Raw genomic sequence first — 113,503 nt, 5'->3', positions numbered from 1 at the left:
TCGAACGGGACAGGCAGCCAGCCTGCGCGACCGTTTGCGTTTTGCCGGGATGGAGACCGCCCACGGCGATGCGCTGCGCCGCCACCGCCAGACCCTCGAGCGCCACGTCGAAACCGCGCTGCGCGATCTCTTCCAGCGTTTCCAGACATTCCCCGATGCCGCCAGGCATTTCCAAAGCGAGCGCCAGATCGATCGCCTCCACGATCTCCAGAGCGCGCATTGGAACGTGCTGACCGACGCCCGCTTTGACGGGCTTTATGCCGAGCGGGTCAAGGTTCTCTCCGACAGCGAAAGCCAGATGGGCCTCGATCCGCGCTGGCGCATCGCCGGCCACGCGGTCGTCATGGAGACGGTCGTCAACGGGCTGATCGAGGAATACTGGCCGAAATCCATCCTGCCCGGCGCCGGCAAGGCCCGTCGCAAGGAACTGGCCGAGCTCGTTTCCGCCTTCCTGCGCACGGCGATGATCGATGCGGAAATCGGTGTGTCGCTCCGCTTCAACGAACTGCGCCACAGCCACCACAAGGCGCTCGCCGAGCAGCGCCGCGAAGACCGCGCCGAACTCGACCGAGTCTTCGGCAATACGATCCGGGGCCTTTCCCAGCTTGATTTTTCGGGCCGCGTCTCAGGCGAGATGCCCGATGCCTGGCGCGACATGGCGGAGACGCTGAACGCAGCGCTTGGTGAAATCCAGGCGCATCTTTCCTCGGCCGCCGCGCGCGCTGCCGAAGGCGATCGTCTTGCCGGCACGCTTGCCGATGGCGCCCATGCGCTTTCCGTCCGCTCGGGTGAGCAGTCGGCCACCCTGCTGGAGACCGCAAACGCGCTTGGCGGCATCGTCGAACGCGTTCGCCAGACGCTTGCCGAAACCCGCAAGGCGCAGTCCGCCGCGCTGGCGACGCAGGATTCGGTCACCCGGAGCGGCAGCATCGTCGGCGAGGCCATGTCGGCCATGGCCGATATCGAGGCTTCCGCCGAGAAGATCGGCCAGATCATCGGCGTGATCGACGAGATCGCCTTCCAGACGAACCTTCTCGCGCTCAATGCCGGCATCGAGGCCGCGCGCGCCGGCGACAGCGGCCGCGGTTTCGCCGTTGTGGCGCAGGAAGTGCGCGCGCTTGCCCAGCGCTCCGCCGATGCCGCGCGTGAGATCAAGCAGCTGGTGACGGGCACGAAGGCGCAGGTCGAAGCGGGCGTCGAGCACGTCCACCGCACCCAGGATGCCATCGGCAGCATCGTCCGGCAGGTCGAAGGCATCAACGAAGCGATCACCGGCATCGTGCGCGAAAGCGCCGTCGATGCCGAGGGCCTGGAAGGCGTGGCCGCCGGCATCGACCGCGCGGGCCGTGCGCTCGAAACCGATGCCGGGGACGCCGGCCGCGTCGGCGCCATGGGCGGCGATCTCCATACGGTCATCCTGGAGCTCGGCCGCACGATCCGCGCATTCCGCGTCGCCGCACCCCGCGAGGAGCGCGCCGAACGTTTTGCACAAGCGGCGCCGCGTGCCGTCGCGCGGGATATCCCGGCTCCGGCCGCTCCGCTCGATTTGCTGACGGCGCGGGCCGTCGGCCATGGAGGTTGAGATGACGAGCAGACGTCCCCGTCACTGGTTCTCCACGGCGCGCAGCCGGTCCTCGGAGGAAAACCAGCCGCCCGCACCGCGCAACACAATCTCGGTTTCGCTCAGACGCAGACAAGGAACACCGTAATGGCGAGCAAGAAAGCCGCTCAGAAAAGTCTAAGCCTTGCCCCGGTTCTCGATCTCAACGAGGCGACGGCGCTGCATGCGCAGCTCATGGGCCTCAAGGGCGGCCCCCTCGTCATCGACGCTTCGGCCGTCGAGCGCGTCGGTGCGCTCTGCGCGCAGGTTCTGATGGCCGGCGCGAAGAGCTGGGAAGAAGACAAGCAGTCGTTCACCTTCGCCAAGGTGTCCGAGCCGTTCATGAAAACCATGCAGCTTATCGGCGTGAACATTGATCACTTGCTGGCACAGGAGGCTAGGCAATGAAGAAGAAAGTACTGACCGTGGATGATTCCCGGACAATCCGGAACATGCTTCTCGTCACGCTCAACAATGCGGGCTTCGAGACCATCCAGGCCGAAGACGGTGTCGAGGGCCTCGAAGTTCTGGAAACCTCCAATCCCGATGTCATCGTGACCGACATCAACATGCCGCGCCTTGACGGCTTCGGCTTCATCGAGGGCGTTCGCCGCAACGAGAAGTTCCGCGCGATCCCGATTCTCGTCCTGACGACGGAAAGCGATGCGGAGAAGAAGAACCGCGCACGCCAGGCCGGCGCCACGGGCTGGATCGTCAAGCCGTTCGACCCGACCAAGCTGATCGACGCAATCGAGCGCGTAACCGCCTAATTCACGAAGTCCGGGATTCCTGCCGATGGATATGAACGAAATCAAAGAGATCTTCTTCCAGGAGTGCGAAGAGCAGCTCGCGGAATTGGAATCCGGGCTTTTGAAGCTGAATGACGGCGACCGCGATCCCGAAACGGTCAACGCCGTTTTCCGCGCGGTCCATTCGATCAAGGGCGGCGCCGGCGCCTTCGGTCTCGACGATCTCGTTTCGTTCGCCCATGTGTTCGAGACGACGCTGGATTGCGTTCGATCCAACAAGCTGGAACCGACCCAGGATGTCCTGAAGGTCATGCTGAAATCCGCCGACGTGCTGGCGGACCTCACCAATGCCGCCCGTGACGGCGGCAGTGTCGATGAAGCGCGCAGCCGCACGCTCATCCGTGAACTGGAGGCGCTCGCGCACGGCGAGACGCATGCCGCGGAACCCGCTGCACCGAAGCCGGTTGCTGCCGCATCGAAGCCGGCCGAACCCGCACCGGTCGTCGCAAAGCCCGACGTCAATGACGAGGGTTTCCAGCCGATCCCGTTCTCCTTCGGCGATTTCGACGAGGAGCCGGCTGCGCAATACGTTCCGACCTGCCAGATCGTCTTCCGGCCCAACCGGGAACTCTATGCCAAGGGCAACGAAGCCGTACTCCTGCTGCGCGATCTTTCCCGCCTCGGCGAGATGAGCGTCTACTGCGACATGGACCGGCTGCCGCCGCTGGACAAGATGAACCCGGAGGAGGCCTATTTCTCCTGGAAGGTGTCCGTCACCACCGACAAGGGCGAGGACGGCGTGCGCTCCGTCTTCGAATTTGCCGAATGGGACTGCGAACTCGATGTCCGCACGGTCGAGGAAGAGATCGTGGGTGAAGCGGCCGACGATGACGAGCCGCCGATGCAGGCCGTTCCTTTCGATCTTTCGCTGCTTGAGGACGGCCCGGCCGCCGGCGGCGAGGAAGAGCCCGTTGCCAACGAAAGCGACACGGCGGCCGCCATTGCCGCCGCCGACACCGCCAGCAAGGTCGCACAGGTCGCAAGCCGCGCCGCCGAAAACGCCAAGGCGGCAGCCGCAGCCGCCACGGCCGCGCAGGCAAACCAGGCATCCGCTGCCGGCCAGACCATCCGTGTCGACCTCGATCGCGTCGACCGCCTGATCAACCTCGTCGGCGAGTTGGTGATCAACCAGGCCATGCTCTCGCAGAGCGTGGTCGAGAACGACAACAACGGCGTCAGCTCCATCAATATGGGCCTCGAGGAGCTGCAGCAGCTCACCCGCGAGATCCAGGATTCGGTGATGGCGATCCGCGCGCAGCCGGTGAAGCCGGTGTTCCAGCGCATGGCCCGTACCGTCCGTGAAATCGCCGACATCACCGGCAAATCGGTTCGCCTCATCACCGAGGGCGAGAACACCGAAGTCGACAAGACCGTCATCGACAAGCTCGCAGAGCCGCTGACGCACATGATCCGCAATGCGGTCGACCACGGCCTGGAAATGCCGGAGAAGCGCGAGGCACTCGGCAAGAACCCCGAAGGCACGGTCCGCCTGACCGCAAAGCACCGCTCGGGCCGCATCGTCATCGAGCTTGCCGATGACGGCGCCGGCATCAACCGCGAGAAGGTGCGCCAGAAGGCGATCGACAACGACCTGATCGCCGCCGATGCGAACCTGTCCGACGAGGAAATCGACAACCTGATCTTCCACGCCGGCTTCTCCACCGCCGACAAGGTGTCGGACCTCTCCGGCCGCGGCGTCGGCATGGATGTGGTCAAGCGCTCCATCCAGGCGCTCGGCGGACGCATCTCCATCTCGTCCAAGCCCGGCCAGGGTTCGGTCTTCACCATGAGCCTGCCGCTGACGCTCGCCGTGCTCGACGGCATGGTGGTGACGGTCGCCGGCCAGACGCTCGTCGTGCCGCTGACGGCCATCGTCGAGACGCTCCAGCCGGAAGCCTCCGCCATCCATTCGTTCGGCGCCTCGCAGCGGCTCATCTCGATCCGCAATTCGTTCTGCCCGCTGGTGGATGTCGGACGGATCCTCAATTTCCGTTCTACGCAGGCCAACCCGATGGACGGCGTTGCGCTCCTCGTGGAATCGGAAGGCGGTGGCCAGCGCGCCCTCATGGTCGATGCGATCCAGGGTCAGCGCCAGGTCGTCATCAAGAGCCTCGAGGCCAACTACACCCACGTTCCCGGCATTGCGGCTGCGACCATCCTGGGCGACGGCCGTGTGGCTCTTATCCTTGACGTCGACGCCGTTGTCGCCGCGTCCCGCGGCCAGCCCCTTCGCCAAGACATCTCGCTTGCTGCCACCGGTTGAGACGCCATGACGTACGCGGTCAAGAATCTCATCGACGGACATGAACTGATCGCCTTCCGGATCGGCGACCAGGAATTCTGCGTGAACATCATGTCCGTGCGGGAAATCCGTGGATGGACCCCGGCGACGCCAATGCCGCACGCACCGCCGCATGTGCTCGGCGTGATCAACCTGCGTGGCGCGGTGCTGCCCATCATCGACATGTCGCAGCGTCTCGGCATGAAGCGCACCGAGCCGACCGTCCGCCATGTCATCATCGTCGCGCAGGTCGGACCGGCGGCGGTGGGGCTGCTCGTGGATGCAGTGTCGGACATCCTGACCATCACGGACGAAAACATCCAGCCCACGCCCGACATCGCGAACGAGACGGAGAAGGCCTATGCGCGCGGCATTCTCGCGATCGAAGGCCGCATGATCTGCCTCATCGACCTCGGCGTCCTGTTCCCGCATATCGAAAGTGAAGCCGCATGACCTATTCTCCGGCCATCGATACAAGGCAATCTCCGGACGAATGCCTCGCAAGCGGTGAGTATCCGCTGACGCGTCGCGACCTCTCGGAGATCGCGGCGATGATCTATGCGGATGCCGGCATCTACCTCAACGAGACGAAGGCCTCGCTCGTCTATTCGCGCCTGTCGAAGCATATCCGCCAGCTCGGCCTCAAGGGCTTCCGGGACTATTGCGCGCTTGTGTCCTCTCCGGAGGGTGCCGGCCCGCGCAAGGAGATGCTGTCGCATCTGACGACGAATTTCACGCGCTTCTTCCGTGAGAACCATCATTTCGAGCATCTTCGCAGCGACGTGCTGCCGGAGCTCCTTGCCCGTGCGCGCAACGGCGGCCGCGTGCGCATCTGGTCGGCGGCCTGCTCCGACGGGCAGGAACCCTACTCGATCGCGCTCACGGTACTCTCGATGATGCCGAATGCGGCGGATTACGATTTCCGCATCCTGGCCACCGACATCGACCCCAAGATCCTGGCGATCGCCCGCTCCGGCGCCTATGACGCGACGGCGCTCGAAACCGTCGAACCGGCGATGCGCAAGCAGTTCTTCCGAGAGACCGAGATCGCCGGCCGCCAGAAATGGCAGATCGACGACCGGGTGAAGCGCCTCATTACCTTCAACGAACTGAACCTGATGGCCCAGTGGCCGTTCAAGGGGCCGTTCGATGTCATCTTCTGCCGCAACGTCGTCATCTATTTCGACGAGCCGACGCAGGTGCGGATATGGTCCCGCTTCGCCGACATGCTCGCCGACAACGGCCATCTTTACATCGGTCATTCCGAGCGCGTTTCGGGCGATGCGAAGGGGCAGTTCGACAATATCGGCATCACGACCTACCGCTACACGGGCAAGAACAGGGGGAGGGGCGCATGACGGCACCCGCACGCGTACTTGTCGTCGACGATTCACCGACCATGCGCGGCCTGATCACGGCCGTGCTCAACGCCGATCCCGACGTGACCGTCATCGGCCAGGCCGGCGACGCGATGGAAGCCCGCAACGCGATCAAGCAGCTCGATCCCGATGTCGTGACGCTCGACATCGAGATGCCGAACATGAACGGGCTGGAGTTTCTCGACAAGATCATGAAGCTTCGCCCCATGCCGGTGATCATGGTCTCGACCCTGACCCATCGCGGTGCCGAAGCGTCCTTGATGGCGCTGGAGATCGGCGCGTTCGATTGTGTCGGCAAGCCGCAACCGGGCGAGGTTCGTCCCTTCGGCGACCTTGCAGAGAAAGTGAAGGCGGCCGCCCGCTCGCAGCGCCGGTTGCGCACCGATCCGCCGCCCATCGCGCCAGTCGCGGTGCATGCCAGTCCCAGCACCTACAGGCCCGGCCGCAAGATCATCGCCATCGGCGCGTCGACAGGCGGCGTGGAGGCTCTAATCACGGTTTTGCAGAAGTTCCCGGTGAACTGCCCGCCGACCGTCATCACCCAGCATATGCCGTCGACCTTCACCAAGAGCTTCGCCGACCGTCTGAACAGGCTCTGCGCGCCCGTCGTGCAGGAGGCCACGGACGGCGCGCGCCTGGAAATCGGCAAGATCTACCTGGCACCCGGTGGCGAGCGTCACCTGCAGGTCGCCAATCCGCACGCCCCCTGTTGCCGTCTCGTGGACCGCGATCCCGTCAACGGTCACCGTCCTTCGGTGGATGTGTTGTTCGATTCGGTTGCGGAACTTGCCGGCCGCAACGCTGTCGGCGCCATTCTCACCGGCATGGGCCGGGACGGTGCGGCGGGACTTTTGAAGATGCGCCACGCCGGGGCGCGGACCATCGGCCAGAATGAGAAAACCTGCGTGGTTTATGGAATGCCCAGGGTCGCTTTCGAGCTGGGCGCCGTGGAACACCAGTTTCCACTCTCCTCCATCGGCGAGGAAATCCTGAAGATCACTGCGGCCATAGAGAAGGAAGCGAACAATGTCTCTCGCTGAAAAAATAAAAGTCCTGATCGTCGACGATCAGGTGACCAGCCGTCTGCTTCTGGGTGATGCCCTGCAGCAGCTCGGCTTCAAACAGATCACGGCGGCCGGCGACGGTGCGCAGGGCATGGCCATCATGACCCAGCAGCCGCACCATCTCGTCATCTCCGACTTCAACATGCCGAAGATGGACGGGATCGAGTTCCTCCAGGCGGTGCGGTCCAACCCCACCACCAAGAAGGCGGCCTTCATCATCCTCACCGCGCAGGGCGACCGCGCGCTGGTGCAGAAGGCGGCCGCGCTCGGTGCGAACAACGTTCTGGCCAAGCCATTCACCATCGAAAAGATGAAGGCGGCGATCGAAGCCGTGTTCGGGGCATTGAAATGATATCAGATGCCGCGGCCCGCCGCGTCCACGTCATCCAGGGCGAGTACAAGGTCGTCAACGATCCGAATGTGGTGTTGACCACCATCCTCGGTTCGTGCGTGGCCGCCTGCATGCGTGACCCGGTCGTTGGCGTCGGCGGCATGAACCATTTCCTGCTGCCGGGCTCTGCCGGGGCGCTTGCCTCGGGCGGTGACGCCACACGCTACGGCGTCCACCTGATGGAGCTGTTGATAAACGGCATGCTCAAGCAGGGCGCGCGACGCGACCGGCTGGAGGCAAAGATCTTCGGCGGAGCAAGGACGATGGCGCGCTTCTCCAATGTCGGGGAGCAGAATGCGCTCTTCGCGCGGCAGTTCCTGACGGATGAAGGCATCAAGATCGTCGGCGAAAGTACGGGTGGCGAATACGGCCGAAAGTTGGAATACTGGCCTTCGTCGGGCCGCGCCCGGCAATATGCGCTGACGGGCGTGGAGACGCAGAAGACGGTGGCGCTGGAACAGCGTCCCGTGCCTGTCGCCAAACCGGCGGAAAGCTCGATCGAATTCTTCTGAGCGGCGGGGGCGTCGCGAGGAAATGCAAGTGTGACGTGATTGCGTACCGGCAGTGGCAACAGCGCCGCCGGGCGTCGACGGGAGAAGGGTCCCCCATGAAAGCCGAGTATCTGACGACAGCGAGTGTGATGGAGGAAGCCCTTCCTGATGTCCTCATGCGGATCGTTTCCGAGTTGCACGACGTCGCCTACCTGATAGAGCGCATCGAGCCGCAGCTCGCTGCCGTGCATGGCGAGGCCTCCGCCGACGATGCCGAGCGCATGATGGTGTTGCAGGGCCTGGACCTCGCCGTCCAGAAGACGCGGGGGCTTGCGGAATTCATCGATACGATCACCGGCAGCATTCCCGGGGGGTGGATCGTCGATGTCACCACGGCGCTCAATCTCGTGAAGCTTGCGGATATGCAGAAGGCGCTGAGCAACGGAACCCGGCATGGGCACTCCCAGCCGCTCGGCAAGGCTGTCGGCGATTTCGAAGCCTTCTGATTGATCTGAAACGGTAATTCTCGATGTGTAGCGGCGCCGGCAAGGCGCCGTTTTTGTTTTCCCGCACTCTTCGCAGGCGCAGCACCGCCATGTTCGCGCAAGTTTCGCCGTCTAGTCTCCATCCCGGATCAGTCAGGTCCGCGTATTCCATGGAGCAGATCGGCGTGCGGAAATGCCGGTCCCGTTCCACGAGATTGAAAATGCGTCTGAACGCGCCGGCATGTTGCCCGGCAGGCAGGCGACTAGTCCGTGCGGGAACAGAATGAATCTGTTGGAACAGTTGACGAAAGTCTACAAGAACCTGGCTTCGCTGGGCCAGGCGAAACTCGCGATGCTCGCAGGGGCCGCGGTGGTGTCGATCGGCCTGGTGCTTGCCGCCGGTATCCTTGTGAACAAGCCCGCCTACGAGACGCTTTATGTCGGTCTGGAAAAGTCCGATGTGAACCAGATCAGCATGGCTCTCGCCGAGGCCAGCATCGATTTCAACACGGGAACGGACGGTGCCAGCATCGCGGTTCCCGTCGGCCAGACCGGCAAGGCCCGGCTCTATCTCGCCGAGCGCGGCCTGCCGAGCAGCGCCAATTCCGGTTACGAACTCTTCGACAAGGTCGGTTCTCTCGGTCTCACCTCCTTCATGCAGGAGGTGACGCGCGTTCGTGCCCTCGAGGGCGAAATCGCCCGCACCATCCAGCAGATCAGCGGCATCGCCGCAGCCCGCGTCCATATCGTGATGCCGGAGCGCGGCAACTTCCGCAAAGCCGACCAGGTTCCGACAGCCTCCGTCATGATCCGCGCCAGCGCGCAGGCCGGGCGCGAATCGGCGGCTGCGATCCGTCACCTGGTCGCCGCATCCGTTCCGGGCCTCGAGGTGGATGGCGTGACCATCCTCGATTCGGCCGGCCAGCTCCTGGCGTCCGGCGACGATCCTGAAAAGGGCATGCTCAATCGCTCGCTGACCGCCGTCCAGACGGTGCAGAGCGAGATGGAACGCAATATCGAGAAGGCGCTCGCACCCTTCCTCGGCATGGACAATTTCCGCGCCAGCGTGACCGCCGCGCTCAACACCGATACCCAGCAGATCCAGGAAACCGTCTACGATCCGGAATCGCGCGTCGAGCGCTCCGTGCGTGTGACGCGCGAAAGCCAGAAGTCCAAGCAGCAGGCCACCAACAAGGCCGCGACCGTCGAGCAGAACATTCCGCAGGGCGGCCCGCAGGGCAACGGTGACGGTCCGCAGTCGAGCGACGAGGCGGACAAGAAGGAAGAGCAGACCAACTACGAGATCAACAGCAAGACGGTCGCCACCGTGCGCAACGGCGTGGCGGTGGAGAAGCTGTCCGTCGCCGTCGTCGTCAACCGCGCCCGCATTGCCGCCATGGTGGGCGAACCCGCCGACCAGGCGAAGATCGACGCCTATCTCGCGGATATGCAGAAGATCGTCTCCTCCGCGGCCGGCCTCAATGCCGATCGTGGCGACGTCGTCACCATCACCGCGATGGAATTCCTCGACCACCAGCTGCTGGACGATGCGGTGCCTGGCCCGGGCGTCATGGAAGTGCTGACGCGCAATCTCGGCGGCATCATCAATGCGCTTGCCTTCGTCGGCGTGGCTTTCCTGGTCGTATGGTTCGGCCTGCGCCCGGCGGTCCGCTCGGTGACGGGCGGCGGTGCCGGGGCCAATGCGCTCGAAAGCGATGCGGCCGGCCTCGAATTGCCGGACTTCTCTCCTGCCGCCGGTATCGGCGGCCCGGGCGCCACCCTCATGGATGGCTTCGGCGCGGACTTCGGCTTCGACAGCACCGACGATCTTCTCAATGCCGGCGACGACGGCGAGGGCGCCTTCAACCGTCGCGTCAAGGAAGGCCCGGAACGTCGCCTCAGCCGCATGGTCGAGATCAGCGAAGAGCGTGCCGCAAAGATCCTGCGCAAGTGGTCCGCAGAAAAAGAAGCCGCCTGACCGCCTGTCACACGAAAACGTCTCCAAGAGCGCGGCCCCAACCGGGTCGCGTTCTGCTTTTCGTACCGGGATTTGTGTGTTTTTTGGCGGCGAAGTGTTGCGCCGGCGCAACATTTTCGGCGCTGAGTTCGCGGCATTTCCTTCAAGATTGCGCCCATTTTGGGACGCCGCCATTCACGGACGCGTGAATGCGAAAAAAATTTTGCGCTGCGATAGCAGCTGGTGCCGGGTGTGTATCACCGGATTTTCCTGATTTAGGGTTTCCCGAAATACGGGCGAGGGCAACGCGCAGAAAATAATGAATGGTTAACAAATGGTTAACCGCTCAGTTCGTTCCTGCCGGGGCAGCGCCACAAAAAGCAAATCACCTACGCGAAGGCGATTCACAGAAGCCGGCAAAAGTAAATCCCGAGAAGGGGGCCATGGTCTTTGAAGGAGGTCGATGTACACTTTAGTTACTGATTCGCTTGGTGATTCCCGTCGATGCGGCCTGATCGGAAAACAGATTCGGACGGTTCCGAACTGTGACGATAAGGAGGCGGGGCCTTCCAATCGGGATCGGAACAGGGGGCTATCATGGAAACGATGCGGTCGGATGCAGCGGCCTGGGAATCTTATGGATTCTCCGCCGAATCTGGTGAGCGTAAGAGTGCGCGTGAAATTCTTCTTCAGGAGCTTGGGCGCTGTGCGGATCCCGCCGGCCTTTCGCCGGGACTGAAGGCGTTAACCGATTACGTCAGCGCGTCGCATTATCTTCTCGTCCGGCACGACGCCTCGCCCGAAGCGGGCCTCGATGTCGTCGTCGCGTCCGACTGGCCGTTCGACATGGTGCGCGGCATCGCCCGGACGGTGGGGGCCTCCCAGTCGCGGATGAGCGAGCTGGAAAAGTGCTTTTCCCTCCTCAAGCCGTGCTTCCACCATCTGGCCGACAACGTGGCGGTGCCGAGGGGCGTCAGCCGTGAATATTGCGTCATCGCATTCCATGTCGGGCGGGTGCGCATGTCGCTCCTTCTCCTCTTTCCGGAGCATTTCATCCTCTCCCAGAGCAAGCTGCGCGATGTCGGCATCATGACCGGCTATTTCGCGAGCGTTTGCTGCGAAGGCGCCATCCTCCGGCAGGACCGGGATATGGAGTTGACGGACCGGGAGATCGAATGCCTCTACTGGATCGCGGAGGGCAAGACGAGCGGCGAGATCGCCGTCATTCTCGGCATCTCGCGCAACACGATCAACAACTACATCACCAGCGTCATGCGCAAGACGGCGACGAAGACCCGGTCGGAGGCGATCGCCTGGGCCGTTCGTCACAGCCTGGTGTGAGGAGGAGCGTCGTGGAAATCCAGCTCTCCGCCCCGCTCATCTCCGAAGCCGAAATCCGCCTGGCCCGGCCGCCGAAATCCGTGCGCGCGGCCGATTTCGTCTCCCGCCTCCAGGTCATGCAGACGGTGCTCGGCGCCGAGCACTTCGCCGTGCTGCGCCTGTCGGGCCAGGGCCTGCCCACCGCACGCAAGTTCAGGCTCGCGCTGCACAACTGGGCCCAGGATGTCGACCGCAAGGCCGACCAGCTGCTGGGCGCCTACGATGCGGCGATGCTGGCGCATCTGGAAGCCTCCATGCTGCCCCTTATCTGGGAAGGCGCAGGCGGCAACCAGTTCGCCGTGGCGGGCGCCGAACTCTTCACCGCGCGCCTGCCGGCCGGGGTGCTGCCGTGGTCGGGCATTGCCTTTCCCGTCAGGCTCGGCGCTCAGGGGAACGGCTACGTCGTCTTCATCGGCAACTTCATCGCACCGTCCGGCGACCTGACGGTGGACCTGCACATGCAGAGCTGCCAGATCCTGATCGACATGCTGGCCGCAGACGAGAAGAAGCTCACGCCCGCGGAGGCCCTGAGCGAACGCGAGATCGCCTGCCTCCAGATGGCGGGTGACGGCTGCATTTCCGAGGTGATCGCCGAGAAGATGGGCCTTTCCGTGCACACGGTGAACGCCTATCTCGGAACGGCGACGACGAAACTCGACGCCGTCAACCGCATCCAGGCCATCGCGAAGGCCATCCGGCTCGGCTACATCACCTGATGATGCCAAGCGGCCATGCAGGCGCATGGTCGTGGCCTCTGCCGTGCGTTTAATGGGCGTGATGAGACGCCGCGTCGCCCTTCACGTAGCGCGCCTCCTGCAGGCTTCTGCGCAGGAAATCCGTGTTGTCATTGGGGTCGGCGGCCGGGTCGCTGAAGGCGACATGCGTGACTTCGACACCCGCGACATCCTTCTGGAGCATCAGGCGCGCATAGACGGTCACGCCCTGCGGACGGATCTCCATGTCCAGCGTCACCTCCGGCTCCGTATCCCAGTCGAGGCGATAGTCGCCGCCGGCGCCGAAATTGATGGTGCCGGGCAGGAAATAGAGTTCGGCGGCCGAAGAGACCAGATCGGCCAGGTTCCCGTAGCACTCGAAACGCAACAACGACACGAGATCGGCGGCATCGAGCAGTCTGAGCTCAGTGGCGACCGGGCAGATTGCTTCGGCAACAATCTTCTCGCGTTCTGCGGAATAGGTGCATTTTCTCATCGGATTTAATTTACCCGTCTGGTCTGGGGCGAAGCTGCATAAACCCGGTGAATCAGCTCCGCCACTGCTTTGTAGAACACCGGCGGAATGACACTATCCACCGAGACTTGCGCAAACATTGAGCGTGCGAGCGGCGGATCTTCGAAAACGGGTATGCCATTCTCCTCCGCAATCTCGCGGATCTTGAGGGCGATGAGGTCCTGGCCCTTGGCCACCACGACCGGCGCGTCGCCTTCTTCCCTGACATATCGCAGCGCGACCGCGAAGTGAGTCGGGTTGGCGATGACGAGGGTGGCGCGCGGCACCGCGGTGATCATGCGGCGGCGGATGCGGTCGCGCTGGATGGAGCGCATGCGTGCCTTGACGATCGGGTCGCCCTGCGCCTGCTTCATTTCCTCCTTCACCTCCTGCTTCGTCATCATGAGCTCGGTGAACCAGTGATGGCGCGTCCAGGCGAAGTCGATGGCGGCAATGATGGCGGTGGCGAAGAGGATGATCAGCAGGACCTTGTTGACGTCCGAACCCATCATGTAGAGCAGGGTCGCGGGCTCGGAGAACATCGTGTCGAGCGACGAGAAGTAGTTGGTCTGCATCATGATGCCGACGACCAGCGACACGAGCATGATCTTGATCAGCGACTTCACGAATTCGACAAGCCCCTGCTTGCCGAAGAGGCGGGTGAGGCCCTTGATCGGGCTCAGCCGGTTCATCTGCGGCCGCACGCGCTCCAAGACGGGGCTCGGCAGGTTCTGGAAGACCGACGAGGCAACGCCGAAGACCATCATCATGATGAGGATGGGCAGGAGAAGGCCGCCCGCTTCCCAGCCGAGATGGCGGAAGATGGCGATGACATCCGTGCCGGATTTCAGGTTCCAGGCTTCGGGCTGTTCGAAGAAATCCCGCAGCGTCTCGTTCATCCGCGCCACGCCGCCGGGCAGGAAGAAGACGAGATAGACGTAGATGGCGAGCGTGGAGGCGAAGATCGTGACCTCGCGGGAGAACGGCGTGTTGCCTTTCTCCATGGCGTCGCGAATCTTCTTCTCGGTCGGAAGCTCTGTTTTGCTGTCCTTGTCGTCGTCGTCAGCCACTCGCGCGCCCCGGCTTGATCAGCCTGCCAGAAAAGCAGGCGGCCCGAACCCCCACAGGAGATTCGGGCCGGAAATACGCTCGGCTTGCAGGATCAGCCTGTCAAGGCGGATCAGGCGGCCTGGGCTTCCTGTTCCTTTTCCTTCAACTGGATTTGTCCAGCTGCGGCGAGGCGGATCGCTTCCTGGGTGATGGAGCGGCGGGCGATGGCGATTTCGCGCGGATTGCCCTGGTCGCCGGCGGCGAGGTCCGATTCGATCATGCGGCGCTGGCGCGCGCCGATGGCGGAAAGCACCGATTCGCGCAGCTCCATCGATGCGCCGCGCAGGGCAGCGGTGATGATGTCGCCGGACACGTCGTTGAACAGCGACACGCGGCTGCGCTGCGGCATGTAGAGGACGTCCTCGAAGAGGAAGATCTTCGGGCGAACCTTCTTGACCGATTCGGTCGAGACCGTTTCGAGCGAGGCGAGCATTTCGTCGACCTGGGATTTTTCCAGTTCGTTCATGAGGTCGGCCACCTTGTTCGAGCCGACCGAGTTGCGCTCCGCATCCAGCGCCGAGATCATCTCGATGACGCGCGCTTCGACGATCGCGGTCGCCTTGGGGCTTGCGTCCTTCAGGTTGACGGTACGGTTGATGATGTCGGCGCGATGGTCTTCCGGAATTTCCAGCAGCACCTTGGCGCCGAAGGAGGACGGCATCATCGACAGGATATAGGCGATCGTCTGGGGGTGTTCGTTGAGCAGGAAGCGCGCCACGAAGACCGGATCGGCATCCTGAAGGCGATCCCAGATCGTCGTTTCGAACGCCTGGAAGGCGGCGCGGCGGCCAAGCAGCCCATCCACCTCGTCCGGCGTCAGGCCTTCCTCGAGGATGCCTTCCATCATCTTGGCGTTGTCCATGAGGCCCGCGCCTTCGGTGAACAGGTCCTCGAACTCGTTGACGAGGTCGATCAGTTCGTGCGGGGGAATGGCGCGCAGGTTCTGAGCCGCGGCGATGATGGCCTGCAGTTCACTCTGGGTGAAATACTTCAGAAGCCTGCCGGCGACACCCTTGCCCATGGCAAGCAGCACCGCTGCGGCTTTTTCCACCGGCGACAGCGGCGCACCAAGCGCCGTGGACGTGCCGAAATTTTCGAAATCCATCATGGATTGTCCCCCTGACCCCTTCAGCGGGTATCAGACTTTGCGTGTACTCTTCACTTCGATGAGCTTCACCCCGAAACGGGTGTCGTCGTTTTCCAGAACCGTAATTTCACCGCGGCCGATGACACGGCCGTTGACCATCACCTCGACGGGCTCGCCGATCCTGCGGTCGAGCGCGATCGTCGCGCCTTCGCTGAGGTTCATGAGGCCGGAGACCTGCATCTGCGACGAGCCGAGAACGATCTGCAGATCGATCGGGATATCCATGATGAGGTCGAGGTTGGACTGCATGGCGCTGCCCGGACGCGGCGTTTCCTTCACCTCGGTGGAGAAATCGCTGCCGGCGCCGAAATCCGAGCCGCCAAAATTCGAGCCACCGAAATCGGTGCCGCCAAAATCGGTGCTCGCCGCGCCGCCGCCGAAATCCCCGCCGAAGGCTGCCAGCGGGTCGTCGTCGAGGGTGGCGGGAACGCCGCCGTCGAACGTCGCGTCCTGCTGGAGAACGCCGCGCAGGTCGTCGATCGCCTGCTCCAGTTCCTGGTCGCCCGCATTGATGGAAGGCGTGATGTCGTCAGCGATGGGTGTCTTCTTGGGTGCCATAAGATCACTATTCCATTCGAAACTTGCCTGAGGCTAGCCGCCGGCCGATGACGGACGCGAACTATCCGATGATGTGCTGGAGGATGTCGTCCTCCGAGCCGTAGGTAGCCTTGACGCGAACCGTGTAGCGGGCGCCCGACCGCCCGAACTCGCAGACATAGAGGTTGCGGCCGTTGGCGTTCACGTCGACGCGCACGTCGCCCGCTTCGTTGAAGGGGATGATGTCGCCGGGTTGCAGGCGGCTGATCGTGTCGAGCGTCTGCGGCTCCAGGTGAATGCGCGCCTCCAGCGTCACCTTCGAGCGGCGGACCTGCTCGCTGAGCTGCTCGCTCCACTCGGCGCGGGTCTTTGCCACATTCGCCGGCCTTGGCGCGGCGATGACGGATTTCAGCAGCGTCGCCTGCGGAATGACCACATGGAAGGTCGAGAGGACGGGCCCGATGCCGACGGCCATGTTGACCATGGCGACATGCGCGTTCTGTGTGCCGTCTTCGACGGGCTTGCGCAGTTCCGCATTGTGCGCGGCGCCGAGCAGGGGTTCGAAGCTGGTCGCGCTGGAAACCGCGGTTTTCAGAACGCCGGAGATGCGGTCGAACATCATGGCCGCGACGTCGAGTTCGATCTTCGAAAGGGGTCGCGGCTGCGGGTCCTCGATGGAATCGCTGACGGCGCCGAGCATGTTCTCGACAAGCGTGATGATGAGCGGGCTGTCGCAGATCAGGGTGAAATGCTCGCACCAGTCGCGCAGCGACACATCGCAGAAGGCCATGGCGCCGCCGAGGCCTTCCGTCAGTTCCCCGAACTTGCCCATCGTAAAGCCGGCATAGGAGACGGCGACCTCGAAGCCGAGTTCGCTTTCCAGCATGTCCGGCAGGAATTCGGAGAACACGTCGCCGAGCGTGGCGCAAAGCTTGGAGACCGTCTCGCGGTCGCCGAGCTTGCCGGTGAGGCGCGCAAGAACGATCGGATCCATGGACGGGGCTGTGGTTACGGTCGCTGTGCTCATCGATCAGGCCGCCTTCGTATCGCCGCCGCCACCGGGATTCATCATCTCCTGTTCCACGGCGTCGATGGACGGGCGCTCATAGGAGGAGATGGTCTTGCGGCCGTATTCCAGGGCAACCTGCGGAACGGAGCCGTTCATGTAGGCGAGGAGCGTCTGCTTGACGATCACGTAGAGGCGGTTCTGCTTTTCGCGCACCACCTTGATGTTGGTGGTGATGGGCGTGACGATGGAATAGGACAGGAAGATGCCGAGCATGGTGCCCACGAGCGCCGAGCCGATGAGGCCGCCGAGCACTTCGGGGGATTCGTTGATCTTGCCCATCGCCTTGATGACCCCGAGAACGGCGGCGATGATGCCGATGGCCGGGAAGGCGTCGCCCATGGTGGAGAGCGCCTGGTAGGGCTTCATCTTGTCGCGCGTGATCGTCTGGATTTCCTCGTCCATCAGCGCCTCGATCTCGTGGCTGCGGGCATTGCCGATGATGATGAGGCGGACGTAGTCGCAGATGAAGGCCGTCAGTTCCTTGTTGGCGAGAACCGTCGGCGCGGACTGGAAGATGGGCGACTCTGCCGGGTTGTCGATATGGGCCTCGATCTCGTTGCGCGACTTGGTGCGCAGGTCCCGCATCAGGCTGTAGAGCACCCCCAGCGTATCGAGATAGTGGCGTTCCTTCGGCACCTTGTGCTTGAAGGCTTCCCCGAGCGCCTTGCCGGTTTCCTTGATCACCTTCATCGTGTTGGCGACGATGAAGCCGCCGACCCCGGCGCCGCCGATGATCAGGAGCTCGAATGGCTGGTTGAGCACCTCGACATGGCCGCCCATGGCCATGAAGCCGCCGAGGATACAGCCGATGGTGACGATGAGGCCGATTACAATGTTCATAAGCGCAGGTGTCCCGACACAGTTCTGACCCTTCCGGAAATACGGTTCCAGCCTTGCGTGAAGCTGTACCAGAGGGTGGGTTCGCGGATCAGGTTCGCACAAGCAAAACCCCGCAGGATCATGGTTCAGAACGGGCCTTCGCGCCCTCGTGAACCCTGATCGGCGGGCCATCGTGACGACCACCTATACGAGCTACAAGCTGATTTCCTCGGACCTCCAGACATCGCTGACGCGTGTGTCGGAGCAGCCGGACGTCAAGCGCGAGACCGAATATTACCTGTCGAAGATCGGCGACGTGAAATCGATCGACGACTTCTTCGCCGACAGCCGTCTTTACAACTACGCCATGAAGGCGCACGGCCTCGACGACATGGCCTATGCCAAGGCTTTCATGCGCAAGGTGCTGACGGAGGGCGTCGACGAGAAGGGCGCCTTCGCGAACCAGCTTTCCGACACACGCTACAAGGCATTGGCCGAATCGCTGAACTTCGCCCGCCACGGCGAGCTGGCGACCACCTTCGAGCGCGCCCAGAAAGGCATTGCCGACAAGTACATGCGCCAGACGCTGGAGGTCAGCGCCGGCGAGGGCAATACCGGCGTGCGGCTCGCGCTCTATTTCGAACGCATGGCCTCGTCCATCACGTCGGGCTATTCCATCATCGCCGATGATGCGCTGGCGCAGGTCGTGCGCACGGCATTCCAGCTTCCCGCCGAGTTCGCCGCGACCGACGTGGACCGCCAGGCCGCATACTACGAGGACATCCTTGATCTCGACGACCTCAAGGATCCCGCGAAGGTCGGCAAGCTTCTCGAGCGCTTCACCGCGATGTGGGAACTCGAAAACCCCTCCGGCAGCTACGATCCGCTGACCGTCTTCCAGCCGTCCAGCCTGACCGGCATTTCGACGGACCTGCTTCTTTCCATCAACAACTTGAAACTCGGAGGCCGCTGAGCATGCAGACCGGGCTTTATGTCTCGCTTTCGTCCCAGATTGCACTCGACCGCCGCATGGCAACGCTTGCCGATAACGTCGCGAACTCCACGACTGTCGGTTTCCGCGCCACCGAAGTGAAGTTCAATCAGGTCGTCAGCGACCAGAAGAACGCCGATGTCGCCTTCGTTTCGCAGGGCGAGGAGTTCCTCTCGACCCGCAACGGCGGCATGACGCAGACCAACGGCGCGCTGGATTTCGCCATCAAGGGCGACGCCTGGTTCCAGGTGGAAACGCCGGCCGGCGCGACGCTCACCCGCGACGGGCGCTTCACCCTGACGGAGGCGGGCGAGCTCGTCACGCTGAACGGCTATCCCGTGCTCGATGCCGGCGGCGGTCCGATCCAGATCGACGGCAATGCCGGCCCGATCACGCTCAGTGCAGACGGCCAGCTCAACCAGAATGGCCGGCCGGTCGCAGCCCTCGGTATTTTCGAGGCGGATCTGTCGGGCGGCTTCGTGCGCGCCGGCAACAGCGGCATTATCCCCGCGCGGGCGCCGCAGCCGATCCTCGACCGCGTCGATGCCGGCGTGATGCAGGGTTACGTGGAGGAATCGAACGTCAACGCCATCGCCGAGATGACGCAGCTCATCCAGGTCACGCGCGCCTTCGAGAACATCGCCGCACTGATGCGTGGCAGCGAGGATTCGATGAACGAGGCGGTCCGCACGCTCGGGGGCAGCAAGTAAACCATGGCATCCCAAGGCAACATGGCGAAGGTTCCCGGCACGGCCGACGGCGCGCGCAAGCTCAATGCGCTGGCCGGGCTGGTGCGGCGCTACGCGTCCCCGGAATTCTCGGTTGCCCATGGCGGCCATGTCCAGACCATCGCCGCCGGCAACTACACCGTCAGCGGCCTGTCGCGTCATGTGCGGCTCGGCGAGTTCGTCGCGCACAAGAGCGCGACGGGTGTTCATCTGGGCGAGGTCGTGCGTGTCGATACGGATTCGGTGGTGGTCTGCCCCATCGAGCCGGGAGAGCCGATCGGCATCCACGACACGGTCATCCGCAAGGGCGCCTTCCGCGTTGCGCCGACCGCCGCCTGGTGCGGGCGCACCATCAATGCGCTCGGCGAGCCCATCGATGGGCTTGGTCCGTTGGTCCAGGGGGATGTCCGCCGGTCGATTTCCAATTCCGCGCCTCCGTCGATGACGCGCAAGCGCGTCGAAACCGGCTTCAGCACGGGCGTCCGCGCCATCGATATCTTCGCGCCGCTCTGCCTCGGCCAGCGTCTCGGCATCTTCGCCGGCTCGGGTGTCGGCAAGTCGACGCTTCTGTCGATGCTGGCGCGGGCGGATGCCTTCGACAAGGTCGTCATCGCGCTGGTGGGCGAACGCGGCCGCGAAGTGCGCGAATTCATCGAGGATACGCTCGGCGACAATCTCGCGAAGTCGGTGGCGGTCGTCGCCACCAGCGACGAAAGCCCGATGCTGCGCAAGATGGCGCCGCTGACCGCCGTCACCATCGCCGAGCACTATCGCGATCAGGGCGACAACGTTCTCTTGATCATCGACAGCGTGACGCGCTTTGCCCACGCCATCCGCGAAGTGGCGACGGCGTCGGGCGAACCGCCGATCGCGCGCGGCTATCCCGCCTCGGTCTTTACCGAGCTGCCGCGCCTTTTGGAGCGCGCCGGCCCGGGCGCGGAAGGCACCGGCAGCATCACGGCGATCATCTCGATCCTCGTCGACGGCGACAATCACAACGATCCGATCGCCGACTCGACGCGCGGCATTCTCGACGGCCACATCGTCATGGAGCGTAGCCTTGCGGAAGAGGGGCGCTATCCGCCCATCAACCCGCTCGCCTCGATCTCGCGCCTTGCCCGCAAGGCCTGGACGCCGGACCAGGAGAAGCTCGTGGGGCGGCTGAAGTCGCTGATCCATCGTTTCGAGGAGACGCGCGACCTGCGCCTCATCGGCGGCTATCGCCCCGGGGCCGATCCCGATCTCGACATGGCGATCAAGCAGGTGCCGATCATCTACGAAGTGTTGAAACAGACGCCGGGCGAACGGCCGGCCGGCGATGCATTCACCGACCTGGCGACCGCGCTCAAGAACGCGGCCGCCCAGCAGGGCGGCGCACCGGCCGTGCGAAGGGGATGATAGTGACGGATTTCGATGCGGATCAACCTGTTCAGCCGCTGAAGCGGATAGAAAAGGCAGGTTACAGCGCCGGCGACAAGGTGCTCGTCGGCACCGGCGTCCTGCTTGCTGCGGGCGCGGCCTTCTTTCCCTGGTATGTTTTCCTCAATCCGGGGAAATTCTCGGTGCCGACCCTCTGGCAGGGATCGACCCGCAATCTGCCCGAAACGGCCGCAAAGGAGGTCATGAGCGTTTCGCCGGCCGCCATGGTGGACGACGACAAGACGCGGGCGCTCGACAGTCTCGATCCGGTTGCCACCGCCACCACATCGGGTCTCGGCAAGGAGAAGACGCTGGGTGCACCCGTCGAGACGGGCCTGAACCAGCCGTTGCCGGCGAATTCCGGCTTCCGGCTCATGCATGTGGCCAACGGCCGGGCACTGATCGAGGATGCGCGCGGCATGTATATCGTGCGCGTCGGGTCCATCCTGCCGGATAACAGCCGTCTTGCGACGCTGGAGCAGCGCGACGGCGCCTGGGTCATCGTCACCTCGAACGGCGACATCATCAAGCGGAACTGACGGGCGGACCAACCCGTCTTTTCGATTCGGCCGGCGGCGCATGGAGCGTCCGCCGGCCGTTTGCCGTTCTGTGGCGCATCACTTAATTCCCCTGAAAATCAGGCACTTGCGCGGCAGGTCCTGCAAGTGCAAGTCCCGCGCAAGATTGGTTCCCTAGGTTCGCCATGAACAAGGATGGAGCTTGTCATGCAACCGATACAACTGTTTGAACTGGCATCGAAACAGGCCGAATGGCTCGCGACCCGCCAGAGTGTCGTTGCAGGCAACATCGCCAACGCCAACACACCCGGTTTCAAGGCGAAGGACGTCACACCCTTTCAATCGGTGCTCGAAACCACGAGTGCCCGCATGGCGGCAACGCATCCCGGTCATTTCACCGAAACCGAAATGGCCAGCCGCGTCATCACGACCAAGCCCACCGAAGAGATCGGCGTGCAGGAATCCGGCAATACCGTCGGGCTTGCCGATGAGCTCATGAAAGAGGGTCAGGTCAAGCGTGACTTCGAATTGAATGCCGGCCTCGTCAAGGCCTTTCATCGCATGATGCTGATGACAGTCAGAAGGTAAGAAATGGATCCTCTTGTAGCCTCCCTGAAAGTAGCAGCCTCCGGTCTGGAGGCGCAGTCGACACGTATTCGTATCGTTTCGGAAAACCTGGCCAACGCGCGCTCGACCGGCGATACGCCCGGCGCCGATCCGTTCCGCCGCAAGACCGTTACCTTCACCTCCGAGCTGGACCGCCTGAGCGGCTCCTCGACCGTTGAGGTATCGCGTCTCGGTTTCGACGAGGGCGAGTTCACCACCGAATACGACCCCGGCAATCCGGCTGCGGATGAAAAGGGCTACGTCAAGATGCCGAACGTCAACGTGCTGGTCGAGATGGCCGATATGCGCGAGGCGAACCGCTCCTACGAAGCCAACCTGCAAAGCATCAAGCAATCGCGCGACCTCATCAGCGCGACCATCGACCTTCTGAGGGCCTCGCAATGATCGACAGCGTAAAGGGCGTCAGCTCGCTTTTCCCGAATGATGCCCTGTCGGGCGTCGACAAGACGGCCTCCGGCCTCGTTTCGGGCGCCGCCGCGCAGGGCACCGGCCAGATGAGTTTCGCCCAGGTCATGGGCGACATGGCGACCGACATGACCAACGCGCTGAAGCTCAGCGAGACCAAGTCATTCGACGCCATCCAGGGCAAGGCATCGACCCGCGAGGTCGTCGATGCCGTCATGAACGCCGAGCAGACGCTGCAGACCGCCATCGCCTTCCGCGACAAGGTCGTCACCGCCTATCTCGAAATCGCAAGAATGCAGATCTGAGGACCGGACATGAAAGCCCTTGCCATTGCCGCCACCGGCATGAACGCACAGCAGACCAACCTCGAAGTCATCGCCAACAACATCGCGAACATCAACACGACGGGTTACAAGCGTGCGCGCGCCGAGTTCTCCGATCTGCTCTACCAGACGGAGCGCGCTGCCGGCGTTCCGAATCGGGCCAACCAGGCCGTGGTGCCGGAAGGCGTCATCATCGGCCTCGGCGTCAAGACGGCTGCCGTGCGTAACCTGCATCTCCAGGGCGGCCTCGTTTCCACGGGCAACTCCTTCGACATGGCGCTGATCGGCCGCGGCTGGTTCCAGATCGAGGCGCCCGACGGCACCACCCTCTACACCCGCGCCGGCGCCTTCAACACCAATGCCGACGGACAGATCGTGACCCTCGACGGTTACACGGTCGTGCCGGGCATGACGGTGCCCGTCGATGCGACGGAAGTGACCGTCAACAAGTCGGGCCAGGTCTTCGCGACGGTTGCGGGCCAGCAGCAGGAACTCGGCCAGATCACGCTGGCGAACTTCGTCAACGAGGCCGGTCTCGAGCCGATGGGCGAAAACCTCTTCCGCGAAACCGCCGCCTCCGGCGCCGCCAATGTCGGCACGCCGAACGAGGAGGGCTTCGCCTACATCCAGCAGAACTACCTGGAAAGCTCCAACGTCGACCCGGTCAAGGAAATCACCGACCTCATCTCCGCCCAGCGCGCCTACGAGATGAACTCCAAGATCATCCAGGCCGCCGACGAAATGGCCGCCGTGGTCAGCAAGAACCTGAGATAGCAACCGGAACCCCGGGGAACATGATGTTTCGCCTGACAGAAGCCCTTCGTACGGGAAAGACCCGTCCAACACTGCGCCGCGCGGTTCTCGCCGTATCCGCCGTGCTGGCCGGTCTCCTCGTGGCAGACGCGGCCCTTGCCGATGCCCGCATGGCCGTCGTGCCCAAGCGCATCATCTATCCCGGCGAGGCGCTTGATGCAGGCCAGCTCGAAGAGGTCGAGGTCACCAACCCGAACATCGTCAAGGGCTATGCGGAAAGCATCGGCGCGGTCAGCGGGCTGGTGAGCAAGCGGACCCTGCTTCCCGGTCGCGTGATCCTGACGTCGGCGCTTCGCGAACCCTTCGCCGTCGCGCGCGGCACCACGATCAGCCTGGTCTTCGACAACGGATCGCTCGTCCTGCGCGCTGCCGGAACGCCGCTTCAGGACGGTTCCGTGGGCGAACTGGTGCGGGTCCGCAACAAGGATACCGGCGTGATCGTCTCCGGCACCGTCATGGATGACGGCACGGTCCATGTGGTGGTGAAATGATGCGCGCCCTGTTCCTTCGCGCCGTCGCCGTCCTCGCCTGTGTCATGCTCGCGGTGGGACCGGCTTTGCCGGCGGCCCGCATCAAGGATGTGGCCTCGCTGCAGGCCGGCCGTGACAACCAGTTGATCGGTTATGGCCTCGTCGTCGGTCTCCAGGGCACCGGCGACAGCATGCGCTCCTCGCCGTTCACCGAACAGTCCATGCGCGCGATGCTGCAGAACCTCGGCATTTCGATGGTGGGCACGCAGACGCGCGCCAAGAACATCGCCGCCGTTCTCGTGACCGCGAACCTGCCGCCCTTCGCCAGCCCCGGCAGCCGGATCGACGTGACGGTCGGCTCGCTCGGCGACGCCGCTTCGCTGCGTGGCGGCACCCTTGTCATGACCTCGCTTTCCGGCGCCGACGGACAGATCTATGCCGTCGCGCAGGGGTCGATCGTGGTGACCGGCGTCAGCGCAAGCGGCGATGCTGCGACCGTGCAGCAGGGCGTGACCACGGCCGGCCGCGTGCCGAACGGCGCCATCATCGAGCGTGAGCTGCCTTCGCGTTTCAAGGACGCCGCCGATCTCGTGCTTCAACTGCGCAACCCCGATTTCTCCACGGCCGTCGGCATGGCCGACGCGATCAACCGCTATGCGGCCGCCCAGTACGGCGGGCCGATCGCCGAATCGCGCGATTCGCAATCGGTCTATATTGCAAAGCCGAAGATGGCCGATCTCGCCCGCCTGATGGCCGATATCGAGAACCTCGTCGTCGAGACGGACGTGCCGGCGCGCGTGGTCATCAACGAGCGGACCGGAACCATCGTGATCGGCCAGGATGTGCGCATCTCGCCCGTCGCCGTCAGCTACGGCACGCTCACCGTGCAGGTCAACGAGATGCCGCAGGTCGTGCAGCCGGAGCCGTTCTCCCGCGGCGTGACGGCGGTCCAGCCGAACACGGATATCCTCGTCCAGCAGGAAGGCGGCAATGTCGCGATGATCGACGGCTCCAGCCTCCGCTCGCTGGTCTCCGGCCTCAACAGCATCGGCGTCAAGCCCGATGGCATCATCTCCATCCTGCAGAGCATCAAGACTGCAGGGGCCCTCCAGGCAGAACTGGTACTGCAATGACGACAGGCACGACCACATCCACTCGTCTGCGGCGGCTGGCCTTGCCATTCGCCGCGGTCGTGATGCTGGCCATTCCCGGCGCCTATGCCGAGGAGCGCCCGGTCATCATGACGACGAAGGCGAGCGCCGACGAGATCCGCGAGTTCTGCACGAACATCGCCGATGCCGCGCGCGACCAGCGCTACCTTCTCCAGAAGAAGGAACTCGAAGACCTCCAGAAGGGCGTCGACGAGCGCATCAAGACGCTGGAGGCGCGCCGGGCCGAATACGAGGACTGGCTGAAGCGGCGCAACGACTTCCTGAAGTCCGCCGAGGCGAACCTCGTCGAAATCTACCGCAAGATGAAGCCGGACGCGGCGGCTTCCCAGCTGGCCGCACTCGATCCCGAGATCGCTTCGGCCATCGTGATGAAGCTGCCGCCGCGCCAATCGAGCACCATTCTGGGGGAAATGCCGGCCGACAAGGCCGCCATGCTCACCCGCATCATCGCGTCTGCGAGCGATGCGAACACGTCAAAGGACCCGTCATGAAGAAGACAGCCGTCGCACTTTCCGTGGCGCTGGCCCTGTCCGGCTGCTCGAACCAGGCGATCAAGGAGATCGGCAAGGCGCCGGCGATGAGCCCCATCGGCAGCGGCCTCAACTATGCCGCCACGCCGCAGATGGCCATGTATCCCAAGCAGCCCCGCACGGCGGTTTCCGGCTACTCGATCTGGAGCGACCAGCAGTCGGCTCTCTTCAAGGATTCGCGCGCCTTCAAGATCGGCGACATCCTGACGGTCAATATCCGCGTCAATGACAAGGCGAGCTTCGACAACAAGACCGACCGCTCGCGCACCAACAAGAGCGGCATCAATTTCGGCCTCACCGGCAAGACCAGCTCGAGCAGTGTGGATGCGGACGGCGATCTGAAATTCGGGTCATCGACGAGCACGAAGGGTGACGGCTCGACCGAGCGCTCGGAAAAGCTGAACCTGCTCGTTGCCGCCGTCGTCACCGGCGTCATCGAGAACGGCAACCTTCTCATCAGCGGCTCGCAGGAAGTGCGTGTCAACCATGAGTTGCGCATCCTCAACGTCGCCGGCATTGTGCGGCCGCAGGATGTCGATGCCAACAACCAGATCGCCTATGAGCGGATTGCCGAGGCCCGGATCTCCTACGGTGGCCGCGGCCGCCTGACCGAGGTGCAGCAGCCGCCATGGGGCCAGCAGGCGCTAGACCTGTTCTCGCCGATCTGACGCTCGAATACGGAAAGAAACACATGGCGGACGACGATCAGGGCACAGAGAAGAAGAAGTCCTCTCCGGTCATCACCATCGCGGTCATCGCCGTCCTGTCGCTCCTGGCAGGCGGTTGCGGCTGGCTTGTGGGCAACATGCTCGCCCCACCGCCCGCGGAGGAGGTTGCGAAGGCCGAGCCGGCAGCCGCTGCCGCCGAGGGCGGTCATGGTGGCGGCGGGAAGGGCGCGGAGGGGCAGGAGGTGCCGCACATCTCCACACCCGCGAACGGCATCGTGCTTCTCGACCCGATCACCAGCAACCTCGCCTACCCCTCCGACAACCGCGTGCGGCTCGAAGTCGCCTTGATGTTCAAGGACGCACCGGATGTCGCCCTGGCGGAGGAAATCCACCAGGACATCATGGCCTATATGCGCACGGTGTCGCTCCAGCAGGTGCAGGGACCGCGCGGCTTCCAATATCTCAGGGATGACCTCCAGGAGCGGGTTGACCTCAGGTCTGAAGGGCGCGTAACCAACGTTATGTTCCGAACCTTTGTGATCGAATGATTCGCGTCCTCCTGACCTTTGTCGCCATGATGGCGATGACCGGTGCGGCCTATGCCCAGCAGCAGCTGCAACTGCCGGGTGGTCTCCTCAATGGGCCCATCGACGGTTCGGCGGCGTCCTGGATCATCCGCACCTTCGGCATCCTGACCGTTCTGTCGGTCGCGCCCGGTATCCTGATCATGGTGACAAGCTTTCCGCGCTTCGTCATCGCCTTCTCGATCCTGCGTTCGGGCATGGGCCTTGCCACCACGCCCTCGAACATGATTCTCGTCTCGCTTGCGCTGTTCATGACCTTCTACGTCATGGCCCCGACCTTCGACCGCGCATGGCAGAACGGCGTCGAACCGCTGATCGCCAATCAGATCGACGAGACGGAGGCTGCCAAACGCATCGCCGAGCCGTTCCGCGAATTCATGGTCGCCAATACGCGCGACAAGGACATCGAACTTTTCATTTCGCTCGCCGAAGAACGCGGCCAGACGGTCGTCCAGGACAATGTCGCGGACCTGCGCGTCGTCATTCCCGCCTTCATGATCTCGGAGATCCGCCGCGGCTTCGAGATCGGCTTCCTGGTCGTGCTGCCCTTCCTCGTGATCGACCTGATCGTCGCCACCATCACCATGGCGATGGGCATGATGATGCTGCCGCCGACGTCGATCTCGCTGCCCTTCAAGATCCTGTTCTTCGTGCTGATCGACGGCTGGAACCTGCTTGTCGGCAGCCTCGTGCGGTCGTTCAGTTAGACCCTCTTAACCATAGCGCTTTACCGGCTATTTACCCTGTTTTTCAACGGGTTGAATGCTTCCTTCCGACTTAAGGAGTTGGCAAGGATTGGCTGCGACTTTTGCCTCAACACGACGGGTTTGGTTTCCCTTCACTGCGTTGAAGCACCGAGTTGGCATGAGGCCGACCGTCGTAACCGGTAAGTTTTTTCAGTCCGGTATGTCCCCACCAGTATTTCGTTCAAAGGGACAACTAGAATGTCGAGCATTCTCACCAACACGTCTGCAATGTCAGCTCTCCAGACGCTGCGCACGATCAACAACGACATGGAAACGACGCAGGGCCGCATCTCGTCCGGCATGCGTGTTGGCGCGGCTTCGGACAACGCTGCCTACTGGTCGATCGCGACCACCATGCGTTCCGACAACGCAGCCCTCTCCGCCGTTCAGGACGCCCTCGGCCTCGGCGCCGCAAAGGTCGACACGGCCTATGCCGGTGTTGAAGCTGCGATCGACGTCGTCAAGGAAATCAAGGCCAAGCTCGTCACGGCAACCGAACAGGGCGTCGACAAGGTCAAGGTCCAGGAAGAAGTCAAGCAGCTCCAGGAACAGCTGAAGAGCATCGGCGCTGGCGCCACGTTCAACGGCGAAAACTGGCTGGCTGGCGGTGCGGACGACGCGACTGTCGTAACCGGCTTCGTTCGCGGCAGCGACGGCACCGTCAAGGTCACGACCGCGACTTACGACGCCCAGGCCGGTTCGCTCTTCGGCCCCTATGACCCGACCACCGGCACGGTCGACGACGCCTCGGGCATTCTCGCCAACGTCATGGCCATCGAACTCGACGGCACCGAAGACGACGCCGCCATGGCCGCCCACCTCGACACGGTCGAAACCGCTCTGTCCAGCATGCAGACCGTCGGCTCGACGCTCGGCTCGCTGTCCAAGCGCATCACGCTTCAGGAAGACTTCGCTTCGAAGCTTTCCGACGCCATCGACAAGGGCGTAGGCCGCCTCGTCGATGCCGACATGAACGAAGAGTCCACGCGCCTCAAGGCCCTGCAGACCCAGCAGCAGCTGGCGATCCAGTCGCTGTCGATCGCGAACTCCAACTCGCAGAACATCCTCTCGCTCTTCCGTTAATAGACGGATGGAGGAAGGCGCGGAAGGCTGACCCGCGCCCCACCTTCGAAAAGGCCGCTCCCGGTGACGGGGGCGGCTTTTTGCATTTTTTTTCCGCGCTCAAGACTTCATTAACTTTATTGCGGTTTTCTTGGCCCATCGAAACGGTGGGTTAACCAAGAAACTTAACCGGTTAGCAGGCATGATGCTGACCACCGTTCCCCGGCTAACATCCGGAATGCCCTTCCTCAGTCAGCCACTCAAGGGGCACGCATCTCATGACCAGCATTCTTACCAACGTCGCGGCTATGTCCGCTCTCCAGACCCTGCGTTCGATCGGCAGCTCCATGGAAACCACGCAGGATCGTGTTTCCTCGGGTATGCGCGTCGGCGAAGCCTCCGACAACGCCGCCTACTGGTCCATCGCGACCACGATGCGTTCGGACAACATGGCTCTTTCCGCTGTTCAGGACGCTCTCGGCCTCGGCGCCGCCAAGGTTGATACCGCCTATGCCGGCATGGAAGCCGCCATCGACGTCGTCAAGGAAATCAAGGCCAAGGTAACCGCCGCCACCGAACAGGGCGTCGACAAGGCCAAGGTTCAGGAAGAAATCACGCAGCTGCAGCAGCAGCTCGTCTCGATCGCCAGCGGCGCCGCATTCAACGGCCAGAACTGGCTTGTCTACGACAACACCAACACCGACCCGACCAACGTTGCCGACAAGACCGTCGTCTCCGGCTTCATCCGCAGCGCCGACGGCACGGTCAAGGTCAGCACCACGACCTACACGCTTCAGGACCTTCCGGACGTTGCCGCCGGCACGAACTCCAACGTTCTGTTCTCGACTGTCGATAACGACGATCACACGCAAAGCGCCGGCGGTATCCTCGGCTCGGTTATCGACGATCTCGGCGTAACGGCCGCTTCCGCCGACTGGGATGCTGCCACGACCATCGTCAACATGACGATCACCGACTACACGGACGCCGACATGGCCGACGCCCTGTCGCTCGTGGAAGCTGGCCTCCAGCAGATGACGAAGGCTGCTTCGCAGCTCGGCTCGATCTCCATGCGCATCAACCTGCAGGAAGATTTCGCCAACAAGCTGACGGACGCCATCGACAAGGGCGTTGGCCGCCTGGTCGATGCCGACATGAACGAAGAGTCCACCCGCCTCAAGGCCCTTCAGACCCAGCAGCAGCTTGGCATCCAGTCGCTCTCGATTGCCAACTCCTCGTCGGAAGGCATTCTCTCGCTCTTCCGTTAATCGGAAGACGGATAGAAAGTTTGACGCAGTTTCGAAGGCCCCGGCTCAGCCGGGGCCTTTGCCGCTTTAGGGCGCCCGTCAGAGCGGCGCGTGAAGAAAGGCCGGCATCACGCCGCCCGTTGCCCTCCGTTCGAGGTAAAGGCGTGCCGTATCCAACGCCTCCCGGATGGTGACGTCCATGTCGAGATACCGATAGGTGCCGAGCCGTCCGACGAAGGTGACGTCGGTCTCGCGCTCGGCGAGCGCCGCGTAGTCGGCAAGCAGCGCCTTCTCCTCGACGAGGCGGATCGGGTAGTAGGGGATGTCGTCGGGACCGCAGGCACGCGAGAACTCCCGGTAGCACACCGATCCTTCGTGCGCCTCCCAGGGCGAAAAATGCTTGTGCTCGGTGATGCGGGTATAGGGTACCGCGAGGTCGGCATAGTTCATCACCGCGCAGCCCTGGTAGTCACCCTGATGCGTGAAGCGCTCGAAATCCAGCGTTCGATAGCCCAGCCGGCCATGGCCGTAGTCGAAGTAGCCGTCGAGCGGACCGGAATAGAAGACGTGGGCGAAGCCATCGCTCTGCGTCCGGTCGAAGCGGGTTTTCAGCTTCACCGTGATGTCGGGGTGATCGAGGATGTTGTCGACCATCGCGGTGTAGCCGTCTTCCGGCATGCCCTGATGGGCGTGGGAGAAATAGTCGTCTTCGTAGTTGAAGCGCACCGGCAGGCGCTTGAGGATGGCGGCCGGCAGGTCCGCGGGCGGGCAGCCCCACTGCTTGCGGGTGTAGCCCTCGAAAAAGGCCGCGTAGAGGTCGCGGCCGACGAAGCGAAGCGCCTGCTCTTCGAAGGTCCTGGGCTCCGTGATGGAGGTATCGGCCTGCGCTTCCACGAAGGCGCGGGCCTCGTCCGGGCGAAAGCATGTCCCGAAGAACTGGTTGATCGTGTGCAGGTTGATGGGCAGTGAATAGACCTGCCCGCCGCTCACCGTCTTCACCCGGTTCTTGTAGGGCCGGAAGGTCTGGAAGCCGTTGACATAGTCCCACACCTCCATGTCATCGGTGTGGAAGATGTGCGGCCCATAGACATGCACCATGACGCCGGTATCGGGGTCGCGCTGCGTATGGCAGTTGCCGGCGACATGGTCGCGCGCATCGATGACCTCGACCTGAAACCCCTCCTGCGCCAGTTCCCGGGCGATGACGGCACCGGAAAGCCCGGCGCCGACAACGAGTATCCTGTCCTTCGCCCGCATCCACCGCTCCGTTTCAGGTCGCTGCGTTCGCGGGCCACAGGCGCGCATCCGGCTGAAGCGGCGCATAGGCGTCGAGTGCGGCAAGCTCGGCCCGGTAGCGCGCGCGGTAGCTTGCGTCATCCTCGAACTCGATTTCCGCGGCGGCCAGTTGGGTGCCGATCTCGTGGTAGATGTCGAGATTGCGCAGGTCCGGTATCGGCGTTTCGCCGCGTTCCGCCTCGCCCTGGATCTGCCAGAAGATCGCCTCGAGCCGGCGCGCGAGCGCGGGAGTATCGCGCAATGCGCAGGTCTCGCGCTGCTCCTCCAGGGAACGGCGGATACCGGAAAGCCGTGCCGGATCCTGCGCGAGGGCGATGGCGGTGCGCACATAATCGTCCGGCCCGTCGCAGATCAGCTCGGGAATCCCGGCGGCCGCCACGATGCTGGCGCAGAAGCGAGCGGCAAAACTCTTGCCCGCCGCGGTCAGCACCGGCAGACCCTGCGTGATGGCGTCCGCGGCGGTCGAATGCGCGCCGTACGGGAAGGTGTCGAGGAAAAGATCGGCAAGTCCGATACGGGCCAGGTGATCCGGGTTCTGCGCCTTGCCGGCGAAGATGATACGGTCCGGCGCGATACCGCTTTCCGCTGCCCGGCTGCGCAGACGCTCGTTGGCCACGTCGTCGCCGGCGAGCAGCCACAGCACGCTGCCGGGGGTCGCCTCAAGGATCGTCATCCACCGCGCAAAGCAGGGAGCGGTGATCTTCTGCATGCCGTTGAAGCTTGCAAAGACGAACGCATCGTCCGGCAGCCCCGCTTCCGCCCGCGTGGGACGGGGATTGACGAGGCGCGCGCGGTCCACCGGCTGGTTGCAGGGGATGCGCAGAACCTTCTCGGTATAATAAAGCTCGTTTTCCGGCGGCACGATGCGCTCGTCCGCGATCATGTACTGGTGGTAGGGGCTCGCCATGGTGCCGGGATAACCGCAGAAGTTCACGATCGCGGGTGCCGGCCGGTAGGCGAAGATCGCGGTGCGCGCGTGTTTCGTATAGCCGTTGACGTCGATCAGCACGTCGATCTCGTCGTCGGCGATCATCCGCGCAGCGTCAAGGTCGTTCAGCTTGGCGATGTCGCGCCAGTGATCCACGGCCCGCTGGATACGCGCCTGCGTGGGATCGAGAGGCGCCGGATCGCCGCAATAATAGGCGTAGATTTCCACGCTTGCCTTGTCATGCAGCTCCAGCACCTCGCTCAGCGCGAAGCCCACGGCATGCTGGCGCAGGTCCGAGGAGAGGTAGCCGACGCGCAGCCGCTTCCCGGTGCCGGTTTTCCGGCGCACCGGCTTGGGACTGAACGCCGCCAGGTCCGCCGGGCGGCCGACGGTCGTGCGGGCGTAGCGATAGGCCTTGGCCATCTGGAAGAGGGGATCGTCGGCATAGCAGGCGATCGACATCGCCGACATCGCCTCCATGAACTGCTTCGGCGTGACATAAAGGGAAGGCTGCAGCACGGGCCATTTGCACTGGCGCATGCGCAGCGAAATCCAGTGTTGCGCCGCTTCCGGCCGCGTCGGTGCGAGTTCCATCGCCTGCCAGAGCGCGGCTTCGGCTTCCTCCAGCCTGTCCGCCCCCTCCAGTACGCGGCCGATATGCTGCAGGCTGAGCAGCCGGTGGGTGATCCTGTCCGGGGTGACGTCGGCGGTCGCGTCGGCATAGGCCTGCCACTGGCCGACGGCCGGTCCGATCAGGCCGCAATCCTCAAGCGTCCGACCGAGATTGATATAGGCCTGGCCGAATTGCGGCTCGATGCGGATCGCGGCGCGCAGCGCATGCATGGCGCCTGCGGTATCGCCAAGCGACGAAAGCGTGACGGCATAGTTGAAATAGGCGAGGTGCAGCAGCGGATTCTTGTCGTTGAACGCGATCCAGAGCTTGTAGATCTCCGCGGCCGCGGGTCGATGCCCGGCCGCCGAAAGGTTCTCCGCGGACTGGAAGAGATCGGCAAGCGCAAGCTGCTGGTTGCGGGCGCGCGCCATGAGTTCGAGAAGCGGGTTGCCCGGCACGGCGTCTAGGGGGAAATTGGCAGTCATGGCATCCTGTCGGCATCGGCCTTTCAGCCCGATTTGGGCGGTTGAAGGGTCTTGCCGTCATAGCCGCCCAGACTTGCTTCGGGCTGGCCGCCCCTGTTCTATTCAGGGATCATGGCATGCGCCGTTAATCGGAAATTAAAGGTTGTATCCTAACACTGGCACAGTCGCGGAAACTGGCGGCTGCTGGCATAGGGATCGGGCTCATTCGAAGCGCCCGGAAGCATGACGCCCCGATGCGCAGGCTCGTGCGAGCCATGTCCTCCTTAAACATTCTTCGTCTTGCGGGATTCTGGCGTTTACACGTCCGGAGCGATCCTTGGAGCAAGCATGAGAGACCGTTGTCCTCATGCTGTGGCTGTGTCTTGCGAAGAATCACATTTGGCCAAGCACCGAGGTAGATACGATGTCGATTATTTCCGCCCTTAAGCCCGCCCAGTTCGCCCTTCTCGACAAGACCATTCTCGCCGGCCTGACGGCTGACGACGTGAAGTCGCTGTCCGCAGCGCAGATCAAGACGCTCGACGGCGAAAAGCTCGCCTCCCTGAACAAGGATGGCGTCAAGGATTTCACGGCCGCACAGTTCAAGGCCATCACCATCTCGGCCGTCAAGAGCCTGTCGGATGAACAGATCGCCGCGATCGGCACCGGCGTTTCGAACCTTTCCGCCGCACAGGTTTCGGCAATCTACGCTGAAAACGACGACGCCTTCGACGTCGCCCAGGTCACGGCTCTGACGAAGACGCACATCAAGGCGCTCGATGAAAAGGCCATCAGCGGCATCATCGCGCTGACCGGTGGTCTTGCCGCGCTTGCCGACGACGAAATCGCCGCGATCAGCACCAAGACGATCGCCGCCCTCTCCGATGCGGACGCGGCGACTCTCGTCACCTCCGGCAAGCTGGGCACGAAGCAGATCGCCGCTCTGACCGCCACGCAGGTCGCCGCGCTCGACGACGCTGCCTACGCTGCCCTCGACGCCACGCAGGTCAAGGCCTTCACCGCCGCTCAGGTCAAGTCGATCGATATCTCGGCGCTGGGCGCCAAGGCAACGGACCTCACCGCCAAGCAGATCGCCGCGCTGTCGGATACGCAGGTCGCCGCTTTCGACGCCACCACCCAGCTGGGCGCCTTCGACGCCACGCAGATCAAGGCGTTCACGGCCGCACAGGTCAAGGTTCTCGACGTTGCCGATCTCGGCGCCAAGATCACGGACCTGTCCGCCAAGCAGATCGCTGCACTGACGGTTGCCCAGATCGGCGACCTCGACGGCGCCACCCAGGTCCAGGCGCTTGACGCCACCCAGGTCAAGGCTCTGACGACGGCGCAGCTTCAGGCCCTGGATGTCACCAAGATCGGCGACACGCAGATTGCAGACCTGTCGCCGAAGCAGGTTGCGGCCTTCACGCCGGCCCAGCTTGGCGCCCTGGGCGACAATCAGGTCAAGAACCTGACGACCCAGCAGATCGCCGGCCTCAACGCCGCCGCCATCACCGCTCTCGGTGATGCGGACCAGATCAAGAACTTCGACGCCGCCCAGCTTCAGTCCATCAGCGTCAAGGCCTTCTCCGGCCTGACCTCCACGCATATCGCCACGATCGATGCGACCCTCATCGACGACCTGACCACCAAGCAGGTCGCTTCGATCACGGCAGCACAGGCTGTCGCGCTCACCGGAGACCTCGCCACCAACCTGACGGAAACCCAGGTCGCCGCTCTGAGCGCCACGGCTCTTGCCGCCATCTCCGCTGAAGACTTCAAGACCTTCACGGATGCCGAAATCGCCCTGATCAAGCCGAAGTCGCTCGCCGGCCTCAGCGACGAGCACATCGCCGGCCTCGATGCCACGCAGCTCAAGGCGCTGACGGACAAGCAGATCCAGGCGCTGAACATCACGCAGCTGAACGCGCTCGACCCCGACACGCAGGTCAAGGAACTGCTCGAAGCCCAGGTCAAGGCACTTTCGACGAAGCAGATTGCCGGCCTCGATGCCGATCGGATCAAGGCCATCGACGTTTCCTACCTCGACAACAAGCAGCTTGCCGCCTTGACCACGACGCAGGTCGCTGCACTCGATCCCACCGAGCAGATCGCAAACCTGTCGGAAACGCAGGTCAAGGCCTTGACGACCGCGCAGGTCGCTTCTCTCGTGGTCGAGCAGATCCAGGCTCTGACCGATGCCCAGGTCGCGGCGCTGACCACCAAGCAGGCCGCAGCGCTGACCGCAACGCAGATCGGCGAGTTCAGCGAAGCCCAGGCGACCGCCCTCACGAAGGACCAGATCGCAGTTCTCTCCTCCACGGCGATCGGCGCCTTCACGAAGACTGCCCTCGCAACCTTCGCGGATGACGAGATCGCAGCGATCAATGTCAAGGCGGTCTCCGGCCTTACCGTGGAGCAGGTGGACGGACTCGGCGAAACCCAGATCAAGTCCTTCACGGACCAGCAGGTCGCTGCCATGCAGAACGACGTCCTGCTCGCGGTGATCGCGGCCTACGCCGAAAGCAACGCCTGAGGCCTCGCTGCCCCGGCGGCATCCAACGACACAAACGGCGCGACCTCGGTCGCGCCGTTTTCGTTTTGCGCACGCGCGTGCGCTGTAGAGCATCCTGATGACGTTCGAATTTACGCTTCCGTAATCTCCCTTAAGCCTTCCTTAACGGCATTAACCATTTGTTAACCATTCCTCGTTAACCAATGCTTAAGAACGTTGGACCGACGCCAGGGCAAACAAGCGCGTCGGATGCATGAAGCCCCTCCGCGTTACCGGTCCCGCCTCACTCCGGCATGTCCCCGACACTTCATTTCAGGGCAAGTGCCAATGACCAGTATTCTGACCAACTCCGCCGCCATGGCGGCGCTGCAGACGCTCCGTTCCATCGACACCAACATGCAGACGACGCAGGCGCGCGTCTCCTCCGGTCTGCGCGTCGAAACCGCCGCCGACAATGCCGCCTACTGGTCGATCGCCACGACCATGCGGTCGGACAACCGCGCCATCTCCACCGTCGCCGACGCGCTCGGCCTCGGCGCCGCCAAGGTCGATACCGCCTATACGGCGCTGGAGAACGTCATCGACGTGCTCAGCGAGATCAAGGCGAAGCTTGTCGCCGCCCGCGAGCCCGGCGTCGACAAGACGAAGATCAACGATGAAATCAAGGAGCTGAAGAACCAGCTGGTCTCGGCCGCGCAGTCCGCGTCCTTCTCCGGCGAAAACTGGCTTTACAACGCCGGCACCGATGCGCTCGGCGTCAAGTCCGTCGTCGCGTCCTTCGTTCGCTCGGCCGACGGCAACGTCAAGGTCGCCACGCTGGACTTCGATACCGCCAATTCCGTGCTGATCGATGTCGAGAACCCCGCCGACGGCTATCTGACGAAGGCGATCGACGCCTCGACGCTGGCATCCGATCCGACGGCGCTCACGGGCGACTACTACCTGATCGACATGAGCAAGACGATCGACTCGGCCACGCCCGACACCGGCACCGAGATCGAGATCACCAACGACACGACCTATGAGGAACTGGACGCGATGATCAGCGTCACGGACTTCATCCTCAAGGACCTGACCAACGCGGCATCCACGCTCGGCGCCATCACCAAGCGCATCGAAATGCAGGAGAGCTTCGTTGCCACGCTCGGCGACGTGATCGACAAGGGCATCGGCCGCCTGGTGGACGCCGACATGAACGAGGAATCGACCCGCCTCAAGGCGTTGCAGACCCAGCAGCAGCTCGGCATCCAGTCGCTGTCCATCGCCAATTCGAGCGCCGAAAACATCCTCCAGCTCTTCCGCCAGTAAGAGTCTAAGAGGTTTCCATCCGCCCGGCCGCTGGTCATCGGCCGGACGGGCGGCTGGGTCGCGCTATTTGCCCTGGCGCGGCCCAGCACCCTTCATCCTCGCACAAGTTTGAACCCCTAGGCTCGATGGCACGATCAGGAAGATTGTGCGCTTTCCGCCTCCCGGAGGGCGCTATGTCCAGGAGACAGGTCACCGGTGTTGTCAGGTACAAGTGTTTTCGAGAGCGAGCGTTCAAGCGGTCCGCGGTTTCCCCGCCGGGCCTTTTGCGCGTTCGTCGGGCACGATGCGGTTTCTTGGGGGCCGGCATGAGTGTGCATCTTGCCCGTTATCTCAAGGATTTCAGCGCACCCGCCCGCCCGCCGGCGCCGCTGTTCAAGCCGTCGAGCTTCGCGCAGCGGGATGACGGCGCAGCGACGGAGCCCTTTGCCATCGCGCCTGCCTTGCCTGCCGTAGACGTCGAGGCCGAGCGGGCCGAGGCGTTCGAACAAGGCCGATCGGCCGCCGAGGCGGAGCTTCTGGCCCGGCACGAGGCCGAGCTGGCTGCCCTGAAAAGCGCTCATCAGGCAGCGCTCGAATCGCTCAAGGTGCGATACGAACAGGAATATGCCGAGGCGCTGGCCGAACGCTTTTCGGCCTTCACCGCCGCGGTGGCCGACAGCGTCGCCGCCCAGGCCGCCCAGGTGCTGGCACCGGTCATGAGCCAGGTGCTGACGCAGGGCGCGGTTTCCGATCTCGCCCGGGTCATCGCCGAAGGCCTGCAGGAAGGCGAGGGCGTGACGATCACGGTGAAGGGGCCGGCGGACCTCTTCGACCAGCTGAAATCGCATTTCAACGAGCCGATGCCGGTCTTCCGGCACATCGAAGTGCAGGATGTGGATTTGACGGTGGAATTCGGTGACGCCGTTCTGGTAACGCGGATGGCCGCCTGGGCCGACACCGTCAGCAAGGTGCTTGGATGAGCGACGGCGAAAATCATCACCACGGCAAGAACGAGATCATCATCGTCAAACGCCACGGCGACCATGACGGGGATCATCATTCCGCCGCCTGGAAGATCGCCTATGCCGACTTCATGACGGCCATGATGGCGTTCTTCCTCGTCATGTGGCTCGTCAATGCGGCCAATGAGGAAACGAAAGCCTCGGTCGCCTCCTATTTCAATCCGATCAAGCTGACCGACGACAAGCCGGCCGAGAAATCGGTCAAGAAGCCTGCCAACACGGCCGAAGGCGAGGCCACGCAGGACAAGTCCAAGGAACAGGGCCAGAAGCAGGAAAGCGGCAACGGCGCGGAAAACGGCAAGGACAAGAAGACGACGGCCGGCGAGGAGACGCAGTATTCCGAGGCGGACTTCTTCAACAATCCCTATTCCGTCCTGTCCGAAATCGCGCAGGAAGTCGGCCAGCAGGCGAATGTAAGCGCCAAGGGCGACGGCGGCGCCGCAAATTCGGGCCCCGCCACGGGTGCGAATGGCGGTGAGGCGTACCGCGATCCGTTCGATCCCGATTTCTGGACGCAGCAGGTGGAAATCTCGCAGGCGACCGATGCCGGCAGCGAAGCAAGCCCAAACAAGGACCAGTCCGCCACGCAAATGGCTGCCGTCGATACCGACCGTACGGTGGAAGATGCGCTGAAACAGGCGGATGCCGAAACGCAGGCGAAGGCCGAGGAGGCCGCCAAGGTGGAGGAAGCCAAGGCGACGGAAGAAAAGCAGGCGGAAGAGCTGAAGCAGCAGATCACCAGTCAGATCGGCACGATCGGCAAACTTGCCGAAGGCCTGACCGTCACGCCCACCGAGGGCGGCCTTCTCGTCAGCCTGACCGACCAGCTCGATACGCCGATGTTCAACATCGGTTCGGCCGTGCCGCGGCAGGAGATGGTGCTCGCCATGGAGAAGATCGGCAAGATCCTCGAAGGACGGCCGGGCGCGATCGCCATTCGCGGTCATACGGATGCGCGACCCTTTGCCGGCGGCAAGAACGACAACTGGCGGCTGTCGATGGATCGCGCGCAGAGCGCCTATTACATGCTGGTCCGCGGCGGGCTGGAGGAAAAGCGCGTCAGCCAGGTCACCGGCTTTGCCGATCGCCGGCTGAAGGTCGCAGACGATCCGATGGCCGCCGCCAATCGCCGCATCGAAATCCTCATTCAGGCCGAGGATGGCTGAGACGATGAAGCCATTCGCGCGCCTCCTTCTGGTGGGAACGGTTCTGGCGGCTGGCCTTTCAGCCGCCATGCCCGCGCGCGCCCAGAGCCCTGACGACCTGGCGCCCTACAAGATGATCCGGTCGCTGCAGTTCGTGCAGGATACGGTGGTGCTCGGCGACCACTCGGCCATGGAGATGCAGCGCTTCCTGCTGACGACCATCGACGAGCGGCTTCGCACGGCGGAATCCTCGATCTTCGACGATCCCCGCAATGTCGATGCCGCGCTGGTCTATGCCATGAGCGGCGGCAATCCCGATACGCTGGAATTCCTGATCAGGAAGGACGTCGACGGCCACTTCGATTCCCGTCTCACCGACGCGCTGCGCAACTATCTCAGCGGAACCGGCAGCCAGAGCGTGAAGTCGCTGGCCGAAATCTTCCCGGAATACAAGCGTTCCAGGGTGGGTCCCTATCTGGCGCTCATTTCGGCCAACTCCGTGCTGCGCAAGGACCCGGCGCTGGCGCTGAGCTATTTCGACTGGGCGCGCCTTGTCGCACCGGGCACCATCGTCGAGGAAGCGGCGCTGCGCCGCTCCATCTATATCGCCAGCCAGGCCGGCTGGGTCGACCGCAGCATGGCCTATGCCAACCGCTATGCCCGTCGATACTTGCGCTCGCCCTATGCCAGCCAGTTCGCCGATCTGTTCGTGACGCTGGCGGTCGATCATTTCGACAAGCTCGACGAGAAGGATATTCTAGAGGTCCTGTCCTTCATGGACGTGCCGCGCCAGCGGGAAGTGTATCTGCGCATGGCGCGGCTTGCCGCGATCTCCGGCCAGAACAAGCTCGCGTCGCTGGCGGCCGAACGCGCCCAGATCCTGTCGGGAGACGGCGAGAGCGTGCCGAAGGTGCTGGCAGATCTCTATTCGGGCCTGGCGTCGGTGCCCTCGGGCGATGTCGCCTCCGCCATGGAGACGATCGTCGCCATTCCGGATGACAAGCTTTCCGTAAAGGACCGCGCCTTGAAGGAGGCCGCGCGCGCCGTCGCCGAAGAGGTTCTACGCGCGCCGGTCGCGTCCGCTCAGAAGGTCGAGCCTCTCGTTACGACGGTGCCGGAGGGCGAAGACGCATCCTATGACAGCCTTGACGCGGCGGAGACGGCCGCGCGGCCGAGCGAGACGCCGACGGACGACGCGACCGTGGCCGACAGCGCCGCGGGTGAGCCGCAGAAAGACGCAAAAGACCAGAAAGAGCGGGCGAGCGTCGATCCCGCCTTCGACAGTTTCGTATCGGGCGGCCGGTCGAAGCTGGACGAGATCGACAAGCTGCTGGAGGGAGAAGGCACATGAGCACGATCGGTAGCGGTGTGTTGGGCATCGTGTCGGGGCCTGTTCCCGGCAAGGGCAAGGCGGGCGATGGCAACGGTGCCGGCGGCGGGGAGGAGAACGGCTTTTCCCACGCGATCGCCAGCCTTCACGGGCGCGAGGGCCAGAGCGGTCACAAGGGCGCTCGGATATCCATCTCCGGCAAGGGCGAGCAGGGTGACGACGAGGCTGCCGATCCCCGTGTGAAGGTGGGCCGCCACGATATGACGGTGCCCGCCAAAACACACGGCAAACCGCAGGACGAGGCGCAAGAGGATGTGTCCTTCGAGGAGAAGGTCGCAGCCCTTCTGGGCGCTGCCGCGTCCGGCCGCAAGGTGCGGACCACCGAAGACGACGGCAAAACCGTGCCGGTCGAGGATGAAGAGCGTCCCGAGGCAAAGGCCGAAGGCGCCGAAAAGACCGATGTCGGCAATCTGCTCGAACTGCTCGGCGCGCAAAACGCGATGCCGCAGGCCGCCTTGGCGGGTGCCGCGAAATCCATTTCCGGCCCGGCCCATGAGGGACGGGGCGAACCGGGCGTGAAATCCGGCGGCAAGGTCGCGGCTTCCGCCGACGGCACCGCAAAGGGCGACGCTTCGGCCCTCGCCGACACCGATGGTGGCGAGCTGCCGCAGTCCGAAACGGACAAGCTTTTCCGGATCATGCGCGCCGATGGCAAGGGGCGCGACCTCGATTTGAGCCTCTCCGGCTCGGGTGACCGCGCGACGCTGCGCGACGCCAATCCAACCGGGCCGAAGGGTGAGGCCGTCACCGTGGTCGAGGCGCGCCGCTATATCGGCCTGGCGCAGACCAGCAATGCGGCCGCCGTGACGACGGCGATCACGCAGGACCCCGAATGGGCGAGCTCGCTGAGCGCGACGAGCGGCATCGGCCACGAGCAGGCGGCCACGGGCAAGGTCGTCAATACGCTGAAGATCCAGATGAACCCGATCGAGCTCGGCCTCGTGACGGCGACGCTGCGCCTGCATGGCGATGCGCTGATCGTTTCCCTGCAGGTGGAGACGGGCGAGGCCTATCGCCAACTCAACGACGACCAGGACGCCATCGTGCGCGCATTGCGCGGACAGGGCTTTGCGGTGGATCAGGTGAGCGTGCAGCTTTCGCCTGTCGACCGCAGCGCCAATGCGCAGGGCGGCGGCGATCAGCAGCAGCAATTCTCCAACCAGCCGCAGGCGCGCGACGATGGCCGCCGGAGCGGTGGTGAAGGTTCGGGCTCGTTTGCAGGGCAGGGAGGCTCCCGTGAGGACAATACGACGGACAACGCGCCTGGCCTTTCTGGCGGCCAGTCTCATCGGCCTGGCGGCGTCTATCTCTGACGCACAGGCTGCCGTCGGCAGCTGCGAGCGGGAGATCCTGGCCGCGGCCGCCAAATACGACATTCCGGCCGGCATCCTCTATTCGGTCGGATTGACGGAAACCGGCCGGAAGGGATCGCTTCAGCCTTTCGCCCTCAACATCGAAGGCAAGGCCTATTTCGGCCGCAGCCGGGAGGAGGCGCTCGAGGTTTTTCAGGCTGCCCGCGGGCGCGGCGCAAAGCTGATCGATCTCGGCTGCATGCAGATCAACCACCATTTCCACGGCGAGCACTTCACCTCGCCGGCGGAGATGTTCGATCCGCGCAAGAACGTCGAATACGCAGCCGCATTCCTCGCGCGGCTGCATGCCCGCCACGAAACGTGGACGATGGCCGTTGCACGCTATCACGCCGGTCCCAACAACGACCCGGCGCAGAAGCGCTATGTCTGCCGGGTGATCGCAAACCTGGTTGCAACCGGCTATGGAAGCTGGACGCGGAACGCGAAACAGTTCTGCCAATAATTCGACTAAAAGTTGAATATTCGCCACGGCGCGATGTGTGCCGGAATGTGGCGGGAATGTGCCGCGTTTTGGGCAGGGCAAGGTTGCGCGTTAACCTTTGTTAACTTTTCCACGAGAAAGTAGTGGTAAAAGGGCCTAATAGCCACTACATCTAGAGCAAATCGGCACGCATTGGTTAATCAACTGTTAATTCCACCCACTCACTTTCTCTAGTTGCTGCTGATTCGCCCGATTCGTACCACTGCCTTAACGAAGCACCACACTGATTCGGAGGCGGACGAATGATCGTAGTGGTTGATGAGCGCGAGCTCGTTAAAGACGGCTATACTTCTCTTTTTGGTCGCGAGGGCGTGCCCTCGACGGGGTTCGATCCCCATGAATTCGGCGAGTGGGTCAACACGGCCGCCGATTCCGATATCGACGCGGTCGAGGCGTTCCTGATTGGCCAGTGCCAGCTCTCCATGGAGCTGCCGCGGGCGATCCGTGATCGTTCGCAGGCGCCGGTGATCGCGGTCAGCGACACGCCGTCCCTGGAAACCACGCTTGCCTTCTTCGACAGCGGTGTCGACGATGTCGTGCGCAAGCCGGTTCACCCCCGCGAGATCCTGGCCCGTGCGGCGGCCATCCGGCGCCGCCTGAAGGCGCTCGCCAACCATACCGATATCGGCCCGATCCGCGTCTTCTCGGATGGCCGCGACCCGGAAATTTCCGGCGATGTCTTCGCCTTGCCGCGCCGCGAGCGCCGCATCCTCGAATACCTGGTCGCCAACCGCGGCCGACGCCTTTCGAAGTCGCAGATCTTCAACGCGATCTACGGCATCTTCGATGAGGACGTCGAAGAGAACGTCGTCGAAAGCCACATCAGCAAGCTGCGCAAGAAACTGCGCAAGAAGCTCGGTTTCGACCCGATCGATTCCAAGCGCTTCCTTGGCTACTGCATCGACTGGCAGGGCTGAAAATCACCGCCGGCGGGCGGGGCAGGCGGACCCCGGCAGCCAGCTTCACGCAAGGCCCGTCCCATAGGGTCGCTAAGACGAGACGAACGGGGATTTGACATGAGTCTTTACGGCACGATGAGAACGGGTGTTTCCGGCATGAACGCTCAGGCGAACCGCCTGAGCACGGTTGCCGATAACATCGCGAACGCGAACACGACCGGCTACAAGAAGGCCGCGACGCAGTTCTCTTCGCTCATTCTTCCCACGACCGGCGGCGCGTACAATTCGGGCGGTGTCACCACCGATGTCCGTTACTCCATCTCCGCGCAGGGCACCTTCACCTATACGACCTCGGCGACCGACCTTGCCATCAACGGCCGGGGCTTCTTCATCGTCCAGGGTTCCGATGGTGTGGAGTATCTGACGCGCGCCGGCGCCTTCACCCCGATGAGCGACGGCACGCTGAAGAACTCCGCCGGCTTCACGCTGATGGGGTATCCCTATTCGTCGACGGAAGACCCGACCGTTGTCATCAACGGCTTTGCAGGCCTTGAGAAGATCAACCTCGCATCCGGCGAGCTGAACGTGAAGGCGTCCGAAAAGGGCTACCTGCATGTCAACCTGCCGTCGAACGAGGCGGACGGCTACAAGAAGGCGACGTCGCTCGTCGCCTATGACAGCCTGGGCAACACGCGCAAGCTCGACTTCAACTACACGAAAGTCAGCACGACCGCAGGCCCGCCGCCGACCAGCGAATGGGAAGTCACGGTCACCTATACCGATCCCGAGACGGGCGACATCTACGACATGATGAGCGGTGCGACACCGCCGTCCATCGTCGCCAGCGTCGACGACGCCACACCCCAGACCCTGACTTTCGACGCGGACGGCAAGCTCGAAACGCCGGCAAGCCCCGCAGACCTCGTTCTGGACGAACTTCCGATCGACGGCGCTGTTTTGAAATCGCTCACGGTTTCGATCGGTGGCGCGACGGGCGGCAGCACACAGCTTGCGTCGGCCTTCGCCGCCAAGGGCGATATCGACGGCATCGGCCCGAGTGGTGTTTCAGGCTACGAGATCAGCGACGATGGTATCGTCTATCTCAAGTACGAAAACGGCGACCTCGCCCCGAAGTATCGCATCGCCATGGCGAACGTTCAGAGCCCCGACAACCTCAAGCCGCTCGCCGGAAACGTCTACTCCCAGAGCAACGATTCGGGTGTCATCGTCATGGGCTATGCCGGCAACGGCGGCTTCGGAACGATCCTGTCCGGCGCGCTGGAAGATTCGAATGTCGACATCGCCGAAGAGCTGACGAGCATGATCGAATCGCAGCGCAACTACACGGCCAATTCGAAGGTCTTCCAGACCGGTTCCGAACTCATGGAAGTCCTCGTCAACCTCAAGAGATAAGGTCGCATGACGGTTCGGCGTGCACTCGAAAGTTAGGTAGAACTGATGTCGCTTACAGCAGCTATGAAGACTGCTCAGTCAAGTTTTTCCAACGTAGGCCTGCAATCGGCCGTCGTTTCGAAGAACATTGCCAATGCAAGCGACCCGGCCTATGCACGTCGTGCGGCGGTCCTCGCCACGGCAACCTCCGGCGCCACCGTCGTCGAAACGCAGCGCGCGCAGAACGAAGCGCTGCTGAAGCAGAACCTGCTCAGCATTTCGAAGGCTTCGGCCCAGGATACCGTTCTGGCCGGCCTCTCGCGCATGAAGATGATGCTGGGCGGCGAGGACTACGAGCTCGCCCCCTCCACCTATCTCGCCAAGCTGCGTGACAATCTCCAGACCTTCGCCGACAAGCCGAACGAAGTCTCGCTTGCCGAAACGGTGGTAGCGGATGCCATCGACGTCGCAACGTCGCTGAACAGCACATCCGAAGCGCTCCAGAAACTGCGGTCGGAGGCTGACGCCGACATCGACACCGCGGTCAAGGAGCTCAACCGCCTTCTCAAGGAATTCAAGACTTACAACGACCAGGTCCGGCAGGGCACGGCGGCCGGCACGGACGTCAACGATGCGCTCGACCAGCGCGACAAGCTGCTGACCCAGATTTCCGGTCTCGTCGGGGTCACCACGGTCAACCGCACCAACAACGATCTGGCGCTCTACACCAGCGACGGAACGGTTCTGTTCGAGACCGAGGCGCGCACCGTCAGCTTCGTTCCGACGACCACCTATACCGCCACCGTGACGGGCAACCAGGTCCTGATCGACGGTGTGCCGGTGCAGATGGGGGCGGCCGGCAACACCAGCGCACGCGGTACCATCGCAGGCCTGCTGCAGATCCGCGACCATGCCGCGCCGACCTTCCAGGCCCAGCTCGACGAAACCGCCCGCAGCCTGATCAACATGTTCTCCGAGAACACGGTCGGCGGCGCGATGGACGGCCTGTTCATCCGCAACGGCGTGGCCGTCGGTGACGATCTCACCGTCGACACGGTGGTGCCCGGCCTGTCGACCGTCATCAAGGTCAATCCTGCCGTCATCACCAATCAGGGTGGCAATGCCAAGCTGCTGCGCGACGGCATCAACGAGACCTTCAACATCGACAACAATGCCAGCTTCTCGGTGCTGCTGAACAATTATGCGGCGGCATTCGAGACACCGGTCACGTTCGATCCGGCCGCAGCCATCGATACGAACACCTCGCTGCTGGCTTTCTCGAGCGGTTCGGTCGGCTGGCTGGAGCAGCTGCGCAGCGCGGCGACGACGGCGGCCGACGACAAGAACGCGCTGCTGGCACGCACGCAGGAGGCCTTGCAGAGCGTGACATCCGTCAGCCTTGACGAGGAACTCGCGCTGCTCCTCGATCTGGAGCAGTCCTACAAGGCATCGGCGAAACTGGTCGCGGCGGTCGATGAAATGATCACCGCTCTTCTCCAAGCGGCGGGCTAAGGTATGAAGGCTTCTTTCGTTTCCAACGTTTCCCTGCAGAATGCGATGCGCATCACCGTCGCAAGCGCGCAGAAGGAGATGATGCAGCTGCAGGAAGAGACGGTCACCGGCCGTCACGCGGATGTCGGCGCGGTTCTCGGCGCCAAGACCTCGCGCACCCTCGACCTGCACCGCGACCTCCAGCGCATGGAATCGCTGAAGAGCACCAATGCGCTGACCACCCAGCGCCTCGCCGCCTCGCAGGAGGCGCTTGGTCTGATGTCGTCGGCCGCCAACGACGCGATGGAAGTGCTCATCGCGCTGTCCGGCATGACCTCCTCCGATCAGCTGGAACTGGCGCAGCAGAACATGGGCAACGCGCTGTCCACCTTCACGGCGGCGGCCAACACCTCGTTCAGCGGCGAATATCTGTTTGCCGGCATCAATTCCGACGTCATGCCGCTCAAGAACTATCTCCAGGAGACGCCGCCGAGCGATGCGAAGGTCGCGTTCGATCAGGCCTTCCTCGCGCATTTCGGCTTCACGCAGACCGACCCCGGCGTTTCCACGATTGCGCCGGCCGACATGCAGGCCTTCATCGCCGATCTCGAAACGACCTTCATGGGGCCGGACTGGCAGACCGACTGGTCGAACGCGTCCGACGAGAACATGCAGAGCCGTATCAGCGCGGCAGAGACCGTCCAGAGCTCGACCAACGTCAATGCCTCGGGCATGCGGTACCTGGCGCTCGGACTGGTCGTCGGTCAGGAGCTGTTGTCGATTGGCCTTAGCGAAGCCTCGCGCAAGGTCGTCAGCGATTCCGCCATCGATTACATGGGCCGCGCCATCTCCGGCGTGGATGGAGAGCGCTCCAAGCTCGGCATCTCCCAGTCGCGCGTCACCCAGGCCAATACTTCGCTCGACGCGCAGATCACCATCCTGACCACAAGCATCAAGGACATGGAGGGCATCGACACGTACGAGGCCGCGACACGCGTCACGACGCTCGAGTCGCAGCTTTCCCTTGCATACACGCTGACTTCGAGAATCCAGAATCTCAGTCTGCTGAACTACCTCTGATGAACCAGAGGGTACGGACACACATGAAGGATGTCTGAATGTACCAGTTTTCATATGCCGAGATCATGGAAGAGGGCGTTGCCGTCTCGAAGGATCGGGAACGGCAGGTGCTCGAGCGGTCGATTGCGCTTCTGAAAGCCGCAGTGGCCGCCGGTTCCTACGGCAAGGAGGCGGTGGAAGCCGTCTATTTCACCCGGCGCGTCTGGATCCGCTTCATCGAGGATCTCGGCAACCCGGAAAACGAGCTGGAAGACGAGCTCAGGGCCAACCTCATTTCCATAGCCATCTGGATTCTCAAGGAAATCGAAAAGATCCGCAAACGCGAGTCCGAGAACTTCCAGGGCATTATCGACATTACCACCATCATCAAGGATGGCCTCAAATGAAAAGTACGCTGCGTATATCGCTCAAGTCGGGTGAGCGCATTTTCGTCAATGGCGCGGTTCTGAGGGTCGATCGCAAGGTGGCGATCGAGTTTCTCAACGATGTGACCTTCCTTCTGGAAAACCACGTCCTGCAGCCGGAACAGGCGACCACGCCGCTCCGTCAGCTCTATTTCATCGCGCAGATGTCGCTGATCAATCCGGAAGGCGCCGAGCAGTCGATCGCCATGTTCCGCAAGTCGGTGATCATGCTTCTGTCGTGCTTCAAGAACGAGGAAGTGCTGGCCGAGCTGAAGCGGGTGGATGCGCTCGTCACACAGGGGCGCGCCTTCGAGGCCCTCAAGGCGATCCGCGGGCTTTACCCGATCGAGGATCGCATCCTGAACAACCAGGAAATGACGCCGGCCACGATCGAGCAGATCCGCAGGGAGATCGCACCATGGTAGACGCTGTCAACAACAACACGTCGTCCGGCTACATGCCGACGGTGACCGGCGCTGAATCGGCGAAGGACACCAAGACGGCGACGCTGAACTACGAGAGCTTCCTGAAGCTGCTCGTGGCGCAGATGAAGAACCAGGATCCGACCGAGCCGATGGACGCGACCCAGCAGATGGCGCAGCTTGCGACCTTCTCGCAGGTCGAGCAGACCATCAAGACGAACAAGAACCTGGAGAGCATGCTGCAGCGCACGTCCCTGCAGGAGGCCAACTCCGTGATCGGGCGCACGGTCTCGAGCAATGACGGCAAGATTTCTGGCGTCGTCAAGGAAGTCACGCTATATAACGACGGTATCGTCGCGACGCTTGATTCGGGCGAGAAGATGGTCATCGGCCCCGGCGTAACCGTAAAGTGAACCCCATCCGTGAATGAGGCAGACGCCCTCGATATCGCGCAGTCAGCCATCTGGACCGTCGTCGTGGCGTCCGGCCCGGCCGTTCTTGCCGCCATGCTCGTGGGCGTCGTCATTGCCTTCATTCAGGCGCTGACGCAGGTGCAGGAAATGACCCTGACCTTCGTCCCCAAGATCCTGGCGATCATGGTCACGCTCGCCATTTCGGCGCCCTTCATCGGCGCCCAGATTTCCATTTTCACCGATCTCGTCTTTTCCCGGATCCAGACTGGGTTCTAGCGCGGCTCTTCCCGAGCCGTTCGCGCGCTTTCCCGCCTCCTGCCACCCTCGCGCAAGCTTCGCCCTGTACGTCTGACGGCGAAAATGGGCGACGCGTGTGACGCGGCGCAGCCTCTCATGACGAGACGGGAATCTTTCAGATGGCGCAAGTACCGGCAATCAGCATTCCGAAGGTCAGCCCGAGCGGCCGCGATATTGCGTTCGCCGTCGGCATCCTGACGATCCTGTCGATCCTCTTCCTGCCCATCCCCGTCTTCATGATCGACATGGGCCTGGCGTTTTCCATCGCCTTTTCCGTGCTCATCCTCATGGTCGCGCTGTGGATCCAGCGCCCGCTCGATTTCTCGTCCTTCCCGACGGTCCTGCTGATCGCGACGATGATTCGCCTGGCGCTCAATATCGCCACGACGCGCGTCATCCTTTCGCACGGCAACGAAGGCCACGATGCCGCCGGCGGCGTGATCGCCGGCTTTGCCAGCCTCGTCATGTCCGGCGATTTCGTCATCGGTCTGATCGTCTTCATGATCCTGATCGTGGTGAACTTCATCGTCATCACCAAGGGTGCGACGCGTATCGCAGAAGTCGGCGCCCGCTTCACCCTCGATGCCATTCCCGGCAAGCAGATGTCGATCGACGCCGACCTGTCGGCAGGCCTCATCGACGAGAAGCAGGCGCAGCTGCGACGGCGGGAACTGGAAGAAGAAAGCTCCTTCTTCGGTTCGATGGACGGTGCCTCGAAATTCGTGCGCGGCGATGCCATTGCCGGCCTCCTCATCACGGCCATCAACGTCTTCGGCGGCATCATCATCGGCTACTTCCGGCACGGCATGGAGCTTTCCGAGGCCGCCGACGTTTTCGTGAAGCTTTCCGTCGGCGACGGCCTCGTCTCGCAGATCCCCGCCCTGATCGTCTCGCTCGCAGCCGGCCTCATCGTGTCGCGCGGCGGCACCGCGGGGTCCACGGACCAGGCGGTCATCAACCAGCTGTCCGGTTATCCGCGTGCGCTGCTCGTCGCTGCCGCGCTCATGTTCCTGCTCGCGATCATTCCCGGTCTGCCCTTCCTGCCGTTCATGGCGCTCGGCGGCGTCATGGCCTTCGGCAGCTGGATCATCCCGCGCCGCATCGAGGAGGAGAACCGGGTCAAGCGCGAGGCCGAGGCCCAGCAGGTCCAGGCGACGCGCGACCAGGAGAAGGATTCGGTCAAGTCCGTCCTGAAGACCGCCGAAATCGAACTGCTTCTCGGAAAGCAGGTTTCCACGCGGCTTCTCGGCGCGCATCAGGAGCTGGCGTTCCGCGTGGGCAAGATGCGCAAGAAGTTCGCCGCCCAGTACGGCTTCGTGGTGCCCGAGATCAAGGTTTCGGACGACATCGCCATCCCCGACAAGTCCTACCAGATCCGCATTCACGGCACGACGATCGCCTCGAACATCGTGCGCGTCGGCGAAGTGCTCGTCGTCACCGGCGGTGGCCGCAAGCCGAGCGTGCCGGGCGACGATATCCGCGAACCCGCATTCGGCATGCCGGCCGTCTCGATCCTCGAAACCTTTGCCGATGACCTGCGCCGCGAGGGTTTCCACCCCATCGATAACGTTTCGGTTGTTCTCACGCACCTGTCGGAAGTCATCAGAAACAACCTGCCGCAGCTTCTCTCCTACAAGGACGTGAAGGTGCTGATCGAGCGGCTCGACCCGGAATACCGCAAGCTCGCCGACGAGATCTGCTCCTCGCACATGTCCTATTCCGGCCTTCAGGCCGTGCTGAAGCTGCTCCTGGCCGAGCGCGTTTCCATCCGCAACCTGCATCTCATCCTGGAAGCCGTGGCGGAACTCGCCCCGCATGTCCGCAAGACCGAACAGATCGTCGAACATGTGCGCATCCGCATGTCGCAGCAGATCTGCGGCGACCTCGCCGAGAACGGCGTTCTGCCGGTGCTGCGCCTCGGCAACAAGTGGGACATGGTCTTCCACCAGGCGCTCAAGCGGGACACGAAGGGCGAAATCGTCGAATTCGACATCGACCCGCGCCAGCTCGAGGAGTTTTCCGAGCAGGCCACCCGGGTTATCCGCGAGTTTCTTGACCGCGGCACGCCCTTTGTACTGGTCACGTCGCCCGAATCCCGCTCTTATGTGCGCATGATCATCGAGCGCCTCTTCGCCACATTGCCGGTTCTCTCGCATGTCGAGCTTGCCAAGGGCATCGAGATCAAGATTCTCGGCTCCATTTCATGATCACGGACCCGCAGGGCACGGTGCTGGCGCTGTTCGCCGCCTTCTGCCGTGTCGGCGGGTGTTTCATGCTGCTGCCGGGCTTCTCCTCGGCGCGCATCTCCATGCAGATCCGCCTCTTCATCGCCGTGGCCGTTTCCATGGCGATCCTGCCCATCATGTGGGACACGATCTACCCGCGCGCTTCCGGCTCGGTCGACGCCTATCTGAAACTCATCGTTTTCGAGACGCTGACGGGCGTGGTGATCGGCCTGATCGCCCGGTACTATGTGCTCGGCCTCCAGTTCGCCGGCACGGTGCTGACGATGATGATGGGCTTCAATGCGCCGCCGACGCAGGACGTGCTGGAAGACGCAGCCGAAAACCAGCTGACCAACCTGCTTTCCTTCGCGGGCCTGCTCATCCTCTTCCTTCTGGATTTCCATCACGTCGTGGTGCGGGCGCTGGTCGATTCCTACACCGTCATGCCGCTCGGCGCAGGCTTCAATCCGCAGAGCGCGCTGATCACGCTCACCGACACGCTGTCCCAGACCTTCATGATCATGCTGCGGCTCGCCAGCCCCTTCATTCTCTATGGCCTGGTCTTCAACGTCTCGATCGGTCTCATCAACAAGCTGGCGCCGCAGATCCCGATCTACTTCATCTCGCTGCCCTATCTCATCATCGGCGGCATGCTGCTGCTCTATTTCGGCGTCTCCTCGCTCCTTCAGATCTTCGTGGCCGGCTTCATGCCGGTCTTCCAGGGGGGATGATGGCGCAGAACCGATCCGACAAGCTCAAGCGTCTGGTGACCGTGCAGCGCCATCTGGAGAAGATGGCGGAGATCGACCTGGCCACCACGACCAGCCAGCGCCGCGAGATCGCCGAAACGATGGATGCCGTGGTCGATGCGATCAATTCGCTCAATCCGGTGCACCGCACCTTCTCGCGCCACTATTCCGGCCACTACAACAAGCTCCAGCAGCAGGACCAGATGCTGTCGAACGTGCAGCAGATGCATGAAATGCGGGTGGTGCGCGAACGCGCCAAGGGCGACCGCATGGAAGACCGCATGAAGGAGGCGCGCGACGACGAGGAGCGCGTGGCGGCCGACGATTCGATCTACGATCTCATCGACCAGCACCTCGCCTATAAGGGCGAGCCGGGCTGACAGCGATAAGTGCCTGTAAAAAGACGTGATTTAACGTCGCCTGATCAAGCTTGTGCGAACTTGGAGGGCGTGCGGCAACGTCACGGCTTCGTCATCTGGCACCAGCCTCCCGTAAGGTTGAGCAGCGATAGTCGCATCAGGACGATGAAGAGGTTCGCCGATGCCGCCGTGATGCGGCGCGCGCACCTGTCCGGAATGGTCAAGAGCCGGTGGACCGCCATGAGGACGGGATCGGCAGTTGAGGATCACCCGAAAGGTTCTGAGACGTGGCAATTTCACCCCCCAGTGATCTGGTGCTCGATGTCGTGCGCGCGGCCGATCCGACGCAGGTCCAGGAAGCGCAGGCCAAGCTGAAGTCCAACCGCGCCGCTTTCGAGGCGACGAGCCTTGCCGAGGCCGGCGCCGGTTTCCAGGCCGCCGTCGGCATTCTCAACCGTGATTCGGTTGCAAGCCAGGCGGCGAAGGGTGTCGAGGCCGTGGGCGGCAAAGCCGTTCCCGAGCATCTGCGCAAATTCGAGACGATGGTGCTGCAGAACTTCGTGAAGTCGATGATGCCCGAAGAGAGCGAAGAGATTTACGGCAAGGGCACGGCCGGCGAGATGTGGCGCGGCATGATGGCCGACCAGCTCGGCGAAGCGCTCGCCAAGGGCGGCGGCATCGGGCTGGCCGAAAGCCTTGCCCGCAAGAGCGGGGTCACCTCGCATCCCAGGGACACGAACGATACCGACCGGATCGCCGCAAGCATGGTTCAGTCCATGCAGCGTCAGGCCTTTGCTGACCTGACGCCGGGGATCAAGGAAGACGACAAGAAAGCATAAGCGGAGAGCAACACAATGGAACAGGCGAACAATGAACTGCGTATCCGCACCGTTCTCGGCAGGCTCGAGACGATCATCGACAACGAGAATGACAATATCGGTACGGATCCCCATTTCGACCTGTCGACCTCGAATGCGCACAAGAGCCGTTGCCTCTATGAGCTGGCCATGCTGTCGCGCGATGTGCGGCCCGACGAGGTGCCGCAGACCTTCTCGCGCGAACTCGGCCGCGTGCGCGAAAAGCTCGCCACCAATGCGCAGCGCGTCTCGGCCCATCTCGAGGCCGTGCGTGAGGTCGTCAGCATCCTGAAGAATGCCGTGCAGGATCTGGAGGCCGACGGCACCTATTCGCAGGAACAGTTCCGCCTGGGTTACGGTACATGATCAAGCTCGTCGGCACAGGCGTCTGGGTGCTTCTCGTCACGCTCGCCTCGGTCTATTTCTCGCTGAAGATGGCGTCGGCCCCGAAGGTCGACACCGCCGCCGCGGAACACGAAGCGGCGATGGAATTCGTCACCGGATACACGACCACCATTCCTGTCATCGGCGAGGCCGGCGTCAGCGGCTATCTCCTGACCAAGCTCGCCTACAAGGCGAACAAGGACCTGGCGGCAAAGCAGGTCGTGCCGCTGCCGGACATGATCACGGATGAACTCTACACGCTGCTCGTCGGCAAGAAGATGATCGATGTGGCCGATGCCGGGCATTTTGATCTCGATGCCTTCCGCGGGGTCGTCAAGGAGGGGCTCAACCGCCGCTTCGGCGCCGACGTCATTCAGGAGGTCTATGTCGAGCAGATCGATTATCTGACGACCGCCGCAGTGGAGGACCCGACGCCCAAGGGTGGCAAGACCCTCGTCAAGGGCGAGGTCCCCGCCGCCGAGCCGGCGGAAAAGAGCGGTGGCCACTGAACCGACCCTCGAAAGTGCCGTTACGGGGCCGGCCGCTCAGAGCGAGCCGGCCTTTGCCATTTCCGGCCTTTTGCTTTCGGCCTTCGTACCGGAGAACTTGTAGCGCAGCACATGGTAGAGGAAGAGCGGCCCAACGGTTCCCGTATCCCGCCTGCGGGACGCGCTCCACGCCGGGAGGGAGAGCCAACCGAGCCCGAACCTGCGTGGCGACGCGTGCCGTGCTTCGCCCGACAGCGTTTCGAACAGGCGCTCGACACCCAGAACCAGTCTTGCATGACCCGGGCCGACGTGCCGGTCGATCCATTTTTCCTGGTCCGGGCTGTCCATCGAGACCAGCAGGATATCGGCATTGATGGCGCCCACACGCTCCATGATCGCGTCCGATTGCCCGCGATCGAAGGCATCGTCGGCGATCGGCAGGATGCTGTGCCAGGGCGCATGACGGCTGAGCGCCTCGGCCGCCTTTTTCAGGGTAGCGGCATGCCCGCCCACCAGCGCGATACGCATCGGCTTTGCGATATAGGTGAGCAAGGCCGGTACGAAATCCGTGCCGGCCAGCCGCGCGCGAAAGCGCTGGCCATGCAGCAGCCGGGCGGCGAGGTCGATCCCCCGGTCCTCCGGCAGCACCGTCTGGCGCGAGAGCGCCGCGCGATAATCGGGATCGCGCATCATCCGATTGGCACTGTCGGCATTGGCGAAGACGATGATGCTTTGTCCGAACGGCATCGTGGCCCGTTCCCCGGCGAAAGCCAGCGCGTCGGCCCATCCGAGGTCGCAGATGTCGAGGCCCAGGATATCGCGCCGTGCCGGAGCGATGGCGGCAGGAACTGGGTTGCCGCCGCGGATGCGGCCTTGCCGGGATACGCGCGCGACAGATGCCTTGCGGCTCGCCGGGCTCTGGCGGTCAGCGGAACGGATACGGTCGGGCGTCATGCTTGTCTCGGGGCTCGCATTGATCGTCGTCATGTAGCAACTCTGCCTGAAAGGCCGTTTAAGGAATTCGTGAAAAGGCCGGCTCGCGTTTTCACAAACTATAAACCTTTCTCTAATTCTTTGAAAAATAATGATTTATTTCACGTTCGCTGCCGCCAATCCGGTCTGACGACCAGAATGACGGACGGCGTGTGCCATTCTGTGTGACGAAAAAATGCATCCACCCGGCGCGACATGTCCTTCTTTCGCAATCTCGGTGCTTGAATTTATGTGTTTTCGACAGCATAGGGCGTTAAAAGGCCATCGCGCGATGCCGGCGCGCCGTTAGGGTGCGCGCATCATTGCAGGGAGAGAAACGTGACAACCATTATCGATGGGAAGCAGGTTGCCGCTTCCGTGATTGACGCCGTGAAATCCGCGACCGCTTCTCTTCAGGCGGACGCGGGTGTCAAGCCCGGCCTTGCCGTCGTCATCGTCGGTGACGATCCGGCCAGCCATGCCTACGTCTCCTCCAAGAGCCGCATGGCCAAGGAGTGCGGCTTCAATTCGATCCAGCACACGCTGCCGGAAGAAACGACGCAGGAAGAGCTTGCACGTCTGGTCGAGACGCTGAATGCGGATGAAAGCATCCACGGCATCCTCGTGCAGCTGCCGCTGCCCAAGCACCTGAATTCCGATCCGATCATCCAGTCGATCCGGCCGGAAAAGGATGTCGACGGCCTGCATGTCGTCAATGCCGGCAAGGTCGCGACGGGCGATCTCGATGGCGGCCTCGTTTCCTGCACGCCCGCCGGCGCCATGGTGTTCGTGCGGCGCGTCCACGGTGACGACCTGTCGGGGCTGAACGCGGTGGTGATCGGCCGCTCCAATCTTTTCGGCAAGCCGATGTCGGCGCTGTTGCTGGCCGCCAATGCGACGGTCACGACGGCCCATTCCCGCACCCGGGACCTCGCCGCCGTCTGCCGCAATGCCGATATCCTCGTGGCCGCCGTCGGCCGGCCGGAAATGGTGAAGGCCGATTGGGTGAAGCCCGGTGCGACCGTCATCGACGTCGGCATCAATCGCGTCGCCGCACCCGAGAAGGGCGAGGGCAAGTCGCGCCTGGTTGGCGATGTCGCGTTCGAGGAATGCGCCAAGGTGGCGGGGGTCATCACGCCGGTGCCCGGTGGTGTCGGCCCGATGACCATCGCCATGCTCATGGCCAACACCGTGATCGCGGCCTATCGCAAGGCCGGACGGACCCCGCCGAAATTCTGATTGGACAGGAAGACAGGCGCCCGCGGGCGCCTTTTTCATTTTTCGGGCGGCGCGGGGCCCGTCGAGGCACGCACGATGAGATCCGCCTTCCAGAGTTCCTGCTGGGGCAGCGTCTCCAGCTGGAGAATCTGGGCGATCAGCCGGCGGGCGATGCGCTGGCCGGCGGCGCGCAGCGACGAGCGCGTCGTCGTCAGCGGCACCATGAAGTTTTCCGGCTTCAGCATCGGCAGCACGTCGTCATGGGCGATCAGGGAGATATCCGCGCCGATCTTCAGCCCCGCCTGGTTGATCGCCCTGACGGCGCCGAGCGCCAGAACCGTACTGGAACAGAGCACCGCCGTCGGCGGCGCCTCGAGCCGCAGGAAAGCCTGCATGGCGCGAAAACCGTGTTCGTCGGTCATCTGCGCATGCGTGACGCAGTCCTCGCGCAGGCTAAGCCCAAGCTCGGCGAGCGCGCGCGCAACGCCTTTCCGACGCCTGACGGAAAACGCCAGATAATCCGGGCCGTTGATGAGCGCGAAGCGTCGATGGCCGAGTTGCGTCAGCAGGCGTGCGGCATCGTAGAACGCGCCCGTATTGTCGATATCCAGATACGGATAGTCATCCGGTATGCCGATCGATCGCCCGTGCACGATGAACGGCGTCTTCAGCGACTTCATCATGGCGATGCGCGGATCCTTCTCCCGCATATAGGCCAGGAACAGCGCATCCACATTGCCGCTTGCCACCAGCCTGCGGCAGGTGGCGACTTCGTCTTCCGGGTGGCTCGGGTTGATGACGAAATGGAAATCGTGCCTGACCGCCTCGTCGCCGAGGCCCGCCAGGAATTCGCCGAAATGCACGTCGGACTCGATGCCGTCGGCGGTCGGCATGACAAGGCCGATCGAGCCGGCGCGGCCGGTGGCAAGGCGCTGGGCGGCGCGGTTGGGGCGGTATCCCGTTTCCCGCACCGCATCGAGCACCCGCTGGCGCGTTTCGGCATTGACCTCGGGATAACCGTTCAGCGCCCGGCTGACGGTAGTCTGGGAGAGGCCCAGCAATTGCGATAATTGCTTGAGGTTCACGTGCTTGGCTTTCCAGAATTATTCGAAGCGCTTTGGATGCCGCGCGACGCGCAGCATGTAACATCAGAAAAACACATGAAAAAAGCGGTTTCGGTCGTTTTGCAGCGCAAAATGACGCTGCGCTGCATCATCCCGGCGCTGTCTTCACGCAGCTTGTGGGGGGCTTGACGAGGGCGACGGGGAAGTGGGATGAAAGGAAATCCAAAGCGCTTTGAATTTTTGAGCTGTTTAGGAAATGCCGACCCCGGGAGAGGGCGGTTTGTTTAGGGAGGCAAATCAGGTGAAAAAGACACTGTTGATGACGGCTGCGCTCGCTCTCGTTTTGGCCGGCAGCGCCGTCGCGGCCGACTTGAAATTCAAGCCCGGCGAGGACGCGAAGTTCAACTGGCAGAGCTTCGAGGACTTCAAGAAGGGCCACGACCTCAAGGGACAGACGCTGACGATCTTCGGCCCGTGGCGCGGTGAGGACGAAACGCTCTTCAGGGCCGTCTTCGCCTATTTCAGCGAGGCGACGGGCGTCGAGGTCAAGTATTCCTCGTCCGAGAACTACGAACAGCAGATCGTCATCGACACGCAGGCCGGCAGCCCGCCCGATGTCGCGATCCTCCCGCAGCCGGGCCTGATCGCCGACCTTGCCTCCAAGGGCTACCTGACGCCGCTCGGCGACGAAACGCAGAAATGGCTTCTGGACAATTATGCCGCCGGCCAGTCCTGGGTCGAACTTTCGACCTTCAAGGGCAAGGACGGCAATGCCGCGCTTTATGCCTTTCCCTACAAGATCGACGTGAAGTCGCTGGTCTGGTACGTGCCGGAGAATTTCGAGGACGCCGGCTACGAAGTGCCGAAGACCATGGAAGACCTGAAGGCGCTGACGGAGAAGATCGTCGCCGACGGCGGCACGCCGTGGTGCATCGGGCTCGGCTCGGGCGGCGCCACCGGCTGGCCGGCGACCGACTGGGTCGAGGACCTGATGCTGCGCACGCAGAGCCCGGAAACCTACGACAAGTGGGTGAAGAACGAGATCCCGTTCAACGATGCCGCGGTCGTCGGCGCGATCGATGAATTCGGCTGGTTCGCCAAGAACGACAAGTTCGTCGATGGCGGTGCCGCCGCCGTTGCCTCCACCGACTTCCGTGACAGCCCGAAGGGCCTCTTCGCCTCGCCGCCGAAATGCTACCTGCACCACCAGGCGTCGTTCATCCCGTCCTTCTTCCCGGAAGGCATTGTCGTCGGCGAGGATGCGGATTTCTTCTACATGCCGCCCTATGCCAGCAAGCCGGAACTCGGCAATCCCGTCCTCGGCGCTGGAACGCTCGCCATGATCACCCGGGACACGCCGGCCTCGCGCGCCTTCATCGAATTCCTCAAGACGCCGATCGCGCATGAGGTCTGGATGGCGCAGTCGAGCTTCCTCACGCCGTTCAAGGGGGCCAACAAGGAAGCCTATGCCAACGGCCCGATGAAAAAGCAGGGTGAAATCCTGCTGGATTCGACGACCTTCCGTTTCGACGGTTCGGACCTGATGCCGGGCAAGATCGGTGCGGGCGCCTTCTGGACCGGCATGATCGATTTCGTCGGCGGCAAGTCGGCTCCCGACGTTGCCGAAGGCATCCAGAAGGCCTGGGACGCCATCAAATAGGTTGCCGGGTTGATCGTCTGCCACCTTCTCCCCGGCGGGGAGAAGGTGCCGGCAGGCGGATGAGGGGGCGGCGCGGTCAGGAAAATGGGGGGCTTTTTCCCTCTCATCCGACCCTTCGGGCCACCTTCTCCCCGCAGGGAGAGGGGAGCGGCAGACGCGCCTGAGCATGCGAAAGTAATGCATTTCAGGGGAGGGATCGCCATGCAGCAACTGTTATTCGCCATCTTCACGATGGTCGGGGGCGTTCTCGCCTGTGTCGTCTATTTCTTCGGAACGAACTGGCTTCTCGACAGGATCTTCCCGTCCAAGGGGCTGACGGGGCCGCAGGCCTCGAAGAACCTCCGGATCACCAATGCCATCCGGCCATGGCTGTTCATGGCGCCCGCGCTCTTCGCGCTCGGCATCTACCTCGTCTATCCCGTCTTCGAGTCCGTCCGCCTCTCCCTTCACGATCGTTCCGGCCAGCAATTCGTCGGCCTCAGCAATTTCCGCTGGATGCTGGGCGACAGCGAGTTCCGCCAGTCGATCTTCAACAATTTCCTGTGGCTGCTCGTCGTGCCCGCGCTGTCCACCTTCTTCGGCCTCGTGATCGCCGCGCTGACCGACCGCATCTGGTGGGGCAATATCGCAAAGACGCTGATCTTCATGCCGATGGCGATCTCCTTCGTCGGCGCCGCCGTCATCTGGAAGTTCGTCTACGACTATCGCTCGGAAGGCTCCGAGCAGATCGGCATCCTCAATGCCATCGTGGTGGCCATGGGCGGCCAGCCCGAGGCGTGGATGACCATTCCCTTCTGGAACAACTTCTTCCTGATGGTGATCCTCATCTGGATCCAGACCGGCTTTGCCATGGTCATCCTGTCGGCGGCGCTGCGCGGCATCCCGGAAGAGACCATCGAGGCCGCCGTCATCGATGGCGCGAACGGCTTCCAGATCTTCTTCAAGATCATGGTTCCGCAAATCTGGGGCACGATCGCGGTCGTCTGGACGACGATCACCATCCTTGTCCTCAAGGTCTTCGACATCGTGCTGGCGATGACCAACGGCCAATGGCAGACGCAGGTTCTCGCGAACCTGATGTTCGACTGGATGTTCCGCGGCGGCGGCGATTTCGGCCGCGGCGCGTCCATCGCCGTCGTGATCATGATCCTCGTCATCCCGATCATGATCTGGAACATCCGCAACGCCACCCGGGAAATGGAGCGCTGAGATGATTGCCACGTCCCGTTCGCCCCTCATCATCGTCGTTCACCTGTCCGTTCTGCTGCTCGTGGCGCTCTGGACCCTGCCGACCGCAGGCCTCCTGATCTCGTCGCTGCGTGACAAGGACCAGCTTGCCGTTTCCGGCTGGTGGACCGCGCTCTCCACGTCCTCGCAGAACCTGACCGGCCGCGCGGCCTCGCCCGATGCGCAGGTCGAGAAGGACGGCAAGTTCGTGATTGCGGGCAACCTCATCGAAGGCGGCACGAGCAAGGTGTCCGCCTTCGGTGTCAGGCCCATGCAGCCCACCGCCTTCGAGGTCGGCACCGCCGCCGATATCGGCGATGGCCAGACGCTGACCGTCAACGAGGACGGCAGCTACGAGATCGTCTCGCCCACGCGCATGGAAGGCACGCGCGGCCAGCGCATCTTCTATACGGCCTCGGTCCCGCCGCGCTTCACGCTCGACAACTATCGCGAAGTGCTCAATGCCGAGGGCATCGGGGCCTCCTTCATCAACTCGCTGACGGTGGCGATCCCCGCGACGATCATCCCCATCCTCGTGGCGGCCTTCTGCGCCTATGCGCTGGCCTGGATGCCCTTTCCGGGGCGCGCGATCCTGATTGCCGTCATCGTCGGCCTGCTCGTCGTGCCCTTGCAGATGTCGCTCATTCCGCTCCTGAAGCTCTACAACGGTGTCGGCGCCTTCTTCGGGGTGCCGGCCAAGACCTATGTGGGCATATGGCTCGCCCATATGGGTTTCGGCCTGCCGCTCGCGGTCTACCTGCTGCGCAACTACATGGCCGGGCTGCCGCGCGAGATCATGGAGTCGGCCCGCGTGGACGGGGCGAGCGATTTCGACATCTTCGTGAAGATCATCCTGCCGCTGTCCTTCCCGGCCCTTGCCTCTTTCGCCATCTTCCAGTTCCTGTGGACCTGGAACGACCTGCTGGTCGCCATGGTTTTCCTGGGCACCGGCAACAACGAGCTGGTGCTGACCGGCCGCCTGGTCAACCTGCTCGGCTCGCGCGGCGGCAACTGGGAAATCCTCACGGCCTCCGCTTTCATAACCATCATCGTTCCGCTCATCGTCTTCTTCAGCTTGCAGCGCTACCTCGTGCGCGGCCTGCTGGCGGGGTCGGTGAAGGGCGGCTGACAACCATTTCCAGCAATATGCGGACCGCCGGCGTTGCCACAGCGTCGGGCCGGGACGCCCAGACGGGACATATGAGAATGACGACGTCGGGTTCAACGCTTCTCCAGCCGGACAAGGACTGGTGGCGCGGCGCGGTGATCTACCAGATCTATCCGCGTTCCTTTCAGGATACCAATGGTGACGGGATCGGCGATCTCCGCGGCATCACCGAGCGGCTTTCCCATGTCGCATCGCTTGGCGTCGATGCGATCTGGATATCGCCGTTCTTCACCTCGCCCATGCGCGACTTCGGTTATGACGTGTCCGATTACCAGGACGTGGACCCGATCTTCGGCGTGCTCTCGGATTTCGATGCGCTGATCGAAGAGGCGCACCGTCTCGATATCCGCGTCATGATCGACCTCGTCCTGTCGCACACTTCCGACAGGCATCCGTGGTTCGTCGAAAGCCGCTCGCGGCGCACGAACCCCAAGGCGGACTGGTATGTCTGGGCGGATTCGCGGCCCGACGGCACACCGCCGAACAACTGGCTGTCGATCTTCGGCGGCTCCGCCTGGCAGTGGGACCCCACGCGCCTGCAATATTACATGCACAACTTCCTGACCTCGCAGCCGGACCTGAACCTGCACAATCCCGAGGTTCAGGATGCACTGCTTTCGGTCGCCCGTTTCTGGCTGCAACGCGGTGTCGATGGTTTCCGTCTCGACACGATCAACTTCTACTTCCACGACAAGGAACTGCGCGACAATCCGGCGCTCGCGCCCGAGCGGCGCAACGCGCAGACCGCGCCGGCCGTGAACCCCTACAATTACCAGGAACACATCTACGACAAGAACCAGCCGGAGAACCTGGAATTCCTCAAGCGTTTTCGCGCGCTGATGGAGGAGTTTCCGGCGATTGCCGCCGTCGGCGAGGTGGGCGACAGCCAGCGCGGCCTGGAGATCGCCGGCGAATACACCTCCGGCGGCGACAAGATGCACATGTGCTACGCGTTCGAGTTCCTGGCGCCCGAACCGCTGACGCCGGCCTTCGTGGCCGATACGCAGCATGCGTTGGAAAAGGCGGCCCCGGAAGGGTGGGTCTGCTGGGCCTTCTCCAACCACGACGTCGTGCGCCATATCAGCCGCTGGGGCACCGGCGTGAACGACCATGAGGCGCATGCCAAGCTCTTGTCGAGCCTGCTGCTTTCGCTGCGCGGCTCCGTCTGCATCTATCAGGGCGAGGAACTGGCCCTTCCGGAAGCGGAGATCGCCTACGAGGATCTTCGCGATCCCTACGGCATCCAGTTCTGGCCCGATTTCAAGGGCCGTGACGGCTGCCGCACGCCGATGGTCTGGGAGAGCAACGACCCGACCGGCGGCTTCAGTGATGGCAAGCCATGGCTACCCGTGCCACCCGCGCATCTGGAGCGCGCCGTCGACGTGCAGGCGGGCGACGATGCATCCGTGCTTTCGCATTACCGCCGCTTTCTCGCTTTCCGCAAGGAGCACGTGCCGCTCGTCAAGGGCGAGATCGAGTTTCAGATGGCGGAAGGCGTGATCCTCTCCTTCGTGCGCTCGCACGGCAACGAGAAGATTTTCTGCGCCTTCAACATGAGCCCGGTCGCGCGCATGGCGGATATTCCGTCCGCCACGCTCGAGGCGCTGGAAGGGCACGGCTTCGCGAGCGTCATGCATGACGACTATATCGAACTTCCGGCCTGGAGCGGGTTCTTCGCCCGCTTCGTGTGACCGGCCAAAACAACAGGGGAGGTAGAGACATGACAGGGCTGGTGCTCAAGGATATCCGCAAGTCCTACGGTGCCGTGGACGTGATCCATGGCATCGATCTCGACATCAAGCAGGGCGAGTTCATCGTCTTCGTCGGCCCGTCCGGCTGCGGCAAGTCGACCCTGCTGCGCATGATCGCCGGCCTGGAGCAGATCACCGGCGGGGACATGCTGATCGACGGCGAGCGCGTCAACGATGTTCCGCCTTCGAAGCGCGGCATCGCCATGGTGTTCCAATCCTACGCGCTCTACCCGCATATGACCGTCTACGACAACATGGCCTTCGGCATGCGGATCGCCGGCGAAAGCAAGGAGGAGATCGATCGCCGGGTGCGCGCGGCCGCCGATATCCTCCAGCTCACCACCTATCTCGACCGCCTGCCCAAGGCGCTTTCGGGCGGCCAGCGCCAGCGCGTCGCCATCGGCCGCGCCATCTGCCGCAACCCCAAGGTCTTCCTGTTCGACGAGCCGCTGTCGAACCTCGACGCGGCACTGCGCGTCGCCACCCGCATCGAGATCGCCAAGCTCAACGAGCAGATGGCCGACACGACCATGATCTACGTGACGCACGATCAGGTGGAGGCCATGACGCTCGCCGACCGCATCGTCGTGCTGTCGGCCGGCCGCATCGAGCAGGTCGGGGCCCCGCTCGAATTGTACGAGCGCCCCGCCAATCTCTTCGTCGCCCGGTTCATCGGCTCGCCCGCCATGAACGTCATTCCTGCCAAGATCACCTCTGCGGGCGCGGCGACCGCGCTGGAACTGACCGGCGGGCGCACCGTCACCGTCGACATCGCGACGGCGGCGTCCGAGGTTGGGAAGTCGGCGAGCTTCGGCGTGCGCCCGGAAGACCTTCAGATCTCGACCGGCGACGATTACCTGTTCGCGGGCACGGTATCGATCGTCGAGGCGCTCGGCGAGGTCACGCTGCTTTACATCGAGGGTCTTGTGCCGGGCGAGCCGATCATCGCCAAGATCCCCGGCATTCTCGACGTGAAGCGCGGCGACACGATCCGCTTCACGGCGGACAGGGCGAAGCTGCATCTCTTCAATGCTGCGGGGCAGAGTTACAGGGCTCTTTGAGACGCGGCGTCTGCGAAAAATGCGCCGGATACCCTAGGGAATGGCAGGATTTAGGCCTGCCGTTCAACGCGATGTTAAGCGTTGTCGCCGTAGCATTTCCCGGTAATGTAGTGCCAGGGCGAGCAGTCTGATGGGATTTTACGGTGACGTATCGCGGGGAAGCTACCTGAACAAGGAAGAGTCCTTCATGTATGACCGGGAAAAGACCTTCCCGATGGAGGACACCTGCAACGAGGCCCGCATCGAGTTCACCGAGACCGGCGGCCTCGTCAATCTCGTCTCCCGCCGCGGTGTCATCGTCAAGCTGTCGCGCAGCGGCGCCGTCATCACCATGACGACGAAGTTCCAGCTCCCGCGCAACTTCTACCTCGACATCGTCAGCGCCCGCATCCCGATGATCGGCTGCCTCACGCAGCGCGTCTATCCGAATGATGTTGTGGAAGCCCGCTTCCTGCGCCTGCTCTCCGACAAGGACCTGCAGCGCATCTTCGTCTATTCCACGCACCGCAACCACCAGAACCGGACGCTGGATATCTACGGCTGATGTGAAAAGAGGGGCGAAACGCTCCTCTTCTTATGTCTGCCAGATATCGAGCTTGGCGCGACCTCCCCCTCCGTCATGCTCGGGCTTGACCCGAGCATCCAGTCCAAGCGCAGACCACTGCCTGTGGATCCTCGGCTCAAGGCAGAGGATGACGTTGAGTTTGTGGCTCAGGCCTGACCGAAGGAGGCGCCACTTAAGCGAACAACACGCTCGCTCCGTGATCCGCCGGACCGGCAATCGCGCGGAAGGGGGCGAAGAGTTCGCGACCCATGCCGAATTCGTTACCGGAGAGGTCGGTGGCCGCCTGCGGGCGGGCGGCGAATTCGGCGGCATCCACGAGCACCTCGATCGTGCCGTGGGCGGCATCGAGCCGGATGATGTCGCCGTCGCGGATGCGGCCGATCGGGCCGTTGTCCACGGCCTCGGGCGTTACATGGATGGCGGCCGGCACCTTGCCGGATGCGCCGGACATGCGTCCGTCGGTCAGAAGCGCCACGCGCTGGCCGCGGTCCTGCAGGATGCCGAGCACCGTCGTCAGCTTGTGCAGTTCGGGCATGCCGTTGGCCTTCGGACCCTGGAAGCGCACGACGGCGATGAAATCGTCCGTGAGTTCGCCGGCCTTGAAGGCTGCGTTCAGCTCCAGCTGGTCATGGAAGACCTTGGCGGGCGCCTCGATGACATGGCGCTCGGGTTTCACGGCGGAAATCTTGATGACGGCATTGCCGATATTGCCGGTGAGCATCTTCAGGCCGCCGGTCGGCTGGAAGGGCGTCTCGATATTGGCGAGCACCTTCGGGTCGTGGCTGACCTTCGGCGAGGGCTCGCGCAGCACGGTGCCGTTGGCGCCGAGCCGGGCATCGACCGTATAGGCGTTGAGCCCCTGGCCGTAGACGGTGCGCACGTCGTCATGCAGCAGGCCGTGCTTCAGGAGTTCCTGGATGAGGAAACCCATGCCGCCTGCGGCGTGGAAATGGTTCACGTCGGCAAGGCCGTTCGGATAGACGCGGGCAAGCAGCGGCACGACATCCGACAGCTCGGAAATATCTTTCCAGGTCAGGAGGATGCCGGCGGCGCGCGCCATGGCGAGGAGGTGCAGCGTATGATTGGTCGAACCGCCCGTGGCATGCAGCCCGACAACGCCGTTGACGATGGAGCGCTCGTCGATCATCTCGCCCGCCGGCGTGAATTCGTTGCCCTGCGCGGTAATCGCCAGCGCCCGCTTGGCGGCTTCCTTTGTCAGGGCGTCGCGCAGCGGCGTGCCCGGATTGATGAAGGAGGCGCCGGGCATGTGGAAGCCCATGATCTCCATCAGCATCTGGTTGGAGTTCGCCGTGCCGTAGAAGGTGCAGGTGCCGGGGCCGTGATAGGACTTGGATTCGGCCTCCAGCAGCTCCGCGCGGCCGGCCTTGCCCTCGGCGAAAAGCTGGCGCACACGCGCCTTCTCGTCGTTCGGCAGGCCGGAGGTCATGGGCCCGGCGGGAATGAAGACGGCGGGCAGGTGGCCGAAGGTCAGCGCGGCGATCGTCAGGCCCGGCACGATCTTGTCGCACACGCCGAGATAGACGACCGAATCGAACATGTTGTGCGACAGGCCCACGCCGGCCGCCATGGCGATGAGGTCACGCGAGAACAGCGAGAGCTCCATGCCCGGCTGGCCCTGGGTGACGCCGTCGCACATGGCCGGCACGCCGCCTGCCACCTGGGCGACGCCGCCTGCTTCGCGTGCGGCCTCGCGGATCAGCGCCGGGTAGGTCTCGAACGGCTGGTGCGCCGAGAGCATGTCGTTGTAGGAGGTGATGATGCCGAGGTTCGGAACGCGGTCGCCGGCGAGCGCGTCCTTCTCGGCGGGGGAACAGACCGCAAAGCCGTGGGCGAGGTTGCCGCAGGAGAGCACGGACCGGTGCACGCCGCTGGCAGCGGCAGCCCGCACGCGGCCGAGATAGGCTTCGCGGTGAGGCTTCGAGCGTTCGACGATGCGGGCGGTGATGGCTTCAATGCGCTTGTCGGCGGACATAAGATTATCCTGACTTCCTCGATTGCATTTTTACACGGCAAGGCGAGCGCGAAAGCTGCACGATCCGCGGGTCCATGGCGCCATGCGCCGGGCATGTTCGGCTTCAGCCGGCTGAGCGCGCTCCAGAGCATTGAAAGCCGAAGAAATCTCCGGCGTCGGGCAATGCTCTAGGGCGCCCAGTAGATATCGACCGGCGTTGCCGCACGCCGCAGGACGGCGCGGATCGGCATATCGGTTTCCGGCCCGTCACCTTCCGCCGCGGCGAGAACGTCCTTCTTGCCCTGGCCTTCGATATGCAACACCAGAAGACGGGCATCCTGAAGGCTGGCGAAGGTGAAGGTGAGGCGGGTTTCGCCGGCACCTTCCGCTTCCATGGTGATGACGCCGCGCGGCGTTTCCGCCGAGATCGCCGTGGCCAGATTGCTGCCGCCGGGGAAGAACGAGGCGGTATGGCCATCCGTTCCCATGCCGAGAATGACGACGTCGAACGGCGCGCCGAGCGCGTCCGCATCCCGCGAGACGATTTTGGCCGCCTCGTCGGCGCTGTCGGCCTGGCGGTAGAGCGGCAGGAAATGCGCCGCCTGCGCCTTGCCCTGAAGCAGGTTCTCGGCAACGAGCAGATGGTTGGAGCGCGGATTGTCGGCCGGCACGAACCGCTCGTCGACAAGCGTGATCGTCACCTTCGCCCAGTCGATATCGCGCGTCGAAAGCGACTTGAAGAAGGCCTTCGGCGTGGAACCGCCCGATACGGCGATGGTCGCCTTGCCACGGGCGGCCACGGCATCGGCAAGGGCTGCGGACACGCGATCCGCCAGAGCTTCGGCCAGCGCCGCACCGTCCTTGAATTCATGCAGTCTCGCGCTCATCGGCCTTCCTTACGTTTCATGCCAGGTGCGGCCGTCGCGCTCGATGAGGGCGATGGCCTGGCTGGGCCCCCAGGTGCCGGCGGTGTAGCCCTGCACCTGCTGGCCGGTCGCTTCCCAGGCCTTGAGGATCGGGTCGACCCAGCGCCATGCGGCCTCGACTTCGTCACGGCGCATGAAGAGCGTCTGGTTGTTCCTGATGACGTCGAGCAGCAGGCGCTCGTAGGCGTCGGCGTTGCGGGCGTCGAAGGCCTGCGCGAAGCTCATGTCGAGCGAGACATTGCGCAGGCGCATGCCGCCCGGACCCGGATCCTTGATCATCAGCGACTGCTTGACGCCTTCGTCGGGCTGCAGGCGGATGATGAGCTGGTTCGCCTCGATACGGCCGGCCGAGGGGTCGAAGATCGAATGCGGGATCGGCTTGAAGGTGATGACGATCTCCGACATGCGCGCGGCAAGACGCTTGCCCGTGCGGATGTAGAAGGGAACGCCCGCCCAGCGCCAGTTGCCGATCTCGGCCTTGATGGCGACGAAGGTTTCCGTGTTGGAGACGCCGCCGTCCAGCTCCTCCAGATAGCCCTTGACGGGGCCGCCGGCGGACGCGCCGGCGCGATACTGGCCGCGCACCGTGAGGCGCTCGACATTGTACTGGTCGATGGGCTTCAGCGCGCGCAGAACCTTGAGCTTTTCGTCGCGCACGGCTTCCGCGTCCATGGAGGAGGGCACTTCCATGGCGACGAGGCAGAGCAGCTGGAGGATATGGTTCTGCACCATGTCGCGCAGCGCGCCGGCCTTGTCATAATATCCGGCGCGGCTTTCCAGCCCGACGGATTCGGCGACAGTGATCTGGACGTGGTCGATATGTGCGGAATTCCACAGCGGCTCATAGAGCGCGTTGGCGAAACGCAGCGCCATCAGGTTCTGCACCGTCTCCTTGCCGAGATAGTGGTCGATGCGGAAGATCTGCTCTTCGCGGAACACCTTGCCGATCGTGTTGTTCAGCTCGTCCGCCGACGCGAGGTCGCGGCCGATCGGCTTTTCGACGACGATGCGCGTCTGCTTGGTGATGAGCTTGTGATCGCGGATCTTCTCGGAGATATCGCCGAAGATCGCCGGCGCGACGGCCAGGTAGAAGGCGCGCACGCGTTCCTTGCCCTCGTCGAGCAGCTCCTTCAGCTTGTCCCAGCCGGCGTCGGACTTCGCATCGACCGAGACGTAGAACAGGCGATCGCAGAAGATCTTGACCTGCTCGTCCTCGAATTCGCCGGGCTTCAGGTGCTCCTTCAGGGCATCCACGGCGAACTTGCGGTACTCCGCATCCGTGAAGGCCGTTCGCGACGCGCCGATGATGCGCGTGGGATCGGAAAGCTGGCCGGCAAGCTGCCGGTGATAGAGGGCCGGAAGGAGCTTGCGTTCGGCAAGGTCGCCGGTTCCGCCGAAGACGACATAGTCGAAGGGTTCAACAGGAATGATCTGGCTGCTCATCGGATATCTCGATCTCGTTCTGTTGCCGGGTGTTATAATCTAATCGATTTAAAAACACCAGCGTGCGACGCAACAAAATCGGTGTTTCCGAACAGATCAGAGCTTGTCGCGTAGCGCGTACCACGTCATGGCGAGGAACAGAAGCGCCGAGCGGAACCGCGAGCCACCGGGGAAGGCCGGGATTTTCAGGGCCTTCAACTGGTCGAGCTCCGCGCTGCCGCCGGTCACGTCCTCGGCATAGAGCTTGCCACAGTAGTTTGACAGCATGACGCCGTGGCCGGAATAACCGCCGATCGTCGTGATGCCCGGCATGACCTCGCGCACATAGGGCTTGCGCGGCATGGTGATGCCGACGGAACCGCCCCAGGCATGGGTGAGTTCGATGCCCTTGAGTTGCGGATAGACTTCCTCGATCTGCCGGCGGATGGGCGGCGTCATGTCATCAGGATTGTCGGAGGTGTAGGCTTCGCGTCCGCCAAACAGCAGCCGGCCGTCGCGCGTCTTGCGGAAGTAGCGCACGACGAAGCGCGTGTCGGCGATGGATTCCCCGCCGGGAATGATCGACGGGAATTTATCGAGCGGCACCGTCGCGCCGATGAAGGAGCGGATCGGCATGACATGCGCCGCCGTCTTCGGCTCCAGATCGCCGATATAGGCATTGCAGGCGATCAGGGCCTTGTCGGCCCGGATGGTGCCGCGCGCCGTCGTGATCACCGCCTTTCCGCCGGACCGTTCGATCTTGAGGGCAGGGGTTCTTTCGTGGAGACTGGCGCCCGCCTCGTGCGCCGCCCGCGCGACGCCGACGATGAGCTTCATCGGATGGATATGGCCGGTGCCGGTATCGCGGATGCCGAAGAAGAACCGCTTCGAGCCGACGCGTTCCTCGGTTTCCGCCCGGTCCATGAAGTGCATGTGCGGATAGCCGAAGCGGGTCGCGGCGATCTCGATATGATCGCGGAAGTCCTTCTCATAGCTTGCCTTGTGGCTGACATTGAGCTGGCCGGGCACGTAGTCGATGTCGAGGTTTTGTGCGGCGGCGAAATCGTGGATGTGCTGCTTGGCGTTTTCTGCGAGGTCGAACAGCGCCCTGGCGCGCTCGTAGCCCAGTTCGGCTTCCAGTTCCTCCGCATCGGTGCGCTGGCCGGTGCCGAGCTGTCCGCCATTGCGGCCCGACGCGCCGTCGCCGAAGCGGTGCGCTTCGATGAGCGTGACGCGCACGCCCTTGAGGGCGAGGTTGTAGGCGGCCTGGAGGCCGGTGAAGCCGCCGCCGACGATGGCGACATCCGTCTCGACCGAGCCGTCGAGCGGCGCATATTCGGGGCGGTCTCCAACGCTTGCTTCATACCAGGAGACGCCGGGGGAAATCGGGCTTTGCCAGGGCATAGCGCACACTCATGGGGCAGGAGGCTGCGGCGGCGCACCGGGGCGCCGGCCGCTGATCGGGATGACGTTTCAGGCGGCCCGGACCGCCGGCCGCTCAGACGTTGAGCAGCAGGAACTCGCGTTCCCAGGGGCTGATCACCTGCATGAAGGTCTCGAACTCGCCGCGCTTGACGCCGGCATAGAGCCCGATGAACTCCGCGCTCAGCACCTCCGCCAGTGCGGGATCGGATTCGAGCAGCGACACGGCCTCGAGCAGGCCGCGCGGCAGATCGATCGTGCCCTCGTTGGCGGTGTCCTCCGTCGGCGGGCTCGGCTCAATCCCGTTCATGATGCCGAGCAGGCCGCAACCGAGCGACGCCGCGAGCGCGAGATACGGATTGGCGTCCGATCCCGGCAGGCGGTTTTCGATACGGCGGGCGGCCGCGTCCGACACCGGCACGCGGAAGGCCGTGGTGCGGTTGTCGTAGCCCCAGGCATTGTTGACCGGCGCCGACATGTCGGGCGTCAGGCGTCGATAGGAGTTCACATAGGGCGCCATCATGACCAGCGTCTTCGGCACATAGGCCTGCATGCCGCCGATGAAGTGGAAGAACTCCTTCGAGGGCGATCCGTCCGGGTTGGAGAAGACGTTCCGGCCCGTGTCGAGCTCCACCACCGACTGGTGGATATGCATGGCCGATCCGGCCTGGCCCTGCATGGGCTTGGCCATGAAGGTGGCGTAGATGCCGTGCTTCAGCGCCGCCTCGCGGATCGTGCGCTTGAACAGGAACACCTGGTCGGCCAGTTCGATCGGATCGCCGTGGCGCAGGTTGATTTCGAGCTGCGCGGGGCCTTCCTCGTGGATCAGCGTGTCGATCTCGAGGCCCTGCTTTTCCGAGAAGTGATAGATGTCGTCGATCAGCTCGTCGAATTCGTTGATGCCGGCGATGGAGTAGCCCTGTCCGCCCAGGATGGCGCGGCCGGAGCGGCCCTTCGGCGGATGCAGCGGATAATCCGGGTCGTCGTTGACGGCGACGAGATAGAATTCGATCTCGGGCGCCACGACCGGCTTCCAGCCGCGCTCGCGATACATCTGCACGACGTTCTTCAACACGTTGCGCGGCGTATAGGGCACGTTCTCGCCCGTCGAGCCGACGATATCGCAGATCACCTGCGCGGTCGGGTCGGTTTCCCACGGCACCACGGAAAGGGTGGAAAGATCCGGCACCAGCTTGAGGTCGCTGTCGCGCGGTTCATAGCGGAAATTGCCGGTTTCCTCGGGGTAATCGCCGGAGATCGTGTGGCGATAGAGCGCCGAAGGCAGCGCCAGCGACGTGTTCGAGGTGAACTTCGACGACGGCATCATCTTGCCGCGCGGCACGCCCGCGAGGTCCGGCGTGATGCATTCGATGTCTTCAATGCCGCGGGCCCGAAGCCAGTCTGCGGCGTCCTTCCAGGTCTTTACTCCGCGTGGCACGCTGATGGCGGGAGGGATTTTGGTGGAGCGTGCTGCTTTCTCTATGGTGGGCGTAACGACTTTCTTCCTGGACGGCATGACACACCGGGGTTGGTTGATGATGCGCCATCATAGACACAGATTGATGCTTGGCTAGCTCCCCCCTGCGCATCAAAACGGGGATTTCCGTTCTATTTCCCGTTTTCGTGCCCGGATTGACATTCTGCTGCGATGGCCGAAAGAGAGGAAAAAGAGGATTTCAACGTGGCAGAGCGGCGGGACGTCGTCATTATCGGAGCCGGCGCGGCAGGCATGATGTGCGCCATCGAGGCGGGCAGGCGCGGGCGCCGTGTGCTCGTTCTCGACCATGCGAAGGCGCCGGGCGAAAAGATACGCATTTCCGGCGGCGGCCGCTGCAACTTCACCAATATCCATGCCGGCCCGAAGAATTTCCTCTCCGCCAACCCGCATTTCGCAAAGTCGGCGCTTGCCCGCTACACCCCGCGTGATTTCCTCGATCTCGTGGAGCGGCACCGTATCGCCTGGCATGAGAAGACGCTGGGCCAGCTCTTCTGCGACAATTCGGCGAAGGACATCATTGCCATGCTGCTGGCCGAGATGAAGGCGGCGGGCGTCGAACTCAGGCTTTCCACTGCGATCGGCGACATCGCGCATGACGGGACGTCCTTCCGCATATCGACGGAGCAAGGTGCGATCGAGGCCGCCTCGCTGGTCGTTGCCACCGGCGGAAAGTCCATACCCAAGATGGGCGCCACGGGATTTGCCTATCGCGTCGCGGAGCAGTTCGGGCTGCCCGTTATCGAAACCCGTGCCGGTCTCGTGCCGCTGATGCTCGATCCCGCCACACTTGCCGCCCACGAGGGCCTGCCCGGCGTCGCGGTGGACGTGGCGGCACGCCACGGCAAGACCGAATTCCGCGAGGCGGCGCTCTTCACCCATCGCGGGCTGAGCGGCCCGGCCATCCTGCAAATCTCCTCCTATTGGCGCGAGGGGGAGGAGATCGGCCTGCACATCCGCCCCGATCTCGACTTCGCCGCCATCATCGCCGCCGCCCGCAAGCAGAACGGCCGGCAGGCGGTGCAGACCGTTCTCGCCGAACATATCCCGAAGAAACTGGCGCAGTTGGTCGTCACCGATCTGGGCATCGACGGCCCGCTCGCCGAACTCTCCGGGAAGCGGATCGATGCGCTGGTGCAAAGGCTGCGCGACTGGCGGTTCCGGCCGCCGGCGTCGGAAGGCTATCGCACGGCGGAGGTCACGCTCGGCGGCGTCGATACGGCCACGCTCGATTCCCGCAGCATGGCGGCAAAGGCGGTGCCGGGGCTCTACTTCATCGGCGAGGCGGTGGATGTCACCGGCTGGCTGGGCGGCTACAATTTCCAATGGGCCTGGGCCTCCGGCCACGCCGCGGGGCAGGAAGCGTGATTCCTGCACGGTCCTTTACCGTCCGTTAAGACCTCGGGGCGGATGCTCTCGAAATGTCGGCGTTTCCCACCTTTCGGGATGGGAGACAACATGATGTGGGCCGGCAGACCGGATCATCCGCGTTGCCTGTTGTTTCCCCGTAACGGAGTATCGCCGCATGCCTGCCACACGCCGCCCCGCCCGCGCCATCGCCATTGCCGCAACGGAAGAAAGCCGCCGCCGTCTGCTGGCGATCGGCGTCAATTGCGCGCTTGCTGCCATTCTGGTGACGGCACTCGCGCTCATCGCCCTTTGACGTTCGGGCCGGGATAAATCGGTTTAAAAAGTCAGGGAATTTTAAAGATTGCCCCCGATGATCTCTGGATAGGGTTCCGGAAGCCGCGTCCCATGACGGATGCCCGCGGCTGGCAATGAATGCTCCCCCGGATACGCGGCATTGCAGCCGCATGAAGTCGGTAATCCGGCGTCCGAATCCTGGGGAGGCTCTGGAAGAGAGCAGGGGTGGAGCGCGCCGACAACGGATGTTCCGCCATGTTTATTGATCGCATTCTTGCTCGTTTCAAAATCCAGACCAAGGTTCTGGTCTTCATCCTGCCGTTCGTTCTGAGCATTTGCGCCGTCGGCTTCACGGGTCTCTATGCCACCGGCCTGCTTCAGGGCCGCATGGAGATTTCCAACAGCGTCCTCCAGTCGCTCAGCGGCTTCAAGGACGTCTATGCCAGCATGAACCGCTTCCTGCAGGATACCAGCAAGGAGACCCGTGACGAGGTCAACCAGCGCCTGAAGGCGCAGGTCACGCTGCTGCGCCAGACGATGGATGGCCTGACCCCCGACGTCGACGCCTCGAAGCTGCTCGACGCCCAGAAGCAGACCAAGGACATCGAGGCGCGCATGGAGGGGCTGTGGCTGCTCTATACCCGCGAGACCAGGCTGCATGACGCGATGGGCAAGAACCTCAATTACCTTGCCGCCGAACAGATCAAGATTCTTGAAGAGGCGACCAAGCTGCAGCGCTCCGTCCGTCAGGACGAGAACACCGCAAAGAGCATGCTGCGCGAGGCCGACCGCCTGACCAATGCAGGCCGGTTCTTTGCCGATTTCCTCAGCGACTTCGCCAAGGCCCCGACGCCGGACGAAAAGCTGAAACTCGTCAAGGAGCGCTACCCGCTGATTTCGAAGACCGAACGCTCGATTGCGGCCATCCTGCCGAAGAGCCAGAAGGTCGTCTCCACCACCATCCGCACCACGATCGACGAGCTCGGCGGTTACCTGGCCTCCAGCGATACGGCCGATGTCGTCGTTCCCGAAGTGGCGCGCCGCATCAACCGCTTCCGCCAGATCGCCATCCAGCTGCAGGGTGGCGCCGGCGAGAAGATGCGCGAAGCGACCCGTATCTTCGGCGAACTCGATGAGCCGATCATCAAGTCGGAAGCCGTTCTGTCCGCCACGCGCAAGCTGGTCAATTCGATCTATGACGCCGAAATCATCGCGGCCCGTTTCCTAGGCGAAACCTCGGAGGAAAATCGCACCAAGCTGCTGGCGTCGCTGTCCATCGTAACGAGCGAAATCGACACCCTGCGCGGCAGCGCCAACGGACTTGCCTTCTTCGACGGTGTCGGGCAAGCGGTGACGCCCGTCATCGACAAGATCAACGCCGACAGCGCCACGCTGGTGAAGATCAGCACCCAGCGCACGGCCGACTTCGATGTGGCCGGCCAGTCCATCGACAGCATCTGGAACCTGCTCAGCCAGTTTGCCGAGGAGCAGAAGACGAGCGCCGGCTCGGAGCGCGAGAAGGCCAACCAGGTCTCGGTGCTGGCGACCGTCGTCGGTGCGGCCATCGCCGTGCTTGCCGGCATCGCGCTGGTGCTGACGCTCAAGGGACCGATCGGGCAGATCACCGGCGCGATGCGCCGCCTTGCCGACGGTTTCCTCGACACCGGCATATCCGGCCAGAGCCGTGCCGACGAAATCGGCGACATGGCCCGCGCGCTCGGCGTCTTCAAGGAAAACGCCCTGTCCAAAATCCGCGTGGAGGCCGAAAGCGAACAGCAACGCGCCGAGGCGGAGGCCGAGCGCCGCCGCAACGACGCGGAAAAGCAGGCGATGGACCAGCAGATCGACTTTGCGGTCAACGCGCTTGCCGCAGGCCTCGGCCGCCTGGCGCAGGGCGACCTGTCGCGCCAGATCGAGACGCCGTTCTCCGGTCGCCTGGAGCAGCTGCGCCAGGACTTCAACGTCTCGCTCGTGCGCCTTCAGGATACGCTGGGCCAGATCCGCAACAATGCCCTGTCGATCCAGCGCAGCGGCGCCGACATGCTGCAATCGGCCGACGCGCTTTCCAAGCGCACCGAATCGCAGGCTTCCTCGCTGGAGGAGACCGCCGCCGCCGTCGAGCAGATCACCGCGACCGTGCGCTCCTCCGCCGAGCGGGCGCATGAGGCCAACCTCGTCGTGGGCGCCACCAAGCGCAGCGCCGACAATTCCGCCGGCGTCGTCAGCAACGCGATCGATGCGATGGGACGCATCGAGGGGGCTTCCCGCCAGATCGAGCAGATCATCGAGGTCATCGACGACATCGCCTTCCAGACCAACCTTCTGGCCCTTAATGCCGGTATCGAGGCCGCGCGTGCGGGCGAGGCGGGCAAGGGCTTTGCCGTTGTCGCGCAGGAGGTGCGGGAGCTGGCGCAGCGCTCGGCGAGTGCCGCCCGCGAGATCAAGGTGCTCATCGAGAAATCGACGAGCGAGGTGAATGCCGGCTCGCATCTCGTGCAGGAAACCGGCGCCGTGCTCGCCGCAATCAGCCAGCAGATCGTCACCGTCAGCCACCATGTGGACATGATGGCGACGGCAAGCCGCGACCAGGCCGCAGCACTCCAGGAGGTCAACGGCTCCGTCAACCAGATGGACCAGATGACCCAGCAGAACGCCTCGATGGTCGACGTCACGACAGCGGCGAGCCGCAAGCTTGCGGGCGAAGCCGACACGCTGATGATGCTGGTCGAGCAGTTCCGCCTCGAAGCGGAAGAACACGATCACGGCGCCTACCGCGCCGCCTGATTGAGCCGCCGCTGATAACCGAAAAAGGCCTGGATTTCCGGGCCTTTTTTATGCCTGGACGTCCCGATTTACAGGATGTGGTGGCGGATTTTCAGCTTTTCTTATATCTTGATTTTTATCATTTCGGGACAATAGGAGCCCGACAATGAGCAAGATATTCCGATCTTCGATCGCCTATCAGTATGCGGCGATGACCTTCGCCTTCATCTTTCTCAGCGCCGCCGTCATCGTCGGCGTCATGCATTACAATCTGAAGAGCTATGTGCTGCAGGATGCGGCCAATGACGCCCATGACGCCACGCGCAACATGGCGGTTCTCTACGATGCCGTGATCGACGGGGCGTCTATCGAGCTGAAGGATGGTGCGCTTGCCGGCGTGCGCAGCGATGCGATGCCGGAGCTTGCGAACCACGATCTTGTCGATCGCACCGCCACGTCCATTGCCGGCGTCGCGACGATTTTTGAGAAACAGGGACCGGACTATGTCCGCATCTCGACGAATGTGAAGAAGGAAGACGGCAGCCGCGCCACCGGCACGAAACTCGCCGCGGATCATCCGGCGCAGGCGGTACTCGCCAAGGGCGCGCCCTATTTCGGCCCCGCGCAGCTTTTCGGCCGTGATTTCATGACCGGCTACTTCCCGGTCAAGAATGCCGCCGGCGCCAATGTCGGATTGCTTTTCATCGGTATTCCGATGGAGGTCTACTTCCAGAAGATCCATGACCTCCAGCTTCGCGCGATCATCGCGGGTGGCGTTTCCATGCTGCTCTTCGGCTGTCTCGCCTATGTCGCCGTGCGCCGGGCGACCCGTCCGCTGCGCGCGCTGATCGGTGCCGTGGGCGCGATCGCGCAGGGTCGCCTCGACACGGATATTCCCAGCCGGGACAAGGCCAACGAGTTCGGCCAGATCGCGCGTGCGCTGGAAGTTTTCCGCGAAAACGCGCAGCGCCGGATCGACATGGAGGCGGTCGCCCAGCGTCAGAATGAAGAGGCGGCAGCCGAGCGCGAAAAGGTGGACACGGAAAAGCGCGAAACGGACCGGCAGATCGATTTCGCCGTCAACCAGCTGGCGGCCGGCCTCGGCCGGCTTGCGCAGGGCGATCTTTCCGAGACGATCGACGTGCCGTTCTCCGGCCGGCTTGAACAGCTGCGGCAGGATTTCAACGATTCGCTGTCGCGCCTGCAAGGCACCCTCGGCAGCATCCGTGCCAATGCGGTTGCGATCCAGTCCAGCGGTGCCGAGATGCGCCGGTCCGCCGACGATCTGTCGCGTCGCACGGAATCACAGGCCGCCTCGCTCGAGCAGACGGCGGCGGCGGTGGACGAGATCACCGTGACCGTTCGTTCCTCCGCCGAACGCGCGCAGGAGGCCAACAGCCGGGTCGCCGAAACCAAAGCGAGCGCCGACAGTTCCAGCGCCGTGGTGACCAGTGCGATCGAGGCGATGGGGCGGATCGAAGACGCCTCGCGAAAGATCGAGCAGATCATCGAGGTGATCGATGACATCGCCTTCCAGACGAACCTGCTTGCGCTTAATGCCGGCATCGAAGCGGCGCGGGCCGGTGAAGCCGGCAAGGGCTTTGCGGTCGTTGCACAGGAAGTGCGCGAACTGGCGCAGCGCTCGGCAGAGGCCGCCAAGGAAATCAAGGGCCTGATCGACAAGTCGACGCAGGAGGTCAGCACGGGCGCGAGCCTTGTGCAGGAAACCGGCGCGGTGCTTGCAGCAATCAGCCGCCAGATTGTCGGCATCAGCGACCACGTCGCCCTGATCGCGACGGCCAGCCGGGATCAATCCGCAGCGTTGCAGGAGGTCAACGGTTCCGTCAACCAGATGGACCAGATGACCCAGCAGAACGCATCCATGGTGGAATCGACGACGAGCGCGAGCCGTCAGCTTGCAGGCCAGGCGGACGAGCTGATGGCACTTATCGGCCAGTTTCGTTTTGAGGCGGGAGAGCGCACTTCCGGCGGACGGACCGCCCGCGCCGCCTGACGGTTTTGCGCGACGTTGAAGGCGCAGCTTCCTGAGCCTTCTTCACCGGATACTGCCCGAAACGAAAAACCCCCGGCGCAGGGACGCCGGGGGTTTTCTTGACTGGATATAGGCCTGTCAGCCGCGACCCTGCGTCACGATGACCGGGATCAGCAGGTCGCCCCAGTTGCCCTCGCCGCCATGGTGACGGGCGGAGCGGACGAGCTCGACCGACACGCCGGCGTCGACCGCCTTCATGACGGACTGGTTGAGGCGATGCAGGTCATTGGCGACCATGCGGATCATGGCCTGCTGGTCGGATGTCATGGCGGACGCCTGTTCTTCAGCACGTTCCTTGACGCGGGTCTGGACTGTCATGGCATTTCTCCTCTTGTAATCAGGGGTTCTTGAAAGGGTGGTCTCGCTTACTCGGCGGCCGGGCGGAACTGCTCGTGCTCGGTCGATTCATGCATGGCGGTCGTCGATGACTGTCCACCGGTGATGGCCATGGAGACGGCATCGAAATAGCCGGTGCCGACTTCGCGCTGGTGCTTGGTCGCGGTGTAGCCGTTGATCTCGGCCGCGAATTCCGCTTCCTGCAGTTCCGAATAGGCGGCCATCTGGCGTTCCTTGTAGCCGCGGGCCAGTTCGAACATGCCGAAGTTCAGCTGGTGGAAGCCGGCGAGCGTGATGAACTGGAACTTGTAGCCCATCGCGCCCAGCTCGCGCTGGAACTTGGCGATCGTCGCGTCATCCAGGTTCTTCTTCCAGTTGAACGAGGGCGAGCAATTGTAGGCGAGCAGCTTGCCGGGGTGGGCCTTGTGCACGGCTTCGGCGAACCTGCGGGCCTGTTCGAGATCGGGCTTGCCGGTTTCCATCCAGATCAGGTCACAATGCGGCGCATAGGAAATGGCGCGCGCAATGCAGGGCTCGATGCCGTTCTTGACCTGGTAGAAGCCCTCGACCGTGCGGCCCTTGTCCTTGTCGACGAAAGGCTGGTCGCGCTCGTCGATGTCGGAGGTGAGCAGCTTGGCGGCTTCGGCATCGGTGCGGGCGACGATCAGCGTCGGCACGCCCATGACGTCGGCCGCGAGCCGCGCGGCGTCGAGGTTGCGGATATGGGCGGCGGTCGGGATCAGAACCTTGCCGCCGAGATGGCCGCACTTCTTTTCCGAAGCCAGCTGGTCTTCGAAGTGGACGCCGGCCGCACCCGCCTCGATGAACGCCTTCATGATCTCGAAAGCGTTGAGCGGACCGCCGAAACCGGCCTCCGCGTCGGCGACGATCGGGGCGAACCAGGTGTCGACCGAAAGGCCGTTGCCTTCCGCCGTCTCGATCTGGTCGGCGCGCTGCAGCGTGCGGTTGATACGCTTGGCAAGCTCCGGTGCGGCATTGGCCGGGTAGAGCGACTGGTCGGGATACATGGCGGATGCGGTATTGGCATCGGCGGCGACCTGCCAGCCGGAGAGATAGATCGCCTTCAGCCCGGCGCGGACCATCTGCATGGCCTGGTTGCCCGAGAGCGCGCCAAGCGCGTTGACGAAATCCTCCTCGTGGATGAGCTTCCACAGGCGGTTGGCGCCGTTTTCCGCCAGCGTATGGCGGATCTGGACGGAGCCGCGCAGCTTCTCGACCGTCTCGGCCGTATAGGGGCGCTCGATGCCATCGAACCGGCCCTTGGGCGCGCTCGGAACAAGATTGTAAAAATCGGTCATGGTATCCTCCAGTGCGATGTTTCAGGATCGGGCGGCAACTCCTTGTTGCCCGATTTGATATGACAGTATTTACATCGCAGCGCACAATCCGACGAGGAAAATCCGGTAAATCAGGCTGTAAATCGAGTAATGATGTGTTGTCTTTGACAGATGGGCAATGTAAAAAAGTAAAAATTGTAAAGTCTGATACGCAACCGCGCGTGTAAAGGATTTGACATATGGCGGAGAACAAGATCTTTGCGGGCCCGAAGGTCCGGCGCATCCGCAACACGCTCGGCCTCACCCAGACGGCGATGGCCGAGGGGCTGTCGATCTCGCCGTCCTACCTCAATCTGATCGAGCGCAACCAGCGACCGCTTACGGTGCAGCTTCTTCTGCGGCTTGCCTCCGTCTACAAGGTCGATCTCGATGAGCTCCAGGGCGAAAGCGCCGGCAATGCGCGCCAGTTGCGGGAAGTCTTCGCCGATCCGCTGCTGGCCGGCGAACTGCCGGGAGACCAGGAGCTTCTGGAAATCGCGGACGCGGCGCCGAATGTGGCGAGCGGTATCCTCAAGCTCTACCGGGCCTATCGCGAGCAGGCTGCGCGCCTGACAGACCTTGCCGATATGCTGGCCCGCGAGGGGCGCGCCACCATGCTGGCCGGTACCCTGTTGCCGATGGACGAGGTGCGCGACAAGCTGGAAAACCGCCCCAACTATTTCGGCGCCATCGACGAGGCCGCCGAACGGTTCCACGCCGCGCTCGCACCCGGCGACGAGCTGGCCGCGGCGCTGAAGGGCTGGCTGCGCAAGCAGCACGGCGTCGTCGTGCGCCTTCTGCCCGTCCATGCCATGCCGACCCTGCGGCGCCGCTTCGATCGGCACTCCATGCGCCTCTTCCTGTCGGAGCGCCTTTCGCCCTTCGATCAGCTGCGCGAGATCGCCATGGAAACGGTGCAGCTGGCGCTTCAGGACGAGATCTTCGCCGAGCTCGACCTGCTTGCCTTCTCCACCGCGGAGGCAAAGCGCATCGCGCGTTTCGAGCTGGCGCGCTACGCGGCCCATGCCCTGATGATGCCCTATGAGGCCTTTCACGCCGCCGCACAGCGCGTGCGCTACGATATCGACATGCTGCGGTCGCGCTTCGGCGTGTCCTACGAACAGGCGGCGAACCGCCTGACCATGCTCCAGCGGCCGGGCAGGGCCGGCGTGCCGTTCTTCATGCTGGAGATCGACAATGCCGGCCACCGTTTCCGCCGGGCCGGCGCACAGGGTTTTCCTCAGGCCCGGTTCGGCGGCGACTGTCCCAAGCTCGGCGTGCACGCGGCCTTTGCCCAGCCGGGGCAGATTCTCGTCGATCGCGTGGAAATGCCTGACGGTGCCGCATTTCTCGCCGTCTCCCGCACGCTGGAAGGGCCGCAGGGCGCCTTTGCCGAGCGTGTGCGCCGCACGGCGCTGCTCATCGGCTGCGATGCGGCCCATGCGGACGAGACGGTTTACGCGGAAGCGCTGCGTCGGGACGCCGCCGTGCCCGTCGGCACCGCGTGCCGGCTGTGCGAGCGGCAGGGCTGTCTTGCACGGGCCGAGCCGCCGGTCACGCGTCCGCTGGGGCTCGACGAAATGGTGGCGGGCCTCAGCCTTTTCGACTTCCAGTAAGTTTTGACTTGATTTCCGTCGGAGATGCGGATGAGATATGATAGGAATGGGAACAATGTGATATAAAATTCGTCGGGCCTTTACGTAGAATGCGGCTTGTCGCCTCTTGAAAAAACTCCATAATCGGCGACAGACGTTCGTGTGAACGCATCGGTCAGTTAAAAAACTGGGAGAAAAATCAATGGTAAGACGTACTCTTTTTGCGACGGCCGCTTTTGCGGCGCTCATGGCGGCCGGCAGCGCTTTCGCGCAAGAGAAGGTTGTCAACGTCTACAACTGGTCCGATTACATCGATAGCTCGATCATCGACGATTTCACCAAGGAAACCGGCATCAAGGTCGTCTACGACGTCTACGACTCCAACGAAATCCTGGAGACGAAGCTGCTGGCTGGCGGCACAGGTTATGACGTCGTCGTGCCCACCAACACCTTCCTGCAGCGCCAGATCGCGGCGGGCGTCTACCAGAAACTCGACAAGTCCAAGCTGCCGAACCTCAAGAACATGTGGGACATGATCTCCGAGCGCATGCAGCCGTTCGACCCGGGCAACGAATACTCGATCAACTACATGTGGGGCACGATCGGCATCGGCTACAACAAGGCCAAGATCAAGGAAGCGCTGGGTGTCGACGAAATCGACAGCTGGAGCGCGATCTTCGATCCGGCCAATGCCGAGAAGCTGAAGGACTGCGGCATCAACATGCTGGATTCCCCGACCGACATGATCCCGGTCACGCTTGCATCCCTCGGGCTCAACCCCGACAGCCATGATCCGGCTGATATCGCCAAGGCCGAGGAAGCGCTGCTGAAGGTGCGCCCCTTCGTGCGCAAGTTCCACTCGTCGGAATTCATCAACGGCCTTGCCAACGGCGATATCTGCATCGCGATCGGCTGGTCGGGCGATATCTTCCAGGGCCGCGACCGCGCCGAAGAGGCCAAGAACGGCGTCGAGATCGGCTATGCCATTCCGAAGGAAGGCACACAGATGTGGTTCGACCAGATGGCGATCCCCGCCGATGCGCCGCATGTCGAGGAGGCACACGCCTTTCTCGACTACATCATGCGTCCGGACGTGATCGCCAAGGCGTCGACCTACATCCACTACGCCAACGGCAACAAGGCTTCCCAGGAACTTCTGCCCGAAGACATCATCAAGGATCCGACGATCTACCCGGATGAGGAAACGCTGAAAAAGCTCTTCACCAACACGGCGCTCGATTCCAAAACGCAGCGTCTGTTCACGCGCACGTGGACAAAAGTCGTGACCGGCCAGTAATCGGTCCAGTGCAAATTGCCCGGAAGAACCTTCCGGGCAATTTCATTTGTGCTGCCAATAAAAAGAGATGGGGACAGGCATGAAATCTCTCGGCAATATCCGTCGTTCCTTTGCGCCCTGGGCCGACCCGGCCGCAAAGCCGTTCATCACCTTCCGCAACGTCACGAAGAAGTTCGGTGATTTCACGGCTGTCGACAATCTCACGCTCGACATCTACCACCGCGAGTTCTTCGCTCTGCTCGGCGCTTCGGGCTGCGGAAAGTCCACGCTTCTGCGCATGCTTGCTGGGTTCGAACGGCCGACATCCGGCGAAATCATCCTCGATGGCCAGGATATTGCGAGCATTCCGCCCTACAAGCGGCCGGTCAACATGATGTTCCAGTCCTACGCGCTCTTTCCGCACATGACGGTGGAGAGCAATATCGGCTTTGGCCTGCGCCAGGACGGCATGCCGAAGAACGAGATCGCCGAGCGTGTCGCCCAGATGCTCAAGCTGGTGAAACTGGAGCAGTTCGCCAAGCGCAAGCCGCATCAGCTGTCCGGCGGCCAGCGCCAGCGCGTGGCGCTCGCCCGTTCGCTGGCCAAGCGCCCGAAGGTGCTGCTGCTCGACGAACCGCTCGGCGCGCTCGACAAGAAGCTGCGCGAGGAAACGCAGTTCGAACTGATGGACCTCCAGCAGGATCTCGGCCTCACCTTCGTCGTCGTCACGCACGACCAGGAGGAGGCGATGACCATGGCCGACCGCATCGCCGTCATGAGCCACGGCAAGGTCATCCAAGTCGCCACCCCTGCGGAAATCTATGAAGCGCCCAATTCGCGCTTCGTCGCGGATTTCATCGGTGACGTGAACATTCTCGACGGCAAGGTCTCCGCGAGCGGCAACGGCAAGATCGAACTGGTGACAAACGACGGCTTTACCGTTCGCACCGCCTCGGCGGGCGCACCGGCGAGCGGCAGCGCCGCCGGCTTCGCCATCCGGCCGGAGAAGCTGAAGGTCTCGCGCAATGCCCCAACCGACGCCACCGTCAACGCGGCCGAGGGCGAGGTCTGGGACATCGGCTATCTCGGCGACATGACGGTCTTCTACGTCAAGCTCGGCAGTGGCAAGGTGGTCAAGGCCTCGATGCTGAATGCCCAGCGCGAGGTGGAGAACCCCATCGCCTATGATGAAAAGGTCTGGGTTTCCTTCGGCGAGACAGCCGGCGTCGTGTTGAAGGATTGAGCGCATGAGCAAGCTCGGCTCCGCCATCTTCAGCCGCCTTGTCATCATCATTCCCTATGCCTGGCTGCTGTTCTTCTTTCTTGTCCCCTTCCTGATCGTCTTCCGCATTTCGCTGTCCACCACCGCCATTGCCCAGCCGCCCTATGAGCCGGTTTTCGCGCTGGCGGACGGCCTTTCCGGCATCTGGGCGAAGATCGGGGAGTTCAGCTTCGACAATTTCGTCTGGCTGACCGAAGATGCGCTCTATCTCAACGCCTACCTGTCGAGCGTGTGGATCGCCGGCGTTTCGACGCTTGCCACCCTGCTGATCGGCTATCCCATCGCCTATGGCATGGCGCAGGCGCCGCGTTCGCTGCGTCCGACTCTTCTGATGCTCGTCATCCTGCCGTTCTGGACGAGCTTCCTCATCCGCGTCTATGCGTGGATCGCGATCCTGAAACCGGAAGGACTGCTCAACCAGTTTCTGATCGGCACGGGGATCATCGATTCCCCGCTGATCATCCTGGGCACGAACTGGGCGATCTATATCGGCATCGTCTATTCCTACCTGCCCTTCATGGTGCTGCCGCTCTATTCCGCGCTGGAGAAGATGGACAACACGCTGATCGAGGCGGCGCAGGATCTCGGTTGCCCGCAGATCACCGCCTTCTGGAAAATCACCTTCCCGCTGTCGCTGCCCGGCGTGGTGGCAGGCTGCATGCTCGTCTTCATCCCGGCCGTCGGCGAATTCGTCATTCCCGACCTGCTCGGCGGATCGCAGACGCTGATGATCGGCAAGACGCTGTGGAACGAGTTCAATGCGAACCGTGACTGGCCGGTATCCGCTGCCGTGGCGACGATCCTGCTGCTCATTCTCGTCGTGCCCATCGTGTTCTTCCAGAACGCGCAGGCCAAGGCCGAAGAGCAGGGGAGATAAGCCATGAACACCTGGTCCCGTTTCAACATCGTCTCGGTCGTTCTCGGCTTCGCGTTCCTCTACCTGCCGATCGTGCTGCTGGTCATCTTCTCCTTCAACGAGTCCAAGCTCGTGACGGTCTGGGCCGGCTTCTCGACGAAATGGTATGTATCACTGTTCAACAACCGCGGCCTGATGGATGCGGCGTGGGTGACGATCCGCGTCGCGCTCCTGTCTGCCACCATCGCCACGGTGCTCGGCACCATGGCGGCGCTGGCCCTGACGCGCTACACGCGCTTTCGCGGCCGGCTGCTCTTCTCGGGCATGGTCTACGCACCGCTTGTCATGCCGGAAGTCATCACCGGCCTGTCGCTGCTGCTGCTCTTCGTCGCCATCGGCCTCGACCGCGGCTTCGTGACGGTGACGCTCGCGCATATCACCTTCAGCATGTGCTTCGTGACGGTTGTGGTGCAGTCGCGTCTCCTCTCCTTCGATCGCTCGATCGAGGAGGCGGCGATGGATCTCGGCGCCACACCGGTCCGCACCTTCCTGGAGGTGACGCTGCCGGTCATCGCGCCGGCCGTGCTGTCCGGCTGGATGCTGGCCCTGACGCTTTCGCTGGACGACCTCGTCATTGCCAGCTTCACCTCCGGTCCGGGCGCAACGACGCTGCCGATGAAGATCTACAGCCAGGTCCGCCTCGGCGTCACGCCCGAGATCAACGCGGCCTGCACCATCCTGATCGGCCTTGTCGCGATCGGCGTCATCATCGCGTCGATCATGACGAAACGGCGCGAAGTGCAGCGCCAGCGTGATGAGCAGGCGGCCATCGCCGGCCGCTGAGATGGGCGAAGAGCCGTTACTGGCGGGGCTGCCGCCCCGTCAGGACCGAGGCCGGCGAGATGACCGGATCGGGCCAGGAGCCGCCGACGAAGAAGCTGAGGCCCGGCTTGCCGTTCGTCGCGTCTGCTGCCGTCCGGTCCTTCAAAAGCCCGGCCAAAGCCAGGCTGCCGGTCCGGTAGGGCACCATTCCCGACAATGTCAGCAGCGCATCGTTGCTTTCGATCTCGGCCTTTGTCAGCTCGGCGAGCCCCCGGTCGAGACGTGCTTCGACATCCGCCCGGTTGAAATCGAACGACCCGTCTCCCGCCGCGGACACGCTGAAGAAGTTGCCCTGTGCCGCGAGTTTCTCGAAGGCCTGTCGGTTGAAATGCGTGAGCGTGCCGGACCCCAGCCGCAAGCGGAACTTGCCGGACATGTCGGAGGGTGTGGTTGCCCACAGCGGCAGCTTCGTCGAGAGTTCGAAATCCGCCGATCCGATGCCTGACGGCAGCGGGCCCGGCAGCGCAAGTGTGCTGGCGATGCTGCCCATGTCGACATTGCTGAGCGAGAATTGCAGCTTGCCGCCACCGCGGAAGCCTTCTTCGGCCACCGCGATACGCCCCGTCAGGCGCCCGTCCAGCAGGGTGCTGTCGCCGATATCGAAGGATGCGCGTCCGTTCTCGATGCGCATGCCGGCGGCAAGGTCCTTCAGCGCAAAGGGCGAGAACGTTGCCGTTCCGGCCGAAAGACGCAGGTCCATGCCGAACTGATGGATGAACGTGGTGTCGATCGTCGGGGCGTTCTGGTCGGCGCCGGGAAGCGGCGAAAAGGCCGAGAGGAAGGCGCGCAGGTCGATGCGGTCGAAGGCGAGCGTGCCTCCGATCCGCGGCACGCTCTGCGGTGGCATGTTGAGGTCGAGCACGCCGGTCGCCTTGGTGCCGTCGAGCGCCAGCTTGACGTTCTCCAGTCTGGCGGCGTAGCCGGATGTCGCGATGTTCGCTTCGACGGTCATCTCCCCGATGGTGCTGATGGCCGGAATGTCCCGGCCCTGCCAGGCGAGCAGGCGGCTGAGCGAGGGCGTCGAAAGCTGCACGGTGCCGTTGACGAAGCCGCTGCCGGAAAGATTGCCCGCGCCTTCGAAGCGGACGGCGCCGGGGTCGGCCGACAGGCTCGTGCGAACGGTGGCATCGCGGCCGGCAAGCAGGGCGAGCGGCTGGTCGGCATCGAAGGACAGGCGCGTCATCTCGCCATTGCTGACACCCGAAAGCGCCAGGGTCAGGCGTTGCCGCAGGGTCGGCCAGGTGACGGTGCCGTCGATGTCGGAGATGCGGTAGGGACGGCTCTCGCCCGAAACGATCTCCAGCACGCCGTCCACCAGCGTGATCGTGCCGATGCGTTCATCGGACGGTTCGGATGTCGGCTTGCCCTCGGCGGCCTTTGTCGCATCGATGGCCTGGACGAGCCAGCCGCTGTGGCGCCAGTTGAATGTTCCGTCCGCCTGCCGGCGCAGGCGTACGATGGGCCGCACAAGCTCGAAATCGCTGAAGGACGGGTGTCCGCGCACTGCGCCGAAAAGGTCGAACGTCGCCGAGACGGTTTCGGCGGAAATGAGCTCGCCGCTGCCATCGGGCACGACGCGCACGTCGCGCAGCGTCACGCGGGGATAGGGCCAGAAGCTGAAATGCGTTTCCTTGCCGATATGAACCTGCGCGCCCGTCCAGTTCTCGAGCGCCTGTTCCAGGCCGCGCTCCACCGTCTCCGGCTGGACGAGAAAGGAAAAGCCGATGCGCAGTCCCGCGACCACGACAAGCGCGACCAGAATGGCCCTTACCCAGAATTTCGATCGGACCAAACGGGGAAGGGTCATGGGGCGCGGCTCCTCTGCCCGCGGCATTCACATCTCAAGCGAAATCGGGATAGGCCGTCGCGCGCAAGAAATCAAATCCCGCCATGGCGGAATTGCGTTCGGAGACGGCGCGATCCGGCGTTCGCCGCTTTATATTGCGGCGCACCATGATATACCAAAGCCGTGGAGTGGAGGACAAGCATGACGTCGGAACTGCCCCTGTGGGAACCCTCGCAAGACATTCTTACCAAGAGCCCGATGGCGCTCTTCATGAAGGCCGCCGGCGCTGCGGCCGCACGTGATTTCGAGACCTATGACGATCTGCACGCATGGTCCGTTGCGGACCGTGGCGCGTTCTGGACCGCGATATGGGACAGGTGCGACGTCATCGGCGACAGGGGGCAGGTGGCGCTCGAGAATGGCGACGATATGCTCGCCGCCCGGTTCTTCCCCGAGGGCCGGCTGAATTTTGCCGAGAACCTGCTGAGGAAGACCGGCGCAGGCGACGCGATCATCTTCCGCGGTGAGGACAAGGTCTCCTACCGCTGGTCGTGGGACGACCTGCGCGCACGTGTCTCCAGGCTCCAGCAGGCCTTTGCCGCCATGGGCATCGGCGAAGGCGATCGCGTGGCGGCCATGATGCCCAACATGCCGGAAACCATCGCGGCGATGCTGGCGGCGGCATCGCTCGGGGCCATCTGGTCGTCCTGTTCACCCGATTTCGGCGAGCAGGGCGTGCTGGACCGCTTCGGCCAGATCGAGCCGAAGCTGTTCATCGCCTGCGATGCCTACTGGTATGCCGGCAAATTGCAGGACGTCTCCGCCAAGGTGAAGGCGGTTGCGGCCAAGCTCGGCGTACCAGTGCTCGTCGTGCACTATGCCGGCGATGCCGAGGCGCTTGCCGCCGCCCTGCCGGATGGCCGCACCCTCGATGCCCTGATGGCGCCCTTCGAGGCCAGGCCGCTCGAATTCGCCCGGCTCCCCTTCCGCCATCCCCTCTATATCCTGTTTTCCTCCGGCACGACGGGTGTGCCCAAATGCATCGTGCATTCGGCGGGCGGCACCCTGCTCCAGCACCTCAAGGAGCACCACCTGCATTGCGGCCTGGTGGAGAACGATCGGCTGTTCTATTTCACCACCTGCGGCTGGATGATGTGGAACTGGCTGGTGTCCGGCCTCGCCCTGGGCACCACGCTCTGCCTTTTCGACGGCTCGCCCTTCCATCCTGACGGCAACGTGCTCTTCGACTATGCGCAGGACGAGCGCTTCGCGGTCTTCGGCACATCGGCGAAATATATCGACGCGGTGCGCAAGGGCGGCTTCACGCCGCGCACGACGCATGACCTTTCGAGCCTGCGGCTTCTCACCTCGACCGGCTCGCCGCTTTCGCCGGAAGGGTTCTCGTTCGTGTATGAGGGCATCAAGCCGGATGTGCAGCTCGCCTCCATTTCGGGCGGCACGGATATCGTCTCCTGCTTCGTGCTGGGCATACCGCTGAAGCCGGTCTGGCGCGGCGAGATCCAGGGCCCCGGCCTCGGCCTTGCAATGGACGTCTGGAACGAGGACGGCCAGTCGGTGCGGGGCGAAAAGGGCGAGCTTGTCTGCACCCGGGCCTTCCCGTCCATGCCTGTCATGTTCTGGAACGACCCCGATGGGGCGAAGTACAAGGCGGCCTATTTCGAGCGCTTCGATAACATCTGGTGCCACGGCGATTTCGCCGAATGGACCAGCCATGGCGGCATCGTCATCCATGGCCGTTCCGACGCCACGCTCAATCCGGGCGGCGTGCGCATCGGCACGGCGGAAATCTACAATCAGGTCGAGCAACTGGAGGAAATCGTCGAGGCGCTTTGCATCGGGCAGGATTGGGATGACGACGTGCGCGTCGTGCTCTTTGTGCGCCTCGTGCCGGGGAGGGTGCTGGACGAGGCACTGGAAAAGACCATCCGCACGAAAATCCGCACCGGCGCATCCCCGCGCCATGTGCCGGCGAAGATCATCCAGGTCGCCGACATTCCGCGCACCAAGTCCGGCAAGATCGTCGAGCTTGCGGTGCGCGAGGTCGTGCACGGCAGGCCTGTCAAGAACAAGGAGGCGCTGGCCAATCCCGAAGCGCTCGACCTGTTTGCCGGCCTCGAGACGCTCAAATCGTGAGCGTCGCGCGTATTAACGATTTGACGCCTGTCAAATTAACCAAGATTGCGAAGTTGTGAACGAAAGCTTTGTGCCGGAACTGGCCAGGTAAGGATTTGTTAAGGCGGGCTGGCACAAGGTCGTACCAACTTGAGCGCGCCCGATGACGGGCGTATCGGTTGATCCGACCCCGATGGCATGATGCCGTTCACCCTGGCTTTTGTTGGACAGCATGCAAACTATCGGGGCGGCCTTTGGGTCGCCCTTTTTTTATCCGTTCGCCTTGTCGAGCGATCGCGACACCAGAAAGACCGGGATGAGCCCTACCGCGACGATGATCATGGCCGGCACGCCCGCATCTTCCACCTTTGCCCGTGAAGCGTCCTCGTAGACCAGGGTCGCGAGCGTGTTGAAGTTGAACGGCCGCAGCATGATGGTGGCCGAAAGCTCCTTCATGGATTCGATGAAGACGAGCAGCGCCGCCGTCAGAGTCGCCGGGCGCATCATCGGCACGAGCACGCTCCAGAGCGTCTGGCTGCTGGTGCGCCCCAGCGTGCGTGCCGCCATGTCGAGATGCGGCGAGAGCTTGTGGAACCCCGCATCGATCGTGCCTTCGGCCATGGTGAGGAAGCGCACGGTGCAGGCATAGATGATGGCAAAGCCGGTGCCCGACAGCAGGAGGCCTGTCGAAATGCCGAAATTCGCGCGCAGGAAGGCATCCAGCGCATTGTCGAAATTGGCGAGCGGAATGAGCACGCCGATCGCCAGCACCGTTCCCGGCACGCCGTAGCCGAAGGAGGCGAAGCGGCCGGCAGCGGCGTTCAGCCGCGAGCGCGTGGTGCGCGCCGCATAGGCCAGCAGGAAGGCGAGAAGCACGGCGATGATGGCGGTCGATCCGGAAACCAGCACACTGTGCCAGAGCGCCGAAAGAAGCCGCGAAGAGGCAAACTGCTCAAGGCGGCGCAGCGCGTAGCCGCCGAGCACGAAAACGGGAATGGCAAAGCCGATGACGGGCGGCAGCAGGCAGGCGAGGCTCGCCGCCCAGCGCTTCCAGCCCGCAAGCTTGAGCCGGACGGAATCATGCACCGCCGCCGTCGTCTTCTGGCTGGCGAAGCGTTGCCGCCTGCGCGCGGCGCGCTCCACCATCATCAGGCAGATGACGAAGACGAGCATGATGCAGGCGATCTGCGCGGCGCCCGCAAGGCTGCCGCGATTGAGCCAGGTGTCGAAGATCGAGAAGGTCAGGGTCTGGACGCCCAGATATTCGACCGCGCCGATATCGTTCAGCGTTTCCATGGCCACCAGCGTCAGCCCGACCATGATCGCCGGCCGCGCCATGGGGATCTGGATGCGCGCGAAAACCTTCAGCGGCCCCGCGCCGAGCGTGCGCGCCACATCCGCCGCCGCCCGGCCCTGCATCAGGAACATCGAGCGGGCGGAGAGATAGACGTAAGGGTAGAGCACGCTCGACAGCACCAGCATCGCGCCGCCGGTGGTGCGCACTTCGGGGAACCAGTAGTCGCGGCTGGTCTGGAAGCCGAACAGCGCGCGATAGGCGCTCTGGATCGGCCCGGTGAAGGAGAAGAACTCCGCAAACGCATAGGCGCCGAGATAGGCGGGAATGGCGAGCGGTAGCACGAGCAGGCCGGACAGCACGCGGCGGCCGGGAAACTCGCAGCTTGCCACCAGCCAGGCCGTCACCACGCCCACGACGGCCGCGATGGTGGCGACCCCGGCCAGCAGGGTAACGGTGCGCAGCGTGGCGCGCGGAATGACGTTGCTGAAGAGGTGGGGCCAGTTGTCGGTGCCGCCGGTTGCGGCGATCACCACGATGGCGATGGCGGGCATCAGCACGATGGCCGCTGCCAGCACGGCGGAGGCGGAAAGGACCGGATGTCGGGCGGCGCCGGAACGGCGGCGCAGGCTGCGCGCCGGTACGTTTTCAGTAAGGACCTGCACTGCGTTCCCTCGACGATACGGCCCGTCCCGAAAAACATCGCGGATGAGCCGAAAGGCGTTTGTGCCGGTCTAGACCAATCCGGTCAGTCTGCCAACACACGCGGCGAGGGAAAGATCACCTCGACCAGCGTGCCTTCGTTCGGGGTGGAGTTGATGGCGAAGTTCGCCCGGTTGGCATCCACCATCGCCTTGGTCAAAGGCAGGCCGAGCCCGGTGCCGTCGCCGCGCTTGCGCGCACCCGTCGTCACCTGCCGGAACGGCTTCATCGCCTGCTCCAGTTCGCTGCGCGTCATGCCCACGCCGGTATCGCGAATGCGCAGCACAACGCTTCCGTTCGCCTCATAGGCCGTCGAAACGACGATCTGTCCGCCTGACGGCGTGAAGCGGATGGCATTCGACAGGATATTGAGCGCGATCTGCTTGATCGAGCGCAGGTCCGCGACGATCTGCGGCACGTTGGTGGACAGCGATGTGCGGATGATGACGCGCTGGGCATTGGCCTGCGGCTGCACGAGCGCCACGGCCTCCGAGATCGTCTCGTTGAGGCCGACGGCGGTGAACTCCATCTCCATCTCGCCCGCTTCGATCTTGGAAATGTCGAGCAGGTCGTTGACGATATCGAGCACATGGCGGCCGGAGCGGCCGATGTCGTTGGCATATTCGATGTAGCGCGGATGGCCGATCGGCCCGAAGCGCTCCGTCGCCATCATGTCGGAAAAGCCGATGATGGCGTTGAGCGGCGTGCGGATCTCGTGGCTGACGCGCGCGAGGAAATCGCTCTTGTGGGCGTTCGCGGTCTCGGCGGCGCGCTTGGCGTTGCGCAGCTCCTCTTCCGTGCGCTTCCACTGCGTGATGTCGCGGATCACGGCGCAGAAGCCGGCGGAGGAGGAGAGGCGCCCCATGGTCATGAACAGCGGAATGAACCCGCCGGACGCCTCGCGGCCGATGACCTCGCGCCCGTCATTCAGCACGCTGGCAACGCCATGGCCGGAAAGGCCGGTGAGATAATCGAGCACCGCCTTCTGGCTCTCATGGGCAAACAGCATGGCGAAGGGCCGACCGCGCGTTTCGTCCTCGTCATAGTTGAAAAGCGCGCTGGCCGAGCGGTTCATGGAGCGGATATCGCCGTCCTGGCCGACGACGACCACGCCGTCGGTTGCCGTTTCCAGGATGGAGCGAAGCTCGCTGACCTCGACGCGCAGGGCGGATACGGCGGCCTGTTCCTCGGTCCTAGCTTCGGTGTCCGAAGGTGCCGGCGCGGTCTCGACAAGCGAGAGCACCGGCTTTTCCTGTATCGGCGTCAGCGCCAACATCAGCGCGGTGCCATCCTCCCAGCGGATGGACTGGAGACGCGCGCGAACGGTGCTGGTGCTCTCCCCATCGGCGTGGCGCAACATCATGGCGCCGTCATGGTGCTCGGCCTCCTCGTCCCGGCCGGCAAGCAGGATGTCGATGCCGCCGGAGGCTTCCAGATCGCCGAGATCGGCATAGCCGGTCAGGCGGAAGAATTCGGGATTGGCATGGATAAGCCGGTCGCCGACATGCACAAGCAGGGCAACGGGAAGGGCATCCACCACGGCGGCGGTCAGGCCATAGTCCATCTGCCGGCGCGAGGGGGCGAAGCCGCTGCGCTCGCTCGCCGGCTCCTCATGCAGCATGTCGTCGGCATGCGGACCGACTTCGAGGCCGGGCATTTCCGTCTCGTTTTCGGCGGCGAGGGCGGCCTTGGCTGTCTCGTCGATGCCGGCCGTGTCCTCACGGTCCGCGATAACGTCGTCCGTCGCATCCGGCGACGCATGGTCCGTCGGGCGGTCTTCCGGCTTGCGTTTGCCGAAGGTCTCGCCGAGCTGGCGGGCGATCTCGCGGAACGCGGCCTGCTCGCCGGTGGAGAGGCCATCGAGAAGACCGCCACGCATGCGGCGGCTTTCGAACTGCACGACCTTGTCGGAATGGCGCCGGGCCGGCGTCTCGACCAGGCGAAGCGCCGGACGTTCGCCGCGGAACGCATCCTCGCCCTCGGGCGTCGGTTCCGGTGCGGTGGCAGAGGCGACGTCATCCTCCTCGCTGGCTTCCGGCGTGATTTCGGTAGGGGGCTGCGTATCTTCCGCCGGCGCCGGATCGCTGTCCGCGTCCAGTTCGTCCGCCGCCTTTTCCAGCAGCGCCCCGGTTTCTTCCGTCAGGACCTCTTCCACCAGCGCGTCCTGTTCGGTGGGCGTGGTGACGGTCGCAAGTGTCAGGCCGCGCGCATGGGGATCGGCCACCGCATCGGCGATCCGCACGATGCCGAAACCCCGGAAGCCGTCGAATTCGCGGTTGCGCGAATAGGTCGGCAGCGCGGCCAGATCGACCGGCACCACGAGGTTGGTGCCCTCGACCGGCCAGAGGATCGTCTTGCCCGACCAGGTGTCGCGGCGGCGCAGAAGGTCGCCGATCTTGCCATCCGGATCGAGATCGAACCGGGCGGCCACATCGCTGAAGCGTTCACCGGAAATGCCAGCGGCGCGCGGGCCGACGGCGGCGGCGAATTCCTCCGAGATCTCGCTGAACCGGCCTTCGGCATCGATCTTCCAAACGAAGCGGACGGGACGGCCCTGCCGGTTGAAGACAAAACCCGAGGGATCGACGTCCGAGGCCGATGGGTCATCGCCTTCGAGCGCGGCCGGTTGCTCGTCCGCCGTCTCTGCCGGTGTTTCTTCGATCACGGGTTCAGCCGTGACGGCTTGCGTATTTTCAAGCGCAACGACTGTGGCTTCGGGAAGAGGCTCATTCGAAGGACGGTCATCCTCGGCATCGACAGGCTGCTCCGGAACGTCCTCGGTGACGAGGTCGGTGGGCGCTTCTTCCTGAGCGGGTTCGACAGCTGCGCCGTCTGTTACGTCCGCGTGCGGTTCGGCGTCGGCCTCATCGGGATCGAGATGGCCGAGGATCGTTTCGACGGCAAACAGCAGGTGCAGCGCCGGGTCGCTGGAGATGCGGCCGATGGCGGCGGGAAGATGGCCGCGACCTGTGGCGATAGGGCGCTTGACGAGATGGTCGGCGCTGCGGCCGGTGGCCTCCACCAGGGTCCGGCGCGTCTCCGGGCTGATCGCCAGGGCCTCGAATTTTTCCGAGGCGGCGATAACGGCGCCGTCACCGTCGAGCACGGCCATATGGGTGTCCGGATCGTCCAGGCCGGCGATCATCGCCGCGGCGGCGTCCCCCGCGCTCTGCCTGGTGTCGGAAACCGGCGCGCTGAACAGGATGGCGTTTTCGCCCGGACGCAGCGTGATCCCTTCGACGGTCGCGGTCACGGTCGCACTGCGGAAGCCGCTGCCGATGCGCATGAGCAGCGTGCGCCGCTCGCCGGGCGTGCGAACCTGGCGGCCGGTGGCGATGAGCTGGCGGAAGGCGACATCGGTACGCTCAGGCCCGGCATCGAGGAGATCGTAGACATTGTCATGGCCGAAAAGCGTGGCGCCGCGGCCGTTCGACCAGAGCACGCGGTCCAGGTCCTGCGAAAACAGCACGACGGCCTCGCCGCGTGCGAACGGCAGGCGCACCCGTTCATGGACGGCGACGTCGATAAAGGGATACTGTTTTGCGGACATGTTCAGGCCTGAATCTCGATCCGGCACCCCGGCTTTCCATTAACGCTTTATTAATAGCGGCCGGGCGGCAAAGGGTCCAGCTTCGGCGGCCCGCAGCCCCGCGCTTTCAGGAGAAAGGGTTAACGACACCGGGTGTTATTGTGCGCTGCACAATTATGTTGCAATGCGAAAGGAAATCGCCTATATCAAGCTCACTCGAAACATGGTGCCTCTGAAGAGGGCCACATCCAAGGAGCGCAGACAATGGCGACCAAGAAGATCGAAGACGTATTCTCCATCGCATCCATCGACCCGAGCAAGTTTTCCGAAAGCTTCCGCGATTTCGCCGAAAAGGGCGCCGCGCAGACGAAGGAAGCCTATGCCAAGATGAAGGAAGCCGCCGAAGACGCCACCAAGACCGTCGAATCGACGCTTGAGAGCGCGCAGGCCGGCTCCGTCGAACTCGGTCTCAAGGCCATCGATGCGCTTCGCACCAATGCCGAAAACTCGCTGTCGCACATGGAAGCCCTGCTCGGCGTGAAGTCCGTCGCGGAACTGTTCGAACTGCAGACCGCCTTCCTTCGCAAGCAGGCCGAAGTCGCCGTCGAGCAGGCCAAGACCCTTCAGGAAACCTCCAAGAAGGTTGCCGAACGGGTCGCCGCTCCCGGCAAGTCGGCTGCCGAAAAGGCCATGAAGTCCTTCAAGGCCGTCTGAACCGCCTATCGCGAGGCTTCTGCCCGCAGGGTTTGAAATGACCGGGCCATCGCCCGGTCATTTTCGTTTGATGCCGGTAAAAAAGGCTTGAAAAAAGGTGCGGCTGCCCGTATGTGACGCACCAAGCGCGCAGGACGCGCCGTGTGCGGTTGTAGCTCAGTTGGTTAGAGCGCAGGTTTGTGGCACCTGAGGTCAGTGGTTCAACTCCACTCAACCGTACCATTTCTTTTCAGTATTGAAAATCAAGACAGGTTCGTCGTCGGCGGCTGCGCTCTGACTTTCGCAATTTCCCACCGGTCCAGTTTCGTCAAAGAAAGATATCGTGCTCCTGCCGCACGAGTTCCTGAAGGAATTCGGCGACGGTGCGCACGCGGGCGAGGTCGCGCGCGCTTTCGTGCCAGGTGGTCCAGTAGGCGCGGCGGATGGTGTTGGCCGGAAGGACGCGCACGAGCTCGTCGTGTTGCCGGGCAATGTAGTCGTGCAGGATGCCGATGCCGGCCCCCGAGCGCACGGCTTCCGTCTGGCCCGTGGCGCTCGAAATCTCGAAGCCCGCATCCCAGCTGCGCATGATCTCGCCGGTGAAATTGAGCGAGGCGGTGAAGATCAGGTCCTCCACATAGCCCACGCGCCGATGCGCTTTCAGCTCGTCCACCGTTTCCGGCGTTCCGTTCTCCGCAAGATAATCGCGCGAGGCGTAGAGGCCGAGCGTGTAGTCCGTGAGTTTCGAGGAGACGAGGCGGCCCTGCTCGGGCCGTTCGAGCGTGATTGCGATATCCGCCTCGCGCTGTGACAGCGAGAAGGAGCGGGGAACCGGCACAAGCTGGATCTTCAGTTCCGGGTGCCGCGCCGTCAGCTTGCCGAGGCGCGGCGCGAGGAAGGAGACGCCGAAACCGTCCGGCGCGCCGACGCGCACGGTCCCGGCGACGGCGGTATCGATGCGGCCGATGCTTGCCTGCGCCGCCAGCATTTCCGTTTCCATCCGCTCGGCGGCCCGCAGGAACGTCTCGCCCTCCGCCGTCAGGTCGCAGCCATTGGTGCGACGGATGAGAAGGCGGGTCTTCAACGCCTCTTCCAGCGCGCTGACGCGCCGGCTGAGGGTGGCGTGATTGACGCCGAGCCGCCGTGAGGCCGCGAGGATCTGGCCGGTGCGGGCCACCGCCAGGAACATGCGCACGTCATCCCAGTTCATGCGGCCTCCGACTTCAATTCTTGCACAACGGTTCCTTATCTCAGGCGATTGTGTTGTGCAAATTGAAGTGCGATCATCTCCCTATAACAACGGAGGACTCCCCATGTACCAGATCGGCCACTTTATCGACGGCAAGCAGGTGCCCGGCACCAGCGGCCGCACCGCCAATGTCTACAACCCCGCAACCGGCGAAGTGCAGGCGCAGGTCGCGCTCGCCAGCGATGCGGAACTCCAGGCCGCCGTCGACAGCGCGAAGGCCGCGCAGCCCAAGTGGGCGGCCACCAACCCGCAGCGCCGCGCACGCGTCTTCATGAAGTTCGTCGAACTCCTGAACAAGCACATGGACGAGCTGGCGGTCCTGATCTCCAAGGAGCATGGCAAGACGGTCGAGGACAGCAAGGGCGACGTCATCCGCGGCCTGGAAGTCTGCGAATTCGTCATCGGCATCCCGCACCTTGCCAAGAGCGAGTTCACCGAAGGCGCTGGCCCCAACATCGACATGTATTCGATCCGCCAGCCGGTCGGCATCGGCGCGGGCATCACGCCGTTCAACTTCCCCGGCATGATCCCGATGTGGATGTTCGCGCCGGCCATCGCCTGCGGCAACGCCTTCATCCTGAAGCCCTCCGAGCGCGACCCGTCGCTGCCGATCCGCCTTGCCGAACTGATGATCGAAGCCGGTCTGCCGGCCGGCATCCTCAACGTCGTCAACGGCGACAAGAGCGCCGTCGATGGCCTGCTGACGCACCCGGATATCGGCGCGATCTCCTTCGTCGGCTCCACGCCGATCGCCCGCTACGTCTATGGCACGGCTGCCGCAAACGGCAAGCGCGCGCAGTGCTTCGGCGGCGCCAAGAACCACATGATCATCATGCCGGACGCCGATCTCGACCAGGCCGCCAACGCCCTGATGGGCGCCGGCTACGGCTCGGCCGGCGAACGCTGCATGGCGATTTCGGTTGCCGTTCCCGTCGGCGAGGAAACCGCCAACCGCCTGATCGCCAAGCTGACGCCCATGGTCGAGAGCCTGCGCATCGGCCCCTATACCGACGAGAAGGCCGATATGGGCCCGGTCGTGACCAAGGAAGCCCAGACGCGTATCCTCGGTCTTATCGACAAGGGCGTCGAGGAAGGCGCCAAGCTCGTGGTCGACGGCCGCGGCTTCAAGCTGCAGGGCTATGAAGACGGCTACTTCGTCGGCGGCTGCCTGTTCGACAACGTCACGCCGGACATGGAGATCTACAAGACCGAAATCTTCGGCCCGGTTCTCTCCGTCGTTCGCGCCAAGAACTACGAAGAAGCCCTCGACCTGCCGATGAAGCACGAATACGGCAACGGCGTCGCGATCTATACCCGCGACGGTGATGCGGCCCGCGACTTCGCCAGCCGCATCAATATCGGCATGGTCGGCGTCAACGTTCCGATCCCGGTTCCGCTGGCCTACCACTCCTTCGGCGGCTGGAAGTCGTCGTCCTTCGGCGACCTGAACCAGCACGGTACGGACTCCATCAAGTTCTGGACCCGCACCAAGACCGTGACGAGCCGCTGGCCGTCGGGCATCAAGGACGGCGCCGAGTTCGTCATGCCGACGATGAAGTGATCCACCCGGATTGACGATGAAGGGCTCCCTCGCGGGAGCCCTTTTGCGTTGCCGCTTTTTTGTGCTTTGCGAAGAATAGGGCGCAAGCCAGGCCCGTTACCTCCGTGATCATGCCTTTCGGAAGGGACAGGATATGGCATCGGCAGACACTGCGCCGCCCGCCGCCACGGCAGGCGCGTTTCATCGCATCGGGTTTACCGGCAGGGCTTCGGAATATTTCGGTATCTGGATCGTCAACGTCCTCCTGACGATCCTGACCCTCGGCATCTATTCGGCCTGGGCGAAGGTTCGGCGCAATCGTTACTTCTACGGCAACACGGTGCTGCTCGGCCGGTCCTTCGAATACCACGCGCGTGGCCTGCAGATCCTTATCGGCCGCCTGATCGTGGTCGGCGCGATCGCCGTGCTCAACCTCGTCAGCATTTTGAACCCGTTTCTGGCCCTGTTGCCGGCCATCGCCTTTCTCATCGCGCTGCCGTGGCTGGTCGCCAGGGGCCTGCGCTTCAGCGCGCGGGTGACGAGCTACCGCAACGTGCGCTTCGATTTCGTCGGCGGCCCGGGTGGTGCCTTCAAGGCATTCATTCTCGGTAGTGTGATCGCCACGCTCACGCTCGGCATCCTCACGCCGCTCGCCAGCCGCTGGGTGGCGCGCTATGTCGGCGCCAACCTGCGTTACGGCGGCAAGGCTTTCGACACGGATCCCAAGCTCGGCCCGCTGTTCAAGGCGTGGCTGATGTCGGCCGGTGTCGCTGTGGCTGTCCTTGCCGTCGTCGGGGGCTTCGTCGCCCTGAACTTCGAAGCGGTTGTCGATGCGATTGCGGGATCGGCCATCGCCGGCCAGATGACCTTCTCCATCTGGCACTACGTCATCCTCGTCGTCTACATCGCCTTCTTCGTCCTGTTCGGTGTGGTCGGGCTGTTCTATCGGGCCGCCGTGCGCAACATCGTCTGGTCGGCGACGACATTCGATGGCCGGCACAGGCTGCTGAGCGACATGTCGCGCGGGCGCTACATCTGGATCGCCATCTCGAACGTCATCGTGACGATCCTGACCCTCGGCCTGATGCGGCCATGGGCGGCGGTGCGCCTGGCGCGGTATGTCTATGAACACACCGGCGTCACCTTCGTCGGCGATGTCGGCGAGCTGTTCAGCGCCATCGAGGCGCAGGGTTCCGCCGTCGGCGCCGAGTTCATGGACTTCGAGGGGTTCGATTTTGGCTTCTGAAACCGTTGCCAAGGCCGATGGGGCCATCGCCAAGGGGGACTGGCATCCCGCCGGTTCCAGCCGCTCCGTGGAAGCCCTGCTTATTGAAGGGGCGGGGGAGGTTGTTGCCCAGCCCGCCGCAGGCGGCAAGGCGCTTGCCGGCGCCGGCCTCTCGTGGCTGGACATTTCCGGCCGCGTCGGGTCCATTCCCCGCAGGGTGACGTTTCCCGATGGCTCGGTCTTCGAGACCTGGGACAATGACGGCATAGACCGCTACCTCGCTGCGCGGGGCAAGGGCGGTGCCGGTTTCGTGCATTGGCTGGAGCAGTTCCGCCTGCGCCTGATTGTCATCGTCCTCGTCGCCTTCGCGCTCGGCGGCGTCATCTATCGCTGGGGCGTTCCCGCCCTGGTCGAGGTCGCCATCCTGACGACGCCGCCGATCGTTCCCCAGCTCATGGGGCAGGGGACACTGGCGACGCTCGACAAGACGACCTTTTCTGCGACGAAACTGCCGGAGGCGCGCCGCAAGGAAATCATCGACGGTTTCGCCAGGATCGCGGCCCAGTCGCCGCGTGGCGCCAAGGCCTACAACCTCAACTTCCGCGACGGCGGCATCATCGGCCCGAACGCCTTCGCACTGCCGGACGGGACGCTTGTCATCACCGACCAGCTGGTGGAACTGGCGGGAAGCGACACGGAAATGCTGGTCGGGGTGCTCGCCCATGAGATCGGCCATGTCGAACTCGAGCACAGCCTGCGGCAATTCTATCGCGCTGCGGGCATGACGGGCCTCATCATGCTGATCGCCGGCGATGTCGGCTCGGCAATGGAGGACGTGCTGGTACAGGGCGGCGGCCTTCTGGCGCTGTCCTATTCGCGGGCGGCGGAAGCGGAGGCGGATCGGCGCTCGGTCGAGCTGATGGCGAAGGCCGGCTACGATCCGACGGCGATCGCCCGGTTCTTCGGCCTGCTGGAAGACAAGCTGGGTGACCGGTCGGATACCAGCATCCTCTCGACGCATCCGGGCACGCCCGAGCGCAGGAAGGATATCACCGATTACGCGCGGATCATCTCCGGCCAGTCGGACCCGGACCTTCAATAAGCCACATAACCGCCTCCGAAGCGAAGAGCGGAAAACAGAAACGGCGGCCAGGGGCCGCCGTTTCCATTCGCCTTGGGAGGCAGGGATATTACTGCGAAGGACCTTCGTTGTAGCCGACCTTGTCGACGAGTTCCGAGGCCTTCTTGCGGTTGGCCGCGATTTCGGCGAGCGGCAGCGGGTCGGCCTTCAGCGTGCCGAAGGCCTTGACCACGTCGGAGGGCTCGGCACCCGGCAGAACCGGGTATTCGTAGACCTGCTCGGCATAGATCTGCTGGGCGGTGCCGGCCGACAGGAATTCCATCAGCTTCAAGGCATTGTCCTTGTTCGGGGCGTTCTTGGCCATGGCCATGCCAGAAACGTTGACGTGCGCGCCGCGGTCGTTGACGTTCGGGAAGAGCACCTTGATGGCGGCTGCCCATTCCTTCTGCTCGGGCTCCTTCTCGTTGGTCTGCATGAGACCGACATAGTAGGAGTTGCCGAGCGCGAGGTCGCATTCGCCGGCGAGGATCGCCTTCGCCTGGTCGCGGTCGCCGCCGTCGGGCTTGCGGGCGAGGTTGTTCTTCAGGCCCGTCAGCCACTTCTCGGTTTCGGCTTCGCCGTGATGGGCGATCATGGAGGCGATGAGGCCGATATTGTAGGAGTGCTGGCCGTCACGCGTGCAGATCTTGCCCTTCCACTTCGGGTCGGCAAGTTCCTCATAGGTGATTTCGTTCTGCTGGACGCGATCCTTCGAGGCGTAGACGACGCGCGAACGGGTCGTCAGGCCGAACCAGTCGCCATCGGGATCGCGATATTGCGCCGGGATGTCCTTGTTGATGACATCGCTCTGGACCGGCTGTGTCACGCCGCCATCCTTGGCTTCGGTGAGACGCGAGATGTCGACGGTCAGGATGACGTCGGCAGGCGAGTTTGCGCCTTCCGCCTGGATGCGCTCGACAAGGCCCTTGTCGAGGAACAGCACGTTGGTGGCGATGCCGGTTTCCTTGGTGAATTCGTCGAGCAGCGGCTTGATCAGGTCCGGCTGGCGATAGGAATAGATGTTGACTTCGCCGTCTGCATGCGCCGGTGCCACAAAGGCGAGACCTGCGGCCGAGAGGGCAAGGGCGGCGAGGGAAGTCTTGAGCAGTTGCATCGGGTCCTCCTGGTGCATTATTCTTTACTGCAAAAGTCTCCTTTATCGGCTTGCCGACCACAGTCAACCGTACCGTTCATAACATGACTGTGATTTTCCGCTTTTTGGAATTGTTCTAAACGACGAAGTGTCCTATATGTAGTGCGACTGAAAACCGGATTCGGAGTTCCCGATGCGCCTGACGAAGCAAACCAACTATGCTGTCCGCATGTTGATGTACTGCGCAGCAAATGGTGGCAAGCTCAGCCGCATCCCCGAGATCGCCAAGGCCTATGGTGTCTCCGAGCTCTTCCTGTTCAAGATCCTCCAGCCTTTGACGCGCGCAGGCATCATCGAGACCGTGCGCGGCCGCAATGGCGGCGTGCGTCTTCCCAAGCCTGCCAGCGAAATCACGCTGTTCGACGTGGTGCGTGTGACCGAGGACTCCTTCGCCATGGCGGAATGCTTCGAGGCCGGCGAAATCGAATGCCCGCTGGTCGACAGCTGCGGCCTCAATGCGGCGCTGCGCAAGGCGCTGAACGCCTTCTTCGAGGTGCTCCAGCAGTACACGATCGATGATCTGGTGAAGGCCCGTCCGCAGATCGGCATGCTGCTGGGTCTGGAAACCGCGGCGGTTGCCCGCCAGCCAGCGGCCTGACCGCCGGTTTTTTCTTCGGCAGGCCCGGCCTACCGGGTCTCTTCATTCCGGAACGGTGAAACGGGTCGTCCTACGGTCCCGCGCTAGCCTCGCGCCGGACGTATTCCCGCAGCAGGAACTCGATTGCAGTCGGATCGAGCTCCGCCTTGTCGATGCGGAAGTCGACGCCGTAGTCTTCGATTTTCTGGAAATACGCATCGCTGATCGATGACGAGATGACGCCGACCGGGCCGATATAGCCGGCGCGGCGCAGTTCCGGCACGGTTTCCCGGAAGTCGGCCTGCGGCTGAAGCCGGTTGTCCATCAGGATCATGTCCAATGCGACGCCCGAGGAGCGGATGAAATCCAGCGCTCCATCGACCGTCTCCACATAGTGCAGGGTGATTACGTAGCTCGTGACTTTGCGCATCAGTGCGCTGAGAATGACGTTTTCAGCCGGGTCGTCATCAACGAGCAGAATATTTACGTGTGCTGCCATGGTGGGAATGAACCTGTTTGCGAACGCTCTCGTCTCGCCGTGGCTACTCTTGTCCAGACGGTGGATATTAACAAGTCCCTAAGTCTACTATCCCGAACGCTGTGCCATTTTCTTGCAGCTTTACTGGATGATCTGCTCGCGGATCGCCTTGGCCACCATTTGCGTGCGATTGACCACATCGAGCTTCTTCAGGATTGTCGCGGTGTGCGAGTTGACCGTATGCTCCGAAACCGAGACGATGAGCGCGATCTCGCTGGCCGTCTTGCCGTAGGAAATCCACCGCAGGATCTCCGTTTCGCGCGGTGTCAGGCCCATGCCCGCCTTGTTGGCGAGGACCTGGCGATAGAAGTAATCGAAGGCGCAGGTCGCCTCGTAGCAGATCTCGAAATGCTCGGCTCGGCCGATGTCGTCGCCATCGCCGAGGAACAGCACGACGAAGCGCGTGCCGGCGACCGAATGCACCGGCACGGACAGCGCCATGTCGAAGCCGATCTGATCGAGAAAGCTCTCATGCGGGCTGCCCTGGTCGGCCGCACGATCCCGGTCACGCCAGACCGTGGAGATCGTTGAGACATAGAAGCTCTTGAAGAGATCGCTATCGTTGAAGCGATGGCGCTTGTCATAGGCTTCGGCAAGGCCGGCGGGCAAATCGTGCAGCGTCAGCCGCTGTGCCAGCAGGCTCGTTTCGTGCTCGTTCGCCAGCTGCAGCACGCCAAAGTGCTCGAAGCCGTAGCGAAGAGCCATCGTGTGAAAGATACGGAAAAAATCGACGCGGTTGAGAGCTTTCTCAAGGTCGCTTTCAAAATCATACCTTCTGAAATGTTCGTTCAAAGCAATCACGTGGCGTCCACCCCCAGAATCCACGCCGGCAATCTAGCGCCGCAATCTCTGGCAGCAAAGGGTTTTGCCGGACAAATTCATGGTGTCTCTCCTTTTTTCACGGTGTTATCAGCGCAATCCGTTGAGTTTTATGCACAATTTAACATGCGTTCGCGTGACGCCGTTCCGGTGTGCGCTGTGGTGTATTGACGCCCTGCCGGTCAGGCACGAAAGCATAACACGTTAGGGGAACGCCCGGTTCCGCAGTGCCCCTGGTCCATATCGAGGCTGTGGAGAAGGATATTTTTCCGGTTTTTTCCGTTTGGACAAAATTGTGGTCCGACTTATTGCAATCCGCCGGCAAATGTCGTTCCATCCAGCCCAAGGCTGGCGCAGGACATGCGCATGAGCCTGACAACAGAACAAAAAAGCAAACCTGGGAAGCTCACTATGAAAAAGCTGACTACTCTCCTCGCAGCGACGGCGCTTGCCTCCATGATGGCAACGGCCGCCTGGTCGAAGACTCTGGTCTATTGCTCGGAAGCCTCGCCGGAAGGGTTCGACCCCGGCCTCTACACGGGCGGCCAGACCTTCGATGCCGCATCGCGTACCGCTTACAACCGTCTCGTCGAGTTCAAGCATGGCAGCACCGAGCTGGAGCCGGGCCTCGCCGAGAGCTGGGAAGTTTCGGCCGATGGCAAGGAATACACCTTCAAACTTCGTCCGGGCGTCAAGTTCCAGACGACGGAGTATTTCACGCCGACCCGCGAGCTGAACGCCGACGACGTCATCTTCTCGTTCGAGCGCCAGTACAAGGAAGACAATGCCTGGAACAAGTATGTTGCCGGCGCGTCCTGGGAATACTTCGCCGGCATGGGCTTTCCGGACCTGATCGAGAAGATCGAGAAGGTCGACGACCTCACCGTCAAGTTCGTGCTGAAGCGCCCCGAAGCGCCGTTCCTGGCCAATCTCGGCATGGACTTCGCCTCGATCCTCTCCAAGGAATATGCCGACAAGCTGCAGGCCGACGGCAAGATGGAGCTGCTGAACCAGCAGCCGCTCGGCACGGGCCCGTTCGCCTTCGTCGCCTACCAGACCGACGCCGCGATCCGCTACAAGGCCAACCCGGACTACTGGAACGGCAAGCAGCCGATCGACGACCTCGTTTTCGCCATCACCACGGACGCTGCCGTGCGTGCGCAGAAGCTCAAGGCCGGCGAATGCCACATCATGGCCTATCCGAACGCCGCTGACGTCGAAGACCTGAAGAAGGACGAGAACCTGACGGTCGTCGAGCAGGAAGGCCTGAACGTCGCCTACCTCGCCTACAACACGCTGGTTCCGCCGTTCGACAAGGTCGAGGTCCGCAAGGCGCTCAACATGGCCGTCGATCGCCAGGCCATCGTCGACGCCGTCTTCCAGGGTGCGGCCACCGTCGCGAAGAACCCGATCCCGCCGACCATGTGGTCGTACAACAACGCCGTCGAAGACGACAAGTACGATCCGGAAGCGGCCAAGAAGATGCTCGAAGACGCCGGCGTCAAGGATCTCAAGATGAAGATCTGGGCCATGCCGGTTGCCCGTCCGTACATGCTGAACGCCCGCCGCGCAGCCGAGCTGATGCAGGCCGACCTCGCCAAGATCGGCGTCGAGGCCGAGATCGTCTCCTACGAATGGGCCGAGTACCTGAAGCTCTCCTCCGCCAAGGACCGCGACGGCGCGGCCATCCTCGGCTGGACGGGCGATAACGGCGACCCGGACAACTTCCTCGACACCCTGCTCGGCTGCGACGCCGTGGGCGGCAACAACCGCGCGCAGTGGTGCAACGAGGAGTTCGATGCGCTGGTGACCAAGGCGAAGGAAACCGCCGATATCGGCGAGCGCACGAAGCTCTACGAACAGGCGCAGGTCGTCTTCAAGCGCGAAGCGCCGTGGAACACGCTGGACCACTCACTCGTCGTCGTTCCCATGAGCAAGAAGGTCACGGGCTTCAAGATGGACCCGCTCGGCATTCACCGCTTTGACGGTGTCGACATCGCCGAGTAAGATCGCATAGAGAACGGCACGCCGCAAAGAGCGTGCAATGGCCGGCGGCCCGAAGATATTCGGGCCGCCGGTTTTTCAAAAATAAGAAGGGATTGGCTCCCATGTTTCGCTTTATCTTCGGACGGCTCGCCGTCCTGATACCCACGTTCCTCGGGGTATCGATCATCGCGTTCTCCTTCATTCGACTTCTGCCCGGCGATCCGGTCATGCTGATGTCGGGTGAACGCGTGATGTCGCCGGAACGGCACACCCAGATCATGCACCAGCTGGGGCTGGATCGGCCGATGTACGTCCAATACTTCGATTACCTCACCGGCCTGCTCACCGGCGACTTCGGCTCGTCCATCGTGACCAAGCGCCCGGTGCTGGACGACTTCCTGCAACTGTTTCCGGCAACGTTGGAGTTGGCGCTCTGCGCCATCATCGTCGCCATGGTGCTCGGCATTCCCGCCGGCGTGTTCGCCGCGGTGAAACGCGGCACCTGGTTCGACCAGTCGATCATGGGCGTCGCGCTCGTCGGCTACTCGATGCCCATCTTCTGGTGGGGCCTGTTGCTCATCATCTTCTTCTCCGGCTATCTCGGCTGGACACCGGTTTCGGGGCGCATCTCGGCGATGTACTTCTTCCCGCCCGTGACCGGTTTCATGCTGATCGACAGCCTGCTGTCAGGACAGACCGGCGCATTCAAGTCTGCCGCGACATACCTGATCCTGCCGACGGTCGTGCTGTCCACGATCCCGCTGGCCGTCATCGCGCGCCAGACACGTTCGGCCATGCTCGAAGTGCTCGGCGAGGACTATGTCCGCACCGCCCGCGCCAAGGGTCTCTCGCCGTTCCGCGTGATCGGGGTGCACGCCCTGCGCAACGCCATGATCCCCGTCATCACCACGATCGGCCTGCAGGTCGGCGTGCTGCTCGCGGGCGCCATTCTCACGGAGTCGATCTTCTCCTGGCCGGGCATCGGCAAGTGGATGGTCGATAGCGTCTTCAAGCGCGACTATGCCGTGGTGCAGGGTGGCCTGATGCTGATCGCCGGCGTCATCATGATCGTCAACCTCGTGGTCGACCTGCTTTACGGCTGGATCAACCCGCGCATCCGGCACTAGGAGACGGCCCATGAGCATCGTTCAGAACACGGCCGAAACCAAGACGGGTGGCACGCCGCCCTCAGGCCTTTCCGAATTCTGGTATTACTTCTCGCGCAACAAGGGCGCCGTCATCGGCCTCTTTGTTTTCCTCTTCATTCTGTTCATGGCGATCTTCGCGCCCTTCGTTGCTCCGCACAGTCCGAGCATCCAGAACCGTGAACTTCTCCTCTTGCCGCCTGTCTTCCAGCAGGGCGGGTCCTGGGGACACATCCTGGGCACGGACGCCGTCGGTCGCGATATCCTTTCGCGCATCATCTACGGCGCGCGCTTCTCGCTGTTCATCGGTCTCGTCGTCGTGACGCTGTCGGTGGTGTCGGGCGTTCTGATCGGTCTCGTCGCGGGCTATTTCCGCGGCAAGGTCGATACGTTCATCATGCGCATCATGGACATCATCCTGGCGTTTCCCTCGCTGCTGCTGGCGCTCGTGCTCGTGGCGGTTCTGGGGCCGGGCCTGCTGAACGCGATGATCGCCATCTCGCTCGTCAACCAGCCGCATTTCGTGCGCCTGACGCGCGCGGCGGTCATGACCGAAAAGTCGAAGGACTATGTCGTCGGCTCGAAGGTCGCGGGCGCGGGCACGCTGCGGCTGATGTTCCTGACCATCCTGCCGAACTGCCTGGCGCCGCTCATCGTGCAGGCGACGCTCGCCTTCTCGGCGGCGATCCTCGATGCGGCCGCCCTCGGCTTCCTCGGCATGGGCGCCCAGCCGCCGACGCCGGAATGGGGCACGATGCTCGCCGAGGCACGTGAATTCATCCAGCGCGCCTGGTGGGTCGTCACGTTCCCCGGCCTTGCCATCCTGATCACCGTGCTTGCCATCAACCTCATGGGTGACGGCCTGCGCGACGCCCTCGATCCCAAGCTGAAGAGGTCGTGATGTCGCTTCTCGAAGTCAAAAACCTCACCGTCGAGTTCCAGACGGCGTCCGGCCCCTTCCGCGCCGTGGACGGTGTCTCGCTCAAGGTCGACGAGGGCGAGGTTCTCGCCATCGTCGGCGAATCGGGTTCGGGCAAATCGGTGTCCATGCTCGCCGCCATGGGGCTTCTGCCCTGGACGGCGAAGGTGACGGCGGATGTCCTCACCTTCAACGGCCGCGACATGCGGACGATGTCGGACGCGGAACGCCGCAAGATCATCGGCAAGGACATCGCCATGATCTTCCAGGAGCCCATCGCCAGCCTCAATCCGTGCTTCACGGTCGGATACCAGATCGAGGAGGTGCTGCGCATCCACACAGACCTGTCGCGCAGGGCGCGGCGGGAGCGGGCCATCGAACTCTTCCAGTCCGTCGGTATCCCGAACCCGGAAGAGCGCCTTGGCCATTTCCCGCACCAGATGTCGGGCGGCCAGTGCCAGCGTGTGATGATCGCGACGGCGCTTGCCTGCAATCCGAAGCTCCTGATTGCCGACGAGCCGACCACCGCGCTCGACGTGACGATCCAGAAGCAGATCCTCGACCTCCTGATGAAGCTCCAGGCCGAACACGGCATGGGCCTCATCATCATCACCCACGACATGGGCGTCGTTGCCGAAACCGCCGACCGCGTCATCGTGCAGTACAAGGGCCGCCAGATCGAGGAAGCCGATGTGCTGTCGCTCTTCTCGGCCCCGAAAAGCGTCTACACCAAGGCCCTTCTGGCAGCCCTGCCGGAGAACGCCACCGGCGGACGCCTGCCGACGATCACGGAAAAGCTGACCGACGCCGAGATTTTCGCGGGAGCCATGCGATGACCCCAGTTCTCGAAGCCAAGAACCTGAAACGCGACTACCACATTCCCGGCGGTCTCTTGAAACCGTCGAAGACCGTTCACGCCGTCAAGGGCGTGAGCTTCAAGGTCGAGCAGGGCAAGACGCTCGCCATCGTCGGCGAGAGCGGCTGCGGCAAGTCCACCGTCGCGCGCATGGTGACGATGATCGACCCGATCACGTCAGGTGAAATGCTGATCGACGGACGCAGGATCGACATCGCCAGCGAGCCGCTGACGCCGGAAATGCGCAGCAAGGTGCAGATCGTCTTCCAGAACCCCTATGGTTCGCTCAATCCGCGCAAGAAGATCGGCGACATCCTCACCGAGCCGCTGGTCATCAACACCAAGGTCCCGGCCGGCGAGCGGCGCGACCGCGCCATGGCCATGCTCAAGAAGGTGGGCCTGGAGGAGAAGCATTACGGGCGCTACCCGCACATGTTCTCCGGCGGCCAGCGCCAGCGCGTGGCGATTGCCCGCGCGCTGATGCTCAATCCACGCCTTCTGGTGCTGGACGAGCCGGTCTCCGCGCTCGATCTGTCGGTGCAGGCGCAGGTGCTCAACCTGCTCGCGGATCTGCAGGACGAGTTCCAGCTGACCTATGTCTTCATCAGCCACGACCTTTCGGTCGTGCGCCATATCGCCGACGACGTGATGGTGATGTACTTCGGCGAGGCCGTGGAATACGGCAGCCGCGACCAGGTCTTCAACGACCCGAAGCACGATTACACCAAGACGCTGTTTGCCGCGACGCCGCGCGTCGACGTGGATGCCATCCGCGCCCGCATCGAACGGCGCAAGCGCGTCGCCTGATGCCACAATCCGCCGGCCGGATCCGTGCCGGCGGATTTTGCCACTGGCGTCGCTGCCGGTGGCCCCGTATAGACGGCTACCGCTCTTGCGGACACATTTTCCACACCTGACAGGAACGAGACATGGACATCAAACGCTTTGAAACCGGCCCGCGCATGAGCCAGGCCGTCGTGCACAACGGCACCGTATATCTGGCCGGTCAGGTCGGCGAAGCCGGTTCGGATGTGACGGAACAGACGAAGCAGGCCCTGGCCGAGGTGGACCGCCTGCTGGCACTTGCCGGAACCGACAAGACCCGCATCCTCTCCGCCCAGATCTGGCTGGCTGATATGGCCGACTTTTCCAAGATGAATGCCGTCTGGGACGCCTGGGCGCCGCAGGGCCACACGCCGGCCCGTGCCACCGGCGAATCCAAGCTCGCCACGCCGGATTACCTGGTCGAAGTCATCGTCGTCGCCGCGCTCTGAGCGCGACAGCACGACGGACCCGATCACATGACTGAAATGCAAAAGGCCCGCTCGCGCGGGCCTTTCTGTTGATGCCTGTCCTGTCAGGCCGACTTCGACAGCCGCGACTGCTCGTCGAAGAACAGCGCCTGGCTGATCAGCGCCTTCACCATGTCCGGATTGAACGGCTTGGTGACGAGGAAGGCCGGCTCCGGCTTTTCGCCCGTGAGAAGGCGCTCCGGGAAGGCGGTGATGAAGATCACCGGGATCGTGCTGGTCTTGAGGATATCGTTGACCGCATCGATGCCCGAGCTGCCGTCGGCGAGCTGGATATCGGCGAGGACCATGCGCGGCGCGGTGCGATTGTAGAGCTCCACAGCTTCCGCATGGGTGCGGGCAATACCCGTGACGTTATGGCCGAGGCCGCGCACCATGTCCTCGATGTCCATGGCGATCAGCGGCTCGTCCTCGATGATCATGATATCGGTCGCGACCTGGCTGGAGATGTCACGCGATGCCTGTTCGAGAAGTGAGGCAAACGCCTCTTCCGAGACATCGAGAATATCGGCGCCCTCGGCGACGTCGAAGCCTTCGACGGCAACGAGCAGGAAGGCCTTGCGCTCTGCCGGCGGCAGGTTGGCGAGGTTGGCCGCAGCCTGCCGCTCCCAGCCGAAGGGCGACGTGTTCTCCGGCAGCGCGATGTCGAGGTTCTCGAACAGCGTGCAATAGAGCCGGTAAAGGGCGTTGCGGTCGCTACGGCCTTGCGGATAGAGGGATATATCGGCGACGAGCGCTTCCAGCATGGCGGCCACATAGGCGTCGCCGGATGTCTGGGAACCCGTCACAGCCCGGGAAAAACGCCTCAAATAGGCGAGATGCGGTGCGATACGGGTGGACAGTGACATTTCGTTCTCCCTGACTGTGTTCCTCATCGGAACAGTTTCCGCTAGAATTCATTATGCGGAAACGAATTGGTAGCATGCTGGCGCTACGTGACTATTGGTAATGTTGGGCAAAAGGAAGATAACGGGCGGCAGACGATGGAAGCAAGACCATGATCGAGCCCAGTAAGAACAAGAGCGGGACCCACGGCGTTGCCGCGGACACGACGTCCTTCGACCCCAACGGCCCGATCGGCCGCAAGCTCAAGTCCTTTTACGACGTGATTGAAACCGAAGATGTGCCGGACCGCCTTCTCGAACTCCTGGAGAAGCTCGACGAAGCAGAGCGCAAGGCGACGGGCGGGTCCTGACGGCATTCAACGTCCCTGATAGCAGACATCAAGAAACGGGCCGATGGGCCCGTTTCCTGTTTTCCTGGCGTTGATGCTCAGCGGCAACGGGCTTCGTAGCGGTGGCCGCGACGGTCGCGGTAGATGCAGTAGCCGCTGCGATCGGAGCGGGCGATCAGGTAGCCCGCGGCGCCGCCCACGGCCGCACCCACCAGCGCGCCTCCGGCGCGACCGGTTACCGCGCCACCGATAATGGCACCGGATGCAGCGCCGATGGCGGTCCCGCGCTCGGTCTGGCTGCACGCGGAAAGCGTGATGGTTGAGGCTACGAGGGTAAGGGCTACGATAGTCTTCTTCATGGTTCCGGCTCCGGTCTTGGGTTTGGTCAGATGCGTCCCATCAGGACGAGGATGAGAAGGATGACGACGATGAGGCCGAGGCCGCCGGACGGGCCATAGCCCCAGCTGCGGCTGTATCCCCAGTTCGGCAGGGCGCCGATGAGAAGAAGGATCAGGATGACGAGGAGGATGGTGCCGAGCATGTATGCGTCCTTTCATGTCCCACGCAGTCGAGCGATGGCACGAAAACGCCGCAATTCGAAATTTGTTCCCGCAAATGTGACAGACCGCGTCGACTATCTTCATCGCTTGTGGCAGACCGTGACGGGCTGCGTCGATCGGGAACTTTTTCGGGAAGGCTTCGTTTTCCTGCCATCAACGGAAGGAGTTCGAAAATGCTTTATTACGCTGTCGTCTTTCTCGTCATCGCACTCGTCGCCGGTCTTCTCGGCTTCGGCGGCATCGCCGGTGCCTCTGCCGGTATCGCGCAGATCCTGTTCTTCGTCTTCCTTGCCCTCCTGGTGCTGTCGCTTATTGCGGGCCTGTTCCGTCGGGCATCGTAAGACGACCATGGATCGAGATTATGAAGAGCGGCGTCCGGGGACGCCGCTCTTTGCATTTCAGGCCGTCTTGCGGCCTTCATCGGCATTGGATAGTCATCTCGGTGTTCCCTCAATTCCTGTGAGTCCCGCCGATGAAATCCCTAGAACTCCTGGTCGAGCGCATCATTCTGTCGAGCCGCTGGGTGCTGGTCATCTTCTATCTCGGCCTTGTGGCGGCACTTGGCGTCTACGCCCTGTCGTTCCTGTCCAAGTTCGTCAAGGTCGCGAAGAACGTCTTCATCTACGACGATGCCGAGATGATCCTGGCCATGCTGGGCCTCATCGACGCCGCCCTGGTGGCGAGCCTGATCCTCATGGTGATGATCGCCGGCTACGAGAACTTCGTCAGCCGCTTCGATGAAGGCCAGGCCGATGTCTCGTTCATCGGCAAGCTCGATTCCGGCAGCTTGAAGATCAAGGTCGCCTCTTCGATCGTTGCGATCTCGTCGATCCACCTGCTTCAGGTCTTCCTCAATGTGCAGCAATACAGCGATGCGAAGCTGATGTGGCTGACGATCATGCATCTCGCCTTCGTCGTGTCCGCTCTGCTGCTCGGCTTTCTCGAGCAGATCATGGCGAGACTGAAAGGCTGATCCCTCTATCCGGGAAGGAAGGGGAGGGCGCCGCGGTCAGCCGCCGGCGCCCTTTTTGCGTTTAGGCGTCAAGCGAAAAGGCGTCTTCATCCCCGATATTCCTGTTTTGCACCGGGTCGCCGGAACCATTTTCAACGCGCGGGACCCACTTGTGGTACGACTGTACCGGAGGCGGGGCATGAGGTGACGGCAAACGGCGGTCTATCGCAGCCCAAAAAGCCCCTTCATTCGAATTCCTCTTTAAAAACCAGAGCC

At 63.3% G+C, this 113,503-nt stretch carries 111 protein-coding genes and 1 tRNA gene (1 of these 112 cut by a window edge); 84 read left to right on the top strand and 28 right to left on the bottom strand.

Annotated features, from left to right (window positions below; translation table 11 throughout):
• The 13 genes from GR158_RS03810 to visR form a co-directional block, all read left to right on the top strand.
• Nucleotides 1–1,582, top strand: partial view of a globin-coupled sensor protein gene (locus GR158_RS03810; RefSeq protein WP_246665543.1) — the 3' portion only. Its footprint begins 17 nt before the window's first position; the window shows 1,582 of its 1,599 coding nt (coding positions 18–1,599); its start codon lies off the left edge, out of view; its stop codon occupies nt 1,580–1,582.
• A gap of 126 nt (nt 1,583–1,708) precedes the next feature.
• Nucleotides 1,709–2,008, top strand: coding sequence for an STAS domain-containing protein (locus GR158_RS03805; protein ID WP_160870069.1), 300 nt, complete (start codon nt 1,709–1,711; stop codon nt 2,006–2,008).
• On the top strand, nt 2,005–2,370 hold the full coding sequence (gene cheY1 / locus GR158_RS03800; RefSeq protein WP_134649658.1) for a chemotaxis response regulator CheY1: 366 nt from the start codon (nt 2,005–2,007) through the stop codon (nt 2,368–2,370). Before GR158_RS03805 ends, cheY1 begins: the two co-directional genes overlap by 4 nt.
• 25 nt (nt 2,371–2,395) lie before the next feature.
• Nucleotides 2,396–4,672: a chemotaxis protein CheA gene (locus GR158_RS03795; protein ID WP_160870068.1), complete on the top strand. Its 2,277-nt coding sequence runs from the start codon at nt 2,396–2,398 to the stop codon at nt 4,670–4,672.
• 6 nt (nt 4,673–4,678) lie between these two features.
• Complete coding sequence (locus tag GR158_RS03790; RefSeq protein WP_134649660.1) at nt 4,679–5,143, top strand: chemotaxis protein CheW; 465 nt, start codon at nt 4,679–4,681, stop codon at nt 5,141–5,143.
• Nucleotides 5,140–6,048, top strand: a complete 909-nt coding sequence (cheR, locus tag GR158_RS03785; protein WP_134649661.1) for a protein-glutamate O-methyltransferase CheR — start codon at nt 5,140–5,142, stop codon at nt 6,046–6,048. The genes GR158_RS03790 and cheR overlap by 4 nt, the downstream gene beginning before the upstream one ends.
• On the top strand, nt 6,045–7,109 hold the full coding sequence (gene cheB, locus GR158_RS03780) for a protein-glutamate O-methylesterase CheB (protein WP_160870067.1): 1,065 nt from the start codon (nt 6,045–6,047) through the stop codon (nt 7,107–7,109). The genes cheR and cheB overlap by 4 nt, the downstream gene beginning before the upstream one ends.
• The gene (locus GR158_RS03775) at nt 7,096–7,485 is read left to right on the top strand and encodes a response regulator (protein ID WP_134649663.1); all 390 of its coding nucleotides are present in this window, start codon (nt 7,096–7,098) and stop codon (nt 7,483–7,485) included. The genes cheB and GR158_RS03775 overlap by 14 nt, the downstream gene beginning before the upstream one ends.
• Complete coding sequence (gene cheD, locus GR158_RS03770; RefSeq protein WP_160870066.1) at nt 7,482–8,036, top strand: chemoreceptor glutamine deamidase CheD; 555 nt, start codon at nt 7,482–7,484, stop codon at nt 8,034–8,036. Before GR158_RS03775 ends, cheD begins: the two co-directional genes overlap by 4 nt.
• A 95-nt stretch (nt 8,037–8,131) precedes the next feature.
• Nucleotides 8,132–8,521: a hypothetical protein gene (locus tag GR158_RS03765; RefSeq protein ID WP_134649665.1), complete on the top strand. Its 390-nt coding sequence runs from the start codon at nt 8,132–8,134 to the stop codon at nt 8,519–8,521.
• A gap of 262 nt (nt 8,522–8,783) precedes the next feature.
• Nucleotides 8,784–10,478 (top strand): flagellar basal-body MS-ring/collar protein FliF, encoded by a 1,695-nt coding sequence (gene fliF, locus GR158_RS03760; protein ID WP_134649666.1) that lies wholly within the window; start codon nt 8,784–8,786, stop codon nt 10,476–10,478.
• A 576-nt stretch (nt 10,479–11,054) separates the two neighbouring features.
• The gene (gene visN, locus GR158_RS03755) at nt 11,055–11,798 is read left to right on the top strand and encodes a transcriptional regulator VisN (protein WP_134649667.1); all 744 of its coding nucleotides are present in this window, start codon (nt 11,055–11,057) and stop codon (nt 11,796–11,798) included.
• 17 nt (nt 11,799–11,815) lie between these two features.
• On the top strand, nt 11,816–12,553 hold the full coding sequence (gene visR / locus GR158_RS03750) for a transcriptional regulator VisR (protein WP_230640243.1): 738 nt from the start codon (nt 11,816–11,818) through the stop codon (nt 12,551–12,553).
• A 49-nt stretch (nt 12,554–12,602) separates the two neighbouring features.
• Here the strand turns inward: visR and GR158_RS03745 are convergent, their stop codons facing one another.
• From GR158_RS03745 to motA, 6 genes are all read right to left on the bottom strand, one after another.
• Nucleotides 12,603–13,046: a hypothetical protein gene (locus GR158_RS03745; protein WP_134649668.1), complete on the bottom strand. Its 444-nt coding sequence runs from the start codon at nt 13,044–13,046 to the stop codon at nt 12,603–12,605.
• 5 nt (nt 13,047–13,051) lie between these two features.
• Complete coding sequence (flhB, locus tag GR158_RS03740) at nt 13,052–14,134, bottom strand: flagellar biosynthesis protein FlhB (protein WP_134649669.1); 1,083 nt, start codon at nt 14,132–14,134, stop codon at nt 13,052–13,054.
• Between the two features lie 110 nt (nt 14,135–14,244).
• Nucleotides 14,245–15,282 carry a flagellar motor switch protein FliG gene (fliG, locus tag GR158_RS03735; protein ID WP_160870065.1) on the bottom strand — a complete coding sequence of 346 codons (1,038 nt, stop codon included), beginning with the start codon at nt 15,280–15,282 and terminating at the stop codon, nt 14,245–14,247.
• Between the two features lie 30 nt (nt 15,283–15,312).
• A complete protein-coding gene (gene fliN / locus GR158_RS03730) occupies nt 15,313–15,879 on the bottom strand; it encodes a flagellar motor switch protein FliN (protein ID WP_134649671.1) in 567 nt (188 codons plus the stop codon).
• A gap of 61 nt (nt 15,880–15,940) precedes the next feature.
• Complete coding sequence (locus tag GR158_RS03725; RefSeq protein WP_160870064.1) at nt 15,941–16,885, bottom strand: FliM/FliN family flagellar motor switch protein; 945 nt, start codon at nt 16,883–16,885, stop codon at nt 15,941–15,943.
• 3 nt (nt 16,886–16,888) lie between these two features.
• Entirely contained in the window at nt 16,889–17,767 is an 879-nt protein-coding gene (motA, locus tag GR158_RS03720) for a flagellar motor stator protein MotA (RefSeq protein ID WP_134649673.1), read from the bottom strand.
• A gap of 172 nt (nt 17,768–17,939) precedes the next feature.
• Here motA and GR158_RS03715 point away from each other — a divergent pair, with 172 nt between their 5' ends.
• The 16 genes from GR158_RS03715 (at nt 17,940) to GR158_RS03640 (ending at nt 30,070) form a co-directional block, all read left to right on the top strand.
• Nucleotides 17,940–18,719, top strand: a complete 780-nt coding sequence (locus tag GR158_RS03715; RefSeq protein ID WP_160870063.1) for a DUF1217 domain-containing protein — start codon at nt 17,940–17,942, stop codon at nt 18,717–18,719.
• A gap of 2 nt (nt 18,720–18,721) precedes the next feature.
• The gene (gene flgF / locus GR158_RS03710; RefSeq protein WP_134649675.1) at nt 18,722–19,447 is read left to right on the top strand and encodes a flagellar basal-body rod protein FlgF; all 726 of its coding nucleotides are present in this window, start codon (nt 18,722–18,724) and stop codon (nt 19,445–19,447) included.
• A 21-nt stretch (nt 19,448–19,468) separates the two neighbouring features.
• The gene (gene fliI, locus GR158_RS03705; RefSeq protein WP_134649762.1) at nt 19,469–20,863 is read left to right on the top strand and encodes a flagellar protein export ATPase FliI; all 1,395 of its coding nucleotides are present in this window, start codon (nt 19,469–19,471) and stop codon (nt 20,861–20,863) included.
• Entirely contained in the window at nt 20,860–21,423 is a 564-nt protein-coding gene (locus GR158_RS03700; RefSeq protein WP_134649676.1) for a flagellar protein, read from the top strand. The genes fliI and GR158_RS03700 overlap by 4 nt, the downstream gene beginning before the upstream one ends.
• A gap of 186 nt (nt 21,424–21,609) precedes the next feature.
• A complete protein-coding gene (gene flgB / locus GR158_RS03695) occupies nt 21,610–21,990 on the top strand; it encodes a flagellar basal body rod protein FlgB (RefSeq protein WP_134649677.1) in 381 nt (126 codons plus the stop codon).
• Between the two features lie 3 nt (nt 21,991–21,993).
• Nucleotides 21,994–22,413 (top strand): flagellar basal body rod protein FlgC, encoded by a 420-nt coding sequence (gene flgC, locus GR158_RS03690; RefSeq protein WP_134649678.1) that lies wholly within the window; start codon nt 21,994–21,996, stop codon nt 22,411–22,413.
• Nucleotides 22,410–22,739 (top strand): flagellar hook-basal body complex protein FliE, encoded by a 330-nt coding sequence (locus GR158_RS03685; protein WP_134649679.1) that lies wholly within the window; start codon nt 22,410–22,412, stop codon nt 22,737–22,739. Before flgC ends, GR158_RS03685 begins: the two co-directional genes overlap by 4 nt.
• A gap of 9 nt (nt 22,740–22,748) precedes the next feature.
• Nucleotides 22,749–23,531, top strand: coding sequence for a flagellar basal-body rod protein FlgG (gene flgG / locus GR158_RS03680; RefSeq protein WP_134649680.1), 783 nt, complete (start codon nt 22,749–22,751; stop codon nt 23,529–23,531).
• Nucleotides 23,532–23,551: 20 nt separating this feature from the next.
• Complete coding sequence (gene flgA, locus GR158_RS03675; RefSeq protein ID WP_160870061.1) at nt 23,552–24,061, top strand: flagellar basal body P-ring formation chaperone FlgA; 510 nt, start codon at nt 23,552–23,554, stop codon at nt 24,059–24,061.
• Nucleotides 24,061–25,173, top strand: a complete 1,113-nt coding sequence (locus GR158_RS03670; protein ID WP_160870060.1) for a flagellar basal body P-ring protein FlgI — start codon at nt 24,061–24,063, stop codon at nt 25,171–25,173. The genes flgA and GR158_RS03670 overlap by 1 nt, the downstream gene beginning before the upstream one ends.
• Complete coding sequence (locus GR158_RS03665; RefSeq protein ID WP_160870059.1) at nt 25,170–25,703, top strand: MotE family protein; 534 nt, start codon at nt 25,170–25,172, stop codon at nt 25,701–25,703. The genes GR158_RS03670 and GR158_RS03665 overlap by 4 nt, the downstream gene beginning before the upstream one ends.
• A complete protein-coding gene (gene flgH, locus GR158_RS03660; RefSeq protein WP_160870058.1) occupies nt 25,700–26,410 on the top strand; it encodes a flagellar basal body L-ring protein FlgH in 711 nt (236 codons plus the stop codon). The genes GR158_RS03665 and flgH overlap by 4 nt, the downstream gene beginning before the upstream one ends.
• Before the next feature lie 23 nt (nt 26,411–26,433).
• Entirely contained in the window at nt 26,434–26,958 is a 525-nt protein-coding gene (locus GR158_RS03655) for a flagellar basal body-associated FliL family protein (protein WP_160870057.1), read from the top strand.
• Nucleotides 26,955–27,701 carry a flagellar type III secretion system pore protein FliP gene (fliP, locus tag GR158_RS03650; protein ID WP_134649686.1) on the top strand — a complete coding sequence of 249 codons (747 nt, stop codon included), beginning with the start codon at nt 26,955–26,957 and terminating at the stop codon, nt 27,699–27,701. Before GR158_RS03655 ends, fliP begins: the two co-directional genes overlap by 4 nt.
• Before the next feature lie 237 nt (nt 27,702–27,938).
• Nucleotides 27,939–28,823 (top strand): flagellin, encoded by an 885-nt coding sequence (locus tag GR158_RS03645; protein WP_134649687.1) that lies wholly within the window; start codon nt 27,939–27,941, stop codon nt 28,821–28,823.
• A 257-nt stretch (nt 28,824–29,080) separates the two neighbouring features.
• Nucleotides 29,081–30,070: a flagellin gene (locus GR158_RS03640; protein ID WP_160870056.1), complete on the top strand. Its 990-nt coding sequence runs from the start codon at nt 29,081–29,083 to the stop codon at nt 30,068–30,070.
• 78 nt (nt 30,071–30,148) lie between these two features.
• On the opposite strand, the gene glf is transcribed toward GR158_RS03640, so the two are convergent.
• Both glf and GR158_RS03630 read right to left on the bottom strand, forming a co-directional pair.
• Nucleotides 30,149–31,306, bottom strand: a complete 1,158-nt coding sequence (gene glf / locus GR158_RS03635; RefSeq protein ID WP_160870055.1) for a UDP-galactopyranose mutase — start codon at nt 31,304–31,306, stop codon at nt 30,149–30,151.
• A gap of 13 nt (nt 31,307–31,319) precedes the next feature.
• On the bottom strand, nt 31,320–33,371 hold the full coding sequence (locus GR158_RS03630) for a glycosyl transferase (RefSeq protein WP_160870054.1): 2,052 nt from the start codon (nt 33,369–33,371) through the stop codon (nt 31,320–31,322).
• 403 nt (nt 33,372–33,774) lie between these two features.
• Here GR158_RS03630 and GR158_RS03625 point away from each other — a divergent pair, with 403 nt between their 5' ends.
• The 21 genes from GR158_RS03625 to GR158_RS03525 all read left to right on the top strand — a co-directional run bounded on the left by GR158_RS03625 (nt 33,775) and on the right by GR158_RS03525 (nt 54,041).
• The gene (locus tag GR158_RS03625; protein WP_160870053.1) at nt 33,775–35,883 is read left to right on the top strand and encodes a hypothetical protein; all 2,109 of its coding nucleotides are present in this window, start codon (nt 33,775–33,777) and stop codon (nt 35,881–35,883) included.
• A 306-nt stretch (nt 35,884–36,189) separates the two neighbouring features.
• On the top strand, nt 36,190–37,170 hold the full coding sequence (locus tag GR158_RS03620) for a flagellin (RefSeq protein WP_134649692.1): 981 nt from the start codon (nt 36,190–36,192) through the stop codon (nt 37,168–37,170).
• Between the two features lie 305 nt (nt 37,171–37,475).
• Complete coding sequence (locus GR158_RS03615; protein WP_160870052.1) at nt 37,476–38,129, top strand: hypothetical protein; 654 nt, start codon at nt 37,476–37,478, stop codon at nt 38,127–38,129.
• Nucleotides 38,126–39,337: a MotB family protein gene (locus GR158_RS03610; RefSeq protein WP_160870051.1), complete on the top strand. Its 1,212-nt coding sequence runs from the start codon at nt 38,126–38,128 to the stop codon at nt 39,335–39,337. Before GR158_RS03615 ends, GR158_RS03610 begins: the two co-directional genes overlap by 4 nt.
• Before the next feature lie 4 nt (nt 39,338–39,341).
• A complete protein-coding gene (gene motC, locus GR158_RS03605; RefSeq protein WP_160870050.1) occupies nt 39,342–40,667 on the top strand; it encodes a chemotaxis protein MotC in 1,326 nt (441 codons plus the stop codon).
• Entirely contained in the window at nt 40,664–42,019 is a 1,356-nt protein-coding gene (locus GR158_RS25280; protein ID WP_160870049.1) for a flagellar hook-length control protein FliK, read from the top strand. Before motC ends, GR158_RS25280 begins: the two co-directional genes overlap by 4 nt.
• Nucleotides 41,952–42,521, top strand: a complete 570-nt coding sequence (locus GR158_RS03595; protein WP_370359658.1) for a transglycosylase SLT domain-containing protein — start codon at nt 41,952–41,954, stop codon at nt 42,519–42,521. Before GR158_RS25280 ends, GR158_RS03595 begins: the two co-directional genes overlap by 68 nt.
• A gap of 281 nt (nt 42,522–42,802) precedes the next feature.
• Nucleotides 42,803–43,477: a transcriptional activator Rem gene (gene rem / locus GR158_RS03590; RefSeq protein WP_160870048.1), complete on the top strand. Its 675-nt coding sequence runs from the start codon at nt 42,803–42,805 to the stop codon at nt 43,475–43,477.
• A gap of 99 nt (nt 43,478–43,576) precedes the next feature.
• A complete protein-coding gene (locus GR158_RS03585) occupies nt 43,577–44,872 on the top strand; it encodes a flagellar hook protein FlgE (RefSeq protein ID WP_134649699.1) in 1,296 nt (431 codons plus the stop codon).
• Nucleotides 44,873–44,917: 45 nt separating this feature from the next.
• A complete protein-coding gene (gene flgK, locus GR158_RS03580; protein WP_160870047.1) occupies nt 44,918–46,363 on the top strand; it encodes a flagellar hook-associated protein FlgK in 1,446 nt (481 codons plus the stop codon).
• A gap of 3 nt (nt 46,364–46,366) precedes the next feature.
• Entirely contained in the window at nt 46,367–47,422 is a 1,056-nt protein-coding gene (locus GR158_RS03575; RefSeq protein WP_160870046.1) for a flagellar hook-associated family protein, read from the top strand.
• 38 nt (nt 47,423–47,460) lie between these two features.
• A complete protein-coding gene (flaF, locus tag GR158_RS03570; protein WP_134649702.1) occupies nt 47,461–47,808 on the top strand; it encodes a flagellar biosynthesis regulator FlaF in 348 nt (115 codons plus the stop codon).
• On the top strand, nt 47,805–48,251 hold the full coding sequence (gene flbT, locus GR158_RS03565) for a flagellar biosynthesis repressor FlbT (protein WP_134649703.1): 447 nt from the start codon (nt 47,805–47,807) through the stop codon (nt 48,249–48,251). The genes flaF and flbT overlap by 4 nt, the downstream gene beginning before the upstream one ends.
• Nucleotides 48,245–48,661 (top strand): flagellar hook assembly protein FlgD, encoded by a 417-nt coding sequence (gene flgD / locus GR158_RS03560; protein WP_134649704.1) that lies wholly within the window; start codon nt 48,245–48,247, stop codon nt 48,659–48,661. The genes flbT and flgD overlap by 7 nt, the downstream gene beginning before the upstream one ends.
• A gap of 9 nt (nt 48,662–48,670) precedes the next feature.
• Entirely contained in the window at nt 48,671–48,937 is a 267-nt protein-coding gene (fliQ, locus tag GR158_RS03555; RefSeq protein WP_160870045.1) for a flagellar biosynthesis protein FliQ, read from the top strand.
• Between the two features lie 140 nt (nt 48,938–49,077).
• On the top strand, nt 49,078–51,165 hold the full coding sequence (flhA, locus tag GR158_RS03550; RefSeq protein ID WP_134649706.1) for a flagellar biosynthesis protein FlhA: 2,088 nt from the start codon (nt 49,078–49,080) through the stop codon (nt 51,163–51,165).
• A complete protein-coding gene (fliR, locus tag GR158_RS03545) occupies nt 51,162–51,914 on the top strand; it encodes a flagellar biosynthetic protein FliR (RefSeq protein WP_134649707.1) in 753 nt (250 codons plus the stop codon). Before flhA ends, fliR begins: the two co-directional genes overlap by 4 nt.
• On the top strand, nt 51,911–52,312 hold the full coding sequence (locus GR158_RS03540) for a hypothetical protein (RefSeq protein WP_160870044.1): 402 nt from the start codon (nt 51,911–51,913) through the stop codon (nt 52,310–52,312). Before fliR ends, GR158_RS03540 begins: the two co-directional genes overlap by 4 nt.
• A gap of 266 nt (nt 52,313–52,578) precedes the next feature.
• Entirely contained in the window at nt 52,579–53,130 is a 552-nt protein-coding gene (locus GR158_RS03535; RefSeq protein WP_134649709.1) for a rod-binding protein, read from the top strand.
• 15 nt (nt 53,131–53,145) lie between these two features.
• Nucleotides 53,146–53,514 (top strand): hypothetical protein, encoded by a 369-nt coding sequence (locus tag GR158_RS03530; protein ID WP_134649710.1) that lies wholly within the window; start codon nt 53,146–53,148, stop codon nt 53,512–53,514.
• Nucleotides 53,511–54,041 (top strand): hypothetical protein, encoded by a 531-nt coding sequence (locus tag GR158_RS03525; RefSeq protein ID WP_134649711.1) that lies wholly within the window; start codon nt 53,511–53,513, stop codon nt 54,039–54,041. The genes GR158_RS03530 and GR158_RS03525 overlap by 4 nt, the downstream gene beginning before the upstream one ends.
• A gap of 36 nt (nt 54,042–54,077) precedes the next feature.
• Here the strand turns inward: GR158_RS03525 and GR158_RS03520 are convergent, their stop codons facing one another.
• Nucleotides 54,078–55,007: a WecB/TagA/CpsF family glycosyltransferase gene (locus tag GR158_RS03520; protein ID WP_246665531.1), complete on the bottom strand. Its 930-nt coding sequence runs from the start codon at nt 55,005–55,007 to the stop codon at nt 54,078–54,080.
• A 324-nt stretch (nt 55,008–55,331) separates the two neighbouring features.
• Between GR158_RS03520 and folD the strand changes: the two genes are divergently transcribed.
• Nucleotides 55,332–56,231 (top strand): bifunctional methylenetetrahydrofolate dehydrogenase/methenyltetrahydrofolate cyclohydrolase FolD, encoded by a 900-nt coding sequence (gene folD / locus GR158_RS03515; RefSeq protein WP_134649712.1) that lies wholly within the window; start codon nt 55,332–55,334, stop codon nt 56,229–56,231.
• A gap of 35 nt (nt 56,232–56,266) precedes the next feature.
• Here the strand turns inward: folD and GR158_RS03510 are convergent, their stop codons facing one another.
• A complete protein-coding gene (locus tag GR158_RS03510) occupies nt 56,267–57,295 on the bottom strand; it encodes a substrate-binding domain-containing protein (RefSeq protein WP_134649713.1) in 1,029 nt (342 codons plus the stop codon).
• Here GR158_RS03510 and GR158_RS03505 point away from each other — a divergent pair, their 5' ends adjacent.
• The 7 genes from GR158_RS03505 to GR158_RS03475 all read left to right on the top strand — a co-directional run bounded on the left by GR158_RS03505 (nt 57,296) and on the right by GR158_RS03475 (nt 64,685).
• Nucleotides 57,296–57,463 carry a hypothetical protein gene (locus GR158_RS03505; protein WP_160870043.1) on the top strand — a complete coding sequence of 56 codons (168 nt, stop codon included), beginning with the start codon at nt 57,296–57,298 and terminating at the stop codon, nt 57,461–57,463.
• Nucleotides 57,464–57,593: 130 nt separating this feature from the next.
• Nucleotides 57,594–58,934: an ABC transporter substrate-binding protein gene (locus GR158_RS03500; protein WP_246665541.1), complete on the top strand. Its 1,341-nt coding sequence runs from the start codon at nt 57,594–57,596 to the stop codon at nt 58,932–58,934.
• Nucleotides 58,935–59,135: 201 nt separating this feature from the next.
• Nucleotides 59,136–60,143, top strand: coding sequence for a carbohydrate ABC transporter permease (locus GR158_RS03495; RefSeq protein WP_160870039.1), 1,008 nt, complete (start codon nt 59,136–59,138; stop codon nt 60,141–60,143).
• Nucleotide 60,144: 1 nt separating this feature from the next.
• Entirely contained in the window at nt 60,145–61,290 is a 1,146-nt protein-coding gene (locus tag GR158_RS03490; RefSeq protein WP_160870037.1) for a carbohydrate ABC transporter permease, read from the top strand.
• A gap of 77 nt (nt 61,291–61,367) precedes the next feature.
• The gene (locus GR158_RS03485; protein ID WP_160870035.1) at nt 61,368–63,020 is read left to right on the top strand and encodes an alpha-glucosidase; all 1,653 of its coding nucleotides are present in this window, start codon (nt 61,368–61,370) and stop codon (nt 63,018–63,020) included.
• Nucleotides 63,021–63,049: 29 nt separating this feature from the next.
• Nucleotides 63,050–64,141, top strand: a complete 1,092-nt coding sequence (locus tag GR158_RS03480) for an ABC transporter ATP-binding protein (RefSeq protein ID WP_160870033.1) — start codon at nt 63,050–63,052, stop codon at nt 64,139–64,141.
• A gap of 130 nt (nt 64,142–64,271) precedes the next feature.
• On the top strand, nt 64,272–64,685 hold the full coding sequence (locus tag GR158_RS03475; RefSeq protein WP_134649719.1) for a hypothetical protein: 414 nt from the start codon (nt 64,272–64,274) through the stop codon (nt 64,683–64,685).
• A 193-nt stretch (nt 64,686–64,878) separates the two neighbouring features.
• On the opposite strand, the gene edd is transcribed toward GR158_RS03475, so the two are convergent.
• From edd to GR158_RS03450, 5 genes are all read right to left on the bottom strand, one after another.
• Nucleotides 64,879–66,699 (bottom strand): phosphogluconate dehydratase, encoded by a 1,821-nt coding sequence (edd, locus tag GR158_RS03470; protein ID WP_160870031.1) that lies wholly within the window; start codon nt 66,697–66,699, stop codon nt 64,879–64,881.
• A gap of 167 nt (nt 66,700–66,866) precedes the next feature.
• On the bottom strand, nt 66,867–67,565 hold the full coding sequence (pgl, locus tag GR158_RS03465; protein ID WP_160870029.1) for a 6-phosphogluconolactonase: 699 nt from the start codon (nt 67,563–67,565) through the stop codon (nt 66,867–66,869).
• Between the two features lie 9 nt (nt 67,566–67,574).
• A complete protein-coding gene (gene zwf / locus GR158_RS03460; RefSeq protein WP_134649722.1) occupies nt 67,575–69,047 on the bottom strand; it encodes a glucose-6-phosphate dehydrogenase in 1,473 nt (490 codons plus the stop codon).
• Between the two features lie 96 nt (nt 69,048–69,143).
• Complete coding sequence (locus tag GR158_RS03455; RefSeq protein ID WP_160870027.1) at nt 69,144–70,430, bottom strand: FAD-binding oxidoreductase; 1,287 nt, start codon at nt 70,428–70,430, stop codon at nt 69,144–69,146.
• Between the two features lie 94 nt (nt 70,431–70,524).
• Entirely contained in the window at nt 70,525–71,964 is a 1,440-nt protein-coding gene (locus GR158_RS03450) for a glutamine synthetase family protein (RefSeq protein WP_134649724.1), read from the bottom strand.
• Nucleotides 71,965–72,129: 165 nt separating this feature from the next.
• Between GR158_RS03450 and GR158_RS03445 the strand changes: the two genes are divergently transcribed.
• The 4 genes from GR158_RS03445 (at nt 72,130) to GR158_RS03430 (ending at nt 78,364) form a co-directional block, all read left to right on the top strand.
• The gene (locus GR158_RS03445) at nt 72,130–73,311 is read left to right on the top strand and encodes an NAD(P)/FAD-dependent oxidoreductase (RefSeq protein WP_160870025.1); all 1,182 of its coding nucleotides are present in this window, start codon (nt 72,130–72,132) and stop codon (nt 73,309–73,311) included.
• A 157-nt stretch (nt 73,312–73,468) separates the two neighbouring features.
• The gene (locus tag GR158_RS03440; RefSeq protein WP_160870023.1) at nt 73,469–73,606 is read left to right on the top strand and encodes a hypothetical protein; all 138 of its coding nucleotides are present in this window, start codon (nt 73,469–73,471) and stop codon (nt 73,604–73,606) included.
• Nucleotides 73,607–73,842: 236 nt separating this feature from the next.
• Nucleotides 73,843–76,371 (top strand): methyl-accepting chemotaxis protein, encoded by a 2,529-nt coding sequence (locus GR158_RS03435; RefSeq protein ID WP_160870021.1) that lies wholly within the window; start codon nt 73,843–73,845, stop codon nt 76,369–76,371.
• A 145-nt stretch (nt 76,372–76,516) separates the two neighbouring features.
• On the top strand, nt 76,517–78,364 hold the full coding sequence (locus tag GR158_RS03430; protein ID WP_160870019.1) for a methyl-accepting chemotaxis protein: 1,848 nt from the start codon (nt 76,517–76,519) through the stop codon (nt 78,362–78,364).
• Between the two features lie 117 nt (nt 78,365–78,481).
• Here GR158_RS03430 and GR158_RS03425 read toward each other — a convergent pair whose 3' ends face one another.
• Complete coding sequence (locus GR158_RS03425; RefSeq protein ID WP_134649728.1) at nt 78,482–78,721, bottom strand: hypothetical protein; 240 nt, start codon at nt 78,719–78,721, stop codon at nt 78,482–78,484.
• Between the two features lie 47 nt (nt 78,722–78,768).
• The gene (gene aceA, locus GR158_RS03420; RefSeq protein WP_160870017.1) at nt 78,769–80,058 is read right to left on the bottom strand and encodes an isocitrate lyase; all 1,290 of its coding nucleotides are present in this window, start codon (nt 80,056–80,058) and stop codon (nt 78,769–78,771) included.
• 218 nt (nt 80,059–80,276) lie between these two features.
• On the opposite strand from aceA, the gene GR158_RS03415 reads away from it, so the two are divergent.
• The 5 genes from GR158_RS03415 (at nt 80,277) to GR158_RS03395 (ending at nt 85,928) form a co-directional block, all read left to right on the top strand.
• Nucleotides 80,277–81,692, top strand: a complete 1,416-nt coding sequence (locus GR158_RS03415) for a short-chain fatty acyl-CoA regulator family protein (RefSeq protein WP_160870015.1) — start codon at nt 80,277–80,279, stop codon at nt 81,690–81,692.
• A gap of 166 nt (nt 81,693–81,858) precedes the next feature.
• A complete protein-coding gene (locus GR158_RS03410; protein ID WP_370359654.1) occupies nt 81,859–82,968 on the top strand; it encodes a polyamine ABC transporter substrate-binding protein in 1,110 nt (369 codons plus the stop codon).
• Between the two features lie 79 nt (nt 82,969–83,047).
• Complete coding sequence (locus tag GR158_RS03405; RefSeq protein ID WP_134649732.1) at nt 83,048–84,190, top strand: ABC transporter ATP-binding protein; 1,143 nt, start codon at nt 83,048–83,050, stop codon at nt 84,188–84,190.
• Between the two features lie 4 nt (nt 84,191–84,194).
• Nucleotides 84,195–85,106, top strand: a complete 912-nt coding sequence (locus GR158_RS03400) for an ABC transporter permease subunit (protein ID WP_134649733.1) — start codon at nt 84,195–84,197, stop codon at nt 85,104–85,106.
• Between the two features lie 3 nt (nt 85,107–85,109).
• Nucleotides 85,110–85,928 (top strand): ABC transporter permease, encoded by an 819-nt coding sequence (locus GR158_RS03395; RefSeq protein ID WP_160870011.1) that lies wholly within the window; start codon nt 85,110–85,112, stop codon nt 85,926–85,928.
• A 16-nt stretch (nt 85,929–85,944) separates the two neighbouring features.
• Here the strand turns inward: GR158_RS03395 and GR158_RS03390 are convergent, their stop codons facing one another.
• The gene (locus GR158_RS03390) at nt 85,945–87,774 is read right to left on the bottom strand and encodes an AsmA-like C-terminal region-containing protein (RefSeq protein WP_160870009.1); all 1,830 of its coding nucleotides are present in this window, start codon (nt 87,772–87,774) and stop codon (nt 85,945–85,947) included.
• 180 nt (nt 87,775–87,954) lie between these two features.
• Between GR158_RS03390 and GR158_RS03385 the strand changes: the two genes are divergently transcribed.
• Nucleotides 87,955–89,907 (top strand): acetoacetate--CoA ligase, encoded by a 1,953-nt coding sequence (locus GR158_RS03385; protein ID WP_160870007.1) that lies wholly within the window; start codon nt 87,955–87,957, stop codon nt 89,905–89,907.
• 249 nt (nt 89,908–90,156) lie between these two features.
• Here the strand turns inward: GR158_RS03385 and GR158_RS03380 are convergent, their stop codons facing one another.
• Both GR158_RS03380 and GR158_RS03375 read right to left on the bottom strand, forming a co-directional pair.
• Nucleotides 90,157–91,734: an iron ABC transporter permease gene (locus GR158_RS03380; protein ID WP_160870280.1), complete on the bottom strand. Its 1,578-nt coding sequence runs from the start codon at nt 91,732–91,734 to the stop codon at nt 90,157–90,159.
• 194 nt (nt 91,735–91,928) lie between these two features.
• Nucleotides 91,929–95,432, bottom strand: a complete 3,504-nt coding sequence (locus GR158_RS03375) for an ATP-binding protein (RefSeq protein ID WP_160870005.1) — start codon at nt 95,430–95,432, stop codon at nt 91,929–91,931.
• Between the two features lie 243 nt (nt 95,433–95,675).
• On the opposite strand from GR158_RS03375, the gene GR158_RS03370 reads away from it, so the two are divergent.
• Nucleotides 95,676–96,125 (top strand): phasin, encoded by a 450-nt coding sequence (locus GR158_RS03370; protein WP_160870003.1) that lies wholly within the window; start codon nt 95,676–95,678, stop codon nt 96,123–96,125.
• Between the two features lie 145 nt (nt 96,126–96,270).
• Nucleotides 96,271–96,347: transfer RNA gene (locus GR158_RS03365), tRNA-His, on the top strand.
• Nucleotides 96,348–96,432: 85 nt separating this feature from the next.
• Here the strand turns inward: GR158_RS03365 and GR158_RS03360 are convergent.
• Nucleotides 96,433–97,314 carry a LysR family transcriptional regulator gene (locus GR158_RS03360; RefSeq protein ID WP_134649739.1) on the bottom strand — a complete coding sequence of 294 codons (882 nt, stop codon included), beginning with the start codon at nt 97,312–97,314 and terminating at the stop codon, nt 96,433–96,435.
• A gap of 103 nt (nt 97,315–97,417) precedes the next feature.
• Here GR158_RS03360 and GR158_RS03355 point away from each other — a divergent pair, with 103 nt between their 5' ends.
• The 3 genes from GR158_RS03355 (at nt 97,418) to GR158_RS03345 (ending at nt 101,220) form a co-directional block, all read left to right on the top strand.
• The gene (locus tag GR158_RS03355; protein ID WP_160870001.1) at nt 97,418–98,914 is read left to right on the top strand and encodes a CoA-acylating methylmalonate-semialdehyde dehydrogenase; all 1,497 of its coding nucleotides are present in this window, start codon (nt 97,418–97,420) and stop codon (nt 98,912–98,914) included.
• A 133-nt stretch (nt 98,915–99,047) separates the two neighbouring features.
• Complete coding sequence (locus tag GR158_RS03350; protein WP_160869999.1) at nt 99,048–100,139, top strand: YjgN family protein; 1,092 nt, start codon at nt 99,048–99,050, stop codon at nt 100,137–100,139.
• Nucleotides 100,129–101,220: a M48 family metallopeptidase gene (locus GR158_RS03345; RefSeq protein WP_246665530.1), complete on the top strand. Its 1,092-nt coding sequence runs from the start codon at nt 100,129–100,131 to the stop codon at nt 101,218–101,220. The genes GR158_RS03350 and GR158_RS03345 overlap by 11 nt, the downstream gene beginning before the upstream one ends.
• Before the next feature lie 88 nt (nt 101,221–101,308).
• Here the strand turns inward: GR158_RS03345 and GR158_RS03340 are convergent, their stop codons facing one another.
• On the bottom strand, nt 101,309–102,352 hold the full coding sequence (locus GR158_RS03340) for a Fe(3+) ABC transporter substrate-binding protein (protein ID WP_134649743.1): 1,044 nt from the start codon (nt 102,350–102,352) through the stop codon (nt 101,309–101,311).
• Nucleotides 102,353–102,524: 172 nt separating this feature from the next.
• On the opposite strand from GR158_RS03340, the gene rirA reads away from it, so the two are divergent.
• Nucleotides 102,525–102,989 (top strand): iron-responsive transcriptional regulator RirA, encoded by a 465-nt coding sequence (gene rirA, locus GR158_RS03335; protein WP_134649744.1) that lies wholly within the window; start codon nt 102,525–102,527, stop codon nt 102,987–102,989.
• A gap of 70 nt (nt 102,990–103,059) precedes the next feature.
• On the opposite strand, the gene GR158_RS03330 is transcribed toward rirA, so the two are convergent.
• Both GR158_RS03330 and GR158_RS03325 read right to left on the bottom strand, forming a co-directional pair.
• On the bottom strand, nt 103,060–103,467 hold the full coding sequence (locus tag GR158_RS03330; RefSeq protein ID WP_160869997.1) for a response regulator: 408 nt from the start codon (nt 103,465–103,467) through the stop codon (nt 103,060–103,062).
• 120 nt (nt 103,468–103,587) lie between these two features.
• Complete coding sequence (locus GR158_RS03325) at nt 103,588–104,211, bottom strand: LuxR family transcriptional regulator (RefSeq protein ID WP_160869995.1); 624 nt, start codon at nt 104,209–104,211, stop codon at nt 103,588–103,590.
• Nucleotides 104,212–104,214: 3 nt separating this feature from the next.
• On the opposite strand from GR158_RS03325, the gene GR158_RS03320 reads away from it, so the two are divergent.
• The 7 genes from GR158_RS03320 to GR158_RS03290 all read left to right on the top strand — a co-directional run bounded on the left by GR158_RS03320 (nt 104,215) and on the right by GR158_RS03290 (nt 110,505).
• The gene (locus GR158_RS03320) at nt 104,215–104,496 is read left to right on the top strand and encodes a hypothetical protein (RefSeq protein ID WP_160869993.1); all 282 of its coding nucleotides are present in this window, start codon (nt 104,215–104,217) and stop codon (nt 104,494–104,496) included.
• A gap of 240 nt (nt 104,497–104,736) precedes the next feature.
• A complete protein-coding gene (locus tag GR158_RS03315; RefSeq protein WP_134649748.1) occupies nt 104,737–106,332 on the top strand; it encodes an ABC transporter substrate-binding protein in 1,596 nt (531 codons plus the stop codon).
• 101 nt (nt 106,333–106,433) lie between these two features.
• Nucleotides 106,434–107,438, top strand: a complete 1,005-nt coding sequence (locus GR158_RS03310) for an ABC transporter permease subunit (RefSeq protein WP_134649749.1) — start codon at nt 106,434–106,436, stop codon at nt 107,436–107,438.
• Nucleotides 107,439–107,448: 10 nt separating this feature from the next.
• Complete coding sequence (locus tag GR158_RS03305; protein ID WP_134649750.1) at nt 107,449–108,357, top strand: ABC transporter permease subunit; 909 nt, start codon at nt 107,449–107,451, stop codon at nt 108,355–108,357.
• Nucleotides 108,357–109,211, top strand: coding sequence for an ABC transporter ATP-binding protein (locus tag GR158_RS03300; protein WP_160869991.1), 855 nt, complete (start codon nt 108,357–108,359; stop codon nt 109,209–109,211). The genes GR158_RS03305 and GR158_RS03300 overlap by 1 nt, the downstream gene beginning before the upstream one ends.
• Nucleotides 109,208–110,038, top strand: a complete 831-nt coding sequence (locus GR158_RS03295; RefSeq protein ID WP_134649752.1) for a dipeptide ABC transporter ATP-binding protein — start codon at nt 109,208–109,210, stop codon at nt 110,036–110,038. The genes GR158_RS03300 and GR158_RS03295 overlap by 4 nt, the downstream gene beginning before the upstream one ends.
• Nucleotides 110,039–110,160: 122 nt before the next feature.
• The gene (locus GR158_RS03290; RefSeq protein ID WP_134649753.1) at nt 110,161–110,505 is read left to right on the top strand and encodes a RidA family protein; all 345 of its coding nucleotides are present in this window, start codon (nt 110,161–110,163) and stop codon (nt 110,503–110,505) included.
• An 83-nt stretch (nt 110,506–110,588) separates the two neighbouring features.
• Here the strand turns inward: GR158_RS03290 and GR158_RS03285 are convergent, their stop codons facing one another.
• Entirely contained in the window at nt 110,589–111,389 is an 801-nt protein-coding gene (locus GR158_RS03285; RefSeq protein ID WP_134649754.1) for a response regulator, read from the bottom strand.
• Between the two features lie 149 nt (nt 111,390–111,538).
• Here GR158_RS03285 and GR158_RS03280 point away from each other — a divergent pair, with 149 nt between their 5' ends.
• Nucleotides 111,539–111,736, top strand: coding sequence for a NepR family anti-sigma factor (locus tag GR158_RS03280; protein WP_160869989.1), 198 nt, complete (start codon nt 111,539–111,541; stop codon nt 111,734–111,736).
• A gap of 77 nt (nt 111,737–111,813) precedes the next feature.
• Here the strand turns inward: GR158_RS03280 and GR158_RS03275 are convergent, their stop codons facing one another.
• Together GR158_RS03275 and GR158_RS03270 are read right to left on the bottom strand one after the other, a co-directional pair.
• Nucleotides 111,814–112,074 carry a YMGG-like glycine zipper-containing protein gene (locus GR158_RS03275; RefSeq protein ID WP_160869987.1) on the bottom strand — a complete coding sequence of 87 codons (261 nt, stop codon included), beginning with the start codon at nt 112,072–112,074 and terminating at the stop codon, nt 111,814–111,816.
• A 26-nt stretch (nt 112,075–112,100) separates the two neighbouring features.
• Nucleotides 112,101–112,256: a DUF3309 family protein gene (locus GR158_RS03270; RefSeq protein WP_134649756.1), complete on the bottom strand. Its 156-nt coding sequence runs from the start codon at nt 112,254–112,256 to the stop codon at nt 112,101–112,103.
• Nucleotides 112,257–112,448: 192 nt separating this feature from the next.
• Here GR158_RS03270 and GR158_RS03265 point away from each other — a divergent pair, with 192 nt between their 5' ends.
• Both GR158_RS03265 and GR158_RS03260 read left to right on the top strand, forming a co-directional pair.
• Nucleotides 112,449–112,616, top strand: coding sequence for a DUF1328 domain-containing protein (locus tag GR158_RS03265; RefSeq protein ID WP_134649757.1), 168 nt, complete (start codon nt 112,449–112,451; stop codon nt 112,614–112,616).
• Between the two features lie 131 nt (nt 112,617–112,747).
• On the top strand, nt 112,748–113,248 hold the full coding sequence (locus tag GR158_RS03260) for a TIGR00645 family protein (RefSeq protein WP_134649758.1): 501 nt from the start codon (nt 112,748–112,750) through the stop codon (nt 113,246–113,248).
• 61 nt (nt 113,249–113,309) lie between these two features.
• Here the strand turns inward: GR158_RS03260 and GR158_RS25245 are convergent.
• Nucleotides 113,310–113,503 (bottom strand): hypothetical protein (locus GR158_RS25245; RefSeq protein ID WP_210253298.1); only part of this gene is annotated, 194 nt, incomplete at its 5' end.

The organism is Shinella sp. AETb1-6, from assembly GCF_009826875.1.
GTDB classification, from domain to species: domain Bacteria; phylum Pseudomonadota; class Alphaproteobacteria; order Rhizobiales; family Rhizobiaceae; genus Shinella; species Shinella sumterensis.
This window is presented reverse-complemented; position numbering and strand designations above follow the sequence as displayed.

Excerpts from the sequence above, each read along its gene's own strand:
- GR158_RS03805 (WP_160870069.1), top strand. The coding sequence starts at position 1,709 with ATGGCGAGCAAGAAAGCCGCTCAGAAAAGTCTAAGCCTTGCCCCGGTT.
- cheY1 (WP_134649658.1), top strand. The coding sequence starts at position 2,005 with ATGAAGAAGAAAGTACTGACCGTGGATGATTCCCGGACAATCCGGAAC.
- GR158_RS03795 (WP_160870068.1), top strand. The coding sequence starts at position 2,396 with ATGGATATGAACGAAATCAAAGAGATCTTCTTCCAGGAGTGCGAAGAG.
- GR158_RS03790 (WP_134649660.1), top strand. The coding sequence starts at position 4,679 with ATGACGTACGCGGTCAAGAATCTCATCGACGGACATGAACTGATCGCC.
- cheR (WP_134649661.1), top strand. The coding sequence starts at position 5,140 with ATGACCTATTCTCCGGCCATCGATACAAGGCAATCTCCGGACGAATGC.
- cheB (WP_160870067.1), top strand. The coding sequence starts at position 6,045 with ATGACGGCACCCGCACGCGTACTTGTCGTCGACGATTCACCGACCATG.
- GR158_RS03775 (WP_134649663.1), top strand. The coding sequence starts at position 7,096 with ATGTCTCTCGCTGAAAAAATAAAAGTCCTGATCGTCGACGATCAGGTG.
- cheD (WP_160870066.1), top strand. The coding sequence starts at position 7,482 with ATGATATCAGATGCCGCGGCCCGCCGCGTCCACGTCATCCAGGGCGAG.
- GR158_RS03765 (WP_134649665.1), top strand. The coding sequence starts at position 8,132 with ATGAAAGCCGAGTATCTGACGACAGCGAGTGTGATGGAGGAAGCCCTT.
- fliF (WP_134649666.1), top strand. The coding sequence starts at position 8,784 with ATGAATCTGTTGGAACAGTTGACGAAAGTCTACAAGAACCTGGCTTCG.
- visN (WP_134649667.1), top strand. The coding sequence starts at position 11,055 with ATGGAAACGATGCGGTCGGATGCAGCGGCCTGGGAATCTTATGGATTC.
- GR158_RS03745 (WP_134649668.1), bottom strand. The coding sequence starts at position 13,046 with ATGAGAAAATGCACCTATTCCGCAGAACGCGAGAAGATTGTTGCCGAA.
- fliG (WP_160870065.1), bottom strand. The coding sequence starts at position 15,282 with ATGATGGATTTCGAAAATTTCGGCACGTCCACGGCGCTTGGTGCGCCG.
- fliN (WP_134649671.1), bottom strand. The coding sequence starts at position 15,879 with ATGGCACCCAAGAAGACACCCATCGCTGACGACATCACGCCTTCCATC.
- GR158_RS03725 (WP_160870064.1), bottom strand. The coding sequence starts at position 16,885 with ATGAGCACAGCGACCGTAACCACAGCCCCGTCCATGGATCCGATCGTT.
- motA (WP_134649673.1), bottom strand. The coding sequence starts at position 17,767 with ATGAACATTGTAATCGGCCTCATCGTCACCATCGGCTGTATCCTCGGC.
- flgF (WP_134649675.1), top strand. The coding sequence starts at position 18,722 with ATGCAGACCGGGCTTTATGTCTCGCTTTCGTCCCAGATTGCACTCGAC.
- fliI (WP_134649762.1), top strand. The coding sequence starts at position 19,469 with ATGGCGAAGGTTCCCGGCACGGCCGACGGCGCGCGCAAGCTCAATGCG.
- GR158_RS03700 (WP_134649676.1), top strand. The coding sequence starts at position 20,860 with ATGATAGTGACGGATTTCGATGCGGATCAACCTGTTCAGCCGCTGAAG.
- flgB (WP_134649677.1), top strand. The coding sequence starts at position 21,610 with ATGCAACCGATACAACTGTTTGAACTGGCATCGAAACAGGCCGAATGG.
- flgC (WP_134649678.1), top strand. The coding sequence starts at position 21,994 with ATGGATCCTCTTGTAGCCTCCCTGAAAGTAGCAGCCTCCGGTCTGGAG.
- GR158_RS03685 (WP_134649679.1), top strand. The coding sequence starts at position 22,410 with ATGATCGACAGCGTAAAGGGCGTCAGCTCGCTTTTCCCGAATGATGCC.
- flgG (WP_134649680.1), top strand. The coding sequence starts at position 22,749 with ATGAAAGCCCTTGCCATTGCCGCCACCGGCATGAACGCACAGCAGACC.
- flgA (WP_160870061.1), top strand. The coding sequence starts at position 23,552 with ATGATGTTTCGCCTGACAGAAGCCCTTCGTACGGGAAAGACCCGTCCA.
- GR158_RS03670 (WP_160870060.1), top strand. The coding sequence starts at position 24,061 with ATGCGCGCCCTGTTCCTTCGCGCCGTCGCCGTCCTCGCCTGTGTCATG.
- GR158_RS03665 (WP_160870059.1), top strand. The coding sequence starts at position 25,170 with ATGACGACAGGCACGACCACATCCACTCGTCTGCGGCGGCTGGCCTTG.
- flgH (WP_160870058.1), top strand. The coding sequence starts at position 25,700 with ATGAAGAAGACAGCCGTCGCACTTTCCGTGGCGCTGGCCCTGTCCGGC.
- GR158_RS03655 (WP_160870057.1), top strand. The coding sequence starts at position 26,434 with ATGGCGGACGACGATCAGGGCACAGAGAAGAAGAAGTCCTCTCCGGTC.
- fliP (WP_134649686.1), top strand. The coding sequence starts at position 26,955 with ATGATTCGCGTCCTCCTGACCTTTGTCGCCATGATGGCGATGACCGGT.
- GR158_RS03645 (WP_134649687.1), top strand. The coding sequence starts at position 27,939 with ATGTCGAGCATTCTCACCAACACGTCTGCAATGTCAGCTCTCCAGACG.
- GR158_RS03640 (WP_160870056.1), top strand. The coding sequence starts at position 29,081 with ATGACCAGCATTCTTACCAACGTCGCGGCTATGTCCGCTCTCCAGACC.
- glf (WP_160870055.1), bottom strand. The coding sequence starts at position 31,306 with ATGCGGGCGAAGGACAGGATACTCGTTGTCGGCGCCGGGCTTTCCGGT.
- GR158_RS03630 (WP_160870054.1), bottom strand. The coding sequence starts at position 33,371 with ATGACTGCCAATTTCCCCCTAGACGCCGTGCCGGGCAACCCGCTTCTC.
- GR158_RS03625 (WP_160870053.1), top strand. The coding sequence starts at position 33,775 with ATGTCGATTATTTCCGCCCTTAAGCCCGCCCAGTTCGCCCTTCTCGAC.
- GR158_RS03620 (WP_134649692.1), top strand. The coding sequence starts at position 36,190 with ATGACCAGTATTCTGACCAACTCCGCCGCCATGGCGGCGCTGCAGACG.
- GR158_RS03615 (WP_160870052.1), top strand. The coding sequence starts at position 37,476 with ATGAGTGTGCATCTTGCCCGTTATCTCAAGGATTTCAGCGCACCCGCC.
- GR158_RS03610 (WP_160870051.1), top strand. The coding sequence starts at position 38,126 with ATGAGCGACGGCGAAAATCATCACCACGGCAAGAACGAGATCATCATC.
- motC (WP_160870050.1), top strand. The coding sequence starts at position 39,342 with ATGAAGCCATTCGCGCGCCTCCTTCTGGTGGGAACGGTTCTGGCGGCT.
- GR158_RS25280 (WP_160870049.1), top strand. The coding sequence starts at position 40,664 with ATGAGCACGATCGGTAGCGGTGTGTTGGGCATCGTGTCGGGGCCTGTT.
- rem (WP_160870048.1), top strand. The coding sequence starts at position 42,803 with ATGATCGTAGTGGTTGATGAGCGCGAGCTCGTTAAAGACGGCTATACT.
- GR158_RS03585 (WP_134649699.1), top strand. The coding sequence starts at position 43,577 with ATGAGTCTTTACGGCACGATGAGAACGGGTGTTTCCGGCATGAACGCT.
- flgK (WP_160870047.1), top strand. The coding sequence starts at position 44,918 with ATGTCGCTTACAGCAGCTATGAAGACTGCTCAGTCAAGTTTTTCCAAC.
- GR158_RS03575 (WP_160870046.1), top strand. The coding sequence starts at position 46,367 with ATGAAGGCTTCTTTCGTTTCCAACGTTTCCCTGCAGAATGCGATGCGC.
- flaF (WP_134649702.1), top strand. The coding sequence starts at position 47,461 with ATGTACCAGTTTTCATATGCCGAGATCATGGAAGAGGGCGTTGCCGTC.
- flbT (WP_134649703.1), top strand. The coding sequence starts at position 47,805 with ATGAAAAGTACGCTGCGTATATCGCTCAAGTCGGGTGAGCGCATTTTC.
- flgD (WP_134649704.1), top strand. The coding sequence starts at position 48,245 with ATGGTAGACGCTGTCAACAACAACACGTCGTCCGGCTACATGCCGACG.
- flhA (WP_134649706.1), top strand. The coding sequence starts at position 49,078 with ATGGCGCAAGTACCGGCAATCAGCATTCCGAAGGTCAGCCCGAGCGGC.
- fliR (WP_134649707.1), top strand. The coding sequence starts at position 51,162 with ATGATCACGGACCCGCAGGGCACGGTGCTGGCGCTGTTCGCCGCCTTC.
- GR158_RS03540 (WP_160870044.1), top strand. The coding sequence starts at position 51,911 with ATGATGGCGCAGAACCGATCCGACAAGCTCAAGCGTCTGGTGACCGTG.
- GR158_RS03530 (WP_134649710.1), top strand. The coding sequence starts at position 53,146 with ATGGAACAGGCGAACAATGAACTGCGTATCCGCACCGTTCTCGGCAGG.
- GR158_RS03525 (WP_134649711.1), top strand. The coding sequence starts at position 53,511 with ATGATCAAGCTCGTCGGCACAGGCGTCTGGGTGCTTCTCGTCACGCTC.
- GR158_RS03520 (WP_246665531.1), bottom strand. The coding sequence starts at position 55,007 with ATGACGACGATCAATGCGAGCCCCGAGACAAGCATGACGCCCGACCGT.
- GR158_RS03500 (WP_246665541.1), top strand. The coding sequence starts at position 57,594 with ATGACGGCTGCGCTCGCTCTCGTTTTGGCCGGCAGCGCCGTCGCGGCC.
- GR158_RS03495 (WP_160870039.1), top strand. The coding sequence starts at position 59,136 with ATGCAGCAACTGTTATTCGCCATCTTCACGATGGTCGGGGGCGTTCTC.
- GR158_RS03490 (WP_160870037.1), top strand. The coding sequence starts at position 60,145 with ATGATTGCCACGTCCCGTTCGCCCCTCATCATCGTCGTTCACCTGTCC.
- GR158_RS03485 (WP_160870035.1), top strand. The coding sequence starts at position 61,368 with ATGACGACGTCGGGTTCAACGCTTCTCCAGCCGGACAAGGACTGGTGG.
- GR158_RS03480 (WP_160870033.1), top strand. The coding sequence starts at position 63,050 with ATGACAGGGCTGGTGCTCAAGGATATCCGCAAGTCCTACGGTGCCGTG.
- GR158_RS03475 (WP_134649719.1), top strand. The coding sequence starts at position 64,272 with ATGGGATTTTACGGTGACGTATCGCGGGGAAGCTACCTGAACAAGGAA.
- edd (WP_160870031.1), bottom strand. The coding sequence starts at position 66,699 with ATGTCCGCCGACAAGCGCATTGAAGCCATCACCGCCCGCATCGTCGAA.
- pgl (WP_160870029.1), bottom strand. The coding sequence starts at position 67,565 with ATGAGCGCGAGACTGCATGAATTCAAGGACGGTGCGGCGCTGGCCGAA.
- zwf (WP_134649722.1), bottom strand. The coding sequence starts at position 69,047 with ATGAGCAGCCAGATCATTCCTGTTGAACCCTTCGACTATGTCGTCTTC.
- GR158_RS03455 (WP_160870027.1), bottom strand. The coding sequence starts at position 70,430 with ATGCCCTGGCAAAGCCCGATTTCCCCCGGCGTCTCCTGGTATGAAGCA.
- GR158_RS03450 (WP_134649724.1), bottom strand. The coding sequence starts at position 71,964 with ATGCCGTCCAGGAAGAAAGTCGTTACGCCCACCATAGAGAAAGCAGCA.
- GR158_RS03440 (WP_160870023.1), top strand. The coding sequence starts at position 73,469 with ATGCCTGCCACACGCCGCCCCGCCCGCGCCATCGCCATTGCCGCAACG.
- GR158_RS03435 (WP_160870021.1), top strand. The coding sequence starts at position 73,843 with ATGTTTATTGATCGCATTCTTGCTCGTTTCAAAATCCAGACCAAGGTT.
- GR158_RS03430 (WP_160870019.1), top strand. The coding sequence starts at position 76,517 with ATGAGCAAGATATTCCGATCTTCGATCGCCTATCAGTATGCGGCGATG.
- GR158_RS03425 (WP_134649728.1), bottom strand. The coding sequence starts at position 78,721 with ATGACAGTCCAGACCCGCGTCAAGGAACGTGCTGAAGAACAGGCGTCC.
- aceA (WP_160870017.1), bottom strand. The coding sequence starts at position 80,058 with ATGACCGATTTTTACAATCTTGTTCCGAGCGCGCCCAAGGGCCGGTTC.
- GR158_RS03415 (WP_160870015.1), top strand. The coding sequence starts at position 80,277 with ATGGCGGAGAACAAGATCTTTGCGGGCCCGAAGGTCCGGCGCATCCGC.
- GR158_RS03405 (WP_134649732.1), top strand. The coding sequence starts at position 83,048 with ATGAAATCTCTCGGCAATATCCGTCGTTCCTTTGCGCCCTGGGCCGAC.
- GR158_RS03400 (WP_134649733.1), top strand. The coding sequence starts at position 84,195 with ATGAGCAAGCTCGGCTCCGCCATCTTCAGCCGCCTTGTCATCATCATT.
- GR158_RS03395 (WP_160870011.1), top strand. The coding sequence starts at position 85,110 with ATGAACACCTGGTCCCGTTTCAACATCGTCTCGGTCGTTCTCGGCTTC.
- GR158_RS03390 (WP_160870009.1), bottom strand. The coding sequence starts at position 87,774 with ATGACCCTTCCCCGTTTGGTCCGATCGAAATTCTGGGTAAGGGCCATT.
- GR158_RS03385 (WP_160870007.1), top strand. The coding sequence starts at position 87,955 with ATGACGTCGGAACTGCCCCTGTGGGAACCCTCGCAAGACATTCTTACC.
- GR158_RS03380 (WP_160870280.1), bottom strand. The coding sequence starts at position 91,734 with ATGCCCGCCATCGCCATCGTGGTGATCGCCGCAACCGGCGGCACCGAC.
- GR158_RS03375 (WP_160870005.1), bottom strand. The coding sequence starts at position 95,432 with ATGTCCGCAAAACAGTATCCCTTTATCGACGTCGCCGTCCATGAACGG.
- GR158_RS03370 (WP_160870003.1), top strand. The coding sequence starts at position 95,676 with ATGGCGACCAAGAAGATCGAAGACGTATTCTCCATCGCATCCATCGAC.
- GR158_RS03360 (WP_134649739.1), bottom strand. The coding sequence starts at position 97,314 with ATGAACTGGGATGACGTGCGCATGTTCCTGGCGGTGGCCCGCACCGGC.
- GR158_RS03355 (WP_160870001.1), top strand. The coding sequence starts at position 97,418 with ATGTACCAGATCGGCCACTTTATCGACGGCAAGCAGGTGCCCGGCACC.
- GR158_RS03350 (WP_160869999.1), top strand. The coding sequence starts at position 99,048 with ATGGCATCGGCAGACACTGCGCCGCCCGCCGCCACGGCAGGCGCGTTT.
- GR158_RS03340 (WP_134649743.1), bottom strand. The coding sequence starts at position 102,352 with ATGCAACTGCTCAAGACTTCCCTCGCCGCCCTTGCCCTCTCGGCCGCA.
- rirA (WP_134649744.1), top strand. The coding sequence starts at position 102,525 with ATGCGCCTGACGAAGCAAACCAACTATGCTGTCCGCATGTTGATGTAC.
- GR158_RS03330 (WP_160869997.1), bottom strand. The coding sequence starts at position 103,467 with ATGGCAGCACACGTAAATATTCTGCTCGTTGATGACGACCCGGCTGAA.
- GR158_RS03325 (WP_160869995.1), bottom strand. The coding sequence starts at position 104,211 with ATGGCTCTTCGCTACGGCTTCGAGCACTTTGGCGTGCTGCAGCTGGCG.
- GR158_RS03315 (WP_134649748.1), top strand. The coding sequence starts at position 104,737 with ATGAAAAAGCTGACTACTCTCCTCGCAGCGACGGCGCTTGCCTCCATG.
- GR158_RS03310 (WP_134649749.1), top strand. The coding sequence starts at position 106,434 with ATGTTTCGCTTTATCTTCGGACGGCTCGCCGTCCTGATACCCACGTTC.
- GR158_RS03305 (WP_134649750.1), top strand. The coding sequence starts at position 107,449 with ATGAGCATCGTTCAGAACACGGCCGAAACCAAGACGGGTGGCACGCCG.
- GR158_RS03300 (WP_160869991.1), top strand. The coding sequence starts at position 108,357 with ATGTCGCTTCTCGAAGTCAAAAACCTCACCGTCGAGTTCCAGACGGCG.
- GR158_RS03295 (WP_134649752.1), top strand. The coding sequence starts at position 109,208 with ATGACCCCAGTTCTCGAAGCCAAGAACCTGAAACGCGACTACCACATT.
- GR158_RS03290 (WP_134649753.1), top strand. The coding sequence starts at position 110,161 with ATGGACATCAAACGCTTTGAAACCGGCCCGCGCATGAGCCAGGCCGTC.
- GR158_RS03285 (WP_134649754.1), bottom strand. The coding sequence starts at position 111,389 with ATGTCACTGTCCACCCGTATCGCACCGCATCTCGCCTATTTGAGGCGT.
- GR158_RS03280 (WP_160869989.1), top strand. The coding sequence starts at position 111,539 with ATGATCGAGCCCAGTAAGAACAAGAGCGGGACCCACGGCGTTGCCGCG.
- GR158_RS03275 (WP_160869987.1), bottom strand. The coding sequence starts at position 112,074 with ATGAAGAAGACTATCGTAGCCCTTACCCTCGTAGCCTCAACCATCACG.
- GR158_RS03270 (WP_134649756.1), bottom strand. The coding sequence starts at position 112,256 with ATGCTCGGCACCATCCTCCTCGTCATCCTGATCCTTCTTCTCATCGGC.
- GR158_RS03265 (WP_134649757.1), top strand. The coding sequence starts at position 112,449 with ATGCTTTATTACGCTGTCGTCTTTCTCGTCATCGCACTCGTCGCCGGT.
- GR158_RS03260 (WP_134649758.1), top strand. The coding sequence starts at position 112,748 with ATGAAATCCCTAGAACTCCTGGTCGAGCGCATCATTCTGTCGAGCCGC.